A 115,343-nucleotide genomic window follows, 5' to 3' on the forward strand; every position below is an offset into this window, starting at 1 on the left:
CTGGAGATTCTGAAGCCTTTCGACGACCACCTCGCCCTCGCGGCCATCAACAGCCCGCGCTCCTGCGTCGTCTCCGGCGACGGCGACGCCCTCGATGCCCTGCTCCAAAAGCTCCACGCCGAGGGCGTCTTCGCACGCAGGGTGCGCGTCGACTACGCCTCCCACTCCCATCACGTCGAGCCCCTTCGACAACCCCTGCTCGACGCCCTCGCTCCCATCCAGCCGCGCCCCACGCGCCTGCCGCTCTACTCCGCCGTCACCGGACAGCGCATCGAGGGCACCGACCTCACGCCGGCGTACTGGTTCCGCAACCTCCGACACACCGTTCTGTTCGCTGATGCCACCGTCGCCCTGCTCGACGACGGACACCGCTTCTTCGTCGAACTCAGCCCTCACCCCGTCCTCTCCCTCGCGCTGCACGAGACTGTCGAGGCCTCTCCTCGCACCGCCGCCGTCACCGGCTCCTTGCGACGCGATGAAGGCGATCTGCAGCGCTTGCTCCTCTCGCTCGCAGCGCTCGCCGTCCAGGGGCTCGCGCTCGATGCAGCCGCCCTCTGGCCCGAGGGACGCCGCATCCCCCTGCCCACCTACCCCTTCCAGCGCCAGCGCTACTGGCTCGATGTCCCCTCCTCCACCCGCGCCGATGTCGCGTCTGCCGGTCTCACCTCGCCCGGCCATCCCTTGCTCGGTGCCGCCGTCCACCTCGCTGACCGTGATGCCTTCCTCTTCACCGGACGCATCGGCCTGCACACCCATCCCTGGCTCGCCGCGCACGCCGTCTTCGGTGCCGTCCTGCTCCCCGCCACCGCCTTTCTCGAGATGGCCCTCGTCGCCGCTCTCCGCCTCGGGCTCGACCGCATCGACGAACTCACCCTCGAAGCACCCCTGCTGCTGCCCTCCCATGGCGCCGTCCAGCTCCAGCTCTCCGTCGACCCCCCCGACCCCCAGGGGCGACGCGCCCTGACCTTCCACGCCCGTCCTGAGGGGCCTTCCGACAACGCACCGTGGATGCGCCATGCCACCGGCAGGCTCGGACTGGCGCCCGGGAGCGCTCCCGTCCCCGCGGCTGCCTCCGACTTTCACCCATGGCCTCCGCCTGGCGCCGTCCCCCTCGACCTCGAAGGCGCTTACGACCGCCTCGCCGAGGCGGGCTACGCCTACGGCCGCGAGTTCCAGGGTCTCGAGGCCGCCTGGACGCGCGGCAACGACCTCTTTGCCGAGGTCGCACTTCCCCAGGACACCTCCGGCCCCCCTCTCCGCTTCAACCTCCACCCGGCCCTTCTCGACGCCGCGCTCCACCCCCTCGCCCTCGCCTCGCTCCCGGTCGACCAGCACCTCCCTCTCCCCTTCGCCTGGGAGGGCGTCTCCCTCTTTGCCACCGGCGCGACTTCCCTCCGTGTCCGACTCACGCGAGCCCACGCGCAGAACGCCGCATCGCTCGCCATCGCGGACACCTCGGGGAACCCGGTCGGGTCCGTGGAAGGCCTACGGACACGGTCTGCGTCGCCGTCTCAGCTCCGCAGCGCCTCCGCTCGCACCCAGGACTCGCTGTTCCGCGTCGACTGGACGGCGCTGTCTCTCGCCTCCGCCACAGAACACCACGAGCACTGGGCGCTCCTCGAGATCGGCGAGGGGGACCTCGTCATGCCCTCGCCAGATCGCTCCGTCGACGTCACGCGGTACGCCGATCTCGCGACCCTCCGGGCAGCGCTCACGCACGGCGCTCCGACCCCCGAGGTCATCGTCGTTGCGTTTCCAGAGACGACCGGGGACGTGCTGCAGAAGACTCATGAAGCCACGCGCCAAGCGCTCACGCTGCTCCAGGAACTCCTGGCCGACGACCACATGGAGTCGTGCCGGCTCGCCTTCGTCACCCGGCGGGCCATCGCCACTCGTCCAGGAGAGGACGTCCTGGATCTCGCCCACGCCCCCCTGTGGGGCCTCATCCGGAGCGCTCAGTCCGAGCACCCGGATCGAGCCATCCTGCTCGTCGACCTCGATACCCATCCGACATCCGCCGAGATGCTGACGCAAGCCATCGCGACCGAGGAGCCACAGGTCGCGATCCGGCAAGGGAATGCGCTGGTTCCTCGCCTCGTGCGCCCCCGCCCCACGGAGACCCTGCCGCTGCCCGAAGAGACGCGCGCATGGCGTCTCGACACACGCACGAAGGGGACGCTCGATGCCCTGGCACTGGTCGCAAACCCGGAGGCCACTGCGCCGCTCGCTCCCGGACAGGTTCGCCTCGAGGTCCGCGCAGCAGGGCTCAACTTCCGCGACGTGCTCAACGCGCTGGGGATGTATCCCGGGGAGGCAGGGCCGCTGGGGTTCGAGGGGTCGGGCGTCATCGTCGAGGTCGGCGAGGGCGTCCACCTCGTGGCGCCAGGGGATCGCGTCATGGGCATTTTTCATGGCGCCTTTGGTTCGCTCGCCATCGCTGACCACCGCCTCCTCGCGCATGTCCCAGAGGGCTGGTCTTTCGCTCGGGCGGCCGGTGTGCCCGTCGTTTTTCTGACGGCCTACTACGCTCTCGTCGATCTGGCGCGTCTCCAGCCAGGGGAGCGCGTGCTCGTGCATGCTGCAGCAGGGGGGGTCGGGATGGCCGCGGTCCAGCTCGCGCGCCATCTGGGGGCCGAGGTCTTCGCCACATCCAGCCCGACCAAGTGGGACACGCTTCGCGCGCTCGGCGTCGACGAGGACCACACCGCATCGTCGCGCTCGCTGGACTTCGAACCTCATTTTCTCCGGACGACCCAGGGCGAGGGCGTGGATGTCGTCCTCGACTGCCTCGCCCGCGAGTTCGTCGATGCCTCCCTGCGTCTCTTGCCTCGCGGGGGGCGCTTCGTGGAGATGGGCAAGACCGACATCCGCTCTGCCGAGCATGTCGCCACGCTCCACCCAGGGGTCGTTTACCGAGCCTTCGATCTGATCGAGGCAGGCCCTCACCGCATCCAGGAGATGCTGTCCGAGGTGCTCGCCTTGTTCGAGCAGGGAGTCCTCCGCCCGCTCCCCACGTCGGTCTGGGATCTCCGGCGCGCTCCCGAAGCCTTCCGCGTCCTCGCACAGGCTCGTCATGTCGGGAAGCTCGTGCTGACCACGCCGCGCACTCTCGACCCGAGCGGCACGGTGTTGATCACCGGAGGAACCGGCACGCTGGGTGCCCTGCTGGCGCGCCACCTCGTGACGGCTCATGGCGTCAGGCGTCTCGTCCTCGTCTCTCGACGTGGGTCGGCAGCACCGGCGGCGGAGGATCTCGTCCAGGAACTCATGGCTGCAGGAGCGCATGTGGAACTCGCTGCGTGTGATGTCTCCGATCGCCTGGTGCTCTCGGAGATTCTGGCATCCATTCCCGAGGCGCATCCCCTCACCGCGGTCGTCCACGCTGCCGGGCAGCTCGACGATGGGCTTCTCAGCACGATGTCGCCGGAGCGCATCGACAGCGCATTCCTTCCCAAGGTCGATGCAGCGATCCATCTGCACGAACTCACGCGGGGCCACGATCTCGCGGTGTTCGTGCTCTTCTCCTCCCTCGCCGGCGTGCTGGGCGGTCCAGGCCAGGCCAACTACGCCGCCGCCAACACCTTCCTCGACGCGCTCGCCCACCGTCGCAGCGCCGAGGGCTTGCCTGCCTCGTCGCTCGCGTGGGGCTACTGGGAGCAGCGCACGGGGATGACGGCACACCTGGGGGAGGCCGATCTGGGCCGGCTTTCGCGCGACGGCATCTCACCCCTCGCAACGGTGGATGGTCTCGCTCTGTTCGACGTTGCCACGAAGCTTCCCGAGCCTCTCCTTGTCCCGGCACGCTTTCACGGCGCCGCGTGGCGTGACCGCGTCACCACACTCCCCGCCATGCTCCGCTCCCTCGCCTCCGCGACGGGACCACGCCCCGCCGCGGCACTCCCAGCGACGTCGATCGCTCCGCTGGTCGCACGGCTGGGCCGCCTCTCCGAGCTGGAGCGTGACCGCGCTCTCCTCGAATTCGTGCAGGCCGAGGCGGCCACTGTGCTCGGGCTAGGAGAAGCGGCCGTCATCGAGCCGAGCCGTCCCCTCCAGGAGCTCGGCCTCGACTCGCTCATGGCCGTCGAGCTGCGCAATCGCCTCGCGCAGGCTGCCGACCTGCGGCTGCCGGCGACACTGCTCTTCGACCACCCGACCCCCTCCGCTCTCGCCCGGTTTCTACGGGCGGAGGTGCTCCCCGGTGAGGCAACCCGACACGGGCCTGCAAGCGCGGAACTCGACAGGCTGGAGGCTCTCCTCTCGGCGATGTCTCCAGAGGATCTCGCACGTTCGGGGATCACAGGTCGCTTGCAAGCGCTGCTGTCGAGGTGGGGCGCAGGGCTGGGGTCGACGGGAGATCCTGGCCAGGGGACAGCCGAGAAGGCCGACGACGAGAACGTCGAGACCAGGCTCCGGGCTGCCACCGCCGACGAGCTGTTCGACTTCATCGATCAGAACCTGGGAGCAAGCGGAGCTGGCAATGGCTAGTGCCAATGAGGAGAGGCTTCTCGAGTACCTCAAGCGCGTCACGGTGGAGCTGCATCAGACCCAGCAGCGGCTGAAGGAGCTGGAAGCTCAGGGGCACGAGCCCGTCGCGATCGTCGCGATGAGCTGCCGGTATCCCGGGGGCGTACAGACACCGGAGGACCTCTGGAAGCTCTTGTGCGAGGGCACCGACGCGGTCTCCGTGTTCCCTGCCGAGCGGGGCTGGGACCTCGACGCGCTCTACGATCCGGATCCGGACGCCAGAGGGAAAAGTTACGTGCGCGAAGGCGGGTTCCTTCGCGCCGCCGGCCACTTCGATCCGGCCTTCTTCGGCATCAGTCCGCGCGAGGCGCTCACCATCGATCCACAGCAACGCCTCTTGCTGGAGACCTCGTGGGAAGCCATCGAGCGCGCGGGGATCGACCCGGGCTCCCTTCAGGGCAGCGCGACGGGTGTCTTCATCGGCATCATCGACCAGGGTTATGCAGGGAGCCTCCTCCAGGCCCCGGACGCGCTGGAAGGGCACATCGGAACAGGTACCACGTGCAGTGTCGCCTCCGGGCGCATCGCCTACACGCTCGGCCTCGAGGGCCCAGCGGTCAGTGTCGACACGGCGTGCAGCGCGTCGCTCGTCGCGTTGCACCTCGCCTGTCAGGCGCTGCGTCTCGGCGAGTGCACTCTGGCCCTCGCAGGCGGGGTCACGTTGATGGCGACTCCGAGTTCGTTCATCGAGTTCAGCCGTCAGCGTGCGCTCTCCGAGGATGGGCGCTGTCGAGCCTTCTCCGCGCAGGCCAGCGGGACCGGGTGGGCCGAAGGTGTGGGGATGCTGCTGCTGGAGCGGCTCTCCGATGCACGCCGGCTCGGACACCCCGTGCTCGCTGTCGTCCGCGGCTCCGCCGTCAACCAGGATGGCAAGAGCCAGGGGCTCACTGCGCCCAATGGCCCCGCGCAGGAGCGCGTGATCCGGCAGGCGCTCGATGGCGCCAGGCTCTCTCCCGCAGATGTGGACGTCGTGGAGGCCCATGGCACGGGGACTCCCCTCGGGGACCCCATCGAAGCCCGTGCCCTCCTCGCCACCTATGGCCAGGCTCGCCCCGCCGAGCGGCCGCTCTGGCTCGGTTCCATCAAATCGAACCTCGGCCACACCCAGGCGGCTGCCGGCGTTGCAGGCGTGATCAAGATGGTCCTCGCCCTGCAGCATGGGCTCCTGCCACGGACCCTGCACGCGGAAGCCCCATCAGCGCACGTCGACTGGACGTCGGGAAATGTCCGGCTTCTGAACGAGGCCGTGCCCTGGGTGGCGAAGGGCCGCCCGCGGCGTGCTGGCGTATCGTCGTTCGGGATCAGCGGCACGAACGCCCACGTGGTGCTCGAAGAAGCGCCGAGCGGCAGGGCAGAGGGTCAGTCCACGGCCGTGGCGAGCATCCCCGAGAGCTTGCCGGTGCTGCTGTCGGGGAAGACGGAGTTCGCGCTCCGGGCGCAGGCAGAGCGGCTCGGGATCTACCTCGGCGAGCAGCCCGATCTGGCGCTCCTGGACGTCGCAGGTGCGCTCGCCACGACCCGCTCACATTTCGAGCATCGGGCGGTGGTGCTCGCGCAAGGTCGCGGCGCCTTGCTGGAGGCGCTGAGCGTGCTCGCCAGCGGAACGAGGGTGCCAGAGAGCAGCATCCGTGCGGCCAGGAGCCGAGGCAAGCTCGCCCTGCTCTTCACCGGGCAAGGGAGTCAGTACCTCGGGATGGGGCACGCACTCCGGGAGACCTTCCCCATCTTCCGGGAGGCCTTCGATGCCGCCTGCACTCTGCTCGATGCGCGGCTCGACAGACCCTTGCGGGACGTGATGTTCGCCCGTGGAGGCTCGGCAGATGCAACATGGCTGGACCAGACGGCCTTCACCCAGCCGGCGATCTTCGCACTCGAAGTCGCGCTCTTCAGGCTGCTGGAAGCCTGGGGCGTCAGACCGGACGTGCTGCTGGGTCACTCCGTCGGTGAGCTTTCGGCCGCACACCTTGCCGGTGTCCTTTCGCTCGACGACGCGTGTGCGCTCGTCGCTGCGCGCGCGCGCCTCATGCAAGGCCTCCCCGCGGGGGGAGCCATGGTCTCTCTCCAGGCGACCGAGGAGGAGGTCCGCGCTCAGCTCGTGGGTCGAAACGAGCGGGTCGACATCGCGGCGCTGAACGGCCCGCTGTCGACGGTGATCTCCGGCGATGACGATGGGGTCCTCACCATCGCAGAGCATTTCGAGAAGCTCGGGCGCGCTACGAAGCGCCTCCAGGTCAGCCATGCCTTCCACTCGCCCCGGATGGCCGGGATGCTGGAAGCCTTCGAGCGGGAGGCCAGCAGGCTCGCGTTTCACCCGCCGCGCATCCCGATCATCTCCAACGTCACGGGTCGACCCGCCAGCGACGAGGAACTCACGTCGCCGGCCTACTGGGCGCGTCATGCGCGTCAGGCGGTCCGGTTCAGCGAGGGGGTGCGCGCCCTGGAGAACCAGGGTGTCACGACGTTCCTCGAGCTCGGTCCCCGCGGTGTCCTGTGCGCGATGACCGAACTCTGCCTGTCCGACGACGCGCGAAGCCGAGCGGCCTTCCTGCCTGCCCTCAGCGACGATCGCGCCGAGGTCGACACGCTGCTCACGGCCCTGGGTCACCTGCACGCGCGCGGTCACGCGCTCGACTGGCATGCCTTCTTCGCTCCTCTCGGTCCGCGGCCGGTCCAGCTCCCCACCTACGCCTTCCAGCGGCAGCGCTACTGGCCAGAGGTTCCGAGCGCCCAGAGGACCGGGGAGAGCGCAGCACGACAGGCTGCGGGTGAGGTCTCCAGCAGTCCGGGAGACCACCTGACGGTGGGCGAGAGCCGGCCGGAGTCGACGAAGCGCACAGATGCCGCGACGGACAAAGCCTCACTTCACCGGGTCGAGTGGTCGCCGCTGCCCGAACTCTCGGAAGCACCTCGGACGGGGCGCATCGCGCTGCTCGGTGCCGACCCCTCGAGGCTGGGCACAGCGCTGGCGACGGAAGCTGGCCAGGTGGAGCACCACCGAGATCTCGCCGCGCTTCGTACGTCGCTCGACCAGGGCGCTGCCCTGCCCGAGATCGTGCTCGCCCCGTGGGTCACCGTCGACGCCAACCGCATCGAGGCGGCCCACACGGCGTCACGCGAGGGGCTCGCGCTGCTGCAAGCGTGGCTCACCGACGAGCGCCTCGTGTCCTCTCGGCTCGCCCTGGTCACCCGGCGCGCCGTCGCCGCAGGGCCGAGTGAAGACGTCCTCGATCTGGCTGCTGCGCCCCTCTGGGGTCTCGTTCGTTCCGCACAGTCGGAGCACCCGGAGCGTCGCATCGTCCTCGTCGACATCGACCACCGCGATGCCTCCCTCCGAGCGTTGCCAGGGGCCATCGTCACGGGGGAACCACAACTCGCCGTGCGCGAGGGAGAGCTGCTCGTGCCGCGGCTGGCGAGGACCAGCGTCGTCCCGGGGATGGCACGCCAGCGATGGGACCCCGAAGGGACGGTGCTCATCACCGGCGGCGCGAGCCCGCTCGCCTCGGTGATTGCTCGACATCTCGTGAGAAAGCACGGCGTCCGCTCTCTCGTACTGGCGTCGCGAAAGGGACGTGCGGCACCAGGCGCCGAGGCGCTGGAGAGAGAACTCACGGAGGCTGGATCCCAGGTCACGGTGGTCTCCTGCGACGTCGCCAAGCGGCACGACCTGGAGAACGTACTCGCTTCCATTCCAGCCAACCGACCGCTGAGGGGCGTCGTCCATGCCGCCGCAGCGCTCGACGACGGTTCACTTCTCGCGCTCACGCCGGAGCGTCTCGACGAGGTCTTGCGCCCCAAGGTGGATGGTGCGTTTCACCTGCACGAGCTGACGAAGGACCTGGACGTGTCCACCTTCGTCCTCTTCTCCTCGCTGGCTGGCGTTATCGGGGGTCCTGGCCAGAGCAACTACGCCGCCGCCAACACCTTCCTCGACGCGCTGGCCCACCATCGCCGGGCCCAGGGGAAGCCATGTACATCGCTCGCCTGGGGCCCCTGGGCACGGGGAGAGGACGTGAACGCGCACCTGGGGAGCGCCGATCTCGCGCAGCTGGGGCGGCTCGGTGTCGCCGCGATCGCGACGGAGCAGGGGCTCGCGCTCCTCGATGCCGCGCTCGATCTCCCGGATCCGTGCTTCGTCCCGGCTCACCTCGACAGAAGCACGCTCGACGGGCAGGCTCGCTGGCTACCGGCAATTCTCCGCGAACTCATCGCGGTTGGAGAGGTACGTGCCCCGTCCGAGGAGGGCGCGCTTTCCGCGCTCCAGGAACGTCTGGCTCCCCTCTCCCGAGTCGACCGATCCCGCGCGCTCACCGAGCTCGTACGTTCGCGGGTCGCCGCTGTCCTCGGGCTCTCCTCCCCGGGAGACATCGATCCCGAGCGTCCGCTGCGGGAGCTGGGTCTCGATTCGCTCATGGGACTCAACCTGCGCAACAGCCTGGAGGCACTGACGGGCCTGCGCTTGCCAGCGACGCTCCTCTTCGAGCAGCCCACCGTCGCGGCGCTGGTGCAGCGTCTGCGTGAGGGATTGTTCGGGGCTGAACCGGAGGTCGCGTTTGACACGACCGAGCCCACCACGCGCACCGAGGAGGATCCGATCGCGATCGTCGCGATGAGCTGCCGTTACCCCGGCGGGGTACAGACACCGGAGGAGCTGTGGAAGCTGCTCGTCGATGGTGTCGACGCCATCTCGCCCTTCCCCCGTGAGCGCGGGTGGGACGTCGACGCGCTCCACGATCCCGACCCCTCGGCCAGAGGGAAGACGTACGTGAGAGAGGGTGGGTTCCTCCACGACGCCGCTCGCTTCGATCCGGCGTTCTTCGGCATCAGCCCGCGGGAAGCGCTCGCCATCGATCCCCAGCAGCGGCTCTTGCTCGAGGCGTCGTGGGAGGCCATCGAGCGGGCAGGCATCGACCCGGTGTCGCTGCACGGGAGCCGAACTGGCGTCTTCGTGGGGATGAGCTTCCAGGACTACGGGGCCCGCGTCATCGAGGTCCCTGCCGATCTGGAAGGGTATCTCGGGCTCGGGAGCACGGCGAGCATCGCTTCCGGCCGCATCGCTTACGCGCTCGAGCTGGAAGGCCCGGCCGTCACCATCGACACGGCCTGCAGCTCGTCGCTGGTCAGCTTGCACCTGGCATGTCAGGCGCTGCGTCAGGGGGAATGCTCGCTGGCGCTGGCCGGAGGCGTCTGTCTCATGGCCACGCCGGCGGCATTCATCGAGTTCAGCCGGCTCCGTGCCCTCTCGCTCGACGGTCGATGCAAGGCCTTCTCCGCCGACGCGGATGGAGCGGGGTTTGCCGAGGGACTGGGAATGCTCCTGCTGGAGCGCCTCTCGGACGCAACGCGCCATGGCCACCCCGTGCTCGCCGTCATCCGTGGCTCGGCCGTCAATCAGGACGGGAAGAGCCAGGGACTCACAGCCCCCAACGGCGCAGCGCAGGAGCGGGTGATCCGCCAGGCGCTGGCCAGCGCGCGGCTCGGTCTTCAGGAGATCGACGCCATCGAGGCGCACGGGACGGGGACGGCCCTCGGAGACCCCATCGAGGCGCAGGCCTTGCTCGCTACCTATGGGCAAGGGCGCCAGGCGCAACAGCCTCTCTGGCTCGGCTCCATCAAGTCCAACCTCGGCCATACCCAGGCCGCCGCTGGCGTCGCTGGCGTCATCAAGATGGTCCTGGCCCTGCACCACCAGGTGCTGCCCAGGACCCTGCACGCCGAGGTGCCATCGTCTCATGTCGACTGGTCCCCGGGCACCATCCGTCTCCTGACCGAAGCCGTGCCCTGGCTACCTTCGGAGCGACCTCGTCGCGCCGGGGTCTCCTCCTTCGGCATCAGCGGCACCAACGCTCACCTCATTCTCGAAGAGCCGCCACTCTCCGAGGGGGCCTCGCTCGCTGCTTCGCAACCCCCCTCCACGGCTTCAGTCACGGGTGACGTGCCTCCGGTCGCCGAGGAGGCATCGATACCGACCTCGCTTCCCGCCTGGCCCCTGCTGCTGTCAGGCAAGACCGAGGCGGCCCTGTACGCTCAGGCCGGGCGACTCCGCGACCACCTCCAGGCCCATCCCCATCTTCCCCTCGGGGATGTCGCCTTCTCGCTCGCCACCACGCGCTCCCACTTCGACCACCGCGCTGCCCTTCTCCTCCACGACCGCGACACGGCCCTCCACGCCCTCGCCTCCCTTGCCCAGGGCAGCACGCCGCCGCAGGCCGTGCTCGGTCTGGCTTCCAGCGCCGGCAAGCTCGCTCTGCTCTTCACCGGACAGGGCAGCCAGCGCATCGCCATGGGCCGGCCCCTCTACCGCGCCTTTCCCCTCTTCCGCGACGCCTTCGACGCCGTCTGTCTTCACCTCGATCCTCTCCTCGACCGTCCCCTCCTCGATGTCCTGTTCGCCGACGAAGACGCTCCTCACGCTGCTCTCCTCGACCAGACCGCCTTCACCCAGCCCGCCCTCTTCGCGCTCGAAGTCGCCCTCTTCAGGCTCCTCGAAGCCTTCGGCCTCGCTCCGGACCTGCTCCTCGGTCACTCCATCGGCGAGATCGTTGCCGCACACGTCGCCTCCGTCCTCTCCCTGAAGGACGCTTGCGCCCTCGTCGCCGCGCGCGCTCGCCTCATGCAGGCCTTGCCCCCGGGGGGGGCCATGCTCGCCCTCCACGCCTCCGAGCAGGAGCTGCTGCCCCTCCTCGCCGGCCGCGAGCACCTCCTCGCCATCGCGGCCCTCAACGGGCCTTGTGCCTCCGTACTCTCCGGTGACCCCCACGCCGTCGCCGACGTCGCCGCACACTTCCAGGCCCTCGGACGCAAGGTCACTCCCTTGCGCGTCAGCCACGCCTTTCACTCCCCTCACCTCGACCCCATCCTCGACGCCTTCCGCACCGTCGCCGCCTCCCTCTCGTTCCACCCGCCGCGCATCCCCCTGCTCTCCAACCTCTCCGGCAACCTCGCCTCCAACCACGACCTCGCCTCCCCCGACTACTGGGTCCGACACGCTCGACACACCGTCCGCTTCCTTGATGCCGTCCGCACGCTCGAAGCAGAAGGCGCCTCCACCTTCCTCGAACTCGGCCCTCACGGCGTGCTCTGCGCCATGGCCCAGGACGGCCTGTCCGAACACGCACGCGCTCGCTCCGCCTTCCTCCCCGTCCTCCGCAACGACCGTGACGACCGCCATGCCTTGCTCCTCGCACTCGCCGGCCTCCACGCTCGCGGACATCACCTCCACTGGAGCTCCGTCTTCGCTCCCTTCCACCCACGCCGCGTCTCGCTCCCCACCTACCCCTTCCAGCGCGACCGCTACTGGCTCGATGCCGGGAAGCGCCCAACCCCCGACGATGCCGTCAAGGCACCTTCCCGGAACGCCGGAAGCAGCGACGCGACCCCTCCCGTCCCAGCGCTCTACCAGCTGACGTGGACTGCGACCCCGAGCGCACCGTCGTCACCGCCCCGGAGGCACTGTGCAGTGCTTGGAACGCTCGATGACGACCTGCGTGCAGCGCTCGCATCGGGCAACCTGGAGGTTGATCGGTATGCTGATTTCGAGGCGCTCGAGGCAGCACTCGATCGGGGTTCCCCACTCCCCCTGACTGTCATCGCCCCCCTGGTGTCTCCGCAGGGGGATCCCGTGGAGACGACGCACACGGTGGCGCAAGCTGGGCTCGCGCTGCTCCAGGCGTGGCTGAAGGAGACCCGCCTGGGGTCGTCCCGGCTCGCACTGGTCACCCGGAGAGCCGTCGCGGCGCAGCCCGGAGAGGGCATCGCCGATCTCGGCGCAGCGACACTCTGGGGGCTCTTGCGCTCGGCACAGACGGAGCACCCCGACCGCTCCTTGCTCCTCGTCGACGTCGACACGCACGCGACGTCTCACCACACCCTGCACGCTGCACTCGAAACAGGTGAACCACAGCTCGCCGTGAGAGAGGGGCGCTTGCTGGTCCCGCAGCTTGCGCCCGTCTTCGTGCCCAACCGAGCGGTGGCCGACAAGCTGAAGCCCGAAGGCACGGTGCTCGTCCTCGGTGGCACCGGGGGGCTCGGGAGCCAGATCGCCCGCCACCTGGTCACCGAGCACGACGTGCGTCACTTGCTCCTCGCTTCGCGGCAAGGGCGAGCGGCAGAGGGCGCGGAGACTCTGGAAGCCGAACTCACGAAAATGGGAGCGTCCGTCACCCTGGCGGCCTGTGATGCGGCCGATGGCGATGCACTGAAGGCGCTCCTTGCGTCTGTGCCACCAGCGCATCCCCTCACTGGCGTCATCCACGCAGCCGGTGTGCTCGACGACGGACTCCTCGCCACGATGTTGCCCGAGCAGCTCACCAGGGCGCTGAAGCCCAAGGTGGATGCCGCATTCCATCTTCACGAGCTGACACGAACGCTCGATCTATCCCTGTTCGTTCTCTTCTCATCGCTGGCTGGCGTGCTCGGAGGTCCAGGTCAGGCCAACTACGCTGCAGCGAACGCCCTGCTCGATGCGCTGGCCCACCGTCGGAAGGCCGAAGGCCTCCCCGCGATGGCGCTCGCGTGGGGACCGTGGGCCGCACCTGGCAGCATGACCGCCTCGCTGACGGACGCCGATCGCGCTCGGCTCGCACGTCACGGCATCTTCCCGCTCGCTCCGGGCGAGGGACTCTCCCTCTTCGATACGGCGCTCGGCAGTCCCGAGGGCAGTCTCGTGGCCGCACGCCTCGCGCCGTCCCCACGAGCTGCCGAGGAAAGGCAGAACGGCGCGCCCCCCATGCAGAGAGGGCTTCCCCAGGCCGTAATCGATGCACGAGGAGCCACCACCCCGTCGACATTGAGGGAGCGGCTCGCCGACTTGCCCGAGGCGGAGCGCGACCGTGTCGTGATCTCCCTCGTTCGCGACGAGGTGGCGACGGTCCTGGGTCTCACGTCGAGAGGAGCGCTCAAACCCGACCAGTCGCTCCACACGCTCGGCATCGATTCGCTCACCGCACTCGAGCTGCGCAACCGACTCGCTGCAATCACGGGCCTGCGCCTCACGCCAACGCTGCTCTACGACCACCCTACCCCCATGGCAGTCGCTCGGTACCTGCGCACAGCGCTGCTCCCGGACGGGAAAGCGATGGCCATCCATGCGCTCGGCGAGATCGACCGGCAGCTCACCGTCCTCGCTTCCGTGGGAGCCATCGAAGACCTCCGGGGGGACCTGATGGGGAGATTGGAAGCACTCCTGGCGAAGTTGACCGGTCCTCTACAGGGAACGAGCGGGGCTCCTCCCTCCGAAGCGCTCCAGTCAGCCAGCGATGACGAGCTGTTCGACCTCATCGATCGAGAACTCGGGACGCACGGAGACCGCCATGACGAATGAGGACAAGCTGCGCAGCTACCTCAAGCGAGTAACGCACGAGCTTCACCAGGCACGCGAGCGCCTGCGCGACATCGAGACCCGAGGGCTGGAACCGATCGCCATCGTCGGAATGGGCTGCCGTTACCCCGGTGGGGTGCAGACGCCAGAGAAGCTGTGGGAGCTGCTCGTCGATGGGACCGACGCCATCTCGCCGTTTCCCACCGAGCGCGGGTGGGACGTCGACGCGCTCTACGATCCCGACCCCTCGGCCAGAGGGAAGTCGTACGTGAGAGAGGGCGGGTTCCTCCACGATGCCGACCGCTTCGATCCGGCCTTCTTCGGCATCAGTCCACGCGAGGCGCTCGCCATGGATCCGCAGCAACGGCTCTTGCTGGAGACGTCATGGGAAGCCATCGAGCGGGCAGGCATCGACCCTGTGTCGCTTCACGGCAGTCAGACTGGCGTCTTCGTCGGCGCCATCGATCAAGGCTATGGGCCCCTTCTGCTGCAGACGCCCGACAAGGTCGAGGGGTACATCGGGACCGGGAGCACTTGCAGCGTCGCGTCGGGGCGAATCGCCTTCACCCTGGGCCTGGAAGGACCAGCGATCAGCGTCGACACCGCCTGCAGCGCGTCTCTCGTCGCGCTGCACCTCGCCTGCCAGTCCTTGCGTCAGGGAGAGTGTTCTCTGGCGCTGGGCGGAGGGGTGACCTTCATGGCCACGCCGGCGGCATTCGTCGAGTTCAGCCGACAGCGAGGTCTTGCGCTGGATGGGCGTTGCAAGGCCTTCTCGGCACAGGCCGATGGGGCTGCCTGGGCAGAGGGGGCCGGGATGTTGCTCCTGGAGCGGTTGTCGGACGCGAAGCGTCATGGTCACCCGGTGCTCGCCGTCATCCGCGGCTCGGCCGTCAATCAGGACGGGAAAAGTCAGGGCCTCACCGCCCCCAACGGTCCCGCCCAGGAGCGGGTGATCCGTCAGGCGCTGGCGAACGCGAAGCTCTCTCCGAGCGACGTGGATGCCGTCGAAGCGCACGGGACGGGGACGGCCCTCGGAGATCCCATCGAGGCGCAGGCCTTGCTCGCCACCTATGGCCAAGAGCGCCAGGCGCAACAGCCTCTCTGGCTCGGATCCATCAAGTCCAACCTCGGTCATACCCAGGCCGCCGCTGGCGTCGCTGGCGTCATCAAGATGGTCCTGGCCCTGCACCACCAGGTGCTGCCCAGGACCCTGCACGCCGAGGTGCCGTCGTCTCATGTCGACTGGTCCCCGGGCACCATCCGTCTCCTGACCGAGGCCGTACCCTGGCTGCCTTCAGAACGGCCTCGTCGCGCCGGGGTCTCCTCCTTCGGCATCAGCGGCACCAACGCTCACCTCATTCTCGAAGAGCCACCACTCATCGAGGGGGCCTCGCTCACCGAGGGGACCTCGCTCGCTGCTTCGCAACCCCCCTCCACAGCTCCAGTCGCAGGTGACGTGTCTCCGGTCGCCGAGAACGGGTCGACACCGACCTCGCTTCCCACCTGGCCCTTGCTGCTGTCAGGCAAGACCGAGGCGGCTCTGTACGCTCAGGCCGGGCAGCTCCGCGATCACCTCCAGGCCCATCCCCATCTTCCCCTCGGGGATGTCGCCTTCTCGCTCGCCACCACGCGCTCCCACTTCGACCACCGCGCCGCCCTTCTCCTTCACGACCGCGACACGGCCCTCCACGCCCTCGCCTCCCTTGCCCAGGGCAGCACGCCGCCGCAGGCCGTGCTCGGTCTGGCTTCCAGCGCCGGCAAGCTCGCCCTGCTCTTCACCGGACAGGGCAGCCAGCGCATCGCCATGGGCCGGCCCCTCTACCGTGCCTTTCCCCCCTTCCGCGACGCATTCGACGCCGTCTGTCGTCACCTCGATCCTCTCCTCGACCGTCCCCTGCGCGATGTCCTGTTCGCCGACGAAGACGCTCCTCACGCTGCTCTCCTCGACCAGACCGCCTTCACCCAGCCCGCCCTCTTCGCGCTCGAAGTCGCCCTCTTCAGGCTCCTCGAAGCCTTCGGCCTCGCTCCGGACCTGCTCCTCGGTCACTCCATCGGCGAGATCGTTGCCGCACACGTCGCCTCCGTCCTCTCCCTGAAGGACGCTTGCACCCTCGTCGCCGCGCGCGCTCGCCTCATGCAGGCCTTGCCCCCGGGGGGGGCCATGCTCGCCCTCCACGCCTCCGAGCAGGAACTGCTGCCCCTCCTCGCCGGCCGCGAGCACCTCCTCGCCATCGCTGCCCTCAACGGGCCTTCTGCCTCTGTCCTCTCCGGCGACCCCCACGCCGTCGCCGACGTCGCCGCACACTTCCAGGCCCTCGGACGCAAGGTCACTCCCTTGCGCGTCAGCCACGCATTTCACTCCCCTCACCTCGACCCCATCCTCGACGCCTTCCGCACCGTCGCCGCCTCCCTCTCGTTCCATCCGCCCCGCATCCCCCTGCTCTCCAACCTCTCCGGCAACCTCGCCTCCAACCACGACCTCGCCTCCCCCGACTACTGGGTCCGACACGCGCGACACACCGTCCGCTTCCTTGATGCCGTCCGCACGCTCGAAGCAGAAGGCGCCTCCACCTTCCTCGAACTCGGCCCTCACGGCGTGCTCTGCGCCATGGCCCAGGACGGCCTGTCCGAACACGCACGCGCTCGCTCCGCCCTCCTCCCCGTCCTTCGCAACGACCGCGACGACCGCCATGCCTTGCTCCTCGCGCTCGCCGGGCTCCACGCTCGCGGACACCACCTCGACTGGAGCGCCGTCTTCGCTCCCTTCCACCCACGCCGCGTCTCGCTCCCCACCTACCCCTTCCAGCGCGACCGCTACTGGCTCGATGCAGGCAGGAAGAGTAGCGCGGACGCCATGCCTTCCACGGCAGCCGATGTCCACTTCTGGAAGGCGATCGAGTCAGGGGATCTCGAAGCCATCGCCACCGCGCTCCATGTCCAGGGAGAGGAGCAACGAACCTCGCTGACAACACTGCTGCCCACGCTGACGCGATGGCGTCAGTCACACGATCAGCGAAGCATCCTCGACACGTGGCGTTACCGGATCACCTGGAGGCCGCTGACGGCTCGTACCCAGCGCGATCTTTCAGGCCTCTGGCTGCTCGTCCGACCGGCAGGAGACGTCGACGAGGCCCTGCTCGACACAGTTCGCCAGAAGCTCGAATCGCATGGCGCCGTCATCACGCAGGTTCCGCTGGGGCAGGGCGAAATCACGCGCTTGCATGTGACCTCACGCCTGCAGGAGGTGCTCGAAGAAGGCGTCACGCCTCGGGGCGTCCTGTCGCTCCTCGCCCTCGACGAGGGGTTGCTCCCTGATCACCCTGCCCTGCCCCGTGGCCTCGCGCAGACGCTCTCCCTCGCTCAGGCGATGGGGGATGCTGCGCTCCGCGCTCCCCTCTGGTTGATGACCCGAGGCGCCGTGTCCACGGGACACGCAGATCCTCTCTCCCATCCACTTCAGGCATCCGTCTGGGGCTTCGGACGTGCCCTCGCGCTCGAGCATCCGGAGCAATGGGGTGGCCTGCTCGACCTGCCCGTTCTTCTCGATGACCGTGTACTCGGCGGGATCCCCGCAGCGCTCGCCAGCGACGACGATCAGCTCGCGCTGCGGGCCTCGGGCCTGCTGGCCAGACGTCTGATCCGCGCTCCGCTGGGCGACGCTCCGCGTCCCAGGGACTACGTACCGCGGGGGACGGTGCTGGTCACTGGCGGCATGGGAGCGATTGGTGGGCACGTGGCGCGGTGGCTCGCACGTTCCGGTGCGGAACACCTGGTCCTGACCAGCCGCCGCGGCCAGCTCGCCCCGGGGGCCTCAGCACTTGCCGACGAGCTGGTCGCGCAGGGGGTGCGCGTCTCCATCGTCTCGTGCGACGTCGCCGATCGCCAGGCCTTGGCGGCGCTGCTCCAGGGTCTCGACGAAGAGGGGCCTCCCCTCCGTGCGGTCTTCCACGCGGCCGGCCTGGCGGAGGAGTCGCCGCTGGCCGAGACCAGCATCGACGATTTCGCAGCGGTGGTCGCGGGCAAGCTCGCAGGTGCACGACATCTCGACGAGCTTCTCGGAGACCGACCCCTCGACGCCTTCGTCCTGTTTTCGTCCATCGCCAGCACCTGGGGCAGCAGCCACCAGGGCGCCTATGCCGCAGCGAATGCTTTCCTCGACGCGCTCGCCGAGCAGCGCGTTGCACGGGACTGCACCGCCACAGCCATCGCATGGGGAGCGTGGGCCGAGGGAGGCATGGTCGATGCAACGGGGGAAGAACGGCTTCTTCGGCTCGGGATCAGCATGATGTCGCCCGAGACTGCGCTCGCCGCGTTGCAACAAGCGCTCGATCACGGTGAGACCACCTTGACCGTGGCCGCCGTCGACTGGGTGCGGTTCGCTCCCGTGTTCGCGTCTGCACGCCCCCGGCCCCTTCTGGACGCTCTTCCCGAGGCGACAAGCGCCCTGGAAGCCCTGTCGACGCCTGCTCCAGCGGCCACGCAGCTCGCCGGGCTCCGCGACCTCGCAGCCCACGAGCGGATGCGCCGCCTGCGCTCGCTCGTGCTGACGGAGACCGCCGTCGTCCTGGGCCACGCCGATCCATCGCGCGTCATGCCGCTCGCAGGCTTCACCGATCTCGGACTCGACTCCTTGATGGCGGTCGAACTCCGCCAGCGGCTCCAGGTCGCCACCGGCTTGAAGCTCCCTGCCACGTTGACTTTCGACCACCCTTCCCCCCACCGCCTCGCTGTCCACCTCGACGAAGCGCTCGACCCAGTCCCACGGTCACTCTCTGATGAGCGTGGGGCCTCACGCGGAGCGCAGCATCCAGAGGAGGCCATTGCCATCATCGGCATCGGGCTTCATCTCCCTGGCGGCGTCGACGACCTCGACGGCCTCTGGCGCCTCCTCCGGAATGGCACGGACGCGGTCGGTCCGGTCCCTCCCCACCGCGACTGGAACTTCGGTGCCCTCCACGACCCGGACCCGGACGCCGCTGGCAAGAGTTACGTCGATGAAGCCGCCTTTCTCGACCGTATCGATCAGTTCGATCCGCTCTTCTTCGGCATCAGCCCACGCGAGGCGAAGCACCTGGATCCACAGCATCGCTTGCTGCTCGAGACGGCGTGGGAAGCCCTCGAGAACGCCGGCGTCGTTCCTTCATCGCTCACGGACTCTGCCACGGGTGTCTTCGTGGGCGTCGGGCCAGGAGATTACTCCCTGCTCCAGAGCGCTACCGCGGGGTCGGAGGCCTATCTCATCACCGGCACGCACCCCTCCTTTGCTGCTGGCAGGTTGGCGTTCACGCTCGGCTTGCAAGGGCCGGCGCTCTCGCTGGACACCGCCTGCTCCTCCTCGCTCGTCGCTCTGCACCTCGCTTGCCAGGCTCTTCGGCGTGGGGAATGCGACCTCGCGCTCGCGGCCGGCGCGCAGGTCATGGCCGCAGCGGAGCCATTCATCGCTCTGTCCCATGCTCGCGCCCTCGCGCCCGATGGACGATCGAAGACCTTCTCCGCAAATGCCAACGGGTATGGCCGCGGCGAGGGGGTGGTGGTCCTCGCCCTCGCGCGTCTCTCGGACGCACTGGCCCACCGAAACCCCGTCCTCGCCATCGTGCGTGGGAGTGCCGTGAACCACGATGGTGCCTCCAGTGGCATCACGGCGCCGAACGGCACGTCGCAGCAGAAAGTGCTCCGCGCCGCGCTGCAGGACGCAGGGCTCGCACCGGACGAGGTCGACTTCGTCGAGTGCCACGGGACGGGCACATCCCTCGGGGACCCCATCGAAGTGCAGGCGCTGGCGACCGTTTACGGGGAGGGACGCCCTAATGCCCATCCTTTGCTGCTCGGCGCGCTCAAGACCAACGTGGGGCATCTCGAGGCAGCGGCAGGACTCGCTGGAGTCGCCAAGGTCCTGGCAGCGCTCCAGCACGACGAAATGCCCGCGACGCTTCACACCACGCCCCGCAACCCTCACATCGCGTGGGAGGCGCTCCCGGTCGACGTGGTCGATACCTTGCGGCCATGGCCCCGGCGGGAGGACGGCCGACCACGACGCGCCGCGGTATCGGCGTTCGGTCTGTCAGGCACCAACGCCCACGTCATTTTCGAGGAGGCTCCGCCCGCCGACGGAAACCTGGCCGCTGCTGCGTCCCTCCCCTCCTCGGATCCAGTCGCGGGGAATGCGTCTCCGGTCGCCGAGGAGGCATCGATACCGACCTCGCTTCCCGCCTGGCCCCTGCTGCTGTCAGGCAAGACCGAAGCGGCCCTGTACGCTCAGGCCGGGCGGCTCCGCGACCACCTCCAGGCCCATCCCCATCTTCCCCTCGGGGATGTCGCCTTCTCGCTCGCCACCACGCGCTCCCACTTCGACCACCGCGCTGCCCTTCTCCTTCACGACCGCGACACGGCCCTCCACGCCCTCGCCTCCCTTGCCCAGGGCAGCACGCCGCCGCAGGCCGTGCTCGGTCTGGCTTCCAGCGCCGGCAAGCTCGCTCTGCTCTTCACCGGACAGGGCAGCCAGCGCATCGCCATGGGCCGGCCCCTCTACCGCGCCTTTCCCCTCTTCCGCGACGCATTCGACGCCGTCTGTCTTCACCTCGATCCTCTCCTCGACCGTCCCCTCCTCGATGTCCTGTTCGCCGACGAAGACGCTCCTCACGCTGCTCTCCTCGACCAGACCGCCTTCACCCAGCCCGCCCTCTTCGCGCTCGAAGTCGCCCTCTTCAGGCTCCTCGAAGCCTTCGGCCTCGCTCCGGACCTGCTCCTCGGTCACTCCATCGGCGAGATCGTTGCCGCACACGTCGCCTCCGTCCTCTCCCTGAAGGACGCTTGCACCCTCGTCGCTGCGCGCGCTCGCCTCATGCAGGCATTGCCCCCGGGGGGGGCCATGCTCGCCCTCCACGCCTCCGAGCAGGAACTGCTGCCCCTCCTCGCCGGCCGCGAGCACCTCCTTGCCATCGCTGCCCTCAACGGGCCTTGTGCCTCCGTCCTCTCCGGTGACCCCCACGCCGTCGCCGACGTCGCCGCACACTTCCAGGCCCTCGGACGCAAGGTCACCCCCTTGCGCGTCAGCCACGCCTTTCACTCCCCTCACCTCGACCCCATCCTCGACGCCTTCCGCACCGTCGCTGCCTCCCTCTCGTTCCACCCGCCGCGCATCCCCCTGCTCTCCAACCTCTCCGGCAACCTCGCCTCCAACCACGACCTCGCCTCCCCCGACTACTGGGTCCGACACGCTCGACACACCGTCCGCTTCCTCGATGCCGTCCGCACACTCGAAGCAGAAGGCGCCTCCACCTTTCTCGAACTCGGCCCTCACGGCGTGCTCTGCGCTATGGCCCAGGACGGCCTGTCCGAACACGCACGCGCTCGCTCCGCCTTCCTCCCCGTCCTTCGCAACGACCGTGACGACCGCCATGCCTTGCTCCTCGCACTCGCCGGCCTTCACGCTCGCGGACATCACCTCGACTGGTGCGCCGTCTTCGCTCCCTTCGCGGTGCGTGCCCTTCCCCTGCCAACGTATGCGTTTCAGCACCAGCGCTGCTGGCTCGAAGGCACAGACCGGGCCTCCCGTCCCCTGCTTGGAACGACCGACCACGAATCGACACTCGTCGGCGCTCGCCTCGACCTGCCCGATGGCGCGGGAATTCACCGGGTAGAGACCGGTCCTGGGATCCAGACTTACCTGGAGAGCCATGTGGTCTACGGCCGCATCGTCGTCCCGGGAGCCTTCTACGTGGCCGTGCTCCTCGCGATTGCCAGCACTCGCTGGCCAGACCAGCCCGTCGAGCTGCGAGACGTCCAGTTCCAGAGAGCTCTGAGCTTCGAGCACCCCTCGGAACGAGCCACCTTGCATGTCCAGCTCACGCCCATCGAACACGGGAGCTCGGCGCTCACGGCGACCCTCTCGACGCAGCACGAGGGGCTCTGGACCACGCATGCCATGGCCGTCATCGATCTGGCCGTTCCGGCCGACCTGTCGCGGCGGACGCCGCTCGACCCTCCCGCCATCCAGCGGGAGTCGGAAGCACCGGCGCAGCTCGACGAAGCGCTGCGATCGGTACACATCGCGTGGGGGCCTCGCTGGTGGTGGCTACGTCAGGTCGACCCTTCCCGGCAGCGTCGCACCCTGGGTAGGTTCGAAGCCCCCGAGGGGGTTCCAGACGACGACGCGCCCCTTCCCGCAGGAATCGTCGACAATGCGTTCAGTCTGGTGCGATGGAGCGGTGCGCTCCGCACGGTGGACATGGTTGCGCCGGCGCTCCCCGTGGACGATGTTCCTCGGTTGCCCTTCTCCATCGACCGTCTCGTCTGGTACGGCGTCCGAAGCGTCGCCAGCTGGGCCGAGCATGCGCTGCGGGAGGGCCAGTCGCTCGATGCAGACAGCCTGATCGCAGACCTCGCGTTCTGGGATGCGAGCGGGATGCCGGTCGCGCACATCGAGGGGTTCACGACGCACCGGGCACCGGCAGACCGGTTTCTGCCGGAGCGCGAGAGCCGCGATCTGTATGTCGTGAGGTGGGAAAGCTTTCCTCCTTCACCTCCGACGCGCAGCTCCTGGGCGCTCGTCGGCGAAGAGGCGCCGCGACTGATGGCCACACTCGCCGAGGTCCTGGGCACGGGACGATGGTACGGCGACCTCCAGGCGCTCTCCGACGCCCTGCAGCGGGGCGAGCCTGCCCCCGACGTCCTGCTCGTTCCCTGCAGGAGTGGTCGAGACGATCTGCGCAGCGCGGCCCACAGGACAGCGCATCAGTCACTGACTCTGTTGCAAGCCTGGCTCACGGACGAGCGCCTCTCGGCGTCACGCCTCGCGCTGCTCACCTGTCGTGCCGTTGCAGCACGGCAAGGCGAGGACGTCCTCGATCTCGCGGCGGCGACGCTCTGGGGGTTTGCACGGTCGGTCCAGACGGAGAACCCGGAGTGTGCCCTCGCGCTCGTGGACCTCGAGGACCTGGAGGCCTCGGCGCACGTCCTTGGAGAGGCCCTGGCCGCTGGCGAACCTCAGCTTGCCGTGAGACGTGGCGAGCTGCTCGTCCCCCGCCTCGCACGCGCCGCAGCAACGACGGGAGCTCAGGGACGACCTCTCGATGCTCGGGGGACCGTCCTGATCACGGGAGGGACAGGGGCGCTCGGCGCGCTCGTCGCCAGACACCTCGTCGAAACCCACGGTATCCGGCGCCTCCTCCTCACCTCACGGAGCGGGCACGCGGCGCCAGATGCCAGAGCGCTCGAAGACGCACTCGACGCCGTCGGCGCTCACGTCACCATGGCCACCTGCGATGTGACGGATCGCGACGCGCTGGAGCGGCTGATCGCGTCGATTCCGAGCGAGTACCCGCTGACCTGCATCGTCCACGCAGCCGGTGTGCTCGACGACGGGACGCTCGACACACTCACGCCCGAGCAGCTCGATCGTGTTCTGCGTCCCAAGGTGGACGCAGCAGTCCACTTGCACGACCTGACCCGAGAGCACGACCTCTCCGCGTTCATCCTGTTCTCGTCCCTGGCCGGTGTGCTCGGTGGGCCGGGCCAGGCCAACTATGCCTCGGCAAACGCCTTCCTCGATGCGCTCGCGCATCACAGGAACGCTCAGGGGCTCCCGGCCATCTCCATCGCCTGGGGGCCGTGGGACACGCGCGCAGGCATGGCGTCTCGCCTGGCGCGTGCCGATCGCAAGCGCCTCTCACGTCATGGCGTGACCCCCTTCAGGGTCGACGATGGGCTCGCGCTGCTCGACGCCGCCTTGCGCCGACCCGAAGCCAGCGTCGTCGCCGCACGTCTCCGTATTGAAGCGTGGACTGCGCAGGGTGACCCCCTGCATCCCCTGCTCCGAGGCCTCGCGCGCGCTCCCATGCTCCCCGTCATCCGAGCGCGCGCCGATGCACGCGCGTTGCTCGAGCAGCGCCTCGCCCCGCTCTCGAACGAAGACCGCGCTCGAACCCTGTTCGAGCTCGTTCGTGGGGAGGTGACCGCCGTGCTCGGGCTGTCGACATCGGAGGACCTCGCTCCCGACCGGCCACTCCAGGAGCTGGGACTCGACTCACTCACGGCGCTCGAACTGCGGAATCGCCTGAGCGCGGCCACGGGCCTGCGCCTGCCTGCCACCGTGCTCTTCGATCATCCTACCCCGGCGGCACTCGGGCGGCGGCTCTTCGCCGAGTTCCCCGTCGGCGACACGGCTCCGAAGAGTCCTGCACTCGTGGAGCTGGACAGGCTCGAGACCACCCTGTCGGCCATGGCGCCGGATGATCCGGTCGGCGCGAGCGTCGCCTCCCGGCTGCGGGCTTTGCTCGCGCGCTGGGGTGGCTCACCACCCGCCCAGACCGACGCCCACACGAGCGATCTGCGGGCCGCGACGAACGAAGAACTCTTCGGGCTGATTGACCAGGAACTCGAAGGGATGGAGCTGGACCGGTGAGCGAAGAACAGAGACTCCGCGCTTACCTCGAACGGGCCACGTCGGCGCTGCGCCAGACGCGCGAACGGCTGCGCGAGGTCGAAGAGAGACAGCAGGAGCCGATCGCGATCGTCGCGATGAGCTGCCGCTACCCCGGTGGCGTGCAGACGCCCGAGGACCTCTGGCGGCTTCTCCGGGAGGGGACGGACGCCATCTCCGGCTTCCCCGAAGGCCGTGGCTGGAACGTCGACGCCCTCTACGACCCTGACCCGGACGTCGCCGGCAAAACTTATGTGCGCGAGGGGGGCTTCCTCCACGAGGCCGACCGGTTCGACGCAGCCTTCTTCGGGATCAGCCCACGAGAGGCGATCGCCATCGATCCGCAGCAGCGGCTGCTCCTCGAGACGGCGTGGGAGGCCATCGAACGTGGAGGGATCGACCCCTCCACCCTGCAGGGCAGCCAGACCGGCGTCTTCGTTGGGGTCATGTACCAGGACTACGGCGCGCGCCTGTTGCAATCACCGGAAGCGCTCGAAGGCAACGTCGCCATCGGCAGCGGCGGGAGCGTCGCTTCGGGACGCATCGCCTACACGCTGGGACTGGAAGGACCGGCCGTGAGCGTGGACACGGCGTGCAGTTCGTCGCTCATCGCCCTGCACCTGGCCTGTCAGGCGTTGCGTCGTGGGGAGTGCACGCTCGCGCTGGCTGGCGGGGTGAGCGTGATGGCGACGCCGACGGTCTTCGTCGAGTTCAGCCGCCAGCGCGGGCTCGCGCCAGACGGCCGTTGCAAGGCATTCTCTGCCCAGGCAGACGGTGTCGGCTGGGCGGAAGGCGTCGGCATGGTGCTCCTGGAGCGTCTGTCGGAGGCGCGACGGCTCGGACACCCGGTGCTCGCGGTGATCCGCGGCTCGGCAGTCAATCAGGATGGCAAGAGCCAGGGCCTCACCGCGCCCAATGGCCCGGCCCAGGAGCGCGTGATCCGGAAGGCGCTGGCGAGCGCGCAGCTCACCCCAGGCGACGTGGATGCCGTGGAGGCCCACGGCACCGGGACCACGCTCGGTGATCCCATCGAGGCTCAGGCGCTTCTCGCGACCTACGGCCAAGGGCGTCCTCACGATCGGCCTCTCTGGCTCGGGTCCATCAAGTCGAACCTCGGGCACACGCAGGCCGCGGCGGGGATCGCAGGGGTCATCAAGATGGTCCTGGCGATGCAGCACGGGTTGTTGCCCATGACGCTGCACGCCGGAACGCCTTCGCCTCATGTGGACTGGTCGGAGCGCACCGTGCGGCTCTTGACCGAACCCGTTCCCTGGCCGGCGCAGGGGCGCCCTCGTCGCGCTGGGGTGTCGTCGTTCGGCATCAGCGGCACCAACGCGCACCTTCTCCTCGAGGAGGCCCCCGCCCTCGACCCCCTCACCGCTCCTGTCGCATCCGGCGACGGCCTCGCCACCTCTGTCACCTCCGGAGCGACAGAGCTGCCGGCGTGGCCCTTGCTCATCTCCGCGAGGAGTGAAGCCGCCCTGCGCGCGCAGGCTCGACGGTTCGAGGCTCACCTGTCCGACCATCCGGATCTTTCGGTCGAAACCCTCGCCGTGACGCTCGCGTCCACGCGCTCCCAGTTCGAGCACAGGGCGGTCGTCGTCGCTCGGGATCGCGCGGACGCGATGCGCTCTCTGGGAGACCTCGCCAGGGGTGCTCCCACGCTCCAACAGGGGCTCATGGGTGCGAAGAGCGGGGGCAAGCTCGCCGTGCTCTTCACGGGTCAAGGTAGCCAGCGCGCTGGCATGGGCAGGGCGCTCTACGAGGTCTTTCCCGCGTTCCGCAGCGCCTTCGACGCCATCTGCGCGCACCTCGACCCCCAGCTCCCCCACCCCCTGCGCGACGTCCTGTTCGCCCCCCCAGGTTCGCCGCAGGCGGCCCTCATCGACCAGACCGCGTTCACACAGCCTGCTCTCTTCGCCTTCGAGGTCGCCCTCTTCAGGCTTCTCCAGACGTGGGGGCTCACGGCCGACCTCCTGCTCGGTCATTCCGTCGGTGAGCTGATGGCAGCTCATGTCGCGGGCGTGCTCTCGCTGGAGGACGCATGCACGCTCGTCACCGCGCGCGCTCGCCTCATGCAGGGGCTGCCGGAGGGGGGCGCCATGATCGCGCTCGAAGCCTCCGAGGAAGAGGTCCTGCCTCAGCTCGCCGGACGCGAGGACCGCATCGCGGTGGCTGCACTGAATGGACCACGGTCCACGGTGATCTCCGGCGATCAAGATGCCGCCGACGAGATCGCACGCCACTTCCAGACCCTTGGACGCAAGACCAGGCGCCTGCTCGTCAGCCGTGCCTTTCACTCACCGCGCATGAATGGAATGCTCGAAGCGTTCCAGGAGGTCGCGAGAGGGCTCGGATTTCAGCGGGCGCGCATCGCGGTCGTCTCCAACGTCACGGGTCGGGTGGCGAGCGCCGAGGATCTCGCATCACCCGCCTACTGGGCGCGCCATGTCCGTCAGCCCGTTCGCTTCCTCGATGGCATACGTACGCTCGAAAGCGAAGGAGCGACGACCTTCCTCGAACTCGGCCCTCACGGCGTGCTCTGCGCCATGGTCCACGACGGCCTGTCCGATGAAGCCCATGCACGCTCCGCCATCCTGCCGACCCTCCGCGACGACCATCCAGAGGTCCAGGCGCTCCTCACGGCACTCGGTGGTCTACACGCACGCGGGCACTGGCTGGACTGGCACGCCTTCTTTGCTCCCTTCGGCGCTCGCCACACCCTTCTCCCCACCTATCCCTTCCAGCGCGAGCGCTACTGGCTCGATGTGCCGAAGGACCACGGCCACGATGACCGCTCACTCCTTCCAGCGGATGCCCGCTTCTGGGAGGCCATCGAGCGGGCAGACACCGACACCGTCGCCGCGGCGCTCGGCCTCGATGACGACACCCAGCGCGCCTCGCTCTCCACCTTGCTCCCTGCCCTCGCGCGCTGGCGCACCACAACCCACCAGCGCGCCGCCCTCGACGCTTGCCGCTACCGCGTCGCCTGGCGGCCACTGCCTCCTCTACCCCCCGGCGACCTCGCTGGCTCCTGGCTGCTCCTCACCTCGGACTCGCTCCCTCAGCAGCCGCACACCCTCGCCCTGCACCAGGCGCTCACCCGCCGTGGCGCCACCGTCCTGCTCCTCTCTCTCTCCGACACCCACCTCGACCGCGCTGCCCTGGCCCACCTGCTGCGCGATGCCCTCGACGGCACCGTCGCCCCGCGCGCCGTCCTGTCACTCCTCGCCCTCGACGAGGCCACGCTCTCCGACCAACACCCCTTGCCCCGCGGCTTCGCTCTCACCCTCGCCCTCGTCCAGGCCCTTGGCGATGCCACCGTCCACGCCCCTCTCTGGCTGCTCACCCACGGCGCCGTCGCCACCGGCCGCGCTGACCCCCTCTCCCAGCCGCTCCAGGCCCTCATCTGGGGCCTCGGCCGCGTCGTCGCCCTCGAGCATCCCGACCGATGGGGAGGCCTGCTCGACCTCCCCGAGGTCCTCGACACCGCCGCCCTCGACCCCCTCTCCGCCGCCCTCACCCAGCACCACGACGACCAGCTCGCCCTGCGTCCCTCCGGCCTCTTCGCACGACGCCTTCTCCGCGCTCCCCTCGGCGACGCCGCCCCTGCGCGCCGCTTCACCCCCCGGGACACCATCCTCGTCACCGGCGGCACCGGCGCCCTCGGCGCCCACGTCGCACGATGGCTCGCCCGCGCCGGTGCACAGCACCTCGTCCTCACCAGCCGCCGCGGTCACCTCGCCCCTGGCGCCGACCTCTTGCGCGACGAACTCACCCAGCTCGGCGCCCGCGTCTCGCTCGTCGCCTGCGACGTCACCGACCGCGCCAGCCTCACCGCCCTGCTCCAGCGCATCGACGCCGAGGGGCCACCCCTGCGCGCCGTCTTCCACACCGCCGGCATCCCCCAGCACGCCTCCCTCGACCTCACCACGCTCGACGAGCTCGCCTCCGTCACCTCGACCAAGCTCCACGGTGCCCGCCTCCTCGACGACCTCCTCGCCGACCGCCATCTCGACGCCTTCGTCCTTTTCTCCTCGAGTTCCGGCGTGCTGGGCAACGTGCATCAGGGCGCCTACGCCGCGGCCAACGCCTTCCTCGACGCGCTCGCCGAACACCGCCGCGCCCACGGACGTACGGCCACCACCATCGCCTGGGGCCCGTGGGCCGGCGCCGGCATGGCCGAAGACCCAGCGCTCCAGCACGCACTCCGTCAGCGCGGCCTGTCCTCGATGGATCCAGGGAGTGCGCTCGCAGCCTTGCAGCACGTCCTCGACCACGACGAGACCGCCATCACCCTCGCCGAGATCGACTGGAGACGGCTCGTCCCCTCCTTTGCTGCCGCGCGCCCACGGGCCCTCCTCGACGAGCTGTCCGAGGCGCGAGGTTCACACGAGAAGATGGCGGTTCCGACCGCTGAGACCCGCTCCGCGGCGACCGAGAGCGGTCTGATCGACCAGCTCCGCGGTCTCCCCGAGCGTGACCGTTTGCGCCACCTGCTCACCTTCGTGCGCACCGAAACGGCCGCCGTCCTCCGCCATGGCGACCTCACCGGGGTCGATGCCCACACGGGGTTTGGCGATCTCGGCCTCGACTCGCTCACGGCCATCGAACTCCGCCAGCGGCTGTGGCGCGCCACCGGCGCTCGACTCCCCGCAACCCTGACCTTCGATCACCCCTCCCCTCACCACGTCGCGTCGTTTCTCCTCGACGGCCTCGCCCTCGCCCTCGGACAGCACCCCTCGCCCACGCGGGCGGCCCGGGAGGTCACCAGCACGCTCGTGCAGAGCGACGAACCGATCGCCATCGTGGGCATCGGGTTGCGCCTGCCGGGTGGTGTCGTCGACCTCGACGCACTCTGGAGCTTCCTGGAGAAGGGCACCGACGCCATCCGACCCATCCCGACGAACCGATGGCCCCTCGATGGCTTCTACGACCCGGATCCGGATGCGAGAGGCAGGAGCTACGTCCGGGAGGGAGCGTTCCTCGACGCCATCGACCACTTCGACGCGACATTTTTCGGCATCAGCCCGCGCGAGGCGAACCACATCGACCCGCAGCACCGCCTGCTCCTCGAAGCCAGCTGGGAGGCCTTCGAGGACGCCGGCATCGTTCCAGGCACCCTGCGCGACTCACGAACGGGCGTCTTCGTCGGCATCGGGCCGAGCGAGTACGGCTTGGTCCAGGGATCGCCCCAGGATGCCGACGCCTATGCCCTCCTGGGTACCCACCCTTCGTTCGCCGCGGGGAGGCTGGCGTTCACCCTCGGCCTGCAGGGACCGGCCCTGTCGCTCGACACCGCCTGCTCCTCCTCGCTCGTCGCACTGCACCTCGCCTGCCAGGCCCTGCGCCGTGGGGAGTGTGACCTCGCGCTCGCGGCGGGCGTGCAGATCATGGCAGCGCCCGAGGCGTTCCTGCTCCTCTCGCGCACACGCGCTCTCGCGCCCGATGCCCACTCCAAGACCTTCTCCGCGCGCGCCGACGGCTACGGCCGCGGCGAGGGCGTCGTGGTCCTCGCGCTGGAGCGCCTCGCCGACGCCCGGGCACGCCAGCGCACCATCCTCGGCCTCGTGCGCGGCAGTGCCGTCAACCACGACGGCGCTTCGAGCGGCATCACGGCGCCGAACGGCACCTCGCAGCAGAAAGTACTCCGCGCTGCACTTCAGGACGCTGGACTCGCCCCAGCCGAGGTCGATGTCGTCGAGTGCCATGGGACAGGCACGGCGCTCGGCGATCCCATCGAGGTCCAGGCCATCGGCGCCGTCTACGGACAGGGACGAGATACGACCCAGCCGCTGTTGCTCGGCGCCTTGAAGACCAACATCGGCCACCTGGAGTCGGCCGCTGGACTCGCCGGCGTCGCCAAGCTCCTCGCGTCGTTCCGCAATGACGCCCTGCCTGCGACGCTGAACACCACGCCTCGTAACCCGCACATCGCATGGGACGATCTGCCGTTGCAGATCATCGATGCCCTGCGTCCCTGGCCCCGTCGCAGCGATGGACCTCCACGTCGCGCCGCCGTCTCGGCCTTCGGCCTCTCGGGCACCAATGCCCATGTCATCCTCGAAGAGGCGCCAGCATCGGCTCCGTCACAAGGCCACACCGCTCCTGACCTCGCCCCCCTTCAAGCGCTGCCTCTGCTGCTCTCGGCCAGGACCGAGCCCGCCTTGCGCGCCCAGGCCGCTCTGCTCCAGATCCACCTGGAGAAGCATCCGGCACTGGAACCATCGGACATCGCCCGTTCGCTCGTGACGACGCGCTCGCTCTTCCCCTGGAGGGCCGGGGTGCTAGCCACCGATCGTACCGCGGCACGCACCGCACTCGCTGCGCTGGCCGAGGGACGTCCGCATCCGGATGCGGTCCTGCAGGAAGCCAGAATCGACGGCAAGGTGGTGTTCGTGTTCCCGGGTCAGGGCGCGCAGTGGTCGGGCATGGCGCAGACGCTGCTCACCCAGTCCGAGCCGTTCCGTGAGCACGTCAACGCTTGCGCGAGCGCCCTCTCGAAGCACGTCACGTGGTCGCTCATCGAGGTCCTGCGCGGGGATGCGGGCGCATCCTGGCTGGAGCAGATCGACGTCGTGCAGCCGGTCCTCTTCGCGGTGATGGTCTCGCTCGCAGCGCACTGGCGTGCGATGGGAGTCGAGCCTGACGCGGTCGTGGGGCACAGCCAGGGAGAAATTGCTGCCGCCTGCGTGGCCGGGGCCCTGTCACTCGAAGACGCGATCCGGGTGGTGGCTCGGCGAAGCCACACGCTCGAACGGCTCGCCGGCCGTGGGGCCATGGCGGTCGTCGAACTCCCTGCGGACGAGCTACGGCACCGGCTCGACGCCTGGGGGACGCGGCTGGCCATCGCCGCGATCAACAGCCCTTGCTCCACCGTCGTCTCTGGCGAGCCCGACGCCGTCGACGCGCTGCTCGGTGAGCTCGAAGCAGCGCACGTCTTCGCCCGAAAGGTGCGCGTCGACTACGCCTCCCACAGCGCCCAGGTGGAGACCATCCGCGATGACCTCCTGGAGATGCTGGCACCGATCCAGGCCCGTCCGGCCACCATCCCGCTCTATTCGACGGCGACGACCGAGCGCCTCCAGGGCCCCGAACTCGATGCCACCTACTGGTACACGAACCTCCGACAGACCGTCCGCTTCGCCGAGACCACCCAGCGGTTGCTGTCCGAAGGTCATCGCTTCTTCGTCGAGATCAGCCCCCATCCCGTCCTGACGCCTGCCCTGCAGGAGACGGTCGACGCCTCGCAGCTACCGGCCGCCGTGGTCGGCACCTTGCGGCGTGATGAGGGAGATCTGCAGCGTTTCTTGCTCTCCCTCTGCGAGCTGCACACGCACGGCTTCCCGGTCGACTGGACGACGGTGCTGCCCCCAGGCGTGCGCGTGCCGCTCCCCCACTATCCCTTCCAGCGTGAGCGCTACTGGGTTGATCCATCCACGCCGCGCCCCGCCACCGCGACCTCGACGGCGCCGTCGGACGGCAGCTTCTGGGAGGCCATCGAGCGTGCGGACATCGACACCGTCGCCGCGGCGCTCGGCCTCGATGACGACACCCAGCGCGCCTCGCTCTCCACCTTGCTCCCTGCCCTCGCGCGCTGGCGCACCACAACCCACCAGCGCGCCGCCCTCGACGCTTGTCGCTACCGCGTCGCCTGGCAGCCACTGCCTCCTCTACCCCCCGGCGACCTCGCTGGCTCCTGGCTGCTTCTCACCTCGGACTCGCTCCCTCAGCAGCCGCACACCCTCGCCCTGCACCAGGCGCTCACCCGCCGTGGCGCCACCGTCCTGCACCTCGCCCTCTCCGACGCCCACCTCGATCGCGCCGCCCTCGCCGACCTGCTGCGCGATGCCCTCGACGGCACCGTCGCCCCGCGCGCCGTCCTGTCACTCCTCGCCCTCGACGAGGCCACGCTCTCCGACCAACACCCCTTGCCCCGCGGCTTCGCCCTCACCCTCGCCCTCGTCCAGGCCCTCGGCGACGCCGCCATCCACGCGCCTCTCTGGCTACTCACCCACGGCGCCGTCTCCACCGGCCGCGCTGACCCCCTCTCCCAGCCGCTCCAGGCCCTCATCTGGGGCCTCGGCCGCGTCGTCGCCCTCGAGCATCCCGAGCGGTGGGGAGGCCTGCTCGACCTCCCCGAGGTCCTCGACACCGCCGCCCTCGACCCCCTCTCCGCCGCCCTCACCCAGCACCACGACGACCAGCTCGCCCTGCGTCCCTCCGGCCTCTTCGCACGGCGCCTGCTCCGCGCTCCCCTCGGCGACGCCGCCCCTGCGCGCCGCTTCACCCCCCGGGACACCATCCTCGTCACCGGCGGCACCGGCGCCCTCGGCGCCCACGTCGCACGATGGCTCACCCGCGCCGGTGCACAGCACCTCGTCCTCACCAGCCGCCGCGGCCACCTCGCCCCTGGCGCCGACCTCTTGCGCGACGAACTCACCCAGCTCGGCGCCCGCGTCTCGCTCGTCGCCTGCGACGTCACCGACCGCGCCAGCCTCACCGCCTTGCTACAACGCATCGACGCCGAGGGGCCACCCCTGCGCGCCGTCTTCCACACCGCTGGCATCCCCCAGCACGCCTCCCTCGACCTCACCACGCTCGACGAGCTCGCCTCCGTCACCTCGGCCAAGCTCGAGGGCGCGCGCCTTCTCGACGACCTCCTCGCCGACCGCCACCTCGACGCCTTCGTCCTCTTCTCGTCCATCGCAGGCATCTGGGGCAGCAGCCACCAAGGCGCCTACGCCGCGGCCAACGCCTTCCTCGACGCGCTCGCCGAGCACCGTCGCACCCACGGACGCGCAGCCACCGCCATCGCCTGGGGCGCCTGGGCGGACGGAGGCATGGTCGACCAGGCAGGCGAGGAACAGCTCCGTCGACGCGGCATCGCCACGATGGCACCGACGCTCACGCTCGCCGCCTTGCAGCACGCCCTCGACCACGACGAGACCGCCATCACCCTCGCCGACGTCGACTGGGCCCGCTTCGCTCCAGCCTTCGCCTCCACGCGCGCGCGCCCCCTGCTCGACGACCTCCCGGAGGCTCAGCGCGCGCTCGAAGCCCTGGCGCCCACGCCACCCGAAAGCGATGTGCTCACCCGCCTCCGACCGCTCGAAGCCCACGAGCGCCTGGAGCATCTCGTCTCCCTCGTGCAGGCCGAGACGGCGGCCGTCCTCGGATATCCCGATCCCTCGCGCCTCGCACCGCAGGCGCGCTTTGCTGAACTCGGGCTGGATTCGCTCATGGCCGTCGAGCTGCGCACGCGTCTCGGCAAGCTGACCGGCCAGCGCATCGCGATCGGCACCCTCTTCGAACTCGGCGGTCCACGCGCCGTGGCCGAGATGCTCACCCGGACGCTGACGGAGGACGAGAAGGACGCAACGCATCTCCCGCCGCTGGAGCCGACCCCTGACGAGCGTCACGAGCCATTCCCGCTCAACCCCATCCAGCGAGCCTACTGGCTGGGCCGCCGATCGCTCTTCGCGCTCGGCGGAGTCGCCACCCATTTCTACATCGAACTCGACTTTGCAAATCTCTCCCTGGAGCGCCTCGAACGCGCCATCGATCGCCTCATCACGCGCCACGACATGCTGCGCGCCATCGTGCACGACGATGGCAACCAGCAGATCGTCGCCGACGTCCCTCCGTTCACCATCGAGGTGCTCGACGTCAGCGCCCTCCCTCTCGACGAGGCCACGGCGCGCGCCCTCGAGGTGCGCGCTGCCATGTCACACCGCGTCCTGCCGACGGACCGGTGGCCGCTGTTCGAACTCAGCGCCACGCGGCTGCCAGACCAGGTGCTCCGGCTCCACCTCGGCGTCGACATGCTCATCGCCGATGCCCGCAGCCTCGTCATCCTCTTTCAGGATGTGGTGCGCTTCTATGCCGACCCGGCGGCGAGCTTGCCGCCTTTCACCCTGACGTTCCGGGACTACGTGCGCTGGCAAGAGCGCCTCGCCAGTTCCCCGGCGGCGGAGCGCGATCTCGCCTACTGGCGGGCACGCGCCGAGGTGCTCCCGGCAGGGCCCGAGCTGCCGCTCGCGGTCGCTCCCGAGGCCATCGGGATCCCTCGGTTCCGCCACTTCACGGCGACCCTCGAACGCACCTCCTGGGACGCGCTCAAGACCCGGGCGCAGGCCCGCGGGCTCACCCCATCGGGCGTGCTCATGGCCGCCTTCGCCGAGGTCCTCGGGACGTGGAGTCGTCGTCAGCATTTCACGCTCAACCTGACCCTGTTCAGCCGTTTGCCTGTCCACGGCGAGATCGATCGGCTCGTCGGCGACTTCACCTCCATCCTCCTCGTCGAGATCGATCCCGCCGACGCGGTGAGCTTCGAGGACCGCGCCCGGCGCTACCAGCGACAGCTCCGTGACGACCTCGATCACCACCTCGTCAGCGCGCTCGACGTGACCCGAGAGATCGCTCGAACCCGAGGTGGATTCGCCAGCTTCCCCGTCGTGTTCACCAGCGCGCTGGGGCTGGAGGACCTGATTCCCCCGGAGACCCCGGTCGACGCGCGGCTGCTGGGGAGCCCCTACGGGATCTCGCAGACGCCACAGGTGTGGCTGGATCATCAGGCGATCGAGATCGGCGGTCGCCTCTCGTACTCGTGGGACGTCGTCGACGGCCTCTTCCCCGCCGGCACGATCGAGGCCATGGCGACGGCGTACGCGCACCTCCTCGGCGAGCTCGCCGCCTCGGACGAGGCCTGGAGCACCGCTGCGCTGGAACTCACGCCCCCCGATCAGCTCACGCACCGCGCCGCCATCAACGCCACGGAGGGACCGTGTCCCGATCGGCTCCTGCACCAGCTCATCGAGCGCCAGGGGGAACTCCGACCCGATGCCGTCGCGGTCGTGGACGCCAAACGCCGGCTCACCTACCGGGAGTTGCTCCGTGAAGCGCGGCGCATCGCCCGTCATCTGCGCACGCGAGGCGTCTCCCCCGGCGAGCTGGTCGCCGTCGTGATGGACAAAGGATGGCCCCAGATCGTGGCCGTCCTCTCGGTGCTCATGGCTGGAGGCGCGTACCTCCCGATCGACGCGGAACTCCCCGAGGCACGCCGACATGCGCTGCTCGCGCATGGTCGCGTGCGCCATGTGCTGACCGAGGAGGCGGTCGGCGGGAGCTTCCCGTCGCCCATCGAGGTCCTCGCGATCGACCGGCCTGGCGTCTGCTCCCCCTACGACGACGGCCCACTCGACACGGTGCAGCGCCTCACCGATCTCGCCTACGTGATCTTCACCTCCGGCTCGACCGGGCAACCCAAGGGGGTCGCCATCGAGCATCTCGGCGCCGTGAACACGGTGCTCGACGTCCAGGATCGCTTCGGGGTGGGTCCCGCCGATCGGGTGCTCGGGATCTCCTCGCTCTCGTTCGACCTCTCCGTGTGGGATGTCTTCGGCGTGCTCGGCGCCGGGGGCACCCTGATCCTCCCGGAGTCGAAGGCGCTGCGTGACCCGGCCCGCCTCGCCGCCTGGATGCGCGAAGAGGGCGTCACCCTCTGGAACTCGGTCCCGGCGCTGCTCCAGATGCTCGTGGACCACGCTGCCGGCCGAGCCGACACCCTCCCGGCGACGCTGCGCCTTGCCCTGCTCTCGGGCGACTGGATCCCGGTCTCGCTGCCGGACGCCCTCCGGGCGCAGCGCCCGACCTGCCGCGTGGTGAGCCTCGGAGGCGCCACCGAGGCCTCGATCTGGTCAATCCTCTACCCGATCGAAGAGATCGATCCTCGCTGGACGTCGATTCCTTACGGCCGCCCGATGCGCAACCAGACGTTCCACGTCCTCGACGCGGCCCTTCGGTCGTGCCCCGAGGGGGTCACGGGGGAGCTGTACATCGGGGGGATCGGGCTCGCGCGCGAGTACTTCGGCGATCCTGCGCGCACCGCAGAGCGCTTCTTCGTCCACCCCCGCACCGGCGAGCGGCTGTACAGGACCGGCGATCTCGGCCGGTATGCGCCGACGGGCGACATCGAGTTCCTCGGCCGCGAGGACCATCAGGTCAAGGTGGGCGGTTACCGCATCGAGCTCGGCGAGATCGAGTGGCACCTCGAACAGCATCCCCTGGTGGGGCGAGCCGTCGTGACCACCATCGGCAAAGACAGAGGTGCAAAGCAGCTCGCGGCCTACGTCGTCGCGACTCGAGGAGAGAAGCCCGACGCGCAGGTGGAGGCACGCTCGGCGCGGGCCGCGCTCAAGCTGCGCCCAGGCTTCCGCCCGTCAGGCGGACCGACCCTCGATCTCCGTGCTCGCGAGGACAGACCGACCCCCTGGGCGCGAAAGAGTTACCGCGTGTTCGAGGGCCGTGGTCTCACCGGCGCCGCGCTCGCCCGTGTCGTGGCGCCTCGCAGCCGGCCCGTGACGGTCCATCAGCCCCTCACGGCAAGCACGCTCGGCGCACTCCTGGAGGTCCTGCGCCCCCTACCCGCCCCCCAGCAACCGCTACCGAAGTACCGCTACCCCTCGGCAGGTAGCCTCTACCCAGTGCACGTCCTCGTGGACGTCGTCGGGGTGGCGGACCTCCCCCCTGGGCGTTACGGCCACGACCGCGAAGCTCACCGGCTGGTCCGGCTGGGGGACACCGATGCGCACGGGCTGACCCTCCACCTGATCGCGGACGCCGCGCGCGTGCGGCCTCTCTACGGCAAACTCGCCGTCTCCCTGTGCCACCTCGACACCGGCTACATGACCGAGCTGCTGCTCGACCGCGCCGCGGAGGTCGGGCTCGCCCTGGGCCTCGCCGAGGACGGCGCGACCCCCGACCACGTCGGCCATCTCGTCAGCCCGGATCCGATCCTGGCGACGCCTCTCCGGCTGGGGACGACCTCGACCGCGCCCGCACCCCTCGACCTCTGGCTCGTCGTCCGCGAGCCGCTCGCGGATCTCTCGCCCGGAGTCTACGACCTGCGCGAAGGAGGCTGGCACCGCATCGCAGATGGCCAGCTCGCAGACGCTCGCTTCCCCAACAACGAGGCGATCGCAGCCTCCGCCCCCGCCGCGCTCGCGCTCCTCGGTCAGCCAGGGGCGGCAGCGTGGCACCAGGCCGGCCGACTGGGTCAGCGCTGGATGGAGGCCGCCAGTACCCACCAGGTCGGCCTCTGCCCCATCGGCCTGCTCACGCCCGACGCCCTGGAAGCGGAGCGCCCTGCCGATCGCGCCATCGTTCATGCCTTCCTCGCGGGCAGCATCAGTAGGGCACAGAGCGCCGAAGAGACCGCGAGTGAGCTGCGCCTCACCTCGGACGAGATCAAGCGCTGGGTGGGCCGGCGTCTCCCTCCGTACATGGTCCCGACCCACGTGAGCCTGCTCGACACCCTCCCCGTGACCTCGAACGGCAAGGTGGACCGCGGTGCGCTCCCTGATCCCGTCCTGACCGCCGCGGCGCCCCCCGCTCAGGCACCTCGCCCCCGAAGCGACGCTCGCGACGGTGACGACCTGGAAGACCGCATCGCCGCCATCGTCGCGCAGCGGCTCGAACTCCAGCACGTCGACCGCCACCGCCCCTTCTTCGAACTCGGTGCCGACTCACTCGCGCTGGTCCAGATCCATGCCCTCCTCACGCGCGAACTCGAGCTTCCGCTCAACGTCGTCGACCTGTTCGATTACCCCACCGTCACCGAGCTGACCCGGAAGCTGCGCGGAACCGGGACCCCCCTCGAAGCGCTCCCGCGAGTGGCGCCAGCGGCTCAGGAGCCCATCGCCATCGTGGGTGCCGGCTGCCGCTTCCCCGGCGGTGCCAGCGATCCGGACGCCCTCTGGCGGCTCCTGCGCGCCGGCACCGACGCCACCCGCGAGGTTCCCATCGAACGCTGGGACGCCGATGCCCTCTACGATCCGGACGCCGACGTCCCCGGCAAGGCCACCACGCGGCGCGGCGGCTTCCTCGACGACGTCGATCGCTTCGACCCCGAGTTCTTCGGCATCTCGCTCCGAGAGGCCGCCGCGATGGATCCCCAGCAGCGGCTCCTGCTCGAGACCTGCTGGGAGGCCCTGGAGCATGCGGGCATCGTGCCCGAGCGGCTGCGCAACACGCAGACCGGCATCTTCGTCGGCCTGATGTCGTACGACTACCTGCCCGCGGCGCAACCCACCCTCGAAGCGCTCGACGGCTACTTCGGGACGGGCAACACCGGCAGCGTCGCTTCGGGTCGACTCTCGTACCTGCTCGGCACCCACGGCCCGAGCATGACCGTCGACACCGCCTGCTCATCCTCCCTGGTGGCGCTGCACCTCGCCTGCCAGAGCCTGCGCGCGGGCGAGTGCGACACCGCGCTCGCCGGTGGCGCCACGCTGGTCTTGACCCCTGCGCTCTACGTCGAGTTCTCGCGCTTGCGGGGCATGGCGCCCGACGGGCGCTGCAAGAGCTTCTCGGCCAGCGCCGACGGCGTCGCCTGGAGCGAAGGCGCCGGCATGCTGGTGCTGAAGCGTCTCTCGGACGCCATCGCCGCAGGGGACTCCATCCTCGCCGTGGTCCGCGCCTCGGCCGTGAACCAGGACGGGCGCAGCGCGGGGCTCACGGCGCCCAACGGGCGCGCCCAGGAGGCCGTCCTGCGCCGGGCGCTGACCCTGGCCGAGGTCGAGCCTCACGAGATCGGCTATGTCGAGGCCCACGGCACCGGCACCCCCCTCGGCGATTCGGTCGAGGCCCGAGCGCTCGGCGCCGTCTACGGCGCCCGACGGGAAACGCCGCTCGTCATCGGTTCGGTCAAATCCAACCTCGGTCACACCCAGGCCGCAGCGGGCATCGCCGGCGTCCTCAAGGCCGCCCTCGCGCTCCGCCACCGCAAGATCCCCGCGACCCTGCACGCCGACACGCCTCACCCGGCCATCGGCTGGGAGGCCCTCGCCCTCGATCTCGCCCAGGAGGAGCGCCCCTGGCCCGACGCGCGCTTCGCCGGCGTCAGCGCGTTCGGCGTCAGCGGCACCAACGCCCACGTCATCCTCGAGCGCCCCCCGGAACCCACGCCTCCCGTCGTCCCCGCGGACACCACAGCGGCGCCCTGGATCCCCGTCGTCCTCTCGGCGCGCAGCGACGCCGCCCTCCGCGCCCAGGCCGCGCAGCTCCGTGCCCACCTCGACGCCCACCCGGCCCTCGACCTCGCCAGTGTCGCCCACTCCCTGGCCACCACGCGCGCGCACTTCACTCAGCGCGCGACCATCGTCGCCAACGAGCGCGCCGGGCTCCTTCGCGCCCTCACGGCCCTCTCCCAGGGCGATCCCGATCCCGACACCGTGCGCGGCAGCGCCACCCCGGGAGGCAAGCTCGCCTTCGTGTTCCCCGGCCAGGGCGCTCAGTGGGCCGGCATGGCGCAGCCACTTCTCCAGACCTCCGACGTCTTCCGCGAGCACATCGAGGCCTGCGCCCGCGCCCTCTCCCCCCACATCGACTGGTCCTTGCTCGCCGTCCTGCGCGGCGAGGACGGCGCGCCCTCGCTGGACCGGGCGAGCGTGGTGCAGCCCGTGCTCTTCTCCGTCATGGTCTCGCTGGCAGCGCTCTGGCGATCCATGGGCGTCGTCCCCGACGCCATGCTCGGCCACAGCCAGGGCGAGATCGCGGCCGCCTGTGCTGCCGGTGCACTCACGCTCGACGACGCCGCCAGGATCATCGCGCGACGGAGCCGCCTCCTGGATCGCCTCGAAGGAAAGGGCGCCATGGCCGCCATCGAGCTTCCCGCGGCCGAGGTCGCCGAGCGCATCACCCGCTGGAACGATCGCCTCTCCATCGCAGCCATCAACAGCCCCAGCGCCACGGTGGTCTCAGGGGATCCAGGAGCGGTCGATGCCCTGCTCGCGGACCTCACCGCGGCCCAGATCTTCGCCCGCAGGGTGCGCGTCGCTTACGCCTCTCACGGCGCTCAGATCGAGGCACTCCGCGACGAACTCCTTGACGCACTCGCTGGCATCACCCCCCGGCCAGCATCCATCCCCCTCCACTCCACCGTCCATAACGCGCGGCTCGACGGCACCGAGCTGGACGCTGGCTACTGGTACGCGAACCTCCGGGAGCCCGTCCGCTTCGCTGACGCCATCCAGCAGCTCGCCGCCGAAGGCCACGGCTACTTCGTGGAACTCAGCCCTCACCCCGCGCTCCTGCTCGCCCTCCAGGACACCGCCCCCTCGGCGACCGTCGTCGGCTCCTTGCGGCGCGACGAGGGCGATCTCCGGCGCTTCCTCCTCTCGCTCGGCGCGCTCCATGCCCACGGCTTCCCCGTCGACTGGTCCCGGGTCCTCCCCCCGGGCCGCCGAGTCTCGCTCCCTACCTACCCCTTCCAGCGCAGCCGCCACTGGCTCGACCTCTCGAACCAGCCCCCCCGAGCCGTGCAAGGCTTCACCCGGAGCGACCACCCGCTGCTCGGCGTGCATGGCGTCGTGGCGGACACGGGCGCGCGGCTCTTTCACGCCACCCTCTCCCGGCACACCTTGCCCTGGATCCGCGATCACCGCGTCCTCGGCAGCACCCTTCTCCCGCTCGTCGCCTTCGTCGAGCTGGCACGGGCGGCGGTGGAAGCGAGCCACCTACCTCCGACGAGCGTGCTTCGCGAGACGCTGATGCACACACCGCTCATCGTGCCCGAGCACGGAGAGCTGCGCTTGCAGGTCGACGTCACCGCACCAGACCCCGACGGCACCGCCCGCGTGCGCATCTACAGCGCGCCGCTCACCGACGAAGGCGAGGAGGCCTCGTGGACACGCCACGCCGAGGCCACCGTCGTCCTCGCCTCGCCGACCTCCGCACCTCCACCGCGACGCGACGCCCTCCCGCCCACCACCACGACGCCCGAGCCGCTCGACGGGTGCTATGACGCCCTCGGCGAGCACGGCCTGGAGTACGGCCCGAGCTTCCGGACGCTGCGGCAAGCATTCTGCGAAGGCCCTCCCGGAAACGCCACCGTGCGCTGGGTCCGGGTCGCTCTCGACGACGCCCAGCGCGCAGAAGCCCACGCTTACGGTCTGCATCCCGCCCTGCTCGATGGCGTCCTGCACGCGGCGGGGCTCTGGCAGAGCAGCCCTCAGGGCATCTTCCTTCCCCTCTCTCTGGAAGAGCTGCGCCTGTGGCACAAGGGAGCGCACACCGTGTGGGCGCGCGTGGAGCATGCCCACGAAGGGGAAGAACTCCGTCGTCTGGACGCCACGCTCTACGACGAGCGAGGAACACCGATCGGGGCGCTGCAAGGCTTGCTGCTGAAACGCACGAACCGCAGCGCACTGCACCGCACGCGCGACATCGACCGCCACCGGTACGCCATCGCCTGGGAGGACATCGCGCACGCGCCGCGAACCCCCGCGGGTCCCTGGGTCCTCCTTCACGACCCGCCTGCCACGCCGAAACCGGATCAGGGATCATCCGGCAGAACGGATCCCGAGCGCGTCCGCGCGATCCACCACGCGCTCCGTGACGCTGGCGTCCAGATCGAGGTGTCTCAGCCGCCCCTCGGCGACCCAACGCACGTACTCCGCCTCTGGCCGACCCTCACCGGACACGGAGACGACGTCGTCGCACGCACGATCGCCCTGACCACCCAGGCCCTCGCCGAACTCCAGGCCCTCGTCACCAGCCCGCGCCCCCCCGCGCGCACCGTGTGGCTCACCCAGGGCGCGATCGCCTCGTCCTCCGACGACGGCGTGCCCGCCCTCGAACAGTCCCCGCTGTGGGGCCTCGCGCGCAGCGCTCGCCTGGAGCACCCCGACATCGACCTGCGACTCGTCGATCTGAGCCCCGATCACGACGACCCCCGCGCCCTCGCCCAGGCCCTGGCACGCGACGATGAACCCGAGGTAGTGCTTCGAGGCGAGCGCTTGCTGGCTCCTCGCCTTCTGCATGCCGCGCCCGTCCCAGCGTCCCGCGACCGCGTGCTCCGGAGCGACGGAACCTACCTCGTCACGGGCGGCCTCGGCATGCTCGGGCGCCACATCGCCCGCTGGCTCGCGGAGCAAGGCGCCTCCCACCTGCTCCTGACCTCGCGCCAGGGAATGGCCACGGAAGGTGCCGAGGCCACGAGAGAGGCACTGGAAGCACTCGGTACGCGCGTCACCCTCATCGCCTGCGATGTGACCCACGCAGACGCCGTGCAGGCCCTGGTCGATGGAATCTCCCCGGAAGCACCGCTGCGGGGCGTCTTCCATTGCGCCGGCATCCTCGACGACGCCACCCTGCGCCACCAGACCCCCGAGCACCTCACCCGGGTCATGGCGCCCAAGGTCGCAGGCGCCTGGAACCTGCACCAGGCCACCCTCGATCACCCTCTCGACCACTTCGTCCTCTTCTCCTCGACCGCCGGCGTGCTCGGCAGCGCAGGCCAGGCCAACTACGCCGCGGCCAACGCCTTCGTCGACGCGCTCGCACAGGAGCGCCGGGCGCGCGGGCTGCCCGCGATCTCCATCGCCTTCGGGTACTGGGCCGAGCGCAGCGGCATGACCGCGCACCTCGGAATCGCGGATCTGGACCGCATGACGCGCGCAGGCATGGGCGCGCTCTCGACCGACGAAGGCATCGCCCTGCTCGAGCGCGCCTTGCGCGGCGCGGAGGCCCTCTCGGTCGCGACGGACCTGAACCTCCCCCGGATGCGCGTGGCCCTGGAGCGCTCCCGGGGTCCAGTCCCCGCGCTGCTCCGGCGCTTGCTCCACCTCCGCCCGGACCCGACGACCCGGGACGGCTCACCATGGCGCGCGCGCCTCCTACCCCTGACCGACGCCGACCGGCATGCGACCCTCCTCGCCCTCGTCCGCGAGGAGATCGCGCAGGCACTCGGCCTCGATGCATCAACGGCGCTCGCGCCCGATCGACCCCTCCTGGAGCTGGGGCTCAACTCCTTGATGGCCATCGAGATCCGGCAGCAGCTCGCCCAGCGGCTCGCCCTGCCGCTCCCCGCCACGCTGCTCTTCCAGGCCCCCACCCTGCAGAACGTCGTGACCACCGTGCTCCACCTGCTCACCCCGTCGCTCGACGCCGCAGAGGCCCCCCCGGGCCCCCGGGAGCAGCACCAGCCCGCACCGCCCCCCCTCGACCCGCAGCCTTCTGCCTCTCCGGCAGCCGACCCTTTGCTCGGCCAGCTCGAGCAACTCGGCACGCTCGGGGAGTTCGAACTCGGTTACGACCTCGTGGTCGTCTCCTCCCGCATCCGCTGCGCCCGCGAGCGCAAAGCGTCTGCTCACCCCCCGCGCGGCCCCTCGCGCCCCCTCCACCTCGCGCGCGGAAGCACACGACCTCGCCTGATCTGCTTCCCCACCGTCACACCGCCCACGGGATCCATCCAGTACGCGCGCTTCGCCGCCGCCCTCGAGGGGCACCGAGACGTCTGGGTCCTTCCGAATCCCGGCTTCGCGGAAGGCGAGCCGCTTCCAAGGGACCGGGCGACCCTCGTCCAGCAGCATGCTGAGAGCGTCTTGCGCTGCGCCGACGGCGCGCCCTTCGCGCTCGTGGGCTGCTCGTCTGGCGGCTGGATCGCCCACGCCGTGGCCAGCCACCTGGAGCGCCAGGGCACCTCCCCGGCGGCGCTCGCCCTGCTCGACACCTACCTGATGCGCGACATCCCCGCCCGCATCGAGTCCGTCTTCAAGCGCGCCTGGCTCACGAGCTTGCCCGACGTCCCGCGCACCACCGACGAGCTCACCGCCATGCCCTGGTACGCCACCCTCTTCTCGGACTGGAGCCCGGAACCGCTCGCAGCCCCCACCCTGTTCATCCACGTCACCGACCCCATGCCCGGCATGGCGGACGACGGCAGCACGGCCTGGAAGACCCGGTGGGACCTCCCGCACACGGCAGCGACGCTGCCTGGCGACCACTTCACCATCCTGAACGATCAGGCCGAGACCACGGCCCGCATCGTCCACGACTGGCTCACCCGCCTCACCCCCTGATCCCACGTCCTCACGGCGAGCGACCCCTCTTCACGTTCACGCCCGCCCTCGCGCGACGACCTCCTCCAGCACCCGCCGCTGCGCCGCGTTCAGCCGGATGCCCGGCCGACGTCGCCGGAGCTGCGCCTCCGCTTCGTCCACCGTGGTCGCCAGCCCCCGCGAGAGCAGCAGCGCTGCCGCCACGGTCGCCGAACGGCCATGGCCAGCCGCACAGTGCAGGTACACCCCTTCTTCCCCGCGCAGGCGCTCCACGAGCGCGACGAGCACCTCTCCCTCGGGCGCCGTCCCATCGAGCGTGGGCACACAGTGGTATCCCGGGTGGCGGCCCACCGCCCCGTCGGCCGGGAACTCGGCCGTCAGATCCACGATCACCCGCACCCCTTCCGGCAGCTCCCACGCGAAGGGCCGCCGCCCAACCCACAGCGCCGGGCTCACCTCATCCGCGCATGGCTTGCCTCCGAGCCGCAGCGCTCGCCAGACACCTCGGGCCAGCAGGAAGTAAGGCCCGAGCAAGACCATCGCCCACCACGCCACCGTGCCATCGGTCCGCTTGCCCAGAAGCCCGGGCCGACGGGCCACGTACGCAGCACCGACGACCACGAAGCTCAACGCTGGCCACAGCAGCAAGAGCCCACTTCCGCCGCTCGCTCCTCCCAGCACGGCCAGAGAGCCACTCAGCGCGAGAAACGAGCCTCCGTACCGCATCGAACCTCCAGCTCGCCTCGCCACGCTCCTTGCACCTCCCAGGGCCCAACCCAGTATCGCCCCCCTCTGTTCCCTGGGCCGCGCGCCCCAGAGCTGCGCCGTTCAGCGCTCGGAAGCCCCTCGCGGCGACCTCCGTCAGAGCGTCGTGACCGGGCCGAGGCATACACGCCGCAGAAGAAAACCGCTAACAAGGTAAGCCATGGACATCTCGCGCCACGCCTGGATCGCACCTGTCCTCCTTGCCCTCCCGGCCCTCGGCTGCATCCGCGAGATCTACGCCGTCGAAGCGCGCGTCATCCAGGATCTCGGCTGCCCTCGGGACCGCATCGAAATCCATCCCCAGGGCGGCTCCGTATTCCAGGTGTCGGCCTGCAACCAGATCTACACCTACGTCTGTACGGAGAATGGCACCCTCTCGTGCGTGCGCGAGGAGGAGGAAGACGACGCGGACGACTTCCGCGGACAGCCTTCCCCGGCTCCGGCCCAGGCCAAGCTGGACGAGTGTCCCGAAGGTTCTTCCCGCCAAGGGGATCGTTGCGTCGCCAGCACGGCCACCACCTGCCCGGTGGGTCAGCGGCTCGACCGTGAACTCGGCTGCGTCTCTGGCGGTGGCCCCTCGACCGCGGGCCCGCCTCCGCCTCGCTCCCCCGAATGCCCCTCCGGAATGGCCTACGTTCAGGGGGGGCCACTCGCCCTCGATGCCAACGACGACGTCATGATCCCCGACCTCTGCGTCGATATCACCGAGGTGACCGCCGGCGCTTACGGACGCTGCGCGAGCCGTGGCGACTGCTCCACCGAAGGCCTCGTCTGCAAGAACGCCGTCGCAACCTACGTGGGGGTCGACCGGCGCGACCACCCCATCAACTGTGTGAGCTGGGGCCAGGCCACCGTGTACTGCAAGTCCGAGCGCAAACGGCTCCCCACCGCGGACGAGTGGCTCTGGATCGCTCGCGGCGGCCACGCCCGCACCCTCTTTCCCTGGGGTGACGACCCGCCGTCCCAGCAGCCCTGCTGGTCGGGCAGCGACCGGCAGGGATCCACGTGTGTCGCGGGGCTCCCCAAGGGGGACAGCACGCCTCATCGCATTCTCGGCTTCGCGGGCAATGTCGCCGAGTGGACCTCGACCAAGGCAGGGGCGGACACCCTCCGGATGATCCGCGGCGGTCATTTTGGCGCCGGGAAGGACCGAGGCGCGACGCTCCTCTCCAGCGCTCCGTTGCCCGTCGGGACCCACGACCCAGGGGTCGGCTTCCGCTGCGTGGCCTCGCCGGAGAGGTGACCCTCGCGTCCGGGGGACGCCGTCCTCGCCTGGACCGCGCCCCTTCCTCGCCTCCGCTTCGTGCGCGCCGCCCCGGAACGCTACCCCTCTCGCCCCGCCTCCGCTTCGCGCTTCAGGTACGCCTCGTATTCGAGGGTGAACTCCAGCGCTTTGCCGAACGCATCGGAGCGCCGTGAAAGGGCTGCCACCACGGCCTCCTTGCCCACCTCGTCCAGCGAGAGCATCTGCGGCTGCCGCGGCAGCCGGAACCGGGTGTGATCGTGGAAGGTGACGGTCACGATGGTCCCCAGAGGCTCCCCGTTCAGCGGGCGGATGGTGCTCCACATCCACCGTTGCTGGTCGCTCTCGTCCTCGTTGCCCCACTCCCTTGAGATGTCGAACTCTCCCGGGAGCCTCGGCCTCGCCCGCAGCCCTGCCTTCATCAGCGCCTGATGCACCGGCCGGAACAGCAGGCTGAGATAGGCCCCATAGGCCATGTCACCCGCGCGCTCGTAGACATGCACCAGCCGCTCACGCTCCCCATCGAGCAATGCCTGCCAGCTCCTCTCGACATGATGTGAAATCGTGCGCCCCAGCGCGTGAATGTCACGCAGTTCGTTCGCCGTGAGATCCGTCATGCTCGACTGCATCGAAGCCTCCCAGTCTGCAATGCCACCCCGTGGCGCTCTCGTTGCCCAGTGCCCGCGGCCGACCTGCGAGCGAGACGACCCTGGCCGTCGCATGTCGACGGCTCCCCTCCCGGATGGATCCGTGCCGCCTGGCGGTGACGACCCTGGCCGTCGCATGTCGACGGCTCCCCTCCCGGATGGATCCGTGCCGCCTGGCGGTCCCGGGGTCGTCCGGGCGAGAAGATTGACCGCGCGGATGAATTCGTCGAGCGAATTCGCCATCAGCACGTTCCAGGGGAGACACGTACTTCGCTGCAGCCCGGTTCTACCCACGAAAGACGCAGCATTCACCAATGCTTCTTCACGGTCCATTTCATGTCGCTATGGGTAGCAGCAGTGCCTCTGGTTGTGGCAGTGACGTCTCCATGGGTGGCAGTGACGTCTCCATGGGTAGGTGCATCGTGGCGACCGCTCGCATCGTCGGGCGCCTTCTCCCGCTTCCCCGCCGCCTCCGGCCTGCGTTTGCGCCACCACGCCTCCCGCCCCGTGAGTGACGGCCCGCCGCTCGGAGAGCAGCCTCCGCAGCGGTCACGGTCCGGCCGTTCATGCAGTTCACCTTTCCAGGGGTTGATCACGAAAGGGGGTCCATGCAGGCTCCGTGGCCTTCATGGCCCAACCGCTCCAGCAGCGTGACAGGACTCCGCAGTGACCACGACACGACCCCGCAACCACCCCGCCCTCCTGACCCTCTCGCTGCTGGCCCTGCAGGCGGCCGCCTGCGCCACCTCTCCTCGAGCCTCCGAGGACACTGCCGCGGCCCATCGCGCCACCCGAGACCAGGTCAGTGATCCCGCGTCGTCGTCCGCCGCTCCGCTCCATGACGGCCTCCCCTTGGGCGTCCTTCAGGCGACCGGGACGAGCTTCGCCCCGGCCCACGTCCACGCCACCTGCCAGGTGCCCCTGCCGGCCATGTGCATCGACTACCTCTTCGAAGGAGACGACGCGCTCGCCCTGACCGAGGCCCACTGCAAAGAAAAACACGGGACCCTCGTGTACTCGCCCGCCCAGCCGGATGGCGCGCGCGGCTGCTACAACCGCGACCGCGCGCTCTGGTGCGCCTATACCCTGGGCTCGAACCGTGAGCTCACCGCCTTCGAGTTTCACTTCGGCACGAAGGCTCTCCCGGACCCCGACCGCTGCACCCTCAAGGAGGCGAAAGCGACGCCGCTGACCCCGCCGCCTGCGCGGGAGAAGAGCGTCTGCGTACGATCCAGCCAAAGCGATTGCATCGAGAATGACACCGACGACCCCGCCTGGGGCGCCGACTGTACGCGGCGGGGCGGCACGTTCCACCCTGCACCAGCCGAGTGCTGGCGCAAGGACTCCATCGGCGCGTGCACCTTCGAGACGCGCGGCGAGCGAGGGACCATGGTCTTCCACCGCAGCCATCCCAAATCGAAGGATCAGCTCGTCGAGATCTGCGAGATGATCAACGGGACATGGCAAGACTGAACCGACACGCCGCGCGACGACATCACCGCCAGGCGACGACCGCCCCTCCCGGACCACGCGCCACGCGCACCGCCAGAAGCGCTCGTCAGGGCAACCAGCGATCGCCGTGGATCCACCGGCTCGCACGAGGCGCCATCAGGGACTGACTCGGCGGGCTCGGAGCGACCCCCGTCCACGCCTCCAGCGCGGCGAAGGCCACCTGCCGATCGCTGGGGGTCAGTGTGGAAAGCGTCGCCCCGTGGGTGCCTCCGGGCTCGACCAGCAGGTACGAGTCCTGGGCCCCACCCAGATCGAACGCGGCGGCGGTGTAGGCGTCGTCTTCGCCGTAGATGAACAGCATCCGCTCCCCCTCGGTGGCGAGCCAATCGGCGATGTCGAGCATCGCGTCCGGATCGAAGACCGGCGTCTTTCCAGGCGCCACGTACGACGCCGCCACGTCGAAGCCGGGATAGACGAGCAGGTCGGCCACGTTCGCCTCGGCATGGGCGGGGTACCCGAGCTGCACCGCCGCCTGCCAGTAATAAGGCTCGTAGAAGCTCATCACGTTGTCGGACCAGAACGAAGGCCCCGCCACGATGCCGAGGAAATCCCACACATCGGTGTCGCTGGCCGCAGCGGTCGGGATGAACGCGCACGCGGCGTTTCCGTAGGTCTGCCAGAAGGTGAAGATGAACTCGAGCGCGGCCGACTCCAGCGCCTGCTCCATCCCGACGACGCCGTACGTGAGGCCCTGCGCCGTCGCTTGCTCGGACGCGAGCGCGAGCATGGCCGGGCGACGCAGGAGGATCTCGCGCTGGAAGTCGAGCAACGCCTGTCTGCACGCCGGATCACCACGCTCGGCGAGGAAGGCGGGGTAGCGCGGATCGGAGATGCCGTAGCTCTGCGGGGCGACATAGGCGACGGTGGCTTGCACGTCGTCCGGGTAGAACCGGCGATGGTAGACGGCCGTCATGCCGCCCTTGCTCTCGCCGGTGGAGATCCAGGGCCCCTCGTAAAGGGGCCGCAGCACCTCGACGATGCGGTGGAGATCCGCGGAGGACTGCTCGATGGTGAGCCACGACCAGTCGGCGGGCTCGGGCCGGGAGGGCCCGAAGAAGCGGTGCTCCACCCGGACCTGGTTCGCGCCGAGCAGTGCCGAAAGCTCGGTGGCGCGCTGCTGCGTCGTGCTGATCCCGTAGCCGCTGGTCCCGAGCACGAACGGCGCGGAGGCGTCGCGGTGGTGCAGCACCAGGCGCTGCTGGAAGCGGACCCCGGCCGGATCGGCGTGATCGGCAGGCTGCTCGAACGTCATCACGAAGTAGCGGTAGCCATCGATCGTGGACGACTGCTCCTCCACGCTCATCCCCTCGATGCCCCGGAGCTGGTCCAGGATGTCGGCTTCCTCCTCCGGACCGGAGCCCCCCACGCCACCCGCGCCCGCTGTCCCCCCGGCCGCTCCAGTCCCCCCTCCCGGTCCCTCTCCTCCACCGCCAGGCCCACCAGGCGCTGGATCGGCGTCATCCCCGCAGGCGACGAGAGCGCACAGACTCAGGAGAGCTGCGAGACAGCACGACAGGGACGATCGCATCGCGTGAGGGTAGCGGTGGTCCCGAGGCGCCGGAACGCCTGCCAGCGGAGTGGGATGCCGGGATCCAGCCGATGCTCATTTCACCGGACGGCGACTCCTGACCAGCGCGCATCCAGCCTTCCTCCCTCTGCCCCTCACGCCCTTGATAGCCTGCCGTGATGCGCTCGTCCTTGCGTGGGCTCGCCCTCCTCCTCGCGCTGCACCTCGGGGCCTGCAGCGAGCCCGTCGCGCCCGCGAGCTTCCCCGTGGACACCTCCTCGGCCTCGGCTCCCCTCCCGCCCCCGGAACCCCCGTCGATGGAGACCCGCGACGGCCGGACGATCATGCGCCTCGAGGGTACGGTGTACGCGCCTCCTCAGGAGGCTCCCCACGAGAACCGGAAGCAGTTCCTCGGCGTCCTGCTGCACCTCGGGGACGGCAGCTCGTGGGTGATCAGCCAGTACGGCAAGTCACCGTTCCACGATCTGCACGGGGTCCGGATGCGCGTCGAGGGCACCCCCTACGAGCCCTCCGATCAGTCCCTCGCGTTCCCGCATCTCTCGACGGAGAAGATGACCCTCGGCGCGGGGGTGAAGGATGCACACTACGTCGAGATCCACGGGGAACAGCGCATCGAAGGGCGCTTCGAGCGCCACACCCTTCCAGAGGGTTCCAAGCTCGCGGGCATGAAGGTCCTCCGGTTCGTCGACACCCAGGACCAACCCTTCCTCGTGGCGCGCAGTCCTCTCGGGGACGATCAGATGCAGCAGCTCGTCGGGCGCCCCGTGATGCTCACCGCCTTCCGCGTCGAGCCCTCGCGCTTCATCGCACGCCTCGGCGGCCCCTACCTGTGGATCCGTGAAGTCCACCCGGTCGCGCCAGCCCCTTGAACCTCCAGCCGGAGGGCTCGCCCTCGGCCTTGGCCCCCCACCTGGCTGGCTGACGACGACCCGCTCTTCTGCGCTTCACATCGGGAACCTGCGGAAACGACCCAGCAAGGCGGGTCGGCTCTCCTGGAAGCCGCCCGCGCGCCGCGTCACGAGCCGTCTCTCCTGGAAGGCGGCCTCGCGCAACGACAGGACCACGACCGAGGAGGAAACGAAGACATGGTGCGTTCGGGTCTCATGGCAGGTCTCTTCTCCGTCGCGGCGCTGACCGCCTGCGCGACGGGCCCTCTGGCGCCGCCTGCAGCGCCCCCCTCGGTCGCAGGCGCCCCTCCTGCGCTGGCCCCCCGCCCGGACGCGCCACCCCCCTCCAGTGCCCCCCCGCAGGCACCACGGACGACCACCGAGTGCCCCCTGCCCTCGCCGGCACCGGGTGCCCCCTCTTCCCCTGCGCAGCCCGGCGCGCCACCGGCTCGGCGCAGGCCACCGGACGGCCCGCTCACCGAAGCCGAGCGCACTCAGGCCCTCGACCGGCTGACGGACGCGCTCCAGGCGAAGTACGTCTTCCCCGACCTCGCGCGGAAGGCCACCGCCACCCTGCGCACGAAGCGCAACCGCCGCGCCTACGACCCCCTCGCGACGGGGCACGCCTTCGCCGACACGGTGACCGCCGACCTCGACCAGGTGCTGAACGACCTCCACTTCCGCGTCCTCTACCGGGCCGAGGGCATCCAGGAGGACGAGCTGCGCGGAGAGCCCTCGGCCGCGGAGCGCGCCCTCCACGAAGCCGAGGGGCGCTACCTCAACGGCGGCTTCGAGCGCGTGGAGCGACTCCCGGGCAACATCGGGTACATCGCGCTGACGAGCTTCTCGTTCCCGGCACGCGGCGCCAGGGCCGCCGCCGCGGCCATGGAGCTGCTCGCCGACACGGACGCCCTGATCATCGACGTTCGCCACAACCCGGGCGGCGATCCCGACCTCGTGGCGACGCTGTGCAGCTACTTCTTCCCCGAGCCGGTGCACCTCAACGACATCTATGACCGCCCGAAGAACGCGACACGCCAGTACTGGACCAGCGCCGCCATCCCCGGCCGCCGCTACCTCGACCGGCCAATCTACGTCCTGATCAGCCGGCGCACGTTCTCCGGCGCCGAAGAGTTCGCCTACGATCTCCAGCAGCTGAAGCGCGCCACCCTCGTGGGAGAGACGACCGGCGGCGGGGCCAACCCTGGCGAAGTGCTCCGCCTCAGCGAGCACCTCGCCGCCTTCATTCCGACCGGACGTGCGATCAACCCCGTCTCCAGGACCAACTGGGAGCGGATCGGCGTGAAGCCGGACCTGGCGGTCCCCGCCGACGACGCGCTACGGCTCGCTCAGATCGAAGCGCTCCAGAAGGTGCTCCCCAAGATCTCGTCACCCGAGCGCAAGGTCCTGCTGGAGGAGCGCCTGAAGCAGCTCGGCGAGACCCGCTGACGCGGTGCCTGCGCGCCACAGGCCTCGCTCATCGAGCGCCCCTCTGCTTCGTCCTCGAGCGTGGACGATGACCGGCAGGCGACGGGACGCCTCGGGCTACAGCAGCGCCTTGTGCGCCGACGCCATCGGCAAGAGCGCGTCGACGCTCTTACCCCGCGTGTAGATCTATCTGAAGATCTGCATCCCACCGGCGATGTCGCCTGCCGAGAGGCGGTCGCGCATGCTCCCGCAGAGGCCGCCGGACAGAAGGCGGCGTGGCTGGGCCCTCCCGACGTGTAGATCCAGCCGTCGAGACGCTGATGCGTTGTGACGGGCCTGCACCTGAGGATAGGATGACGAAGAGGCATCGCATGGTCCAAGAAGTCCGGATTCACCGTGCCGGTCCGCTCGAAGGGCGTTCGACTGCAGGACATCGAGAGGCATGTCGGGTCCAGCGCCATGACGCAGCGTCGTCGCTCGCCCCACCGCTGGACGAGCGGCCCCTCGACGTTCTGCGCTGTCGATCCCGACGTATGAATCCGCGCGGCTAGGCCCGAGGAGGCTCAGAGAAAGGGTGCCGAGATGAGCCCCATCGAACCTGTCGAGTGCTGGGTTGGCCGACGCGTCGGCTCGTACATCCTCATCTCGGTAATCGATACGAATGCCGCCTCATCCACGTACCTCGGCCGACACGAGCAGCTCGATGTCACGGTCGTCGTCACCTGGATGCACGACCGGGCATTCTCTTCCACCGGCAACCGAAGCGAAGAACTCGACGAGCAGACGACCCGGCTGCGATCGCTGAAAACCACGAGCTTTGCTAGGCGACTCGATGTCCTCGACGTGGAAGGATTCGCCTTCATCGTCATGGAAAACATCGAGGGCAAGTCCCTCGGAGAGCGGCTCCGATCCCGCACGCTTTCGCCGCGGCAGGTGCTCGCGTACGCCGCTGAGATCGCCACAGCGCTGCACGATGCACGCGCAGCTGGACTTTGCACGCCGTCCCTTCGGCTCGATGACGTCCGCATCGACTCAGGAGGTCGCGTCAAGCTGCCATGCCCGACGATCGGACGAGCGACGCACGCTGACCTGCTCGAGACGCTCGCAGGTATCCTGGAAGAACTCTCTGCGCAGTGCCCCGAGGTGCCGACGGACGCAAACTCTCCCTCCTCGCGCCTGCAAGAGATGCGAGAGCGGCGGCGCTCGCGCGCGGCCCCACAGCGGCCCCCCCGACAGCTCTCCCGAGCGACCTCATGGCTCGCCCGACGAGCGATAGACGTCCTCGCGCTCTATGGCATCCTCTCACTTCTCCAGTCCACCAGCCACGAGTTCGACGATTGGCCCAATCCCTACACCGTCGTCCGCAGCCGCGCGGGTCCAGGATGCGCGGCGGACGACAGCGGCCAGTTGCATGCTTCTGCCCACATGCCGACCCCCGAGAGCGGCATCCTTCGTTTCCACATCCATCAAGAAGACCAGGCCCCCTGGACCACCTCGGGAACGCTTCGGCTCTACGTGGGCGAGGGCCCGACATGCACAGCCAAGCCTCACAACGTCATCAAGAATGCGATCTCCATCGTGGAGGGTCGGACTCTCCAGATCATCGACCTCGATGTGAACTCGTACGATGGCGCCTGGAGCGTGGGAGAAAAAAAAACGTTCTGGATCGGTCAATCCAATCACGGATGGGATGCCTATCGCGGCAGCAACCTGGTGCAGATCGAACGCATCGCGCAAGCGCCTCGATAGCCTGCCCCATCAGCCTTCACCGTCGGTCGCCATGCCACGGACGACGTCACGTAGTTCCATGGATGCCGCGCGAAAGGTAGACTCGACCAGTCGGAACTGATGCATGTAGCCATGTTCGAGGCTCTCACGTGCACAGCGAGCGAACGCCTCGACCGCCGAATCTCGTTGGGCGCGACTGGAGCGGAGTAGCTTCTCGGCGGCGTTCACGCGCCTCCAGATGAATGACATCGGGACAGTGAACTCCTTTACCCTGTCGGCGCCAGCCGTGACCTCCCTCTCCTCGATGGGAGTTCGACGGTGCTGAGCCAGCCGGTGACACGCGAGACGCATCACGCAATGCGTGACCTCGGAGTTTACCCCTGCCTGCTCGGCCAAACGCAGACTCTCCCGAAACAGCCGCGTCGCACGCGACCAGAGTGCGTCGGCCTTGCCCCGCTCGACGAGGCGACCACGCTCGCGGCTCTGCACAAGCAACGAATAGGAAATGGCCAGATCTCTTGGCAAAGCCCAGCGATACCATGCGCACGAGGCAGGAAACTTGAGGGCCACAAGACAAGCCATCGCCCGCTTGTCGAGAGCGATCGCACGATCGAAATCATACCGCTGCCTCGCGGCGATCGCCTGGATGTGCAGTCCCTCCATTTGTGCGACAGGAAGCACATGTTGCCCCCCCAAGCGCTCCAGCATGACCGCATGCCCGCTGGCCGCCTCGAACTGCCCTAGTTGAATCTCCATGGCCGCGAGCTTCGACAGCAGCGCGATGCGCTCATCCAGCTCGAGCCGAAGCGCAGGGGAACTCAGAGCGACCACGAGCAAGTCCGCTGCACACTCCTCCTCTCCGCGCTCCACGTGGCGGCTCACCACACGACAGACATCGGTCGCCGATGCGACCGCCTCGGGTGTCTCCAGGCGCGGAGATCGATGCCGGCCGAGCAACACATAGCGGCGTAAGGCCACAGGGTCCACGTCGACTGCGTATCGCGGGTTCAAGCGATATGGGCCTCGAGAAACCCTCGCCGCGCCGTTGTGCTGCCGCGCTACCTGCACGAGAAGCCCCTCTTGCCCCCACCATACTCCGCACCCGGGCTCCCCGCTGGGAAGCGCAGACAAGAACCGCGACACCTCATTGCCAATCGAAGGAATGGGTCTTCCTGAAAAACCGACGTCAGCGAGATCGGCGAGCGTCACGGTCGCTCTCCCCTGCATCCGATGGACCGCTAGAGCGGCGAGAAATCGATGACAATTCTCGGACTGCAGATGTCCCACATCAAGACCGAGCGTCGCGGCATGGAGCCGCGATGACGGGCTGGCGAGGACGCCGGGGCGGATGAACACCTGCGCATCTGGCAAGCCAATGGAAGGCGTCATCGCATCCGAGAGGTCGAACCGGAGCGTCGGCGACGTCACTCTGCCAATACTACGAGTAAATTCAGACAGTTGCAAGGCTCGACGGTGGCAGTTTCTTGGCGCGACGCCGAGCGACCCGTCGGTGAACACTACACCCGACGGCCAGAGGGATGACCAGGCGCAAAGCAGTAGCGCCACAGAAGGCGCCCGCGTCGCTGCCGCATTGCGCCCAGGAGAGCGCCTCGCGGCTCCTCGCCCTCGTCGCCACCGAAAACCCCACGCCAAAGAAGGTGACCCATGAACTCGAATCAGCCCTTCAAAATCCTTGTTCTACCAGAGCTTCTGACCGGTTCCCGGAGGCGCACCAGCGTCTTGATCTTGGCCGATGGCAATCGACGCGCGAGCCCCCATCGTCAGGGCTATGGTCGTGGCGCCCATCGCGTCGTGGAGATCGCCACGCACCTTGCACGCCGTGGCGACGTTACCGAAATGGTCGCGTGCGTCCTCAGCAAGGACAACATTCACAAGCGAGGAGCTTCCTTCTTCGACGAACTCACTGCACAATTCGTGGCGCTGCGCGCCCGGATCGAACGCGATAGCGCTCTGATCCGCGACGGGATTCGCATGACCATCGTCGACGACCTGCGGCCGCTATATGCGAAGGGTGGGTCTTGCACGGCGCTCGCGGAGGCCATGCGGAGAGCCGCCGACGCCACGTGTCACCAAGCCCGTCCGACGCTGGACCTGTCGATCGCCGCTGGATACTCCGAGGAGCTCGCCATCGAGCGGAGCGTCGATCTCATTCTCCGTACGGGTATGGAATGTGAGGGGGTTTTGCGACTGAGCGGGCTTCGAAGCCACGCCGGCTGCCTCGCCTATGCGACGAGCAAACTCTGGCCCGAGGTCGCGCCGCAGGACCTCGATCGAATTCTCGACGACGCTCGACTGAGGATGCACGGCAAGCTCGCCCGAGGTCATCACCCGCGCACGCTGCAGGGCTTGGTCCTGGCCCTTCGGCAGAATGCTCCGAGAAAGTCGACGTGCGTCACGATTCCATCGTGTGTAGATGAGGGCGAGATCTCGCGGATGCTCGGGGCCACTTGCCCCCGCATGCCCAGCCCGGCACCGACATCGTATCGTCTGCCCGACCATCCTCAGCATGAGCTACGCATTGTGGGCACTGGCGAAAAGCATGGCGGTGGCTACGACGCGATCATTGCACCAGGCCAGACACCACCTTTCTTCGTCCTCATGGAGAGCCTGTCGCCGGGATACGCGAACGTGCACGCTTGCACGCCCGACGCTCAGGGCATTGTCCAGGGGATCCATCAGGCGCTCGAGTTTGCTTCGACCTATGTGGCCCTTCAAGGGGCCGAGCGGGAGGGCGTCTCGGAAGAGAGCACAATCTCTCCCGTCATTCCGCTGATGGGCGAGCACCAGCCAGGTTTCGACGGCGAGGCATTCGCCACCGAGGCGCTCGCCGCCGAGGCGTTCGCCACACGGGCGCTCCAGTGGGCGACTCGGGCGGGGTTGATGTCTGCAGCGAGCGCGTGGCAACGCGCGGCGACGAACTACGCGCTGACCGCCTTCTACATTCCCCCGGATGACATGAACGACCACGAGCCGCTCCGAGAACTCATGATGCGATACATGCTGCTCGTAGCCGCTGGCGATTACGAGGTCTTCGATGTGACGTTCCCGGGCGAGACACCGCAATCCAGGACGAGGCGCATCGGAACGTCCGCGAAGTTTCTCCTCACCGTCGCGGCATCGGGCGACATCGACGCGCAGCCCCCTGCAACCCGAGATGCCCAGGCACTACAGGCCATCGCATCGCAATGGCGCGGCCTCGTCTGGATGCGTCACGGAGCGAGCGATGCAGCACTCGTCAAGGATTGGATTGAAGCAGTCCGGTCCATGTACACGGCCTGCCACCGAGAACACCTGCCAAGCATCTCCGACAGCTCACGCTTGCAACGCTCGACGCAGGCCGGGACGCGGCAGGCTGGCATGAAGCTCTTCACGGATCGCTACATCGCGTCGTCACCTGCCGCGATCGGGGACCGGATCCAGTGGCTCCTTGAATCGCTACTCACGAAAGAGGCAGCGGCCCACCCGGCGGCGGACGAACTGCGTGTGCTCCTGCGTCTCGTGGAGACGCGAAACTCGATGGCCGCAGGCTTGCTCTTCCGAACCGCAGCCTTGCAACTGCCAATGGATGCCGTCACGGACGACATGCGTCGCGCTCTTCACGACGTCGCCGAGCTGCTCGACTTTAGCAGCCGACTCGCCAATGACCTGTCAGGGTTCCGGCTCTCCGGCGGTGCAGACCTCGACGAGAAGACGACGTCATGCTCGCTTCTGGTGTCGGCCCATCTCGCTGGAGAGCGACGTGTGGCCGTGATCGCCAGGGCAACGACGCTCTGCCGCAGCATCGCGGCCTGGCTGGAGACGCTCCTCGAGACCGCGGTACGGCGACTGACCACCCTCTGGCCCTCCCTGGCAGTGATGGTCCGCCGCGGAATGCACATCGGCAGGCGGGTATACAATGATGGTCATTACACAACGCTATCGCGCGCTCAGATGAACGCCATCGTGCAGGAGATGCGGACGCAGAACGTGGATGACGCCAGCTCCCCCACCAGCGTTCCACCGGATGCGCCTGGAGCCATGGCGACGCTCCGCATGCCATGACGGGAATCCAAGATTCGCCTCCGCGCCATACGCAGGTTTGCGTACAGACGCTCGGCCCACGACCCGCTATGCCCCGGTCTCCGGAAAGGAGTAGCCCATGCGTTCACGCACAACCCAAAGGGACATCCCCGCCTTGCTGATCGCCACGGCCGTCGCATGCATCGCGGCGTGCAGCGGGTCCGAACCGCAAGATCCTATCCCGAGTTCGGACTCGCCTGAGTCCCCCGCGCGTGAGACGGTCGAGGAACGCAAAATTCTCATCGTCCTCGAGCAAGGTGCGACGCTCCCGGTTCGCAGCCAGTATTTGCCAGTGCATGACCGCGAACACGTCGAAGAGTGGGTCCATCTTCGCCTCGAGGGGGACCTCCATTTCAGAGGAAGTCTGCGCGAGGTGGACGCGCCATGGTCTGCAGACCATACCGTGCGAGTCCCCGAAATCGAGGCCGGTCCGTCCGTCGGAGAAGGCCTGTTGGTCTTCGAGGTGCCGGGCGCAGCTTCAACGCGCGTCATGATTGCGGTCGTGCCCACGGACAGCATCGGTGAAATCGAGAGCGTGCTCGCCCAGCAAGACGCCCTAGAGAAGAGCGGCGATCGTTTCGCCGTGGTCCGTACAGAAGCGCTGAGCCGATTCGGAACGATGAATCCTGGTGCCACAGAGGAAGGCACCATGAAAACGAAGAGCCTTTGCGCCTGCCCGTTTTTGGAAAACATAGGAAAGCTCACCTACGATGGCAGTTGCATTGGCCGACACGCAGCGTGGGTCATCCCTGAGAACGGTTCGTATCCTTTCACGCCTGCGAAGGCAGGAATTACCTACGAAGCGGATGGCTTCAAGGTTGGCACGCAAATCTACAAGGTAGATGGCAGTACGTGTAACCGCATCCTGTGCAGCAGTTCGACCTGGCGGTTCGAGTCATGCGTCAATATCTTCGGCATGTTCTGGCAGACGAAGCCGCCTTATCCAGTTCCCAACGGGACGTTCCCCAGAGAACCACCGCTGGGCTTTCCTGCGATGTTCGTTCAGTAGGCGCGACTTCTCGCTCCGGATCCCCGCCCGGCCACGGCGGCCGGATCAGCTACCGCGCACCACGAGGAACGGCCGTGCACCGAACATCTCGACGAGCGTGATCCAGTCTGGCGGACCGACGACATAGGCCGGCGCGGACCCGCGCTGCACCGCGTCGCCCCACCCGAACCGCGTATCTTGGACGTAGAGGATCACGTCTTCGTGACCCGGGATGCGGAGCGCGAGCGTCGCATAGTCGAACACGGCGCCGCGCGAGTAGACCCGGTAGACCCCGCGCGCCGTGGCGATGGCGGAAGGTGGCGCGGCGGCGAGCACCCTGCCAGTCCCTGGATCACGCAGGCGCAGCTCGCGCGGGTCCACCTCGATCTCGAGTGCCGGCCCCTTCCGCATCGAACGCGTCACGGTCAGCACGAGGCCGGCCACGAGGATGACCCCGAGCAGCGGCAGCGCGATCATCCTCCCGAGCCCCGAGTCGAGGCCCCCCAGCGCTGCGAGCGCCATGCTCACCACCCCGGTGAGCACCACGCTGCCGAGCCACGGAGCCATCGTCGCGAGCAGGTTCCGCGGCGAGATCGTGCTGGGCAAGAGGGCGCAACGCCACGGGCCACTGGCAGCGCGCGGCGCCACGGTCGCCGAGGACACGCAGGCGAGCAGCGCGTCGAAGGCGTCGGCGGGCAGGAAGACGTCGACGCTGTCCACGGGGGGCGCGCTCATGGTCAGCCCGGCGCCTGGCCGGTGATCACGGCCGCCGATCAGCAGCCTGCGACCACCGCCCGAAAGGTGCAGTACGGTGCCCATGTCGACCCCGACGCTGGCCATGTGCCAGAGGCTGAGCGCCGCCCCCGAGAACGGAAACTCCCCGCCTCGGCCCTCGTCGAGCACGACGCGATCGCCATGAACGTCGAGGAGCACCTTCTTGCCGCGCAGCCCGAACACGAAAAACACGAGGTAGCCGCCGAGGAACACGATCATGAAGACGGGCATCACCGCGTTCATCACCTGCTTCGGCAGCACCATGGACAGGACGCCGAGCCCCACGAGCAGCGCGGCCCCCAGACCCATGGCGCCGATCCAGAACGCTCTCCCTGGCTTGCCCGCCGCCTCGAAGCGGCGCGGCCCCGCGCTGCCCCCCCCGTGCCAGGCTGCTCCAGGATTCATGACCTTCATGCCTCCGCGCAGGTGAACTCCAGCCCCCGCATCACCTCGGCGGGAGCTTCCCTTGCGGCGTGAGCGGCTGCGGCGTGTTCAAGCGGATCCGCTCCCCGTCGAGCGACACGTCGTCGTTCGCCTGAAGCGCGATGTCCCCGAGCCGCGCGCGGTGCCGCTGGCCGAACGCCTCGGTCTCGATCTGCCCCTCGGCCTCTGCGCGGAGATCCCCGCCCGTCGCGAGCGTGAGCCCACGCTTCGCCGCCACCTCGAAGCGATCGCACGCGACGCGCACGTCACCATCGGACACGATCGAGAGCCCCACGCTGGACAGCTCGACCTCGGGCCCTGACGGCGACAGCGCGATCTTCAGGCAGATCCGCCCGTCCGGCGCCCGCAACCGGAGCACCTCGTGGCCGCCCCCGTCGACCACGTCGACCGCGTAGCCCGACCGGAGGACCATCTCTCCCCCTTGCGCGTCACGTCCTTCGTCCGTCGTCACCAGCTCACCTCCAGCGGCATGTCGACGAGCTCCTCCATCGCGTAGCGACGGAGCGCAGGTGCCGCGCCCCGCCACAGCACGGTCACCCGATCGAGATCCGGCTCGATCACCACATGATGGAGCACCGGCTCCGTGGCCAGGAGCCGCCCGTTGCGCCCATCGACCTTGATCACCGGCGCGTTCGACGGCAGCCGGAACGCGATCTGCGGCCGCCGCGGGTGCACATGGCTCAGCCGGAAGACGACGCTCCCGACGGCCGGGGCCGTGATCGGGCCCATCTGGAGGCCGAACGCCCCCGCGTTGAACACCCGGTCGCTGAACATGTCCTCGGGGGACGCGTCGCGCCGCGGGAAGCCCTGGGCGAGGAAACCGCGCTGCACCTCGGGGAAGTCGTTGGGGAGCGGCTCGTGCTCGGGACGACCTCCGAGGTAGGCGTAGCGCGGGAAGGTGCCCAGGCTCGCCCAGTCCGTGCACCAGGGCAGCGGCATCTTCGGCCAGGCCAGCGGGGATCCGACGGCGAGGCGCGAAGGCGTCAGGCGGTCTGCGGGATCTTCGAGGTTCGGCAGCCCGGCCGCTTCGAGCGCCTCGGCGGTCGCCTCGATCACGAAGCCCTTGCCGACACCGTTGCGCGGGTAGCGGTAAGGACTGTACCTCCAGCCCGCGAGCATCGGGGAGAGGTAGGGCTTCAGCTCACTGCACGGGTTGCCGAACTTCGCCTCGGCGATGCGGTCGTAGCCGCCGTAGGCGTGGCTGTAGCGCAGGGGCACCTTCTGGACGGGCGTGGGGTCGCTGAAGACCACGCGGCCTCCGTGGAGGGTCGCGCGCCGGTCGCCGATCACGGCGATCTCTTTCCTGAACTCACCGAACCCGACCGCCGCGGTGCCCTCGCCCCTCGACCACTGCGGGTAGGCATGCCCTCGCACCACGACGTCGGTGAGCCGCTTCAGCGGCCAGATGTCGGCCTCGTCGAGCACCACCTCGGGCTCCTCGGGGTCGACGCGCAGGCCCTGGAGCTGCGCCTGCTCGGGCGCGGTCACGCAGGTGTCCCCATCGAGCACGTAGGTGCGCTTGACGAGCACCGACAGCATGGGCGCCCCCCGCTCGTCCGTCGTCGAGAGCTGCGCCACGCACGGGGTGAAGCCCGTCGCCTTCAATGCTGATCCACGTTGAGGTCATTCCCGAAGCTGAAGGGCTGGCCGTCGATCAGGTTGCCGAGCCCGTGACCGAGCGTCTTTCCCCAGTTGCCGGGGTTGGCATAGGGGCTGAAGAGCTTCTCGGGCACGCTGAACGAGTAACCGATGGGCGAGCCCGTGAGCTGCTGGAAGACCGCGTTGACGGTCAGGTTGATGGCTTCGACGACCACCTTGGAGGCCGCGGGGGCAAACTTCCCCACGACCTTCCCCCCGAGCTTCCCGCCGATCTTGTTCAGCACGAAGCCGACGGCCATGTCGAACGCCATCGCCAGAAGCCCACCGATGATGTCGCCCCAGCTGAGCCCACACACGACGTTCGACCACGAGAAGGCCATGCCGGTCGGCAGCGGGAACGGGTCGTCGCAGTTGAGCTGCGGGTTCTGGGTGATCAAGAGCGCAGCGGCGATCGGCTTGCCATTCCCGTGCACGGTGCTCGGCCCGAAGTAGCTCTTCGAGCCGCTGAGGCCCGTCCAGAGCAAGGCCAGCACGCAGGGCGGGAAGACCGGGATCGGGACGTGGGGGATGCCGTAGCTGATGTCCGAGTCGCGCCGGATGATGTTCCAGTTGTTCGCGAGGACGGTGTCGCTCGTCATGTCCGCGCCGCCGAACCCCGCGAGGCGCTGGCCGACGACGTGCGGCGTGAAGGGCACTGGCACCGGAGGCCAGGTGAAGGTGAGCTCGAGGTGGAGGTCGCACCCGACCATCGGGTGCCATTTCAAAAGCAAAAGATGGAAGGCCACGCGCTATGCCTCCACGGTGAACAGGGTGACGACCCTGCGCTGGTGAGGGACGAAGACGTAACGGAACGGGTAGCGATACCCGAGGAAGACCTTGCGCGCGGGCACGTCGATGCCCACGGCCTCGATCGAGGGCGTCCGCTCCACGAGCTTCTCCCCGAACGCGAGGTACACCCGCAGCAGCGTCGGCGGGATGCGGAACGAGAGCGGCCCATCGGCCGAGAAGCCGGTGACCGTGACGAGATCCCCTGGCGCGACGCTCGGAGCGATGAGCTTGGGGAAGGCGCGGTTGAACATCCGGTGGGACGGCTCGATCTTCGGCCGCGGCTTGCCGGGATCCATCCGCGCGCCTGCCTCCGCCGCCGGGCGCCCGTCCAGGAGGACGGACTCTCGCAGACGCAGCGGGTGCGGGAACTGGCAGAGGCCGAAGCCCACCGGGTCGGGCCGATCGTCCCACCGCTTGATCCTGGCGGCAGGGTCCTCGATCTCCGGGAGGGGCTGGTGGAGCGCGGCCCCTTCCTCGCCGTAGAAGCCCTTCCCGAGGGGGTTCAAGGGGTACGGGGCCTTCTGCCCGTCGACCTCCCCCACGCCGCCGTAGGCCGCCGAGAGGCCGATGGGGAGCGTGGTGAAGGCCACGGGATCCGTCGGCACCAGCGCGCCCGAGCGCAGCCTGCCCCAGACCCGCGGACCGATGGCCACGGCCGACGCGCGGAAGCTCCCGACCTCCACGGAGAGCGGCACCTCCTTCGCGGGCTCCCCCTTGGGCGCGCAGGCGTCGCCTCGGACCAGGAGATCCACCCCATCGGTCCGGAAGGGCTGGTCCGGGTCGAAGGGGCCCAGCGGCGACTCCCACGGCTCCACCGACACGATCCACGGCTGCTCGGGGGAAGGCGTGAGCTCCCCGTCGGAGAGGTCGAACGTGGCCCGCGTGATCATCGACCCACCCAGCCGCTCGTCGTCGAGCACCGTGGTGAGCAGCATGGCGGGGTACGGGGTGAGGTTCAGGCCATCCATCAGCAGTTCAGCTTGATGATGCTCCCCTTGATGTCCGTCACGCCGCTGGCGATCACGTCGATGGCGCCGGCATTGACGCTGACCTTGGCGCCGTTGATCTTCACCTCCCCGGAGGCGATGAGCTCGATCAGGGCCGCCCTCACCACCGCCTTCGTCGCGGCGTTGATGGTCATGATCGGCGTGTTGATCGTCTTCTCGGACGTCACGGTCTCCGTCTGTGTCCCTGCATGGAAATGCGTCGACGTCCCGATCCGCACCTGCGTCTCGGTGCCGAGCTGCACGTGCAGCTCACTCCCGAGCCGGATCTCCGTCTCGCTGCCGAGCTGCAGCAGCATCCGGCTCCCGGCTTGCAGCTCCGTCTGGCTCCCGAGCTGGATCAGCGACATGTCGCCGGCGATCGTCTCCGACCGGTTGCCCGAGAGCATCTCGGTCTGGTTGCCGAGCTGGGTGAGCGTGGCGTTGCCGATGATCGTCTCCGTGAGGTTGCCCGTGAGCGTCAGCGTCCGGTCGTCCATGATGGTCTCGGTCTGCTTGCCGCCCACCGTGATCGTCTGATCTACGCCCACCGTGATCGATTGGTTCGATCCGATGGTCACGCTCTCGTTGTTCCCGACCATGCGGGTCCGGTCGTTGCCCACCGTGAGGCTGTCGTCGTTGCCCACGGACTTCGAGCGGTTGAGACCGACCGTCACCGACTCGTTGCGCTTCACGAGCTTGTTCAGGTCCCGCTCGGCCTGCATCCGGAGGAGCTCCCTGCCGCCCATGTCCTCGAACATGATCTCGTTGTAGCCGCCCGTCCCTCCGGTCGAGTTGCTCTTCCACCCTGTCTGCGTCTTGTGATCCGGCAGCTTGTACGGCGTCTTCTGGAGGTTCGTGTAGACGCGCCCCACGACGACCGGCCGGTCCGGATCGCCGCTGAGGAAGTCGACCAGCACCTCCTGCCCGATCCGCGGGAGATGCGTCGTCCCGAAGCCCGCGCCCGCCCAGCTCTGGCTCACGTGGATCCAGCACGAGCTCTGCTCGTTCATCGAGCTCTCGCGATCCCAGTGGAAATGCACGCGCACGCGGCCGAATTCGTCGGTGTGGATCTCTTCCCCCTTCGGCCCGACCACCGTCGCGCTCTCCACGCCGGACACCTTGGGCTTCGGTGTCCGCAGCCGCGGACGGTAGGGGACCGACGCGCTCCGCACCTCGCAGCCGTGGGCCACGTTCATCGGCGTCCCGCTCAGCGTCGACGAGATCACCAGCAGGCCCTCCCCCTCGCTCAGCTCGGCGCGCGGGTGGTCGAGCATGTTCATCACCATCCCAGGTGCGAGGTCGAGCGCGTTGGTCTCGAACGTGCAAACCCGCGCGTTTCCTCGCTTCGCGTCGAGGCGCCGCTGCGTCAGGGGCTTCGCCTCCTTCTCGTCCGAGCGGGTCATGCCCCGATCGTCGGCGTGCGGCGTCGGCTCCCCCTTGTCCGCGCCGAAGAGAAACGATCCCGGCACGTAATGAAACTGCTCGAGCTGCTGTTCGAGCGCGTCACCGCCCTCCGCCTTCGCCAGGAGCTTGTAGTCCGGCGGCTGCCGGTAGTCGTGATCGCGCATCGTGTAGCGGCCCGGGCGCACTTCCCGGCCGATGCGCACGGCGGTCACGTAATCCCACGCGACCGACATGTGACCATCCCGGTACGGGATCTTCGGCGTCCGTGGCACGTTCGTCTGTGGCGCGTCGGAGAGCACGAGCCGCGTCTCCTCGCCGTGCTGCTCGAAGTAGTAGGTGATGCCCGCATCCTCCAGCATGCGGCTGATGAACGCGAAGTCGCTCTCCCCGTACTGCACCCGGTATTTTCGCTTCTTGTAGACGCCGGTGAGCTTCTCGTCCGGCTCGATGCCCCACTCGTCGAGCAGCTTCCGCACGATGTCCAGCTCCGAGAGCTGCTGGAACATCCGGTGGTTGCGCCGCTGGGTCAGGAGCCACAGCCTCGGCACCACGTTCAGGTGGTAGAGCGCCACCCCCTCCTGCTCGAACCCGGTCTGCTCGAACCGGTTGCAGAGCCCCGACCAGGCGCGCGTCTGCTTGCCCTGGATCGTGAACATCGCTCCGTGGCCCACCACGGCATCGAAGTCCACGTTGGGGTTGTCACTGGCCACCACCAGCGACACGAGGAACGGCGACGACAGCGCCTCCTGGACGCTGAACTGCCGGACAGAGAGCGCATCGCCCGAGGCGACGGACACCATCAAATTCGTGATCGACATCGTCGCCTCCACCCCTCCAGCCTGCGAAGAAAGCCGGAGTGCATCGAAGCACTCCCCACGGGGAGGCTAACAGGTCGAGTCGTGAGCACAAGCGCGGGAGCCTTCGCGCATCGCGCGTTTTTGGTCGTACAACCGTCGTGCATCAAGGGAGCTTCCAGTGCGCGACGGCACGAATCGACGCCGAATGCTCCTCCCATTCGACGCCAGAGACGATCTGGACCATCTCGACCTCCACGTCTCCGAGGACCTGACCCGCGCGATCCTTCAGCACGGCCCTCCCGGGCGCGTCGCTCCCTTGACCTGGAAACACGCCGAACCACAGCGGCCGCCGGTACACCTCCACCCGGTACTGACCATCCGGCCGCGTGAAGGTCGCGTACAGCTCTTCTCTCGGAGAGAAGAAGACCACCGCCGCCACCAGCGCGGCGACGAGGAGAAGGCCGATGAGGAGCCAGCGTCGCCGACGGGTCCCGACCTCAGACATCGAAGATCTCGGGCGGTGACCGCATGAGCTTTTTCGTGTCGGAGTAGATCAGGAAATCACCGCCCATCCCGGTGCGCCTTCGATGGGCCTGGAAGGAGGCGTTCTCGACGCCGTCTCCGGACAGGAAGTTCAACATGCTCACCGAGTTGTCGGAGTCATCCCAGTAGCCGAGGAACTGCGAGCCGTTGAAGTCGAAGGAGTCCCGCACGTAGATGCCGACCTGGTGCACGTACACGCGGGTCCCTCCCCCGGACAGGCCCTCCGCTTCGCCCGCGATGGCCACCCGGTAGGTGAAATTACCGAGCGCAGCGCTCAGATCATCGAGATTCCCCAGGCCGAAGCTCACCGTACGGAAGTTGATGTAGTCGGCGTCGAGGACCGTGGGCGGCCTGTTGATGTCGCCGAACCACGCCCGTGTTCCACCGAGCCGGCCCAGTCTGGCGAGGAGCCGGCGTACCTCGCCCTGCGCGGCAGGGTTCGCCCAGATCTGCTCCTGGACCAGCTTGTCATAGACCGCCTTCGCGCGCTGATAGGTCAGCACGAAACCATCCATCGTGATGGTGGTCGTGTCGGGCGCCCCGTAGGCCGGCGCGATCGCGCTCGGACGCGAGAACCAGATGTCGAGCATCCGCGCACCGTTGTTCCAGCCATGGTGGCGCATGATCCGCGGAATGTTGGTCAACGTCAGGGCCATCTCTCACCCACCTCTGGTGCCGGACGCGGCGCGCGGACCCGGCGGTCAACCCGTCATGAGCTGCGCAGCTCCGCGATCGTCGCCCGCATCTCGTCGCCGAGCTTCGGATCGGTCGCGATCTTCCTCGTCCACAAGCGGACGATCCGCATCAGCGCCGGCTGCTGGATCCGCAGCTCGTCGAGGACTTGCTTCGCCCCTCCCCGCTCGAGACCGATCGCGATCTGCGCGTACTCCGGCAGGGTGATGGGCCCACGGAACGTCTCGACGGCCTCCACGTACGCGCGATCGCTCGCCGTCCGAAGCCGGCTCGCCCCCTTCGCTCTCTCCTCGTCGAGCGCCTTCGTCCAGCGCTGCTCGTTCGCGCCAAAGTCGCGTTCGGTCAGCTCGTGCCGCTCCAGCACCGCGGCGCGGGGGGCGCGTTCCTCCGCGATCTCGGCGCAGATCTCCGAGTAGCGCTCGATGGAGAGCTCGACCGGCGCCTCCTCGGGAGCCGCCTCGAGCGCCGCTGGAGCAACCGGAGCCGAGGCCTGTGCCAGCGGCGTCGCCGGCAGCTCCATGTCCGCCGTCGCCAGCGGCCCGATCAGCGGCGGCGGCGCCGGCGCCGACGCCCCTTGCACCACCGGCGGCGGCGTTTCCTGAGCCATCGGCGGCGGCGCCTCTTGCAGCCGCATCAGCGGCGGCGGCGCCTCTTGCAGCCGCATCAGCGGTGGCGGCGCCTCTTGCATCCGCATCGGCGGCGGCGACGGCGCCTCTTGCATCCGCATCGGCGGCGGCAGCGGCGGCGGCGCCTCTTGCAGCGGCGGCGGTGCCACCGAGGTCGGCGGCGCCACCGAGGTCGGCCTCGCCCTGTCGGCCTCCACCCCCCACGCGAACTTCGGCTCCGGCGGAGCCTCGTACGGTGGTGGTGGTGGTGGCGGCGGCGGCAACGGCGGCGGCGGTGCCACCGAGGTGGGAAGGGAAGCGCCAGCGCGATCCGGCGTGGTGAACGGCAGCACGCTCAACGGCGATACGAACGACCCAGCCTGGGTCTGCCCCAGCTCCGGCACGAGCGAAGCCCCCGGCGTCTGCCCCAGCTCCGGCACGAGCGGAGCGCCTTGGATCTGCGCCCCGGCATCGAAACGGCTCGACGGCGGTGTGAACTCGGCGCTCTGGCCCCGCGCTCCGACCGCGAGGCTGCTCGACGCAGCGTCCGCCGTCGACGCTGCCGCGGGCGCCCGCCCTTGCGTCTCCGGCGTGAAGGGCAGCACGGCACCCATGACGGGCAAATTCCCCGGCTGCGTGGTCTTCCACGTCCGCTTCGTCCCCTCCTGCGGCGGCGCGGACGCACCAGCCTCGGCGCTTGCGGGCGCGAGAGGGGCCACCACGGTGCTCGCGGGCGCGAGAGGGGCCACCGCGGTGCTCGCTGCCGAGAGGCTCGCTTGCGCTTCCTGCATCCCCGGCCCCTCGGCGGTGACCACCAGCCGACCCGGCTCGTTTTGCCAGGAAAGCGCGGCCTGACCACGCCACACCAGGGTGCAGATCCCCCTCGCGGTGTCGATCGTCAGGGTATCGCACCGCAGCCCCAGCTCCTGCGACGTGCCATCGGCGCGCTCCACCACCGCGCGCGGGAAGATCCCTGGCAGGCTCGTCACGAGCCGCGCGTGCTCGGCGTGGAGGTTCTCCAGGATGATCCGCTCGTCGTTCCGGAGCGCACCGACCTGCTGATCGGGTGGCGCCACGTTGAAGAACGCGGCGTCGATGTCCTCTGGCAGCGGCCGCTCCATCCACCTCCGGTCGTCCCAGGTCGCGGCGTGCCGGTAGAGCTTCGCCAGCCGATCCGGCCATCGATGCGCGATGGGACCGAACCCGACGGGGGGAACCGCGACCCCCCGCTGCGCCACGTAGATCCCCGGCGGTTGCAGGTTCGGTAGCGGCACCCGCCCGAACACGTCGGCGCGCGCATCGGCGCGCACCCCTGCCGGGTTCGACGTCCCTGGCCCGCCCGCGGCCCGCTCGTACAGCAGCGGCATCCCGGTGAAGCGCGGCCCGGCGATGAGCTGCCCGTCCAGCGCCCACGCGCGATCGGCATGGACCTCGATCGCCTTGTCCACCTCGCCGACGACGAGCCGCGCCACCAGCGACGACACGGGCTGCCCTCGGGGCGCATAGACGTTGCCCACCAGGATGACGTCCGCGCGCCGCTTGATGGGCGCCATGTCGCTCGCCACCTTCAGGCTGCGTTGCTCGTCACCGTTCCAGTACTCGTCCGCCTCGTGGATGGGCTCCTGCTCCCGCGAGAAGACGGACTGGATCGGTCGCAGGACATACGTCGCCTTGCAGACCACGGTGATCATCCAGACGGCGGGTCGCGGCTGCCAGAGAAGTGAGCCGACCTTGAGCGGGCTGGCGGAGACGAGATCCATGTTCGCCCCCGACGATACATCACCCACAGCGCGCCCAGGTGGCCGCTGAACGCCGGAGCACGGTTCCGAAGGCCGACGCACGGATCCGAGGATCAGGCCCGGCTCGACGAGGGCAAGGTGCCGATCCGGGCTCGCCGCCCCCTCGGCGCTCGGCAGCGTCTCTGGCGAGCCCACCTGCGGGCGCCGTCGCTCACCTCGCCGACGTCATCCCGTGAGCGCTCGGATGGGTCGCCCTGACCCCTGGGCCCGCATGTCCACGCTGGAGGCCAGCCTCCTGGGCGACAGGTCCGTTCAGAACATCCTCACGGTCCAGACGCTCGGCCCTCCGCGTCACTTCCCCTCCCTACGCTGGCAGGAAGCGCACTCGAGAACGCGCAGCATGGCGCGAGCCCAACGACAGGCGGCCAGCAGCCACGCCAAGCCTTGGAAGCTCGCAACGAAACGCCGCGAAGGGCGCCAGAAGCCTTTGGCGCCTTCAGCGACTTTCCTTCAACGCCGCCAGAAGCCTTTGGCGCCTTCAGCGACTTTCCTTCAACGCCGCCAGAAGCCTTTGGCGCCTTCAGCGACTTTCCTTCAACGCCGCCAGAAGCCTTTGGCGCCTTCAGCGACTTTCCTTCAACGCCGCCAGAAGCCTTTGGCGCCTTCAGCGACTTTCCTTCAACGCCGCCAAAAGCCTTTGGCGCCTTCAGCGACTTTCCTTCAACGCCGCCAAGAGCCTTTGGCGCCTTCAGCGACTTTCCTCCAGGCCCTCCCGGAGCCTCGGCCTCCCTCGGCGACGCTTCTCTGGAGGCCTTCGACGCGTTGCGTCCACGCTGCGACCCCTCGCTGCCGTCTCCAGAGCGGGCCTCCGCTCAGCATCCACCTCATGAGCCCATCCCAGAGGCCACGCCGACGCCCAGGCATTCCTTGAACGCCCGAAGCCCCACCTCCACATGCCCTTCCGCGGTTTCGTCACAGTTTGGTCAGGTCACCGACGGCCAGCGGCACGCTTCCTTCAGCATTCCACCCCCACCGCCGGCGCCGACGCCTCGATGACGCCGTCTCGCGCCGTGATCGGTCCGAAAAAGCACTGGCTCTCGAAGAACCGCATCCAGGGCACGTCGACTCTGCTTTGGACGCACATCAAGGGCCGGTATGCTGCGCGCACCGCCACATCCAGTGAGGCCGTACGTGGAAGACCTGATCAAGCTAGTTTCAAGCGTAGTTCCCGAGACGGGTCGCGTGGTTGCGTTCCGAGGCACGGAGGCGATCTCGACGCCGTACGAGTTCGAGATCTTCTTCTCGCTGACGGACGGGACCGGCGAGCAGCTCGACCTGGGGGACGCCATCGGCGCCAAGGCGGTGCTCACCCTCGACCGGGAAGCGGACCGGATTCCCCCCTACCACTTCTCGGGGATCCTGGCGGCCGTGGACCTCTTGCACGAGGTGGAGGGGCTCTCGCTCTTTCGCGCGGTGCTGGTCCCGCGCCTCTGGCTGCTCGGGCTCTCGAAGCACAGCCGGATCTTCACCAAGATGGCGCTGCCGGACATCCTCAAGGCGGTGCTCGCGGAGAACGGCTTCGGGCCGGACGACTTCGAGCTGCGTCTCGGGAAGTACTCGGTCGAGGAGCACGTCTGCCAGTACCGCGAGAGTGATCTCGACTTCCTCTCGCGGTGGATGGAGCGCGAGGGCATCTTCTACTTCTTCGAGCACGGCGAGTGGGGCGAGAAGCTCATCCTCTGCGACGACAGGACGTACGAGGACGATCTCCTCGGCGCCCCCGTGCGCTACCACCCGCAGCTCGGGCAAGACCGGAGCGCCGGCCTCTCCTTCCGCACCTTCACGTGCAAGCACCGGACGCTGCCGACGAAGGTCCTCTACAAGGACTACGACTACGCGAAGCCGAACCTGCGCCTCGCAGGCTCTGCGGACGTGGCGGAGAACGGCGCTGGCGAGGTGAGCCTCTACGGCGAGCGGTTCTTCAGCGCCGCGGCCGGCGAGCGGCTGGCGAAGATGCGCGCCGAGGAGCTGCTCACGCGGCAGGTGCTGTTCCATGCGACCGGGAGCCGCACCCACCTCCGGCCGGGCCACGAGTTCGAGCTGGAGGAGCACTCGCGCGCGGCGTTCAACGCGAGGTACGTCGCCATCGAGGCCACGCACTGGGGCAACCAGCAAGGGAACAACTCGGCGTTCCGTGACTTCATCCAGATGGAGCACGAGGAGGTGTACTTCGTCGACGTCGTGGCGATTCCCGCCGAGACGCAGTTCCGGGCGGCGAGCCGGGTAGCGTGGCCGCGGATCTACGGGTTCGAGAACGGGACGGTCGATGGGCCCGCCGAGAGCGAGTACGCACAGATCGACGATCAGGGCCGGTACTGCGTGCGGTTCAAGTTCGACGAGTCGGGCCTGAAGAACGGGCGGGCGTCGACGTTCGTGCGCATGGTGCAGCCGCACGGCGGGAGCATCGAGGGCTTCCACTTCCCGCTGCGCAAGGAGACGGAGATCATCTTCAGCTTCCTCGGCGGCGATCCGGACCGGCCGGTCATCACCGGCGTCGTGCCGAACGCGCTCACGCCGAGCCCGGTGACGAGCGGCAACTACACGAAGAACGTGCTCCAGACGGGCGGCAGAAACCGGCTGGAGATCGAGGACAAGGCCGGGCAGCAGCGCATCACGCTGTCGACGCCGTACTCGAACTCGTACCTCCGCATGGGGTCCCCCAACGCGGAGCACGAGTTCATCATGAAGACGGACGACAACACGCTGCTCACGGCGGGCAAGGACTTCGACCAGTTCGTCGGCCAGAACGGCGGCGGGTCGTGGACGGCGACCATCAAGGACGACTGGAAGACCACCGTGCAGGCCGGGGTCCACGAGCTGAACGTCGACACCGGCACGTCGACGACCGTGGTCGAGGGGGACACCAAGCTCCAGGTCAAGACCGGCAACTACGCCATCGCCGTGGACACGGCCTCGATGACGACGACCGTCGAGAGCGACTCGACGACCACGATCAACGGCTCGAAATACGAAGTGAACGTCACCGCCGGCCTCACGAAGATCGACACGGCGCTCACGACCGACATCCTGAGCACCGGCAAGCTGACGATTTCGACGAAGAATGCGAACGATTACCTCGTCGCGAACGGCATGCTCTTCACGGTCGGTGAAGATCTCACCCAGACCGTCACCGGCCAGCACATCCTGACGACGGGCGCCATCACCCAGGTGGTGAACGGCAGCTACACGCAGAACATCACCGAGAGCTTCTCCCAGACGACCGCGGCCTCCTCCAAGTTCTGGACGGCGGCCAAGGACAGCCGGACCCTGGGCTTCGCCTACGCACTGAACGTGGGCGGCAAGGCGACGTTCGACCTGTCGGCGAACTTCCTGCTCCAGGCGTCGATCTCCGCCAACATCACCGCGGGCCTCCGGCTCGACGCGAAGCTCAGCGCCAGCCTGTCGGTGACCGCGGGCATCGACATCGACGTGGCGTCGATCAAGTACGACCAGAAGGCCCTCAAGTTCGAGACCGGCGGCGTCGGGTTCAAGAACCTCGGGACGCTCCTGCACCTCGTCGGCATCAGCATCTTTTCATGAAGGTCATCAAGCCGCAGCGCCTCGGCGTGCTCACGCGCTCGTGGGAGTACCGGGGCGACTTCTATTTCACGGTCTCCATCCTGGCGTTCTTCCCGTTCGAGTCGCCGTCGTTCCTCTTGCCGGAGGTGCGGCTCTGGCAGCTCCTCGCCGAGGAGCTGGGCCGGGATCTCGCGTTCGACGAGGTGATGCCGAAGCCGTCGCCGGAGCTGCTGGTGACGGGGAGCGCCTGCCCCGCCGGGGGGACGCCGCAGCCCGTCTGTGCCGTGCGCGTGCAGCTCGGCTCCGTGGACAAGCGGCTGTACGTGGTCGGCGATCGGGTGTGGGACTTCGGCGGGCCTTCGAAGCCGGTGCCGTTCACCCGGATGCCCATCACCTGGTCGAACGCCTTCGGGGGGCCAGGTTTTGCGCAGAACCCGCTGGGGAAAGGCATCGCCAAGATCCAGGACGCGCAGGGCAAGGAGATCCATCCGCTGCCGAACGTCGAGAACCCGAAGACCCTGCTGAAGAAGCCGGAGGATCGGCCCGCACCCGAGGGCTTCGGGGCGTACGACATCACCTGGCCGCAGCGGGCCGACAAGTTCGGTACGTACGACAAGCGCTGGCTGGAGGAACGCTTCCCGGGGTTCGCGGACGACGCGGATCTCTCGCTCTTCAACGTGGCGCCGAAGGACCAGCGGTTCGAGGGCGAGCTGCGCGGTGACGAGCCCTTCCGGGTGGAGAACATGCATCCCGACCACCCGGTGCAGACCTCGCGGCTCCCGGGCGTGCGAGGGCGGTGCTTCATCACGCAGAAGACGAAGGACGGGGACGTGTTCCGGGAGATCCCGACGCGGCTCGACACGGTCCACCTCTTGCCGAGCGCGGGGCGCGGGGTGGTGATCTTCCGCGGCACGACGACGCTGAGCGAGGACGACGCCCACGACGTGGCCCACCTGGTGGTCGCGGCAGAGACGCTCGGGGCGCCGGCGAGGTCGATCGATCACTACCGCGAGGTGCTCGCCGGGCGGCTCGACAAGAAGAGAGGGGCGCTGCTCGCCCTCAAGGACTCCGACCTGCTGCCGCCGGAGGCGCCGCCCGAGGTGCCGCTCCCTGACGCGAAGGGGTCGGACATGGACGACCTCTCGGTCACGAAGAACCTGCAGGAGAGGAACCAGCGCAAGCGGCTGGAGAAGGAGCTGGAGAAGAGCCGCGCCCAGATGGTGGCGATGGGGCTCGATCCGGACAAGCACGTGCCCAAGGCGCCGGAGCCGGAGAAGGTCCCTTCACTCGAAGAACTCCCGGACTACCTGGAGGCCGCCGATGCGCAGGTCGCAGACGCCCGGAAACAGGCCGACGACGCGATGGCGAAGGCCAAGGCCGACCTGAAGGAGACCTGCGCGCAGGCGGGCCTCGACTACGAGAAGACGCTCGCGGACACCCAGAAGGGTGGCGGGGGGCCGCCGAAGTTCTCGGCCGAGAAGGAGATGGAGAACCTCCGCCTCTCCCGGGAACACATGAAGGCAGCGGGGATCGCGATCCCCGTCGATCCGAAGGCGCCCTCCGACGAGGAACTCGCGCAGCGCCTGCGCACGATCGAGCAGCAGCTCCAGCATGCGTACTGGCAGTTCGCCCATGTCTACCCGGAGGCGGATCTGCCCGACGAGAAGGCGGCTGCCGCCCTGCGGGAAGAGGTGATCGACGCCCACCGGAGCGGCAAGGGCCTCGGGGGGCGCGATCTGACGGGCGTGGACCTCACGGGCCTGAACCTCTCCGGGATCGATCTGGAGCACGCGTTCCTGGAGCGCGCGCGCCTCGCTGGCGCCAACCTGTCGGGGGCTCGGCTGAGTGGCGCGGTGCTCGTGCGCGCCGACCTCACGGGCGCGAATCTCGAAGGGGCAGAGCTGCGCGCGGCGAACCTCGGCCGGGCGAACCTGACGGGCGCCAAGCTGACCGGCGGGATCAACCTGGCGGGAGCGACGCTGATGTACGCGGACCTGTCCGGCGCCGTCTTCGACGGGGCGACGCTGCACCGGGTCGACCTGTTCGAGGCGAAGTTCCAGGGCGCGAGCTTCGCGAAGGTCGAGGCGGTGATGCTGAACTTCGTCCAGGTGGACCTCTCCGGGGTGAACTTCGCGGGCGCCCAGCTCATCAAGTGCAGCTTCCTGGAGAGCCAGCTCGACGATGTCGATTTCTCCGGCGCGACGATGACACAGTCGGTGTTCGTCGAGGCGCGCGGCGAGCGCACGCGGTGGCGTAACGCGAAGGCCGAGAACCTGCGGATGGTCAAGGAGTCGGCCTTCCCGGGGGCCGACTTCCTCGGCGCCTCGCTCGAAGGGTCGAACCTGCGCGGGACGAACCTGGAAGGCGCCGAGATGAGCGGGGCGAACTTCAACCGGGCCGACCTGTCGGAGTGCAACCTGAAGAAGGCCAAGCTCTACCGGGCCACCGGGATCGGGGCGCTGCTCGTCCGCGCGGATCTGACGGGCGCCAACCTCACGTCGGCAAACCTCATGCAAGCCATCCTCCAGAAGGCCAAGCTCGCAGGCGCGAGCTTCAAGGGCGCGAACCTCTTCCGGGCCGACCTGGCCCGCAGCGTGGGCGACAAGGCCACGTCGTTCGAGGATGCGCTCGTGGACCAGGTGCGGCACGTCGCGGCGCCTGGAGGAGGTGCCGTGTGAACCGAGACGAACTCTGCAAGGCCGTGCGCGAGGGGGAGATCGTCTCCGGGGTCGATCTCTCCGGGTTGGACCTCTCGGGCGCCGATCTGTCGGGGGGAATCTTCGAGCGGGTGTCGTTCAAGGGGGCGAATCTCTCCAGGGCGAACCTCGAAGAAGCGGCACTTCTGCACTGCGATTTCGGCGGGGCGCAGCTCGTCGCCGCGGAGCTGCGGCACGCGGTCGTCGCGAGCAGCCAGTTCCAGGAGGCGCGGTTCTGCGAGGCGAACCTCTCCTCGGCGCAGGTCGCGGAGTCGGATCTGTCGTTCGCGGACTTCAAGGGCGCGAACCTGATCGTCGCGGTGTTCGCCAGGTGTGCGCTGGCGGGCGCGGTGTTCGACGAGACGTGCCTCGACCGGACGTCGTTCCTGGAGACCACGAGCGTCACGAACATGAGCCTCCGCGGCGCGCGGCTGAAGCAGACGGTGCTCATGGGCGTCGATCTGACGAGCGTGACGCTGACCGGCGCGAGCCTGGAGAGCGCCATCCTGATCGGGAGCAAGCTGGCCGGGATGGATCTCTCGGGGATGCGCCTCTCGCTGACCCAGTTCACGGGCTGCGATCTGACGGAGACCGTGTTCACGGGCGCGGAGGCCGCGCAGTGCAACTTCAAGGACGCGACGCTCCAGAGCGCGCGGTTCGACAAGGCCCACCTGGAGCGGGCGCTGCTCCTCGGGGCGAACGCGCAGCTCGCCAGCTTCAAGGGGGCGAAGCTCACCCAGGCGCTCCTGAGCGGGGCCAACGTGTCCGGGGCCAGCTTCGAAGGGGCGGTGATGGAGCAGTGCATCCTGCACGAGGCCAGCTGCGTGGGGGCGCGGTTCGTGGGCGCGAACCTGACCTACGCGGACTTCTCGCACGCCGACGTCTCGGGGGCGGACTTCTCCAGGGCGACCTTGATGCGGGCCCGGTTCCACCGGACGAAGGAGGACCACACCCGCTTCGGGTCGAGGGCCACCGCGCTCGGGAACGACGAGCGGCTCGCCGCCGCCGAGGCCTGGACGCCGAAGTACTGAGGTCGATGCGGTGAAGACGCTGTTCCTGGTGCTCCTCTTGCTCCCCGCCGTGCTGTGCTTCGGCCTCCGGCATTACTACATGGAGGAAGAGCGCGCGTTCGAGCGGGACGCGGAGCGGGTCCCGGGCAAGGTGAAGGCGGTCCACAAGAAGACGCACTTCGACGGGCGGGATTCGGAAGACATCACCACCGTCGAGGTGACGTACCTGACGAAGGACGCAGCGGCGCTGACCGCCGAAGCCCAGGTGGGCTACGCGGTGGGGCTGTCCGCCGGCAAGACGGTGGAGGTCCTGTACAGGCGCGCCGAGCCGACGAAGATCCAGATCCGGGCGGGGTTCTTCAATCGCTCGGGGAAGGTCGTTTTTCTGACGCTCTTCGGTGGGTTCTGGCTCATCGTGGGGCTCGCGGGCGTGGGGCTCGCCCTGCGTGCGGCGAACGCGGCGAAGGATCCAGCAGCGCGGGAGCGGCTGGAGCGCATGAGAGAAGATCTGCGGAGAGAGCAAGCAGAGCGTGAGCACCGGGCGCCGTGACGACGGACGTCGCCCACCGATCCGAGGAGCAGAGAGATGGTCATCGCAGCACGTAAACTCAATCCCTCCCTGGTGACCGAAGAGACGGGGACGGTCCTGCGCTCCCTGGGCGCGGCGTTCTCGGTGGAGCTGGGCTCGGGGGTGGTGACCGCGACGCGGGCGGTGAGCTGCCTGGTCGCGCCGCTCCTGGGAGACCGGGTGCTCGTCGCGGTGGAGGCATCCGGCAAGGCCTACGTGCTCGCGGTGCTGGAGCGCGCCGAGGAGGACGGGAAGACGACGCTCTCCGTGGACGGGGACCTGGAGATCCGGACGGCCTCCGGGGCGTGCTCGATCGCGGCCCAGGACGGGGTGCAGATCGCGTCGCCCGGCGAGGTGAAGGTCGCGGCGAACACGCTGAACGTGACCGCACTCGAGGGCAAGGTGGTCACCGAGAAGCTCACGTTCATGGCCCGGTGGATGCTGGGCGAGCTGGGCAAGCTGAAGGTGATCGCAGAGAGCGTGGACTCGGTGGTGAGCCGGGTGTCGCAGCGGGTCGAGCGCTCGTACCGGACGGTGACGGAGCTGGACCAGGTGAAGGCGCACCAGATGGATTACACGGCGGAGGAGCAGCTCCGGATGCACGCGAAGAACACGCTGATGACGTCGGACAACCTGGTGAAGGTCGACGGCGACCAGATCCACTTCGGCTGAGGAGGAGGAGACGCCATGTTCGCGAACTCGCAGATGATGGGCATCGATATGGCCTTCCCGGACGTGTGCCTGACGCCGATGCCGGCGCCGACACCCATCCCCTACCCCAACATCGCCGCCGGCCCGATGGGCGTGCCCGCGTCGTACAACATCCTGTTCATGGGCACGCCAGCCCACAACATGGCGACGACGGTGCCGCTGACGAACGGCGACAACCCGGGCGTGGCGCTCGGGGTGGCCTCGGGGATGGTGATGGGTCCGTCGCGGCACCTGACCGCCTCGTTCACGACGCTGCTCACCGGGATGCCCGCCACGCGGCTGACGAGCATGTCACTCCAGAACTCGACGAACGCGCCGGGGATGCGGCTGGTGCCGAGCCAGGTGAAGGTGGTGGTGCTGGCGCCCTGAGGGGCGCGGCCGGCCCATGAAGGAGCACAACCGGCTCCGGCTGGAGCGGCTGACCCAGCGGTACGCCGAGCGGAGCGGGGCCGCGCTCCCTCCGAGCGAGGCGGAGTTCCTGCGGGCGTTCACAGAGGTCCGTGACCGGGTGCTCCGCCCCGCGATGGAGGAGATCGCGGCAGAGCTGCGGCGCGCGGGTCATGCGCCCGAGGTGGTGCTCGACGAGGGGCCGGAGAAGCCGAGCATCGAGCTGGCGCTGGGGCTCCAGGGGGTGAGCGGGCTCCGGAACCGGGTGGGGATCTCGGTCGTCCGGTGGGAGGGGCACCCGCTGCAACTGCTGGCTTACCTCGAAGCGAGCCCGCCCAGGTTCGACCTGGAGCGGTTCGCGAAGGCGGAGGAGCTGGGCGAGGACCGGGTGGAGCAGCTCCTCGTGGATGCCGTGGAGCACATTCTCGCGTGTAATGCGCCGTAGCCCCAGATGCGCGTGCAGGTCAGGTGAGGACGGGCAGCTGTCTGGGGCTCATTGCACCTGCTCAGTTCGGGTACACGAGATCCCTCTGGCCAGGAGCTCTGATGCGCAAGCTGCGAATCGGCGGCTTTCGTCCCTTCTCGCGAACGCTCTGGATCAGATCGACAAGCTCCTCGAGGTGAGGTGCAAGCCATGCCGGATTGTTGCCACTTCGCAGCGTGACGGCCCAGTCATAATACCCTGCGCCACGACTGGAGATCGTGACATCTCCAACCGCACCACATTGATAGAAGAAGTTGAATGTCTGCCGGAAGAACCGGCCCCATTGGTCGGGATTCGCAGCATCCTCTACATTCGGCACCGTGCCAAGCGGTAGCTCCGTCAGTGCATGCGTGAGCTGTGTGGAGGCACTTGTGAACCGAATGGTCCGGGTTCCCTTCAACCCATTGCATCGCTTGCAGAGCGTCTGGAGGTTGTCGGGCTCGTGCGACCCAGCGTGGTACACCGGGATGATGTGATCCACCTGCAGGGTTCGATTCGACCCGCAGGCAAGACACGCGCGATTGTCGCGCTTCAGCACCTCCTTTTTCACATGCTCATCGGGTTCCGACACACTCGGCTGTCGACCGCGGTCGGGCGTTGGCGGTCGGTAGGTTTCCGGGTCTGCCTCCCGGTTGGTCGCCTCCAGGATGCGTACCTGGCAGCCGTCATAGAAATGCCTGAGCTGTTCATAGCGGTGAAACAGCGTCCGCCAGAATCGGTCACTTCGCGCATATTCTGCTCGAAGCTTCTCATCGATCGCCCTGGGGCCGAGATCACTCTCGATGAAGTCAATCGCGAGCTTGTCCACGTCGTGCTCAGCACGCATCTCGAACGGGAAGAAGGGAGGCGCCGTCCGCTGTTGTTGCGCGATGTGGCGTGCAACGAGGAGAAGATCGGCTTGCAAATCGACCGGGTTCCGGCGAGCGCCTGAAAGAAACTTCGCGCGCCAGCTCTCCACCGACTCTCGATGGTCTTCCAGCGTCACACTCTCCTCTCCGAATGGTTCGGGCACGCTACGAGTCAGGCTCTTGATCAACGCCTTGAAGCCATCGATCTCGTCCTCGAACACCATGACGAGCAACTCTTGTGGCTCGATGTCATCGCTACCATCGACACGCGCATCGAACGTCACCTTGTACCAGCCGACAGGCATCAGCGCCTGGAAGGGGACTGGAGTGACGTTGGCACCGTCTGCCATCTGACGAGCGAGCTGCTTGACGAGATCGATGGATATGAGCTGAAGCGGCGGCCGATGCGTCGTGGAACGTACCTTGTCGTCTGCAGACCCATCTTCGAGTTCGAACTCGGCCCATTGAACCTGCTCGCGCCAGTCATCCTCGAAGGAGACGATGTTCGCCTCCTCCGTCCCTTTGAACTTCGGGCCACGCAACGCGCGGCCGACCATCTGCGTCAGCAAAATTCTGCTGGTCGTCTGACGTGTGAGGAACACCGTCTGGACATCGGGGACATCCGTCCCCTCCGTGAGCATACGAACGTTGATGAGGACCTGAATCTCGTTCTTTCGAAAGCTCTCCAGCACACGTGCGTTCGTGTCGCTATCACGCTCTTTCCGCAACGCGACCGTGGCTGGGGAGGCATCGACGTGAGAGTAGACGCTGCCCGCCTTCACCTTGTAGCGCTTCAGCGCCTCTGCAATCGCCTCACATTGGTACCACCTGTCCGTGAAGATGATGGTCTTTCCCCATTTTTTGCGTTCATCCGCGTATGTCTTCGCAATGAAGCCGTTTCGCTCGGCGCTGTTCGCGAGGGCATCGACGACATACTCGGGAATGTCCCTGTATGTACCCAGCCACTTCTCGTAGTCAGCTCCTTCGAAGGAAGGAGTGTAGCGAGTCGTCAACGAAAATGACTTTGGTCGCGCCAGCACGCCGGAGGCGATGAGCTCAGAGGCCCGGGTCTGAGCGAGGATGCCGTCCGGGAAAAGCTTCTTCAGCCACCCTTGCTTACGCTCGTCCGAGTAGACCGGCGTCGCCGTCAGACCGAGCACGGGAGCGCCTTTCGCACGCAGACCTTCGAGGAGGTTCCTGTAGCTCGGCGCGGGGGCGTGGTGCGCTTCGTCAAAAACGATGAACAGCTTCTTTCCCGCGGCCTTGATGAACTGGACCAACGCGGAGAGCTGCTCTCGAAATGCATTGGTAATGGTTTGAAGTGTCGCAATGACGACATCGTCTTTGGGCAGAATATCGCGAGGCGGATAGTGCCCCGGGGTGCCAGAGACGACGCGAAGGCTCAGCTCCCGGCGTGGCTCCCGGATGCTGCCCAGCGTGTCGTGCTTGAAGCTGTGAAAAGCTTGCTCGAGAAGGTGGTGCGTGTGCGCCAGCCAGAGCACCTTGTACCCATCCGAAAGAGGGCCTGCACAGAGGAACCGGACCGCGGTGAACGTCTTCCCTCCGCCCGTCGGCAAGACGAGGATTCCGCCCCCCTGATTTTGACCGAGTTTCCCGTACCAGCCGTCGAGCTTGCGAAGTGCGACGGCCTGATGCGGTGCAGGGTCGAGCTGTTTCTCTTTCCGACAATCCGGAAGCGTCCATTTTGCGTAGAACGACCTCTCGGACCGTCGGGTCTTTTTCACGTTCATATCCGTAGTTCCGGCCTTCCGAAGATGTTTCAGGACCCAGCTGGCCACCATGGACGGATACACTCAGCAGTAGACTCACTGGAAGAGGGCGGATGCTACGGTGGCTTCATGGTCGATCGACACTCCCCACTGGCTCGCAGGGGGACCACGTATGCTGGAGTGTGCGAGGCGGCACGCGCGGTGATGGCGCTCGCGCTGGCATCCTGTGGGAGTGGTGGGTGTGACTCGCTGAGCCGGGTGCCGGCCGAGACCAGTGGCAGCGTGGCCCCCCCAGCGCCCACGACGCAGCCCGCCACGGAGGTAGCCACCTCCCCCCTCTCGACGCAGGAAGCGGCCACGGAGGGGCCTTCAGGAGCAGCTGGGGAGCCGTCCTCCCCGCCAGCGCCGAAAGGGCTCCCACCGCTCACGGCGCCCGGGGCGCTGGTCGAGCTTCCGGTAGAGGGGCATGCGCCCGCGGTCCTCGCGGTGCCGCTCGGGGCCACGCGGCCTCGGCCGGTCGTGCTGGCCACGCACGGGAACTTCGATCGGCCCGAGTGGCAGTGCCAGGTGTGGCGTGAGATCGTGGGGCCCGAGGTGTTCGTGCTGTGTCCCCGAGGCAAGGCGCGGGGGGATTCGCCGGCGCCGGACGACACGCGCTTCACGTACGCGAACAACCAGGCGCTGGAGAAGGAGATCCGGGCCGGGCTCGACGCGCTGCGGGCCCTCTATCCGGAGCACGTGGCCGAGGGTCCCGTGGTGTACACGGGGTTCTCCCTGGGGGCGATCATGGGGGTCGCGATCATGGGGCGTGATCCCGCGCAGTTTCCGCGGATGATCCTCGTCGAGGGGGGCAGCGAGAAGCTCACGGCGGGCGCGGTGAGCGCGTTCGCGAAGGCCGGGGGGCAGCGGGTGCTGTTCGGCTGTGGTCAGGGGGGGTGCGTGGGGTCGTCGAACGCGGCGGCGCGGCTCCTGGAGAAGGCAGGGGTCGCGGCGCGCGTGGTCCACGGCAAGGGCGTGGGGCACAGCTACGATGGTGCGGTGGCGACCGAGGTCGCCGGGGCGTTCGGGTGGCTGGTCGAGGGCGACGCGCGGTTTGCTCCCTCGGTGGCGCCTTGACCCACTCCGTCGTCCGGTCGCATGCTCTCGTGGTGCAGTCGGTCGCGGAGGCAGTCTGGCCCGGAAACCCCAGGGCAGTCCGAGGCGACGGGTGAAGGGGTTGCGGTACGCCGTGTGCGCGCTGGGGTTCGTGGTGCTCCTGCCAGCATCGGCCATCGCACAGGCTCCGGCGCAGAACACGCCGTCGACGGCGGCCTCCGGAGATGCGGGGGCACGGCTCAAGGCCCGCAAGCTCGCGGATCAGGGGTACGAGCTGTACGAGAAGGGTCAGTTCGCCGAGGCGTTGACGATGTTCCGCCAGGCCAGGAAGGCCCACCACGCGCCGACGCTCATGTTGATGATCGCGCGGTGCAGCGAGCGCCTCGACAGGTTGCTGGAGGCGCGCATCGCCTACCTGGCCATCCTCCAGGAGCGCCACGGGCCGGACACGCCGGTGGCTTTCAAGGAGGCCCAGCGGGATGCGCAGTCGGAGCTTTCGGCCCTCGAACGCCGCATCCCCTCGCTCCAGGTCACGGTCGTCGGCGCCTCCGTGGAGACCAGCCGCGTGACGATCGATGGCGTCCCCGCTCCACTGGGCGGGCAGCCGCTCCGTCGGAATCCCGGGCCGGTCGGGGTGGTCGCCCATCTCCCGGGGCGACCCCCCGTGGAGCACACGATCCAGCTCGCCGCCGGGCGCGCCGAGCGCCTCACGTTGTACCTCGACGGCAGTGGAGGCGTTCAGCCCTATGGAGCGACGTCCGGGGGCGCGGGGCGAGGATCGTGGCTTCCCGCGGCCATCGCCTTCGGAGCCGCAGGCGTCGGGCTCACGACGGGGATCGTGATGAGCGTCTTCGCCAAGCAGCAGATCGATGATGTCCGATCCCGATGCGATGCCGACGGGCGATGCCTCGTGTCCGACGAACCACGCGCGCGGCAAGCAGAGCGCCTCGCTGGCGGTGCGACGGTGGCGTTCGTGGCAGGAGGCCTCGCCGCAGCCGCGGGCGTGGTGCTGGTCGTCTTCCCTCCTTTCGGAGGGGCTTCGCGAGCGCAGACACAGGCCGGGGTGGGCGTCGCGATCGGGCCGGGCTCGGTGCAGCTCGGGGGGCGGTTCTGATGCGGGCAAGGCTTCCTCTGGCGCTCGTGCTGCTTGCGCCGATCGCGTGGGTCATGGGCGCATGCAGCACGGGGGACCTCGTCTTCGACCGACTCGACCCCGGCCCGGACAGCGAGGTCGAAGACTGCAGCAACGGGCGCGACGACGATGGGGATGGCCTCGCGGACTGCGAGGATCCGGACTGCGCCGAGTCCTCGTGCCACGGAAGCGCGCCCGACGGCTGGATCGGACCGTTTGCCCTCTACGACGGCGATCCCTCGGCCGCCCCCTCCTGCGCGCCGCCGTTCTCGGTCCCCGTCCTCCACGCGCACGCGGAACTGCAGCGGGACGCTGCCATCTGCTCGATTTGCACGTGCTCACCGCCGACCGATGCCCACTGCGCGCTGAACTACGTGAACACGTTTGCGGCGCCAGGCTGTACCTCGGCTTCCGCCTCGATGTCGCAGTCCGGAACCGCGTGTCAATCGGTCGGCAACACACCCGTCCAGTCCCTCCGGATGCAGTCTCCCACGGTGCAGGGCACCTGTACGGGAGGTCTGCCGCAGAACGCGCGCCTGAATCCGGCGTCGTGGACACGGACGGTGGTCGGCTGCGCCCTGCCGGGCACGGGAGGCGCAGGTTGCGGCGCGGGAGAGGTCTGTACCCCGCCGCTTCCACCGCCCTTCACCGGGATGTGCATCGCCCACCCTGGCAAGGTGGCGTGCGATGGCGCGGCGTTTCGCGCTCGCCGGGTGGTGCATGCCGGGATGGAGGATGGTCGCTGGTGCTCGGGCTGCACGTGCAGCCTCTCCACGCCCGCGGGATGCTCGGGCGTACTCCGGGGCTACCGCGACGCCACCTGCAGCGGCGCTGTGGAGCTGGTCACGTCGAGCAGCTCCACCTGCGTCGACGGGCAGCCGACCCATCTCCAGTGGACGCCGAACGCCGTGACCGACGCGTCATGCAATGTCGGGGGTGGAGATGCCAGGGGCTGCGCCTGGGCCACGGACCCGATCACCCTCTGCTGCGAGGGAGAGGCGGCGCGATGCCCCGTGGACATGGTCGAGGTGCCTCACCCTGGCGGGAGGAGCTACTGCATCGACGCGACCGAGGTCACGAACGCCGCGTATGCACAGTTCCTGACCGCGTCCCCTTCGCCGTCGGGGCAGTCTTCGGTCTGTAGCTGGAACCAGAGCTACGAGCCCGCGAGCGGGTGGCCAGGGCCTCCGGATCATCCGGTGGTCTCCGTCGACTGGTGCGACGCCCACGCCTACTGCGCTTGGGCGGGGAAGCGACTGTGCGGCCAGATCTCGGGTGGAAGCGTTCCCTTCGACGGCACGGCCGAGTCGAGCGAGAGCCAGTGGTACATGGCCTGCTCCCGCGGAGGCGAACGGGTCTATCCCTACGGCGCGGTGCAGAATGCCTCGGCCTGTCACGGAGGCAGTTTCATGGTCCCCTACAGCGTTCCAGCGGGCTCCAGCCCTTGCTGCGAAGGGGGCTACGACGGGCTGTTCGACATGGCCGGGAACGTGGCGGAGTGGGAGGACGCGTGCGGCGGGAGCGAGGATTCGCCGAGCTGCCGTGTACGAGGCAGCGCCGCTCTCGGAATTCCGGGAGATTGCGGTCAGGTCACGGCGCAGCCGCCGAGCTTCACGTCGAACCGGATCGGCTTCCGGTGCTGCTCGGGTGACGACACGCCCTGAGGGGGAGTCGACGGCGAATCCCGATCCCCCGCGGTGGCTGGTCAGGGAAAGGAGCGCAGAAGCTCGACCTGCGGCGCCGAGGCCCCCTCCTCCCTCATCGCGACGTCGAGGCAGCAAAGGCCTCCTTCACGCGGGGGCTCGGGCGAACGTCTGCGGGGCTTCTTCGGTCGTCGAGGCGGGTGCGCGCACAGAGCACGACCAGACCCTGGGCCAAGCACTGGGGTTCCTCTGCCGTCGCGGCGGGTGCAGCGCGACGCAGGAGATCGTACGGCTCGCCATCGAGGTCGAGCCACGCTCGCTCGACGACCCCTTGTCCACGTCGGTGATTCAGGTCCACCTTCGCGACGTCGACGCCCTGGCGCCGGAGAGCCGTGCACACGGCGCGAAGCTCGGACGACAGCGCGGCCTCGTCGTCTCGATGCAGGAGGGCGACCGCCACCCCGACGCCGATCCCGGCCACCAGCGCGACACCGACGAGCTGGAAGACCCAGCGCTTCGACGGCGCCGTGTACGGGAGTGCATCCAGGGCGATGGTCGAGGCGTTGGGGTCGGCGCTGGCGGCGAGGGGCACCTGCAAGGCCGTCCAGTTCGCCAGATCCGTGTCGTTCAGACCCGTGAGCACGTACTCACGGCCGAGGCGCCCCGTCGGAAGGAGCAGCTCGAAGAGCACCCGATGCTGCGTCATGCTGATCCGGCGGAAGCTCTTCACCAGCGCGGTGCAACGCATGCCTTCCCGGCGCAGGCGCTCGATCGCGCGGCGCTCGGCCCGGTCCGTCAGGGCGATGACGCCCGCGGGGAGCAGCACGCAGAGGACGAGCACGGCGAAGATGAACCCGCCGGCGGACACGCCCGACCACAACCTCGCTGCCATGTTCCCGGAGAGCATGGCGGCGAACTTAGGCGACGTTCGTCTCGGCAGCCAGCACGAGACCCCCCTCTTCGTTGCGGGGCTCCAGAAAGACTGCGCCGCGCGAGGCGGCACCTGGTGTGCTGCGCGGAACAGGTGGTCCGGATCGAAGGCCCTGACCGGCGAGACTTGCGGGCATCGGGAGATGGACGGCGCCATTTCTGGATGAAATGAGACGGCGCCATTCCTTCATTGCTCCTCCAACTTGCGCTTGTAAGGGACGCGCGGCGCGTGATACCGATTACACAACGTCCCGCATGGCGGGTGAGATCGTCCGTCGTCCGTGTGGCCGATGCGCTCGTCGCCGGGAATGACACGAGGAGGCCTCGATGGCTGGCGATTTCTCCATTCAAGCGGCGTTCAAGAAGAGTGATTACACCGAGCTGACCAGGGCCAAGTTAGGTGTCGACGTGCTGGTGGATCTCTCGCACAACGAGTTCACCACGACGACGACCCATCCCGACGGGCGGCAGGTCATCAAGAAAGCCATCGAGCTCGATGTCCGGATCGACCGGGGTTCGTCGACGGAGACCACCTTCCAGGAGCTGAGCAAGCTCCCGAGCACCTCGGCGGCATTCCAGATCTACAAGGGCATCAAGGATCTGGGCGGCTGGCCGACGTTGAACCAGCGGTCGATCAAGGTCGAAGCGCCCAACTACGATACGTCGGTCGTGAACCTCCAGCACGACGCCCTGCAGAAGCCGGCGGCGGCGGCTCGAGCGCCCTCGGCGGCCGAATTCATGAAGCTGAGTGAAGCGATCCGCCTGTCCATGGGCATGTACCGATGGAACGCGCAGACGGGTGGCTATGCGCTGTCGGGTCAGCCAGAGAAGATGGCGCGCACCGCGCCTTGAATCGCTGTTCCGCGGTCGCACGCCGCGCAGAGAATGCGCCCGGCCATGCGCCCATGCTCGGGCACGAGCCCGCCGTGTGAGGCTCGGAGCGTGAAGCGCGACGAGGTCCGAGACGACGAGCGTCACGCTGTCGCGATGGGGGCTCCAGGGCTCCCCAGCCCGAGCCGCCCGCCGCATACCTCCAGAGCGCAGTGCTCGCTGTCCTTGCCAGCGTCCCGGCGAGGGCTGAATTCCCGCTCGAGTGGCGGGTGCTGCGCGTCTTGCATCGTCGTCTGCGCGACCTGCCTCACCTGCTGCGCAACCCGAGAACGCCTCCTCGACACGCAACGAAGAACCGTGCTCGGCCTTCATCTTGCTGAGGGTCAGGCGCGCAGAAGCTCCGCGCGTGGACGAAATGGCTCGTCGTCTCGTGGAGCGGCGTGGAGGGAGTTCATGCGTTCAAGAACGATGGGTACACGCTGGTCCTCGTCGCATCGAGGCGTGCTCGTCGCGGTGCTCCTCTGTGGGGCCATCCCCGCCTGTGTCCCGCTGGAGCCCTCGTCGGATGGCCAGACTCCAGAGCCTCTCGAACCTGGTACGTCCACGTCGACGACCGACGACCCTGGAAGCAGCGGCGCGCAGGCGGATGAAAGCGACGCTTACGACGTCGAGCACTATGCGCTGAGCGGCGCGTACGACTGGAATGCCGGTCGCCTCGACGCGACGGTGGAGATTGCGCTCACGACCCTCGAAGCAGACATCGAGGTTCTCGTCCTCGACAGCGCCGTCAGCGCGGTGACTGCCGTTCGTTCGGGGGACGGGTCACCGCTCCCCTTCACCATCGACACGGCGAACCGGCGCCTGGCGATCGACATCCAGAGCCTCCCTGATCGGAGCCTCGGGGCGTCGGTGGTCCTCGCCATCGATTACCAGGCCACGCCAGGCGCGGGCCTCCAGACCGTCGCGCCACGCGCCGAGGATCCCGTCGCCATCCGGGCGCTCTTCACGACCCCCGGGCCGTTCGAGGCACCTCGCTGGATTCCCTGCCACGACCGCCTCGACGATCGTGCGCTGCTGTCGGTCGAGCTACGCATGGACGCGGCCGAGCGCCTCATCGCCCCCGGGGATCTCGTGCTCGACGCGCCCGATGGAAGCGACGGGCGGCGCATGAGCTATGCGACCCAGGAGCCCATCTCCACCCACCACTTCGCGTTCGCCGTGAGCGAGTTCGAGGTCGAGACAGGATCGCACGGCGCGCTGCCCCTCGCCGTCTGGCATCGGCCCGGGATCCCCGGGGACTATCCCGCGACGATCGCCGAGATCGATCGACAGCTCGGGGTGTACGAGGGCCTGCTCTCACCGTACCCCTTCGGGCAATACACCGTGGTCATGCTGCCCGTGAGCGGAAGCTTCCTCAGCGCTGGTCTCTCGTTCCAGCCGGAGATTGCGACGTCTCAGCCCGCGATCGAGACCGATCTGCGAACCTCGGCGAGCGCGCTCGCGTACCAGTGGTTCGGCGCTGCCACCTCGCTCGCCGCGTGGGAGGACGTCTGGTTCGAGGTGGGGATGATGCGGCTGCTGACCGAAGAGGCCTGCCGCGCCCACATCGACCAGAGCGGCGCCGGTACGCTGAACGGGGAGCTGTTCTACGGATACAGCGCCGAGCCGCTCCGCGACGCCGCGCACGCGCCATGGTCCAGCTACTACACGATGCCCCGCAATCGCGCAGCCTGGCTCCTCTCGCAGGTCCGCCATCTCGCGGGGGAGACCGGATTCTGGAGCACGCTGTCTGCTCTCCTTGCAGCGCATCCGCACGACGTCATGGGAACCGACGCTCTCCTCGCGGCCTTCGCCACCCCACTCGGCTCCACGGTGAGCGCGCAGGTGGAGCACGCGCTCGACACCGCCGCGCTGCCCACCTTCGACGTGGCGCCGAGCGGCGCCGGGGGCGCGGTGGTGACACTGCACGATCCCGAGGGTCTCTTCGTGGCCCCCTTCACGTTCACCTGGTACAGAGAGCTGGGCTCGATCGAGCACCTCACGCTCGTCCCCGGGGTGCCACTCACGCTCGACAGAAATACGCCGGGGGATCTGCTGGTGATCGATGCCGAGGATGTACACCTCGACATCTGGGGCATCGCTCACGATGATCTCAGCTTCGACTCCATCGTCTACGATCTGTCGCCCCTCGCTCTCCCCACCACGCCTGCACAGACGGCCGTCTTCCTGGACCTGCCAGGCCTTCACCAGGCCACCACGATCGCGAACACCGCGCTGATTCCGGAGATGGCACCACGCGACTTCCCTGCATTCTTCGACGCGCTCGACTCCGAGTATGCAAGGCCGCTCGCCCTCGGATCCGCCTGCGATGTCGCCGCACAGCTCGCCGATCCCGTGGAACAGGCAGACTGGCGCGCAGTGCTCACCCCCATCCTCACGGGGCCCCGCCATTCGCTCTCGGAATACATATGGACTCCACTCACGAGCTGCTTTGGTTTCCTCGACGCGCCCACCCTCTTCGAGGCGCAGTGGACCGCGCTGGAAGGTGGACTCACGACACCGAGCGTGTCCGATGTCGACCTCATCCACCTGAGCAATTTCGGGCTGGTCGACCTCTCCTATGTGCGTGAGACCTGGGGGAGCGTCGCCCAGTCGGCGCACTCGCCGCGAGCGCGAGCGTTCGCCATGCGCAATGTCATGCTCCATGCACGGCGCGCCTATCATCATCCCGTGGAAGCAGGTCCTTTCCGGACGCTGATCGCGTCACAGCTCGAGGGCTCGCTGGTCGAGGTGGTCTCTCAGGCGCTGCAGGCCACGCAACGCATTGCCGGGGCGACGCTCGTCCAGAATCAGGGGCTCGTGGACGGGCTGCAGGCGCTGCTCCTGAAGCCCGAGATGGCTTCGCTCCACCGCATGGCCCTGTGCATCGCCTTCACGCTGCTGAAGGATGATGCGGGGGCGACCGCCGCATTCACTGCGAGCCTTGGCAGCGCCGAGCTGGCCACGCGCGCGCAAGCCGTGCTTGCGGATCCCACGCAGTGCAGCCTGCCCTGATCGCGAACGGCAGCGTACGGAAGCACACGTGACGCACGCGAGGCTGTCAACCGAGTCAACTCCAGGTTGACAGGACAGGACATGCAGCGAGGCCAGAGGATGGGTCGTTGGCCAGCTCCAGCGCTGGCCCTCTTTTTGCTCAGCGCATCGTGGTGGCGCGCCGACCCGCTCGCCACCACCGCGCCTGGCCGACCACCGAGGGCACCCATCGCCCCGGCAGTCATCCGGAAGGAGATCTCACGATGCGCTTCTCTACGCTGATTTCACACCTCGTCCCCGCCGCCGTCGCCCTCAGCGTCTCGCTGCCGGCAGCGGCCCAGTCCTGGACCTCCAGCACGCTGAGCATCGGCCGCCTGGACCATGGCACAGCTGCACTTCCGAACGGCGATGTGCTGGTGGTGGGTGGCTACATGGACATGACCACCGAGTCGGCAGAGGTCGTGGAGCGCTACAGCACCTCGACAGGGGCCTGGTCCGTCGACGGCACGACGCAGGGAGACTACCACTTCATGGAGGTCAGCGTCTTTTCACTGCCGGATGGACGACTGCTGGCGGCGTCGATGGAGGAGGTCATGGAGACGTACGATCCAGGGGCGGGCGTCTGGACGGCCCATCCCGCGGCCTTTTTCTTCCTCTCCAGCTCGGCGGTCACCCAGCTCGCCAACGGTGATCCCTTCTTCGTGGGGGGTGGGATGGAATTCAACGACTGGGGCACCACGGCGCGCTTCGATGTCGCCACCGACACCTTGCAGACGCTGACGTCGCTCAATACGCCGCGTCGTGGTCACACCGCGACGCTGCTCGCGGATGGGCGCGTGCTCGTGACCGGCGGCTATTACGATGACGCAGGGTACCTGGACAGCTGCGAGATCTATGATCCGGTCGCCAACACCTGGACGTTCGTGGCGCCGATGCCGGGTGCGCGTTTCAATCACGGGGCAGCACGCTTGCCGGATGGTCGGGTGCTGGTCACGGGGGGTCGCTTCTCGGGCGACACCTCGACCTCGCTCTACGATCCATCCACCGACAGCTGGACCGCGGGACCGTCGATGCTCACTGCGCGCTGGAAACATGCGGTTGTCACGCTCTCGAGCGGGCGCCTCGTGGTCGTCGGCGGCGGAGCGAACGTGGAGCTGTTCGACCCTGCCACCGAGACGTTCATCCCGCTCCCCTCGCTGTCGACGCCGCGGGGGAAAAACGCGACGTACATCCCCGGCAAGGGCTTGCTCGTGGTGAGCAACGACAGCTCGGATTTCTATGCGCTCCACCAGACGGCGGAGGGGGATCCTTGCGTCATCACGGAGGAGTGCGCGAGCGGGACGTGTGATGAAGGGATCTGCGTCGACGAGAGCAGCGGCGCCGGCGCTGGCGGTCCCGGTGGTCCCCCCGGCGGAGGGGGCGGCTGCTGGCTGCCCTTCTTCGATTTCAGCGGTGCTCCCGGGGGTGCCGCCGTCTTGCTCTTCGCGCCAGGCCTCTTTGCGTGGCGTCGGAGGCGGTCCGAGGTGGGTCGGCGCCCGCAGCGCTGAGAGCCATCCCCCTTCCCACGAGAGGGGGGCGCGCCCCCGCTGCCCCGCCGAGCAGTGCGCGTCGGTCCCAGGGACGGCTCATCCCACCTGCCGCGCCACGGTGGCCGTGACGAGCTGGGTGACACGCCGCAGGAAGGTGTAGTCCAGCGTGTCCGGGGTGTCCGTGGCGCGGTGGTAGTTCGGGTTGCGGAACTCGGCGGTGTCGGTCCACATCATGGCGGGGATCTTCGCCTTCCAGAACGGCGCGTGGTCGCTCCGGTGGAGCACCGGGAGCCAGCCTTCGAGGCCGAGGTACACCTTGAGGCCGACCACGGGCAGCTCGGGGACGAGGGCTTCGGCCTGGGCGACAGCGAGGTTCACGAGGTGGTTGGAGCGCTGGTTGGTGAGCAGGCCGATGAAGTCGCCAACGGTAGGCGCTCCGGGGACCGGGAGCGGCATGCGCTGGGAGTCCGGCGCGTGGCTGGCGTAGCCGACCATCTCCAGGACGTGCACGGCTGCGATGGTCGTCGTGGCGGATGCCTCGTGGTGGGCGACGAAGTCGATGCTGCCGAGGAGGCCATCCTCCTCTCCATTCCACGCGACGAAGCCCACGGGGAGCGCAGATCCGAGGTGCCGGAGCGCGCGGGCGCAGGCGAGCATCGCGGCGATACCGCTGGCGTTGTCGTCTGCGCCAGGGGTGCCAGGGACGCTGTCGTAATGGGCGCCGACGAGGAGGAGGGGCCCCTCCACACCGCCCTGCGGGAGCGCGACCACGTTGCGAAGCTCGCCCTGGAAGGAGACGGCGTAGCCACAGTCCTCGAACCCGCTGGCGATCCTCTGCGCTGCGCGGAGGTTCTCGGCGCGCTCACGGAACATGTGGCGCGGCCTCGCCAGGGCCTCGACGGTGGCGCGTAGCTCGTCCTCGCGGATGGAGGCGAGCGCGTCGATCAAGCTTCCAGGCGATTTCACGGCGTGATGGCGGCGCAGCTCCATGGCGAGGTCTCCTCAGGACGGGGAGTGTACCGAGAGGTGTCATGGCGAGCCGCTGTTATCCGGTCGCGACAGAAGGATGGAGGGCCAAGACGAGTCCGATGAAGCTCCAGGAGCCGGTGCCGTGAATGTTCCCGGCGCGTCCTGCAACGATCAGGGGGTGCATCCTCACGTGCGGGCGGTCCACTCCTTGTGCTTTCGTCGGCGATCTCGTATTCGCTGGCGCGCCGCGGGCACGTTCGCCTTCCTCCTCGTCGCGGCCTGCGGTCCGTACGTCGTCGAGGGGGGCGGAGAGGCCGGGTCGAGCGCCGGAGACGGCGGTGCCGGAGGCCGCACGGGACCGCACGGTGGCAGCAGTTCTCACGGCCATGGCACGAGCAGCACCGGAGGTAGCGGTGCAGGGAATGGGATGGGCGGGTACGGCCCGGGTGGGGGAGGCACGGGCGGCATCTGTGGGAGCGAAGCGAGCGGCGCTGGCGGAACAGGCGCTGCAGGCGGCGCGGGCGGCGCCCCTGGGAGCGGCGCTGGCGGAACAGGCGCCGCAACAGGCGCGGACGGGACGGGCAGCGTGGGCGGCGCTGGCGGAACAGACGCCGCAGGAGGGGCAGGCGCTGCCGGCGGCGCGGGCGGCGCGGGCGGCGCGGGCACGGCAGGAGGCGCGGGCGGGACGGGAGGTGTGGACGGCCCCCCTGGGAGCGGCGCTGGCGGAACGGGCGCAGCAGGAGGCGCGGGCACGGCAGGAGGCGCCGGTGGCGTCGGGGGTGCAGGCGGCGAGGGCGGTACGAACGGAGAAGGCGGCGGCGGCCCGGGTTCGCCCTACTGGATCCGGCACTACGGAAGCCCCGGGGACTCGTACGCTGGGGTATATATCCCCGCCGTCGACCCATCGGGCAACATCTACGTCGCCGGCACCTGTCTGGGGCTCATTGATTTCGGCGCAGGTCTTCTGGATTGCCGCGGGCAGTCGATGGCGGGGGACGTGCTCGTCGCCAAGCTGGATCCAGCAGGGAACACGCTGTGGAGCAGGCGTTTTGGCGGTTTCATGTCGGATCACGGGATGGCCATCGCCCTGGATCCTTCCGGAGATCTGGTCATCGCTGGTGATTACATGGCGTTCGTCACGCATCCTCCGATCGATCTCGGCGGTGGTCCCCTACCGATGACCCCAGCGTCGGACATGCGCAACCTCTTCGTGGCCAAGCTGGACGAAGAAGGAAATCATCTCTGGAGTGAGGGGTTCGCGCCGGTCCAAGGCAAAGAAAGTGTTCCCACCATGCTCGCGATCAATGCCGATGGCGACATCGCTGTCCTCTATTCGGCCCTCGATTTCGTGCCCATGGGTCCAGGCACCATCGCCGGGCCTGCACGAGTGAAGCTCCTGGACGCATCCGGCAATGAATACTGGGATCTGAACAGCGGCTCCGTACACGGAAATCGCGGGCGCATCGTCTTCGATCCAGCGGGGGACATGGTCATCGCGGTTCCCCGCCACGAGCATTGCCACCCTTCGCTCATGCGGTGCCATCAGCGGATCCTCGTCAAGAAACTGAGCGTCACGGGGAACGTGCTGTGGTCGAAGGAGCTGGGTGGTTCATACCCCTATACGAACAACAATGGGGGGCGCGCGCAGGCGGTCGCCATCAATGCATCCGGTGACATCTTCGTGTCCGGGGTGCTGTTCGAGTCCATGAATCTGGGTCTCGGACCCGTGCCGGCAGGACCTTTTCTCGCGCGGTTCGATCCGACGGGCGCGCCCCTGTGGGCCCAGAGCGCTCCGGGGGAAATGTCGCACATCGTCGTGGATGGGGCTGGAGATCTCGTCGTCGCGTTGCTGGAGCCCCCCGGTCTCGGGAAGCTCGATCCGACTGGCACGGTGCGGTGGATCAACTCGTTTCAAAGTTCGATCTGGCTGAAGGTGGAGCCTGCGATCGGTCCGCACGATCGGATCGCTGTCGGAGGTAGCTTCGGTGGGACCGTCGATCTGGGTACGGGTCCGCTCGTCTCGTCAAAGTTCGGGCATGCGCTGTTCGGCCTGTTCGCGCCTTGAGTGAAGCCGACGCAAGGAGCGGCTCCGGCTGTTCCGGTCCCATGAATGTTGACGACATGCCTTGCACCTATCGGGGCATGCGTCGGCGCGTGCAGGAGGCCCCTTCATCACGTCATTGCTGGGCTCCCCAGCTTCGCTGGCGCGCCGCGAGCACGCTCGCCTTCGCCTTCGCCTTCGCGCTCGCCGCAGCCTGCAGCCCGGATGCCGTCGAGGGAGGAGGCGGTACTGGAAGCAGTACGGGACCGAGCAGCGGCAGCAGTGGTCATGGGGGCGGAGCAGGCGGCGTGGGCGGCGGCAGTGCAGGGGATGGGGTGGGCGGGAGCGGCCTCGGTGAGGGAGACGGTGGGGGCGCCAGTGGAAGCGGTACGGGCGGCGCGGGCGGCTCCGGAGGGGCTTCAGGCGCCGGGGGCTCTGGCGGCAGCCTCACGGGTTCGGCCATCTGGGTCCGGCACCACGGCACCCCCGATGGCCCGTACGCAGACACCCATGGCGTCGCCGTGGACGCATCTGGCAACCTCCATGTCATCGCGAGGTGCCGGGGGATCGTCGATTTCGGCGCAGGCCCTCTGAACTGCCAGGGGTTCCCCGCCCCGCTCACCGTGGTCGTCTTCAAGCTGGATCCAGCTGGCAACACGCTGTGGAGCAAACAATTCGGGAGTCATGTGCAAGATGCTGCCAGGAGCATCGCCCTGGACCCCTCCGGCAACATCGTCATCGCTGGCCATTACTGGGCCCCCAACAACGCCGCGACGATCGATCTCGGCGGCGGTCCTCTACCGCTCCCCACGGCAGGGATGAGTCATCTTTTCGTGGCGAAGCTGGACGACGAGGGAAATCATCTCTGGAGCAAGAGCTTCGCTCCGCTCCATGGTACGAACAGTCAACCCAATCAGCTCGCGATCAATGCCGATGGTGACATCGCCATCATTTACTCCGTGCTCGATCCTGTGATGGGTTCGGGTGCCGGACCCGAGCGCATCAAGCTGCTCGACGCTTCAGGCACCGAGCGCTGGGATCGGGACAGCGGGTCCGCGCACGGCATCCTGGGGGGTATCGCTTTCGATCCTGCAGGGGACATGGTCTTGGCCGTTCCCCGATTCGAGTATTGCGGCGCCTCACTCACGCGGTGCCATCAGCGGATCCTCGTCAAGAAGCTCAGCATCACAGGGAGCGTGCTGTGGTCGAAGGAGCTGGGTGGCTCGCCTCCTCACGGACCCGGCAACGGAGGCATCGCTCAGGCAGTCGCCGTCGATGCGTCCGGTCATGTCTTCGTGTCCGGGCAGCTCTTTGAGACCATGGATCTGGGGCTCGGGCCGGTCGCAGCGGGAGGCTTTCTCGCGCGCTTCGATCCGATGGGGGAACCTGTGTGGGTCCAGAATCCGCCGATGGAGGTGTCGCAGCTCGCGGTGGATGGAGCGGGGGATCTCGTCGTCTCGTGGCGCTATTTCGCCGGCCTCGGGAAGTTCGCGCCGTCGGGCGCGGCGCGGTGGGTCTACTCGTCTTCGGCGTCATCGGTCTTCTACACGACGCAGGTCGCGATCGGCCCGAACGATCGGATCGCCGCCGGCGGTGGCTTCTGGGGGACGGTCGATCTGGGCACAGGTCCCCTCGTCGCGTTCGGGGATGGTGATGCATGGCTCGGCGTGTTTGCGCCTTGAAGGCTTCGGGCGCGTTCGAGCGGGAGGGCGTCGCGCTGGGTGACGGGCGGGTCGTCGTGGCTATGCGCGGAGGCGCGGCATGGTCATGGGCTGAACGGCTTCGGGGATGCCGAGGAGGTGGCGGCCGGCGAACTCGTAGGCGTCGTCGGTGGCGGCGATGTGCTGGGTGGCGGCGTGGAGGTCGCGGAAGCAGCGCTGGAGGGGGCTCGTGGCGTAGAGGGCGCTGCCGCCGCCAGCGCGGTAGGCGAAGGAGCTCACCTCCGCAGCGACGTCGGCGGTGTAGGTGGTGAGGGCGCGGAGGGAGACCCAGTCGGCTGGCGTGAGGTCGTCGCCCGCTCGGACACGGTCCCAGGTACTGCCGAGGACATCGGCGGTGTAGGCGCGCGCGGCGCGGAGCTTCACGGTGGCGCGGCCGAGATCCATCTGGAAGGCGGGGTGCTGGCCGAGGGGGGTCTGAGGCCAGGCCTTGATGCGGTGAGGGGCGACGGCGGTGATCTCGTCGAGGGCGCGCTGGGCAGCGCCGAGAACAAAGGCGGCGTGACCAGGGGCGATGAGGGCCAGCATGGGGAGGCGGTAGAGGGGGCCACCACGGAGGGGCGGCGCCGCCGGGGCGGGACAGGTGAACGCTTCGGGGACGAAGGCGTCGTCGATGCGGTAGTGGTCGCTGCCGCTGCCGCGCAGGCCGGCGACGTGCCAGGTGTCCTCGATGTGCACGTCGGTCACCGGGAGGGCGACATCGAGGAGTGAGGGGGGAGCGTCGTCGCGCTCGGAAGGGAGGAGGGCGACGGTGAAGATCCAGTCGGCATGGCGCGCGCCGCTCCCGAAAGCCCAGCGGCCCTGGACGCGGTAACCGCCGTCGGTGCGCTGGGCGGTGCCCATGGGGAGGCGGAGGCCGGCGAGGTAGGTGGAAGGGGTGGGAAAGACGGCGCGGGCGCCTTCGTCGGGAAGGTAGGCCCCCGCCAGGGCCGCAATCAGGGCGGAGATCATGAAGCACCAGCCGGCCGAGGTGTCGGCGCGGGCCATGGCCTCGAAGACGGTGGCCTGGGTGAGTGGATCGCATTCCATGCCGCCTAGCGCGCGCGGGAGGGCGAGGGCGAGGAGGCCGCTGTCGCGGAGGGCCTGGACGGCCTCGGGGGCGAGGGTGCGGGCCTCTTCGGAGGCGCTGGCGTGCTGGGAGGCGATGGCGCCGACGCGCGCGACGGTGGCGAGAAGGGAAGGCACGTCGGGGCTGCGCTGGGCCTCGGTCACGCGGGGGCGATGCTGGGGTTCGATCACGCTGGCTCCTTGGGTCGATGCCATGAGCGACAGCTCCTCCAGGGCAGAGGTTCCTGGGTTGCGCAGCGCGTGGCCTGGGGGCGGACCGTCTTCTCGAAGCTGACCGACGCTTCCGGCAGGGCGCCTTTTGTCTGCAGCTCCCCACAGCGTCATCAACGAAAAAGTCCACCCTCGCGCGTCATCCCCCTATTCCCCTGCTCCCCCCCTCTCTGTCATAAACCCCACCCTCGTGTCCGCGCCGTCCCTCCCGAGTTCTCGCCGCCGCCTCTCTGGCGCAGGCGCCCTCGCCAGCGGGTTCGCTGCAGCCTCCACCCGCGCTCTCCTTGCCACGACGCTCCTCGGTGCCTCGCCAGCGGTCGCCCAGGAGACCGCATCGTCCCCGCTCGCGCGCCTCACGGTCACCCGCACCGCCGAGGCCACCGACTGCCCCGATGCGGCCGCACTCACAGCTGCCGTCGAGGTGGCCATGAAGCGCCCCGCGCTCGACGATGCCAGCGAGGAGGCCGCGGCCGACACGTACGAGGTCCGCATCTTCCGTGAGGACGACGCCTACGCCGCCGTCCTCCGCGCTGGAGACCTCACCCGCCGGATCTCCGACCCGGGTCCCACGTGCGCAGGTCTCGCCGAGGCCCTCGCCATCACCCTGGCCATCTTGCTCGACAGCGAGGCGCCCCCTCGAGCCGAGCCAGCGCCCCCCTCCCCTGCCCCGCCGTCGCCCGCTACGCCCTCCGCACGTTCTACCCGGCGTGCGCCTGGTTCCACGCCGACGGCCACCCCCACCCCGGCTCCATCCGCCAGGGCGTGGGATGTCTCGCTCGACCTCGGCGTCTCCCAGACGCTCGGCGTTCTCACGCCATTCTCCTGGGCCTTCCACGCGGAGGCGTCTTTGCGGCTGGAGCGTGTCTCGTTTGGCGCAGGGGCCATCTGGATGCCGACGCGCACCCTCGACGTGACGCCTGGCCAGGTCGACATCACCCTCGCCCTCGCAACCGCACGCGCCTGCGCCGCCATCGCGGGTCACCTGGAAGGACCTCGCCTGTCCGTCTGCGCGCAGCCCATGGTGGGCGCGTTCAGCGGAGCCGGCCGGGGGTACGATCCGGACCGCCAGGTCACCGTGCCCTGGGCCGCCCTGGGTGCGCTGCTCCTGGGCGAAGGGCCCATCGCCGGGCCGCTCGGCTGGTCACTCCGGGGCGCCGTCGTCGCCCCCCTCGTCTCCGAGGAGCTCACCATCGACCGGGTGGACGGCCCTGCAGGGGCCCAGGCGCTGTCGGTCATCTCCGCGTTCACCCCCTCGCCCATCGGTTTTTCGCTGGGAGCCGGCCTCCGGGTGTCGATTCCGTGATGGCGGCCGGGTCCTCCCACCACCCAGGGGAGACATGTACGTGCCAGGGCATTCCTCCTTTCATGATGGCCAGACCTAGCCCCCCAGGACCATGACCTTCCGGGAGGTGTACGAGCAGCACTTCCAGTTCGTCTGGCGCGCTCTTCGCCGGCTCGGCGTGCGGGAGAGCGACGTGCAGGACGCGGCGCAGGACGTCTTTCTCGTCGTGTACAGGAAGCTCGGCGAGTTCGAGGGGAGGTCGAAGCTCTCCACGTGGCTGTTCGGCATCTGCTACCGCGTCGCCAGCGATCGCAAGAAGCTCGCGCACGTGCGCCACCGCTCCGAGGGGGAGGCGCCCCTGCTCGACTGTCCCGACGATCGCATCGACGTCGCGGCAGAGGCGGAGCGACGGCAGGGACTGACGGTGCTCGAGGGCATCCTGGAGGAGATGCCCCTGGAGCAGCGCGCGGTGTTCACGCTGTTCGAGCTGGAAGGGATGACGGGAGACGACATCGCCGAGACGATGGAGATCCCGCTCGGGACCGTGTACTCGCGCCTCCGCCTGGCGCGTGAGACCTTCAGGCGGGCGGCGGCGCGCTTCAACGCGCGCGATCAGTTCCAGGTCCACGGCGGGGGGCGCGAGGGGGCGTCGAGGCTGAGCCCGCAGCGCGATGGCGCAGGGTCAGCGGGGCGATCCGAGGCGGGGGCGAAGGTCGAGGGGTCGAGCGGAGGCGGGGGCGGGCGTCGTCTGGGCAGCGGCGCCGAGCACAACCTGGCAGGCTTGAACAAGGCAGGAGGGGAGCGATGAGCGACCCCAGACGATGGCTCGAGCTCGGTGATGAAGACAACGGCGGGCTGACGCCGCAGGAGCTGGAGCTTCTGAATGTGGGGCGCGCGCTGGGCCCTCCGCCAGCGGCGCAGGAGGAGGTCTGGGCATCGTTGCTGGCGCAGCTCGGTCCTTTCGGCGGAGGCCCAGAGGGGGCGCCGGAGCCCGATGGCGCGCTCCCGGACGCCGCGCCGGCCGACGGAGGTCCCCTTCCGATCGGGACAGGCGCTGACCAGCTCGGGGGTGCTGGCCAGGTCGGGGGCGCCGTACAGGCGACAGGCACAGTGCCGACGGCTGTGGGTCAGGGGGCGGGGGTCACGCCGATCGCCGGGGCGGCACAGGCCACCGGGGCGATGCAAACTGCGGGCGCTGTGCAGGCTGCGGGCGCTGCGCAGGCTGCGGGCGCTGCGCAGGCTGCAGGCGCTGTGCAGGCTGCGGCAGCAGGACAGACGGCGGTCGCCGCCCAGGTGGTGGGACAGCTCGCGTGGATGGGTCTCGCCAAGTCCGTGGTGGTGGGCGCGCTCGGCGCAGCCGTCGTCGTGGGCGGATACACCGTGTCCACTTCGGAGGATGTGCCACCCCAACGAAGCGCACCAGCCGCGAGAGCCGTGACGACGCGAGGAGAGACAACCGCAGCGTCACGTCCAGGATTCGGGCTGCCCCCCTCTCTCCCTCCGCCGCCCAGACCAGGAGACATGCCATCCGTGCCGGAGGATGTGACGACGGGGGGTGCCCCGGGAGCAGCGATGCAAAGCGCCACAGGAGGAGAGGTGGCTCTCGACCGCGGGTCGCCAGTCCCACGGACGCCGGAGTCGGCAAGCGCCGTGCGTGGGGACGAAGCGTCTCTAGCTGCTCCGCCCGCGCAGCTCCCTCCCGACGGATCAGCAACGGGGACATCACCACGGGGTGGCGTCGCCGTGGACGAGTCGCCTTCGGCCATGGCGGAGCGGGCCAGCCGCCTGCGTGAAGAGAGTCGGATGCTCGGCGTGGCGCGTGACTCGTTGAGGCGGGGAGAGACCGGGACGGCCCTGGTGCAGCTGGAAGAAGTGCGGATGCGCTTTCCGCAGGGGGTGCTCGCTCAAGAACGGGAGGCGCTGACGATCGAGGCGCTTTACCGTGCGGGCAATCGGACGGCAGCCTCGATGCGCGCGAGCGCTTTCCTTCGAGCATTTCCAAGCAGCCCCCACGCCACCCGCTTGCAGGCGTTCGTCCAGTAAGCTCCGGTCACGATTTTTTTACGATTCGTAAATGGCGCGGCCGGCTCGCCGCCACCCACTCCACGACAGACAGACGACGGCAGGGCCACGAGGTTCGTGGTTCGCAGCGTCATGCCAGTCAGTCAGAAAAAGAGAGGGTGCAATGGGCTTCCGATTCATGAAGTCAGGGATCAGGTGCGCAGTGGGGATCGGTGCGCTCGCGATGAGCGCGTGCCTTCCCGGCTCCGGCGGAGGGAGCGGAACTGGCGGCGCGGGTGGTGCTGGAGGCGCTGGCGCAGGGGGTGATGGTGGTGGTGGGCCCGTGGGACCGCTCCCGAAGGCGGACAAGGTCGATTTGCTGGTGATGATCGACAACTCGGCGTCGATGACAGACAAGCAGCAGGTTCTGGCGCTCGCGCTGGCCGACATGGTGGAGTCGTTGACGAACCCGCTGTGCATCGATGCGAGCGGCGTTCTGCCGTCCTCTCGCCCTGCAAACGCCGCGGCCCCGTGCCCGACGGGAACCAGCCGGTGGTTCGTGCCGGTGAACGATATTCACCTGGGGATCATCAGCTCGAGCATCGGTGGCTTTGGTGGAGACGGTTGCTCGAAGGCGCTCTCCAACTCCAACAACGACCGTGGTCACCTGCTTGCTCGGTCGACCGCGACGCAGACGTCCAATGACATTCCGACGTACCAAAACAAGGGCTTCCTTTTCTGGGATCCCACAGCTCAGGGCACGCCTCCTGGAGAAGTCGATCGCGCGACCCTGGTCTCCACATTCCAGCAGATGGTGGTCGGCGTGGGCCAGGAGGGTTGCGGTTTCGAGGCATCGCTGGAGAGCTGGTACCGCTTCCTGGCGGACCCGGAGCCCTACCAGACGCTGTCGGTCATCAACCGTGTCGCCACGCCGGAAGGGATCGACGCGGCCCTGCTCCAGCAACGCGTCGACTTCCTGCGCCCCGACTCGATGCTCGCGATCCTGATGCTCACCGACGAAAACGACTGCTCCATCCGGGAGGGCGGGCAGTACTACATGGCCGCGACGTACAGCAACAACTACAGGTTGCCCAGAGCACGCGCCGTGTGCGCGACCAATCCGGCAGACGCCTGCTGCACCTCGTGCGCTGCTACGGTGCCGGAATGCCCGGTGGACCCGACCTGCTATCCAGGCGGCGATCCGACCCGGGAGCCTCTGCCCCTGTCCGTCGACGACGATCGGCCCAACCTCCGCTGCTTCGACCAGAAGCGGCGCTACGGTATCGACTTCCTGTACCCCACCGACCGCTACGTTCAGGCGCTGACCTCGTCCGCCATCACCAACCGGCAGGGGGACCTGGTGCCGAACCCGATCTTCTCCGATCTGAACCCGAATGATGCCAACGCCATCGTCCGGGATCCCGGGCTGGTCATCCTCAGCGGCATCGTGGGCGTCCCCTGGCAGGAGCTCGCGCGTGACCCCGCGGATCTGACTCAGGGCTTCAAGAACCCGCAGGAACTCACCGCGAGCGGCACCTGGAGCGCCATCGTCGGCGATCCCCAGAACCACGTCGCCCCGTCCAGTCCCTACATGAAGGAGTCGATTGTACCGCGCGCCGGCATCACCCAGGGCAATCCGATCAATGGAAACGAGTGGGCCACCAACAACGATGACCTGCAGTTTGCTTGCATCTTCACGCTCCCGGAGCCAGTCCTTTGCCCGCCCGGCGCCCAGGGTTGCGACTGCAATAAGAGCGAGAACATTCCTCTGTGCGAGCGGGACCCCATCACCAACGAGCTAACCCAGACCAAGGCCAAGGCCTACCCAGGCCTGCGACAGCTCAGCGTCATCCAGCAGATGGGCGAGCAAGGCGTCGCCGGCTCGATCTGCCCCGCCCAGCTCGACAACCCGACAGCCGACGACTTCGGCTACCGCCCGGCCGTCCAGGCGCTCGTCGAGCGCATGGCGCCACGACTCTGACATCGAGGAAGGTGGGTGCAGGTCGGCCAGGGGGGCCGGCCGGCCCCATTTCTTGGTGCTGGGTGTTTCAGGCCGTTCTGTCGCAGAATGGCGGAGCAACGACCGCAGATGGCGCAAGCTGTCGGGCCTCTTCAGGGGATGAGGTGAGATGGACTTCTGGTGCGCGAGGATAAGGATCTTGGGCGTCTTCAGTCTCGGGCTGGTCGCCGCGGGCGGGTGTCACGGCATATCGAACGTTGGCGGCGCCATCCTCGACGACGTCGATCCCCCTGTCCCGGAAGGGCCCCTCTCGAAGGCTGACAAGATCGACATCCTGATGATGATCGACAACTCGGCGTCGATGGCAGACAAGCAGCAGGTTCTGGCGCTCGCGCTGGAAGAGCTGATGGAGTCGCTGACGAACCCACTGTGCATCGACGCGACCGGGATCTTGCCACCGTCACGACCGCCATCGTCGCTGGCCGCATGCCCGACGGGAACCAGTCGGTGGTTCGCTCCCGTGACGGACATCCACCTCGGAATCGTCAGCTCGAGCATCGGAGGGTACGGTGGAGATGGGTGCTCACCAGCGCTCTCCCCCAGCAACAACGACCGGGGGCACCTGCTCGCGCGATGGTCCCCGGAGCAGGGGGAGGGGATCCCCACATACCAAGGCAAGGGGTTCCTGTCCTGGGATCCAGCCTTGCGCTACGCGCCGCCTGGTGAGTCCAGTGCAGTGGCCGTTGCAACGACCTTCAAGCAGATGGTGCTCGGCGTGGGTCAGGAGGGTTGCGGTTTCGAGGCGCCCCTGGAGGGCTGGTACCGCTTCCTGGCGGACCCGGAACCCTACCAGACGCTGTCGGTCGTCAACCGCGTCGCCACGCCGGAAGGGATCGACACGGACCTGCTCCAGCAGCGCGCCGACTTCCTGCGCCCCGACTCGATGCTCGCGATCCTGATGCTCACCGACGAGAACGACTGCTCCATCCGGGAGGGCGGGCAGTACTACATGGCCGCGACGTACTCCAACAACTACCGGTTGCCCAGAGCACGCGCCGTATGCGCGACCAATCCGGCAGATCCTTGCTGCACCTCGTGCGCTGTCACGATGCCGGAATGCCCCGTGGACCCGACCTGCTATCCAGGCGGCGATCCGACACGGGAACCCCTGCCCCTGCCCGTCGACGACGATCGGCCCAACGTCCGTTGCTTCGACCAGAAGCGGCGCTTCGGCATCGACTTCCTGTACCCCACCGACCGCTACGTTCAGGCGCTGACCTCGTCCGCCATCACCAACCGGCAGGGGGACCTGGTGCCGAACCCGATCTTCTCCGATCTGAACCCGAACGATGCCAACGCCACCGTCCGGGATCCTGGGCTGGTCATCCTCGGCGGCATCGTGGGCGTCCCCTGGCAGGAGCTCGCGCGTGACCCCGCCGACCTGACTCAGGGCTTCAAGAGCCCGCAGGAACTCACCGCGAGCGGCACCTGGAGCGCCATCGTCGGCGATCCCCAGAACCACGTCGCCCCGTCCAGTCCCTACATGAAGGAGTCGATTGTACCGCGCGCCGGCATCACCCAGGGCAATCCGATCAATGGAAACGAGTGGGCCACCAACAACGATGACCTGCAGTTTGCTTGCATCTTCACGCTCCCGGAGCCAGTCCTTTGCCCGCCCGGCGCCCAGGGTTGCGACTGCAACAAGAGCGAGAACATTCCCCTGTGCGAGCGGGACCCCATCACCAACGAGCTAACCCAGACCAAGGCCAAGGCCTACCCAGGCCTGCGACAGCTCAGCGTCATCCAGCAGATGGGCGAGCAAGGCGTCGCCGGCTCGATCTGCCCCGCCCAGCTCGACAACCCGACAGCCGACGACTTCGGCTACCGCCCTGCCATCCGCGCTTTCGTCGAGCGGATGGCCACGCGGCTCTGAACAGGCCCTCTCTTCAGGGTCTCGATCCGGGCGCCCCTGGGCGCTCGCCATCAGGCATTCCGCCCCTTCCCCTCCCCGGCCATGACGTAGTCCCACCTTCAGCCGCTGGATCAGCTGCTCGACCCAGCTCGCCGTGGCGCCCACACCGCCGCTCCAGAGCGCGAGCAGATCCTGCGTGTGCGGGGGCTCGGCGCGGTGAGGAAACATCGGCATCAGTGCAGCCAGGCCATCGCGGATCTCCATCGCCTGGCGGTGCTGTTTTCGCAGCAGCTCGAGGACGTGATTCCGCGGCAAGGTTTGCATGAAGGCGACCCTTCCCCCAGCTCCTCCATCTGGACGCTCGACAGCGCAGCGTCGAGGAGCTGGCGGAACTCGGCCTTGCTCTCCCGGGTGAGTTCGTAGACGGTCCGCCCCGGCCCTTCATCGCTCTCTTCGATGCCCACCGCGCTCAGCTTCCCCTCCTTCGTGAGCTGCTTGAGCGCGTGGTAAATCGAGCCGAGCTTCACGCGGGGCCATGTCTCGACCTTCCACGAGACGAGAGCGCAATGCACCGCGTACCCATGCGCCTGTCGTCGCATCCGCACGACCCCACTCCGCGATTCACTACGAGATTCACGGGAACGGCATGCCGCTGGTTCTTGGTTTTCCCATCATGGCCTCCCCGTGGCCTGGCGATCCCGAGCTGACCATCCTGAGGGGTTACCTGGAGCGGCTGACTGACCGATACCGGGTGCTGTCCCAGGATGACGTTCTTCGGAGCGAAAGACGAGATGGACTACCCGGGAGGCACGAAGCTGCGAATCGCGCCAACGATCCGCGAGCGGCGTCGGGAGCTCCAGCAGCTCGGATGGGAGGTCATCGAACTCCCCGACCGAGATCACGGTGTTTTCACGGATCCGACCACGATCGTGCCGGTCGTCCGCAGCTTTCTCGATTCACGGCTCTGATCACGAGTGTATGACCATAGTTTCGCCGGGACGCGCTCACGACGCCATGGTCGCGGCGACGTCGAGCCTTCGGTCCCGAACCGCCCCCGCGATGACCACTCAGTCTTCGGAAGCCTTCTGGAGAGCCCCCCTCACCTCGGCGGCGACCCTAGGATCCGCCACGGTTCGCGCCAGCCAGACGCGCCGGAGTCGCATCATCGCTCCCTCGGGTAGATCGAGCGCGGCGAGACTCTCTTCGAGAGTTCCCCGTTCGGCGGCGATGACGAGACGCGCATAGTCATGCGCAGAGATGGGTCCCCGCTTCGCCTCCAGTGCGGCCACATAGGCTTTGTCGTACGCTGAGAGCACCAGCTTCTTGCCTCGCCGCAGCTCCTCCTGGATTTCGGCGAGCCGCCGCGCGTGCATGGATTCCCACGTCGCGAGCGCGACCCCCTCCACCTCCAGAATCGTGTCGCGCTCTGCGGGCCGATGGTCCAGCCGGGCCGCGATCGACGCACACTGCTCCACGGACAGTGAGACTTCCACGGGTTGCGCAAGTTCAGGCGCGCCGAGGGAGGCCGATGATTCGCTTTCCGTTGAGCTACCAGGATCAGACGCAGGCGCTGTCGCCTCGGTTTCCGACGGAGGTGACGAGCTTTGCTCCCAGCTGGCGAGCGGTCCAATCATGGGAGGTGGCGCGGGGGGCTCGACCGCGGGTGTGGATGTCACAGGGGCAGAGATCGAGGGCGTCGGAGCCGGAGGTCGCCCCGCTCCCAACCCGAGCCGCGGAGACGCTCCGAGGGGAATGGCGCCGAGAGGTGCTGCGCCCAAAGGGAGGGGCGCTCCGAGCGGACCAGGAGCGCCGAGAGAGCCGTGCGGTCGCTGCGAGGACGGTGGCTCGCCGGCCTGGAACGGCAAGGCCGGTTTCGAGGGCACGAGATCCCCCGTGAGGGTATCGCCTGGTGCCGACCGAGGAGGCGTCGGGCGGCTCGCTGGGGCTCCTATGTGCTCGCTGGACGCGCCTCTCCAGGTCGGCCCCGCCCCAGCAGCCAGGCGCTGAACGTCGGCCCAAGAGACGGTCTCCCCGCGCCTCTCCAGCGCCACGAACACGCTACCCGCCTCCTCCGGACCGTAGAGGGAGACCTGGCCACGCCATGTCAGGGTGCAGATGCCGCGGTCCGTGTCGATCCAGAGCGCATCTGGGATCAAAGGGACCACCTGGGGGGTCTCATCGGGTCGCTCGACATAGGCCCGCGGTCGGAGCCCTGGCAGCCTCGTGTCGAGGTGGGTGTACTCCGGGTGGAGGTGCTCGAGACGAATCCGCTGCTCGTCGAGCAACCCCGCGACTTGCTGATCGGGAGGCGCCACGTTGAAGAAATTCACGTCGAAATCGGCCGGCAACGGTTGCCTGTGCCATTCGTTCACCGCCCATGACCCCGCGCGGCGCCCCAGCTTCCGAACCCGGTCGGGCCACCCGGGCGCGATGGGGCCAAAGCCCACGGGCTCGATGGGATCGTCCGGACCCGTGAAGAGCACTCCGGGTCGCTGCAGGTTGGGCAGGATCCGCTCGCCGCGCACGCTCCCTTCTCGAGGAGGCCTCCCCACGGGGTTCCACGTGTCCAGCCCGCCTGCCGCACACTCCCACCGAAGTGACATCTTGGAGAAGGGCGTCCCTGCTTCGAGAAGCCCCGTCTGCTTGAAGACGCGATCCGCGTGAACCTCGATGCGTTTGTCGACGTCGCCCACGCAGAGCCTCGCGTCCAGGACTCGAACGCGCTCACCCCTGGGCGCATACGCATGGCCGACCAATGTCACGTCCGCACGTACACGCGGAGGGACCAGATCCGAGGGCATCTGGACGCTGCCCGCCGGATCATCACGCCAGTACCGATCAGCCGCGTGAACGGGCTCCTGTGCCGAAGCGAGAGGACACTCTCCAGGACGCAAGTCGAACGTGGCCTTGCACGCGATCGTGAGCATCCAGGAGCCTGGACGTGGCTGCCACAGCAGGGCCCCCACGGGAAGCGGACAGAGCGAAATGGCGTCCACGCAGGAGAGCATACACCGCACGACTGGACGTTCCCCGGCCCTCTACGGGAGTTGTCGACGCCATCCTCCCGGCGATAGCATGGCGTCTCCGTTCTGCTGGTGCAGCGCGGCACGCAGGGAGCCTCCCATGGCAGACGCCTCCTCGACCCGTTCGCAGTCCGCGACCCAAGCCGACTCTCGGCTCCCTGGCGACAAAGTCTTCCATGTGGAGACGCAGGTGGCCTCGGGCGACATGCTCGACGTTCGGCGCTTCCAGGTCACCGAGCGGCTCTCGTCGCTGTTCGAGATCCGGATCCGCGCCGTGTCGGACAACCCCGACATCGACTTCGAGACGGTCATCGGCCAGCCGATGCGGTTCTCCGCCCACGCGGTTCAGCAGCGGACCTGGGCGGGTCTCTGCAGCGATCTCCAGCAGGTCGCGTCCGAGGAGCACCACCTCTCCACGTACGAACTGACGCTGGTTCCACGCCTGTGGCTGCTCACACAGCGACGCAACCACCGCATGTTCCAGCACAAGTCGGAGGTCGACATCGTGCTGCAGATCTTGAGTGAGTGGGGCATCACCCCCATCCTGCAGCTCACGGGCGTCTACCGGAAACGCAAGTACCGCGTCCAGTACGGCGAAAGCGATTTCAGCTTCATCGCCCGTTTGCTCGAAGACGCTGGCATCAGCTTCTATTTCGACAATGGCGGAGAAAGCGCGCTCATCTTGGACGATGGCCCCCAGAGCAACCGCCTCCGCACGCCGATCGCCTTCCGCGACCACCCCACCGACGCAGATCTCGAACATGTCACGAAGGTCCACATCGGCCGTCGCCTACGCCCCGGCAAATATACCGTCCGTGATCACGACTACCGCCGCCCAGCCAACTATCCACTCCTCGCCACAGCCTCCGATCAGGGTCCCGTCGAGGACCGGTTGGAACGCTTCCATTATGTGCCTGGAGCCTTCCTCTTCGAGAGCGGCAGAGCCGACGGAACTCCGAGCGCCGACGACAAGGGCAGATACCGTGCCGAAGAGGCCGAGGGGGAGGCGCTCGCCCAGCGCCGTCTCGCGGCCAAGCGCACGACGGCCCGCGAGATCCACTTCGAGACGAACACCATCGATCTTGCCCCGGGGACCGTCGTCTCGTTCTTCGACCACCCGAAGAGCGAGCTGAGCGCCGAAAAGCGTCTCCTCGTCACCGCGTCACGGCTCTCTGGCCAGGTCCCGGACATCTGGCACAGCACAGCCACGGCAGTCGGCGCCGACGCCCCATACCGCCCTCCCCTCCGTACGAAGAAACCCGTCACCCGGGGCGTCGAAAGCGCGACCGTCGTCGGCCCTCCCGGCGAGGAAATCCACGTCGACGAGTTTGGTCGCGTACGTGTGCACTTCCACTGGGATCGAGAGAGCCAGATGAATGACGACTCCTCGTGCTGGATCCACGTCAGCCAACCGTGGGGTGGTCTTGGGTTCGGCGGGACCAACCTCCCGCGCATCGGCCAGGAAGTCATCGTCGATTTCCTCGGCGGCGACCCCGACCGGCCGATCATCATCGGCCGCGTGTACACCAACCTCCAGAAGACCCCCTACCGCCTGCCAGAGAGCAAGACCCAGAGCGGCTGGAAGAGCAACTCCACCCAGAATACCGGCGGGTACAACGAGCTGATGTTCGAAGACCAGGCGGGCAAAGAACTGCTCAGGATGCAGGCGGAGCGAGACCTCAACAAGCTGGTCAAGCACGACGAGCAGGGCACGATCGGCAACGATCGGACGACGTCCATCGGCCACAACGAGGACACCACCGTCGGAAACGACGCCATGAAGCAGGTGCTCAACAACGCCCGCGAGATCATCGGCATGAACCACGCCCGCGCCGTCGGCGCCAACGAATCCATCGACGTGGGCGGCTCTCAGCGCGTTCAGGTCGCCGAGAAGATCGAGATCGTTTGCGGCAAATCGAAGCTGGAGATGGACAAGAGCGGCAAGATTACGCTCTCCGGCACCGACATCACCATCACCTCCACGGGCCCCGTGCAGGTGATCGGGGATCCCATCGATCTCAATTGACTGCCTGGACCTGAACCGACCGCGTTCGGCCCCCCTCTCGACCCACCGACGACGAGAGGGATTTCAGGTGGCGCCCACGCTCACCAGTACCTGCGCGCCAAAGCCGTACCAGGTGCGCCAGGCGTCGGCGCGAAGTGGTTGAAGCCCAGCTCCGCCCCCTTCTCGACCGCCGACTCGTCGGCACCGAGCAGTCGCATCAACGCGCCAGGAGAGGTGACCACACCACCGATATAAAGCCCGATGGTGTTCATCCGCTTGCGATTCTCCTCACGCACTCGGCGTTCCTCAGCCGGAGTCAGCCCCTGTGACAGGTATTGCTGGTTCTCTGGCGGCGCCCCCCGCGGGTACAGCGCAGTGCAGACGCGGCCGTATGTTCCATTGGACGTGTACGCAGGCAGAGGCTGCAACACGGGGCCCCGCAGGGCACCACGCACCGCGGAACCAGAGTCGAAGGTCACCGGAAGATCAGCGGGAGGCTTGGAAGCCATCAGGGCACCTCGAAATCCGTGAGCAACCGCACGCGCGCCTGCATGAACGCGACTCCCATCATCCCGATTTCACGTTCATGAGGCAGAGGTCCAGGTGTCTCGCCGCGAGCTGCCCCTCGACCCGCACCTTCGCCGCCCCCTCGATGATCGCGACATCGCCGCCGCCCTGCGACACACCAGAGCACACCCCGGCGCCCATGTTCCCGATCACCCCGGAGACGATGCTTCCCACGTGGAGCACCTTCTCTTTCCGCGCCCGCACCTTCTTCGCGTAGTTCGCGCGCTCGGGTGGGAGGATCTGGTAAATGTCGAAGGGGACGATCGCCCCGTTGACCCTGCAGAAATCGGGGCTGATGTTGACCACCTTGAACGCGGGCTCAGCATCGGCGATGTGGCGCTCGCTCATGTTTCCTCCGTGGCGAAGACGAGTGCGGCTCGGATGTCCCTGGCCTGGTCCAGTGAGAGCCGCCAGCACAGGTGGACGACCGCCCGTTCGAGGTCTACGTGGACGGTGTCGAGCGGCATGCGTACCTGCTGGAGCTCACCGCGACCGTCGAGCAGCCGGGCCTCGACACGACGGCACGGCAACCTCACGACGAGCGGGTTGGTCCCTGCAACCATGCCGGTGAGGGTGAGTTCCTCGTCACCGTGCAGATACTCGGGAGTGATCAGGGCAGGGTGGGCGCACTGAAAGAAGCGCGAATCGAAGTCGTCTGCGTAATCTGCAGGGAGACCGCGCGCGATGTCCTCACGCGTACGGCGCTCCCACGCTTCATCGTACGTCCCTGCGTGCTGGAGGCGGGATCGCCATGGCCGCGCAACGGGACCGAGCCCCACGAGAGGGACCTCCTCGTTCGGCGCCGTGAGCGGATGGCTCGCTTGCTGCCACTGCGGAGCACGGATCTCACACTCCTGTGTCAAGGCGCGCGCATCGACGAAGCCCGTCCCGCTGGGGTTCGGCTGGTGGACGATCCACCGCGGCTCCGAACCGTCCGGCGGTGCTTCCGAGTCCTGGTAGGCGCCTCCGTAGGCCAGCTCGTAGCGAATGGGGACCTCGACGGTCGGCTCCGGATCGGTCAGCACCCAGCGGTCATCACGGCGACGCCACCAGCGCGGACCGGTCACCTGCACGCGATGCTCGAGCACCACAGCTCCAGTACGGCGTAGGGTCAGGCCCACGTCCCAGCACGGCGAGGCCTCCGCGGCCGGATGCACGGCTCCCGTCACCAGGACATCCGTCGAAGGCTTGCAGAGCACCACCTCCCCCGCGTGCCGAAGACTCGATCGCTCCGCGGGCACCCCGTCCCAACTCTCGTCGGCGAGGGCGATGGGCGTCTGCACCTCCGCCAGCTCCAGACGGCCAGGAGCGAGCATGAACGTGCCTTTCGCCACCACCGTGTCGTGAAAGCGGCGCCCGACGGCCATCTTGTCGCACTGGAAAAGCAGGAGCGGTGTCCGGTTGTGCAGCTCTTCCAGACGGGGGGCGGGGATGGACGGGTTGTGCATATCCCGCCCGAGATTGTCGGTAGATCTGACCTCGTTTGCAACAGGGCCACCCGCCTCGGGCGGGCCTGGTCACAGGTTCTGCGCCAGCCCTGAGCGGCGACCGAAGCGTCCCAGCATCCCGAGGAGTCCGAGCGACGAGTTCATCTTTCCCTCTCGTCGCCAGGCCAAGGCTCCATGGAAGTCCTGCCCACCACGACCGGCGGGCGGTCGAACAAATCGACCGGGAGACCGATGAGAACCCGCGACCACCGGAGTCTATCGAGATGAACCAGACAGGAGCGATGTTGCGATGTCGATCAAGAACCTGACCCCCTACGTCTTCTTCGATGGAACGGCCGAGAAGGCCCTTCAGCTCTACGAGCGTACCCTGGGCGCCAAGACGGAGGGGCTCCAGCGCTACGGCGAGGCCCCTGAGACCTCGAAGGCCCGCACGCCTCAGAACAAGGACCGCGTGATGCACGCCTGCGTCCTCATCGGTGAGGCCCGGATGATGGTGAGCGACGTCCCCAACGAGGGCGGCAGCGCCGGACGCAGCAACATCGAGCTGTGCCTGGATTTCGACGATGCGGAGGACATGGCCCGTAAATTCGAAGCGCTGGCGGCCACCGGCGAGGTCACGATGGCGCTGCACGATACCTTCTGGGGAGCAAAGTTCGGCACCCTCGTCGACCAGTTTGGCATTCACTGGATGTTCAACTGCGCGACCCAGGCGAAATGATTCACCCCGAGGAGGCCACCATGGAAGAGAAGCGTTCCCGCAAGCTGTTCGTCAATCTGGCCGTCCGCGACCTGAAGCGCTCGATGGACTTCTTCAAGTCGCTCGGCTTCGCGTTCAACCCTCAGTTCACTGATGAGAACGCCGCATCCATGATCATCAGCGAGGAGGCCTTCGTGATGCTCCTCGTCGAGCCCTTCTTCAAGACGTTCACGAAGAAAGATCTCGCGGATCCGCGCCGGGCGACGGAGGGCATCTTCGCCCTCTCCTGTGAAAGTAAGTCCGAGGTGGAGGAACTCGTGAAGAAAGCGATCGCAGCAGGCGGGACACACGCCCTGGACCCTGTCGATCACGGCTTCATGTACGGCTGGAGCTTCTACGATCTCGACGGGCATCACTGGGAGGTACTCTGGATGGACCCGCAGGCCATCGCCCAGTAACGAGCGATCTCCGCGTCGAGATTCGGCCCCCTGAGCCGCGTCCGCTAGACCTCGAGCGACGCGGGCAGGCCAAACAGCGGAAACAAGCGCTCGGTATCGAGAAAAGCGTTCCAGCCGACGATGGCATCCCCCGCGAACTCCAGCACGATCAGCGCCCAGGGCTGATGAGGCTGCCCCTCGGGACCCACCCGGTACTGCCCGAACGCTGGCGCCCCATTGGCCTGGGTCGGCACCAGCCGAGACCCACGACATCCCTCCCCTCGGCCGAGCAACCAACCCCGGATCGACGCGCGGCCGCGGAGCCACAGCGCGAATGGCGGCATGGATAGCGTGGCGTCCTCTCGAAGGAGCGTCGACAGGGTGTCGACGTCGTACCGTTCGAACGCCTCGACATACCGCTCCAGGAGCCTCGTCTGACCCGCCGACAGCGACGCCTGCGTGTCACCGAGATCTCGCGCCGCGAGCGTCGAACGTGCACGCTGGAGGGCGCTGTTGACCGACGCAACGGACGTCTCCAGCCCTTCGGCCACCTCGGCGGCCGACCAGCCCAGAACCTCGGTCAGGAGCAGCACAGCGCGCTGCTTGGGCGGGAGATGCTGGAGCGCTGCCACGAAGGCGAGACGGATGCTCTGCCGCAGCATCGTCAGTTCGGCCGGGTCTCCGTCCGCCGGCAAGGCACGCGCATCGGGGACAGGCTCCAGCCAGTGCGAGCGCGGGCGCTCCACCAGCGGGTCATCCACCGTCCCCACCGGCCCTGCCTCCACGGGGCGCTCCCTGCGCGCATCGTCCGCCAGAGCGTCCAGGCACACGTTCGTCGCGATGCGATACAACCAGGTCTTGAGCGACGCCCGCCCATCGAACCGATCGAAGCTCCGCCACGCGCGCACCATCGTCTCCTGGACAGCATCGTCCGCGTCCACGACCGAGCCGAGCATGCGGTAGCAATGGCCCGTGAGCGCGGCGCGGTGCGTCTCGAGATGTGCTGCGGTCTCCATGGGCCGTTGGGTTACCAGAGCCGCGCGCCTGACCATAGCCACGCACGCCCGGAAGCGTGGGTCCTCTCACCACCGACCGCGCGAACCTGATGCATTCCTCGATGGCTCGTGCTCTTCCACGCCTCTCTGACCAAAACGCCCACCTTTGGAACGGATCCACGAGGAGCTCTGCAAACGATGACGACCAGGTTCTTCTGGTACGAACTCAGAACGACCCACACCGCAGCGGCTCAGGCATTTTACGCCACCGTCCTGGGGCTGGATGCGCCCGCCCCCTCTGAGGACGCGTGCCTCCGGCTCGAGGGCCACCTCCTGGGGAACATCTCGACCCTGCCCGAACGCGCCGCGGTGCAGGGCGCCCCTCCTCACTGGGTAGGCCATCTGGCCGTCGAGGATCTCGAGGACTCCACAGCCACGTGGACGGCACGGGGTGCTCAACGCCTGGGCCCCTCCCGACGTGGAGCCCACGGCGGCGAGGTGGTGTTCCTGCGGGACCCCTTCGGCTCCGTGATCGGATTGACCTCAGGCTCGACGGCTGAAACGCCTCCAGGCCTCGTCTGGCATGAGTTGCACACGGAAGACCAACGACGCGCCTCCTCCACCTACGCGGAGCATGGTGGCTGGCAGCTCACGACGAGCTTCAGTCTGGGAGCCGAGCTCGGCAGCTACCAGATGTTCTCGTGGCGCGCCGACCGCCTGAACGTAGGCGGCGTCGTCAGCAGCGTACGCCTGCCGAACGTCCATCCTCACTGGCTCTTCTACTTCCAGGTGAACGATCTCGAGCTGGCTCTCTCGGAGGTGACAGCCCATGGAGGCTACGTTCATGGAACGCCGCGAGAGATGCCCGATGGCTCCCGCATCGTGGCTTGCGAAGATCCTCAGCGCGCCGCCTTCGGGTTGAAGATGTCTCCCGGGACGACGCCATCACTCTCTCAGTGATAGCTCACTCCCGAGACGTACTGCTCACTCGCCCCAAAGCTCCGACAGCACCTGATGATTCCCATAAGCGCCTAAAGAAGACCTTCCACAGAGACTGGCTCAACAGGCTGAAAGTCCCACAACTTTCATAAGCGCCTATCGAACACCAGGTGGGGATCACGACAGACACGTGTCTCACGCTGGCGCCAGCAGCTCTTCCATCAGCGCCAATCGAACAGCGCTCATCGATAACCTCCCCCTCCAGCGAAAGGCCCCTCGGCAACTCGCATGCGACGATGCAACTCACCGCATGGTGGAGCTGCCCTAAAACCAATCATTTCCGGAGGAGTCGCGCAATCGGCACAACAGCGTCTGGCAGGCCGCAGCTCCACCGTTCTTCAGCGCTTCAGCTCTGCGGAAATCGAAGCGCGAGAGCAGGACTGGCAGAAGCGCCCATTTCTGCATGACTCGACATCATCCCGATGCTGGTTACAGCCGGGAAGCGATTCAACTGCCAAGCGTCACTCGGACACGGACCACCGTCAG

The 115,343-nt window shown here is 68.4% G+C and carries 59 protein-coding genes and 1 pseudogene (1 of these 60 only partly in view); 36 read left to right on the forward strand and 24 right to left on the reverse strand.

Features of this window, described 5'->3' with window-relative positions:
* The 4 genes in view from CMC5_RS41705 to CMC5_RS44960 are tightly spaced (each overlapping or abutting the next) and all read left to right on the forward strand, a layout consistent with a single transcriptional unit that may run on beyond the window.
* Positions 1-4,485, forward strand: partial view of a type I polyketide synthase gene (locus tag CMC5_RS41705; RefSeq protein ID WP_063796354.1) — the 3' portion only. It extends 14,283 nt beyond the left edge of the window; only the last 4,485 of its 18,768 coding nucleotides appear in the window; the start codon falls outside the window, past its left edge; it ends in the stop codon at positions 4,483-4,485.
* A complete protein-coding gene (locus CMC5_RS26630; RefSeq protein ID WP_050433053.1) occupies positions 4,478-13,843 on the forward strand; it encodes a type I polyketide synthase in 9,366 nt (3,121 codons plus the stop codon). Before CMC5_RS41705 ends, CMC5_RS26630 begins: the two co-directional genes overlap by 8 nt.
* A complete protein-coding gene (locus tag CMC5_RS44955; protein WP_063796657.1) occupies positions 13,833-24,242 on the forward strand; it encodes a type I polyketide synthase in 10,410 nt (3,469 codons plus the stop codon). Before CMC5_RS26630 ends, CMC5_RS44955 begins: the two co-directional genes overlap by 11 nt.
* On the forward strand, positions 24,239-44,122 hold the full coding sequence (locus tag CMC5_RS44960; protein WP_050433055.1) for a hybrid non-ribosomal peptide synthetase/type I polyketide synthase: 19,884 nt from the start codon (positions 24,239-24,241) through the stop codon (positions 44,120-44,122). Before CMC5_RS44955 ends, CMC5_RS44960 begins: the two co-directional genes overlap by 4 nt.
* A gap of 36 nt (positions 44,123-44,158) precedes the next feature.
* Here the strand turns inward: CMC5_RS44960 and CMC5_RS26645 are convergent, their stop codons facing one another.
* Positions 44,159-44,827 (reverse strand): dual specificity protein phosphatase family protein, encoded by a 669-nt coding sequence (locus tag CMC5_RS26645; RefSeq protein WP_050433056.1) that lies wholly within the window; start codon positions 44,825-44,827, stop codon positions 44,159-44,161.
* A gap of 199 nt (positions 44,828-45,026) precedes the next feature.
* Between CMC5_RS26645 and CMC5_RS26650 the strand changes: the two genes are divergently transcribed.
* Complete coding sequence (locus tag CMC5_RS26650) at positions 45,027-46,109, forward strand: formylglycine-generating enzyme family protein (protein ID WP_050433057.1); 1,083 nt, start codon at positions 45,027-45,029, stop codon at positions 46,107-46,109.
* An 80-nt stretch (positions 46,110-46,189) separates the two neighbouring features.
* Here the strand turns inward: CMC5_RS26650 and CMC5_RS26655 are convergent, their stop codons facing one another.
* The gene (locus CMC5_RS26655; protein WP_156338882.1) at positions 46,190-46,726 is read right to left on the reverse strand and encodes a DUF6022 family protein; all 537 of its coding nucleotides are present in this window, start codon (positions 46,724-46,726) and stop codon (positions 46,190-46,192) included.
* Positions 46,727-47,422: 696 nt separating this feature from the next.
* Between CMC5_RS26655 and CMC5_RS26660 the strand changes: the two genes are divergently transcribed.
* Positions 47,423-48,229, forward strand: coding sequence for a hypothetical protein (locus CMC5_RS26660; protein ID WP_050433059.1), 807 nt, complete (start codon positions 47,423-47,425; stop codon positions 48,227-48,229).
* Positions 48,230-48,314: 85 nt separating this feature from the next.
* On the opposite strand, the gene CMC5_RS26665 is transcribed toward CMC5_RS26660, so the two are convergent.
* Positions 48,315-49,796 carry a S28 family serine protease gene (locus CMC5_RS26665; protein WP_082362825.1) on the reverse strand — a complete coding sequence of 494 codons (1,482 nt, stop codon included), beginning with the start codon at positions 49,794-49,796 and terminating at the stop codon, positions 48,315-48,317.
* A gap of 158 nt (positions 49,797-49,954) precedes the next feature.
* On the opposite strand from CMC5_RS26665, the gene CMC5_RS26670 reads away from it, so the two are divergent.
* The 3 genes from CMC5_RS26670 (at position 49,955) to CMC5_RS26680 (ending at position 53,860) form a co-directional block, all read left to right on the forward strand.
* Positions 49,955-50,665 carry a hypothetical protein gene (locus CMC5_RS26670; RefSeq protein WP_050433061.1) on the forward strand — a complete coding sequence of 237 codons (711 nt, stop codon included), beginning with the start codon at positions 49,955-49,957 and terminating at the stop codon, positions 50,663-50,665.
* A 216-nt stretch (positions 50,666-50,881) separates the two neighbouring features.
* Complete coding sequence (locus CMC5_RS48660) at positions 50,882-52,132, forward strand: S41 family peptidase (RefSeq protein ID WP_050433062.1); 1,251 nt, start codon at positions 50,882-50,884, stop codon at positions 52,130-52,132.
* A gap of 561 nt (positions 52,133-52,693) precedes the next feature.
* Entirely contained in the window at positions 52,694-53,860 is a 1,167-nt protein-coding gene (locus tag CMC5_RS26680; RefSeq protein WP_050433063.1) for a serine/threonine-protein kinase, read from the forward strand.
* A gap of 9 nt (positions 53,861-53,869) precedes the next feature.
* On the opposite strand, the gene CMC5_RS44965 is transcribed toward CMC5_RS26680, so the two are convergent.
* Entirely contained in the window at positions 53,870-55,267 is a 1,398-nt protein-coding gene (locus CMC5_RS44965; protein ID WP_156338883.1) for a hypothetical protein, read from the reverse strand.
* 237 nt (positions 55,268-55,504) lie between these two features.
* On the opposite strand from CMC5_RS44965, the gene CMC5_RS26690 reads away from it, so the two are divergent.
* Positions 55,505-57,901, forward strand: coding sequence for an undecaprenyl diphosphate synthase family protein (locus CMC5_RS26690; protein WP_156338884.1), 2,397 nt, complete (start codon positions 55,505-55,507; stop codon positions 57,899-57,901).
* A gap of 97 nt (positions 57,902-57,998) precedes the next feature.
* The gene (locus CMC5_RS26695) at positions 57,999-58,928 is read left to right on the forward strand and encodes a hypothetical protein (protein WP_156338885.1); all 930 of its coding nucleotides are present in this window, start codon (positions 57,999-58,001) and stop codon (positions 58,926-58,928) included.
* 45 nt (positions 58,929-58,973) lie between these two features.
* Here the strand turns inward: CMC5_RS26695 and CMC5_RS26700 are convergent, their stop codons facing one another.
* The 9 genes from CMC5_RS26700 to CMC5_RS26740 all read right to left on the reverse strand — a co-directional run bounded on the left by CMC5_RS26700 (position 58,974) and on the right by CMC5_RS26740 (position 69,340).
* Entirely contained in the window at positions 58,974-60,086 is a 1,113-nt protein-coding gene (locus CMC5_RS26700; RefSeq protein ID WP_156338886.1) for a hypothetical protein, read from the reverse strand.
* Positions 60,087-60,126: 40 nt separating this feature from the next.
* Entirely contained in the window at positions 60,127-60,576 is a 450-nt protein-coding gene (locus tag CMC5_RS26705) for a hypothetical protein (protein WP_050433068.1), read from the reverse strand.
* Positions 60,573-61,730, reverse strand: a complete 1,158-nt coding sequence (locus CMC5_RS26710; RefSeq protein ID WP_050433069.1) for a DUF2169 family type VI secretion system accessory protein — start codon at positions 61,728-61,730, stop codon at positions 60,573-60,575. Before CMC5_RS26710 ends, CMC5_RS26705 begins: the two co-directional genes overlap by 4 nt.
* Positions 61,727-62,509: a hypothetical protein gene (locus CMC5_RS26715; RefSeq protein WP_156338887.1), complete on the reverse strand. Its 783-nt coding sequence runs from the start codon at positions 62,507-62,509 to the stop codon at positions 61,727-61,729. Before CMC5_RS26715 ends, CMC5_RS26710 begins: the two co-directional genes overlap by 4 nt.
* A 3-nt stretch (positions 62,510-62,512) precedes the next feature.
* Complete coding sequence (locus tag CMC5_RS26720) at positions 62,513-63,520, reverse strand: DUF2169 family type VI secretion system accessory protein (RefSeq protein ID WP_050433071.1); 1,008 nt, start codon at positions 63,518-63,520, stop codon at positions 62,513-62,515.
* The gene (locus CMC5_RS26725; protein ID WP_218920073.1) at positions 63,520-65,760 is read right to left on the reverse strand and encodes a type VI secretion system Vgr family protein; all 2,241 of its coding nucleotides are present in this window, start codon (positions 65,758-65,760) and stop codon (positions 63,520-63,522) included. The genes CMC5_RS26720 and CMC5_RS26725 overlap by 1 nt, the downstream gene beginning before the upstream one ends.
* A gap of 142 nt (positions 65,761-65,902) precedes the next feature.
* A complete protein-coding gene (locus CMC5_RS26730; RefSeq protein ID WP_050433073.1) occupies positions 65,903-66,244 on the reverse strand; it encodes a hypothetical protein in 342 nt (113 codons plus the stop codon).
* Positions 66,237-66,938: a DUF6402 family protein gene (locus CMC5_RS26735; protein WP_050433074.1), complete on the reverse strand. Its 702-nt coding sequence runs from the start codon at positions 66,936-66,938 to the stop codon at positions 66,237-66,239. Before CMC5_RS26735 ends, CMC5_RS26730 begins: the two co-directional genes overlap by 8 nt.
* 53 nt (positions 66,939-66,991) lie before the next feature.
* Entirely contained in the window at positions 66,992-69,340 is a 2,349-nt protein-coding gene (locus CMC5_RS26740) for a DUF2169 family type VI secretion system accessory protein (RefSeq protein WP_050433075.1), read from the reverse strand.
* 1,134 nt (positions 69,341-70,474) lie between these two features.
* On the opposite strand from CMC5_RS26740, the gene CMC5_RS26745 reads away from it, so the two are divergent.
* The 7 genes from CMC5_RS26745 to CMC5_RS26775 are packed head-to-tail and all read left to right on the forward strand — an operon-like array spanning position 70,475 to position 78,715.
* Positions 70,475-72,919 carry a type VI secretion system Vgr family protein gene (locus tag CMC5_RS26745; RefSeq protein WP_281180729.1) on the forward strand — a complete coding sequence of 815 codons (2,445 nt, stop codon included), beginning with the start codon at positions 70,475-70,477 and terminating at the stop codon, positions 72,917-72,919.
* Positions 72,916-75,576 carry a DUF2169 family type VI secretion system accessory protein gene (locus tag CMC5_RS26750; RefSeq protein ID WP_050433077.1) on the forward strand — a complete coding sequence of 887 codons (2,661 nt, stop codon included), beginning with the start codon at positions 72,916-72,918 and terminating at the stop codon, positions 75,574-75,576. The genes CMC5_RS26745 and CMC5_RS26750 overlap by 4 nt, the downstream gene beginning before the upstream one ends.
* A complete protein-coding gene (locus tag CMC5_RS26755; protein WP_050433078.1) occupies positions 75,573-76,625 on the forward strand; it encodes a pentapeptide repeat-containing protein in 1,053 nt (350 codons plus the stop codon). The genes CMC5_RS26750 and CMC5_RS26755 overlap by 4 nt, the downstream gene beginning before the upstream one ends.
* A gap of 10 nt (positions 76,626-76,635) precedes the next feature.
* Positions 76,636-77,154: a DUF3592 domain-containing protein gene (locus CMC5_RS26760; protein ID WP_050433079.1), complete on the forward strand. Its 519-nt coding sequence runs from the start codon at positions 76,636-76,638 to the stop codon at positions 77,152-77,154.
* Between the two features lie 36 nt (positions 77,155-77,190).
* The gene (locus CMC5_RS26765) at positions 77,191-77,844 is read left to right on the forward strand and encodes a DUF3540 domain-containing protein (RefSeq protein ID WP_050433080.1); all 654 of its coding nucleotides are present in this window, start codon (positions 77,191-77,193) and stop codon (positions 77,842-77,844) included.
* Positions 77,845-77,859: 15 nt separating this feature from the next.
* Positions 77,860-78,252, forward strand: a complete 393-nt coding sequence (locus tag CMC5_RS26770) for a DUF4150 domain-containing protein (RefSeq protein ID WP_050433081.1) — start codon at positions 77,860-77,862, stop codon at positions 78,250-78,252.
* 16 nt (positions 78,253-78,268) lie between these two features.
* A complete protein-coding gene (locus CMC5_RS26775; RefSeq protein WP_050433082.1) occupies positions 78,269-78,715 on the forward strand; it encodes a hypothetical protein in 447 nt (148 codons plus the stop codon).
* Between the two features lie 61 nt (positions 78,716-78,776).
* Here CMC5_RS26775 and CMC5_RS26780 read toward each other — a convergent pair whose 3' ends face one another.
* Positions 78,777-81,347, reverse strand: coding sequence for a DEAD/DEAH box helicase (locus CMC5_RS26780; RefSeq protein ID WP_169796662.1), 2,571 nt, complete (start codon positions 81,345-81,347; stop codon positions 78,777-78,779).
* Positions 81,348-81,536: 189 nt separating this feature from the next.
* Here CMC5_RS26780 and CMC5_RS44970 point away from each other — a divergent pair, with 189 nt between their 5' ends.
* The 3 genes from CMC5_RS44970 (at position 81,537) to CMC5_RS26795 (ending at position 85,223) form a co-directional block, all read left to right on the forward strand.
* Entirely contained in the window at positions 81,537-82,448 is a 912-nt protein-coding gene (locus CMC5_RS44970; RefSeq protein ID WP_050433084.1) for an alpha/beta hydrolase, read from the forward strand.
* Between the two features lie 91 nt (positions 82,449-82,539).
* Positions 82,540-83,541 carry a tetratricopeptide repeat protein gene (locus CMC5_RS46090; RefSeq protein WP_050433085.1) on the forward strand — a complete coding sequence of 334 codons (1,002 nt, stop codon included), beginning with the start codon at positions 82,540-82,542 and terminating at the stop codon, positions 83,539-83,541.
* 26 nt (positions 83,542-83,567) lie between these two features.
* Positions 83,568-85,223, forward strand: a complete 1,656-nt coding sequence (locus CMC5_RS26795) for an SUMF1/EgtB/PvdO family nonheme iron enzyme (protein WP_050433086.1) — start codon at positions 83,568-83,570, stop codon at positions 85,221-85,223.
* 94 nt (positions 85,224-85,317) lie between these two features.
* On the opposite strand, the gene CMC5_RS26800 is transcribed toward CMC5_RS26795, so the two are convergent.
* Positions 85,318-86,109: a hypothetical protein gene (locus CMC5_RS26800; protein ID WP_156338888.1), complete on the reverse strand. Its 792-nt coding sequence runs from the start codon at positions 86,107-86,109 to the stop codon at positions 85,318-85,320.
* A gap of 350 nt (positions 86,110-86,459) precedes the next feature.
* Here CMC5_RS26800 and CMC5_RS26810 point away from each other — a divergent pair, with 350 nt between their 5' ends.
* The 3 genes from CMC5_RS26810 to CMC5_RS26820 all read left to right on the forward strand — a co-directional run bounded on the left by CMC5_RS26810 (position 86,460) and on the right by CMC5_RS26820 (position 91,543).
* Entirely contained in the window at positions 86,460-86,984 is a 525-nt protein-coding gene (locus tag CMC5_RS26810) for a hypothetical protein (RefSeq protein WP_050433089.1), read from the forward strand.
* Positions 86,985-87,416: 432 nt separating this feature from the next.
* The gene (locus tag CMC5_RS26815; RefSeq protein ID WP_169796665.1) at positions 87,417-90,017 is read left to right on the forward strand and encodes a M1 family metallopeptidase; all 2,601 of its coding nucleotides are present in this window, start codon (positions 87,417-87,419) and stop codon (positions 90,015-90,017) included.
* Between the two features lie 107 nt (positions 90,018-90,124).
* A complete protein-coding gene (locus CMC5_RS26820; protein WP_156338889.1) occupies positions 90,125-91,543 on the forward strand; it encodes a Kelch repeat-containing protein in 1,419 nt (472 codons plus the stop codon).
* Positions 91,544-91,621: 78 nt separating this feature from the next.
* On the opposite strand, the gene CMC5_RS26825 is transcribed toward CMC5_RS26820, so the two are convergent.
* The gene (locus tag CMC5_RS26825; protein ID WP_050433094.1) at positions 91,622-92,515 is read right to left on the reverse strand and encodes a M20/M25/M40 family metallo-hydrolase; all 894 of its coding nucleotides are present in this window, start codon (positions 92,513-92,515) and stop codon (positions 91,622-91,624) included.
* 565 nt (positions 92,516-93,080) lie between these two features.
* On the opposite strand from CMC5_RS26825, the gene CMC5_RS48665 reads away from it, so the two are divergent.
* Positions 93,081-94,559, forward strand: a complete 1,479-nt coding sequence (locus CMC5_RS48665; RefSeq protein ID WP_169796666.1) for a hypothetical protein — start codon at positions 93,081-93,083, stop codon at positions 94,557-94,559.
* A gap of 56 nt (positions 94,560-94,615) precedes the next feature.
* On the forward strand, positions 94,616-96,217 hold the full coding sequence (locus CMC5_RS26835; protein ID WP_156338890.1) for an NHL repeat-containing protein: 1,602 nt from the start codon (positions 94,616-94,618) through the stop codon (positions 96,215-96,217).
* Between the two features lie 60 nt (positions 96,218-96,277).
* Here CMC5_RS26835 and CMC5_RS26840 read toward each other — a convergent pair whose 3' ends face one another.
* Positions 96,278-97,516 carry an acyl-CoA dehydrogenase family protein gene (locus CMC5_RS26840; RefSeq protein WP_245677772.1) on the reverse strand — a complete coding sequence of 413 codons (1,239 nt, stop codon included), beginning with the start codon at positions 97,514-97,516 and terminating at the stop codon, positions 96,278-96,280.
* 205 nt (positions 97,517-97,721) lie between these two features.
* Between CMC5_RS26840 and CMC5_RS26845 the strand changes: the two genes are divergently transcribed.
* The 5 genes from CMC5_RS26845 (at position 97,722) to CMC5_RS26865 (ending at position 104,707) form a co-directional block, all read left to right on the forward strand.
* Entirely contained in the window at positions 97,722-98,834 is a 1,113-nt protein-coding gene (locus CMC5_RS26845; RefSeq protein WP_050433097.1) for a hypothetical protein, read from the forward strand.
* A 91-nt stretch (positions 98,835-98,925) separates the two neighbouring features.
* The gene (locus CMC5_RS26850) at positions 98,926-99,621 is read left to right on the forward strand and encodes an RNA polymerase sigma factor (RefSeq protein ID WP_063796355.1); all 696 of its coding nucleotides are present in this window, start codon (positions 98,926-98,928) and stop codon (positions 99,619-99,621) included.
* The gene (gene bamD / locus CMC5_RS26855; RefSeq protein WP_050433098.1) at positions 99,618-100,856 is read left to right on the forward strand and encodes an outer membrane protein assembly factor BamD; all 1,239 of its coding nucleotides are present in this window, start codon (positions 99,618-99,620) and stop codon (positions 100,854-100,856) included. The genes CMC5_RS26850 and bamD overlap by 4 nt, the downstream gene beginning before the upstream one ends.
* A gap of 202 nt (positions 100,857-101,058) precedes the next feature.
* Positions 101,059-102,795: a hypothetical protein gene (locus tag CMC5_RS26860; RefSeq protein WP_156338891.1), complete on the forward strand. Its 1,737-nt coding sequence runs from the start codon at positions 101,059-101,061 to the stop codon at positions 102,793-102,795.
* Positions 102,796-102,973: 178 nt separating this feature from the next.
* Entirely contained in the window at positions 102,974-104,707 is a 1,734-nt protein-coding gene (locus tag CMC5_RS26865; RefSeq protein ID WP_050433100.1) for a hypothetical protein, read from the forward strand.
* A 212-nt stretch (positions 104,708-104,919) separates the two neighbouring features.
* Here CMC5_RS26865 and CMC5_RS26870 read toward each other — a convergent pair whose 3' ends face one another.
* Positions 104,920-105,285 carry a PadR family transcriptional regulator gene (locus CMC5_RS26870; RefSeq protein ID WP_082362830.1) on the reverse strand — a complete coding sequence of 122 codons (366 nt, stop codon included), beginning with the start codon at positions 105,283-105,285 and terminating at the stop codon, positions 104,920-104,922.
* A 165-nt stretch (positions 105,286-105,450) separates the two neighbouring features.
* Here CMC5_RS26870 and CMC5_RS26875 point away from each other — a divergent pair, with 165 nt between their 5' ends.
* Positions 105,451-105,654, forward strand: a complete 204-nt coding sequence (locus CMC5_RS26875; protein WP_050433102.1) for a hypothetical protein — start codon at positions 105,451-105,453, stop codon at positions 105,652-105,654.
* Between the two features lie 99 nt (positions 105,655-105,753).
* Here CMC5_RS26875 and CMC5_RS47875 read toward each other — a convergent pair whose 3' ends face one another.
* Both CMC5_RS47875 and CMC5_RS49220 read right to left on the reverse strand, forming a co-directional pair.
* Positions 105,754-106,179 carry a hypothetical protein gene (locus CMC5_RS47875; protein ID WP_245677773.1) on the reverse strand — a complete coding sequence of 142 codons (426 nt, stop codon included), beginning with the start codon at positions 106,177-106,179 and terminating at the stop codon, positions 105,754-105,756.
* Positions 106,180-106,794: 615 nt separating this feature from the next.
* A pseudogene (locus tag CMC5_RS49220) lies at positions 106,795-107,694 on the reverse strand (DUF2169 family type VI secretion system accessory protein); the annotation flags it as partial.
* A gap of 115 nt (positions 107,695-107,809) precedes the next feature.
* On the opposite strand from CMC5_RS49220, the gene CMC5_RS26885 reads away from it, so the two are divergent.
* Complete coding sequence (locus tag CMC5_RS26885) at positions 107,810-109,735, forward strand: type VI secretion system Vgr family protein (protein WP_082362831.1); 1,926 nt, start codon at positions 107,810-107,812, stop codon at positions 109,733-109,735.
* A gap of 80 nt (positions 109,736-109,815) precedes the next feature.
* Here CMC5_RS26885 and CMC5_RS26890 read toward each other — a convergent pair whose 3' ends face one another.
* The 3 genes from CMC5_RS26890 to CMC5_RS26900 all read right to left on the reverse strand — a co-directional run bounded on the left by CMC5_RS26890 (position 109,816) and on the right by CMC5_RS26900 (position 111,729).
* The gene (locus CMC5_RS26890) at positions 109,816-110,010 is read right to left on the reverse strand and encodes a hypothetical protein (protein WP_050433104.1); all 195 of its coding nucleotides are present in this window, start codon (positions 110,008-110,010) and stop codon (positions 109,816-109,818) included.
* A 271-nt stretch (positions 110,011-110,281) separates the two neighbouring features.
* On the reverse strand, positions 110,282-110,629 hold the full coding sequence (locus CMC5_RS26895) for a PAAR-like domain-containing protein (RefSeq protein ID WP_050433105.1): 348 nt from the start codon (positions 110,627-110,629) through the stop codon (positions 110,282-110,284).
* Entirely contained in the window at positions 110,626-111,729 is a 1,104-nt protein-coding gene (locus CMC5_RS26900; protein ID WP_050433106.1) for a DUF2169 family type VI secretion system accessory protein, read from the reverse strand. Before CMC5_RS26900 ends, CMC5_RS26895 begins: the two co-directional genes overlap by 4 nt.
* Positions 111,730-112,018: 289 nt before the next feature.
* On the opposite strand from CMC5_RS26900, the gene CMC5_RS26905 reads away from it, so the two are divergent.
* Together CMC5_RS26905 and CMC5_RS26910 are read left to right on the forward strand one after the other, a co-directional pair.
* Positions 112,019-112,447 carry a VOC family protein gene (locus CMC5_RS26905; protein ID WP_050433108.1) on the forward strand — a complete coding sequence of 143 codons (429 nt, stop codon included), beginning with the start codon at positions 112,019-112,021 and terminating at the stop codon, positions 112,445-112,447.
* Positions 112,448-112,467: 20 nt separating this feature from the next.
* A complete protein-coding gene (locus CMC5_RS26910) occupies positions 112,468-112,884 on the forward strand; it encodes a VOC family protein (RefSeq protein ID WP_050436154.1) in 417 nt (138 codons plus the stop codon).
* Between the two features lie 44 nt (positions 112,885-112,928).
* Here the strand turns inward: CMC5_RS26910 and CMC5_RS26915 are convergent, their stop codons facing one another.
* On the reverse strand, positions 112,929-113,879 hold the full coding sequence (locus CMC5_RS26915) for a sigma-70 family RNA polymerase sigma factor (RefSeq protein ID WP_050433109.1): 951 nt from the start codon (positions 113,877-113,879) through the stop codon (positions 112,929-112,931).
* 177 nt (positions 113,880-114,056) lie between these two features.
* On the opposite strand from CMC5_RS26915, the gene CMC5_RS26920 reads away from it, so the two are divergent.
* The gene (locus tag CMC5_RS26920; protein WP_050433110.1) at positions 114,057-114,818 is read left to right on the forward strand and encodes a VOC family protein; all 762 of its coding nucleotides are present in this window, start codon (positions 114,057-114,059) and stop codon (positions 114,816-114,818) included.
* Positions 114,819-115,343: the final 525 nt, after the last annotated feature.

This window comes from Chondromyces crocatus (assembly GCF_001189295.1).
Classification (GTDB): domain Bacteria; phylum Myxococcota_A; class Polyangia; order Polyangiales; family Polyangiaceae; genus Chondromyces; species Chondromyces crocatus.

Coding starts and splice junctions, on each gene's coding strand:
- CMC5_RS26630 (WP_050433053.1), top strand. CDS start 4,478: ATGGCTAGTGCCAATGAGGAGAGGCTTCTCGAGTACCTCAAGCGCGTC.
- CMC5_RS26815 (WP_169796665.1), top strand. CDS start 87,417: ATGCGTTCAAGAACGATGGGTACACGCTGGTCCTCGTCGCATCGAGGC.
- CMC5_RS26645 (WP_050433056.1), bottom strand. CDS start 44,827: ATGCGGTACGGAGGCTCGTTTCTCGCGCTGAGTGGCTCTCTGGCCGTG.
- CMC5_RS26750 (WP_050433077.1), top strand. CDS start 72,916: ATGAAGGTCATCAAGCCGCAGCGCCTCGGCGTGCTCACGCGCTCGTGG.
- CMC5_RS26850 (WP_063796355.1), top strand. CDS start 98,926: ATGACCTTCCGGGAGGTGTACGAGCAGCACTTCCAGTTCGTCTGGCGC.
- CMC5_RS26775 (WP_050433082.1), top strand. CDS start 78,269: ATGAAGGAGCACAACCGGCTCCGGCTGGAGCGGCTGACCCAGCGGTAC.
- CMC5_RS26895 (WP_050433105.1), bottom strand. CDS start 110,629: ATGAGCGAGCGCCACATCGCCGATGCTGAGCCCGCGTTCAAGGTGGTC.
- CMC5_RS26690 (WP_156338884.1), top strand. CDS start 55,505: ATGAACTCGAATCAGCCCTTCAAAATCCTTGTTCTACCAGAGCTTCTG.
- CMC5_RS26700 (WP_156338886.1), bottom strand. CDS start 60,086: ATGAATCCTGGAGCAGCCTGGCACGGGGGGGGCAGCGCGGGGCCGCGC.
- CMC5_RS26875 (WP_050433102.1), top strand. CDS start 105,451: ATGACGTTCTTCGGAGCGAAAGACGAGATGGACTACCCGGGAGGCACG.
- CMC5_RS26680 (WP_050433063.1), top strand. CDS start 52,694: ATGAGCCCCATCGAACCTGTCGAGTGCTGGGTTGGCCGACGCGTCGGC.
- CMC5_RS26840 (WP_245677772.1), bottom strand. CDS start 97,516: ATGGCATCGACCCAAGGAGCCAGCGTGATCGAACCCCAGCATCGCCCC.
- CMC5_RS26900 (WP_050433106.1), bottom strand. CDS start 111,729: ATGCACAACCCGTCCATCCCCGCCCCCCGTCTGGAAGAGCTGCACAAC.
- CMC5_RS26725 (WP_218920073.1), bottom strand. CDS start 65,760: ATGTCGATCACGAATTTGATGGTGTCCGTCGCCTCGGGCGATGCGCTC.
- CMC5_RS26765 (WP_050433080.1), top strand. CDS start 77,191: ATGGTCATCGCAGCACGTAAACTCAATCCCTCCCTGGTGACCGAAGAG.
- CMC5_RS26915 (WP_050433109.1), bottom strand. CDS start 113,879: ATGGAGACCGCAGCACATCTCGAGACGCACCGCGCCGCGCTCACGGGC.
- CMC5_RS26885 (WP_082362831.1), top strand. CDS start 107,810: ATGGCAGACGCCTCCTCGACCCGTTCGCAGTCCGCGACCCAAGCCGAC.
- CMC5_RS26800 (WP_156338888.1), bottom strand. CDS start 86,109: ATGCTCTCCGGGAACATGGCAGCGAGGTTGTGGTCGGGCGTGTCCGCC.
- CMC5_RS26920 (WP_050433110.1), top strand. CDS start 114,057: ATGACGACCAGGTTCTTCTGGTACGAACTCAGAACGACCCACACCGCA.
- CMC5_RS26910 (WP_050436154.1), top strand. CDS start 112,468: ATGGAAGAGAAGCGTTCCCGCAAGCTGTTCGTCAATCTGGCCGTCCGC.
- CMC5_RS26730 (WP_050433073.1), bottom strand. CDS start 66,244: ATGTCTGAGGTCGGGACCCGTCGGCGACGCTGGCTCCTCATCGGCCTT.
- CMC5_RS26735 (WP_050433074.1), bottom strand. CDS start 66,938: ATGGCCCTGACGTTGACCAACATTCCGCGGATCATGCGCCACCATGGC.
- CMC5_RS48660 (WP_050433062.1), top strand. CDS start 50,882: ATGGTGCGTTCGGGTCTCATGGCAGGTCTCTTCTCCGTCGCGGCGCTG.
- CMC5_RS26670 (WP_050433061.1), top strand. CDS start 49,955: ATGCGCTCGTCCTTGCGTGGGCTCGCCCTCCTCCTCGCGCTGCACCTC.
- CMC5_RS26720 (WP_050433071.1), bottom strand. CDS start 63,520: ATGGATGGCCTGAACCTCACCCCGTACCCCGCCATGCTGCTCACCACG.
- bamD (WP_050433098.1), top strand. CDS start 99,618: ATGAGCGACCCCAGACGATGGCTCGAGCTCGGTGATGAAGACAACGGC.
- CMC5_RS26770 (WP_050433081.1), top strand. CDS start 77,860: ATGTTCGCGAACTCGCAGATGATGGGCATCGATATGGCCTTCCCGGAC.
- CMC5_RS26870 (WP_082362830.1), bottom strand. CDS start 105,285: ATGCGACGACAGGCGCATGGGTACGCGGTGCATTGCGCTCTCGTCTCG.
- CMC5_RS26905 (WP_050433108.1), top strand. CDS start 112,019: ATGTCGATCAAGAACCTGACCCCCTACGTCTTCTTCGATGGAACGGCC.
- CMC5_RS26835 (WP_156338890.1), top strand. CDS start 94,616: ATGCCTTGCACCTATCGGGGCATGCGTCGGCGCGTGCAGGAGGCCCCT.
- CMC5_RS26740 (WP_050433075.1), bottom strand. CDS start 69,340: ATGGATCTCGTCTCCGCCAGCCCGCTCAAGGTCGGCTCACTTCTCTGG.
- CMC5_RS26650 (WP_050433057.1), top strand. CDS start 45,027: ATGGACATCTCGCGCCACGCCTGGATCGCACCTGTCCTCCTTGCCCTC.
- CMC5_RS26860 (WP_156338891.1), top strand. CDS start 101,059: ATGAGCGCGTGCCTTCCCGGCTCCGGCGGAGGGAGCGGAACTGGCGGC.
- CMC5_RS26655 (WP_156338882.1), bottom strand. CDS start 46,726: ATGACGGATCTCACGGCGAACGAACTGCGTGACATTCACGCGCTGGGG.
- CMC5_RS26695 (WP_156338885.1), top strand. CDS start 57,999: ATGCGTTCACGCACAACCCAAAGGGACATCCCCGCCTTGCTGATCGCC.
- CMC5_RS26825 (WP_050433094.1), bottom strand. CDS start 92,515: ATGGAGCTGCGCCGCCATCACGCCGTGAAATCGCCTGGAAGCTTGATC.
- CMC5_RS26810 (WP_050433089.1), top strand. CDS start 86,460: ATGGCTGGCGATTTCTCCATTCAAGCGGCGTTCAAGAAGAGTGATTAC.
- CMC5_RS44955 (WP_063796657.1), top strand. CDS start 13,833: ATGACGAATGAGGACAAGCTGCGCAGCTACCTCAAGCGAGTAACGCAC.
- CMC5_RS44970 (WP_050433084.1), top strand. CDS start 81,537: ATGGCGCTCGCGCTGGCATCCTGTGGGAGTGGTGGGTGTGACTCGCTG.
- CMC5_RS26665 (WP_082362825.1), bottom strand. CDS start 49,796: ATGCGATCGTCCCTGTCGTGCTGTCTCGCAGCTCTCCTGAGTCTGTGC.
- CMC5_RS26745 (WP_281180729.1), top strand. CDS start 70,475: ATGCTGCGCGCACCGCCACATCCAGTGAGGCCGTACGTGGAAGACCTG.